Here is a 115,343-nt window from a genome sequence, read left to right as displayed (position 1 = left end):
TAGGTCATCGGGAAGGCAAGAATCGCCATGATAATCAGCGGAATCAGCCCGCCTGCACCGGCGTTAATCGGCAGGAAAAGCACGCCCGCACCAATCGCCGTACCGTACAGACCCAGCATCCACACGGTATCACTCTTACGCCAGCCCTTAGCCGCCGTTTCTACGGTGCCAAGCGTACCGGTTTGTGAGTTGTCCATCTGTCTCTCCAGAATTTCAAGCTTTATCAACATGCAGCCACAAAGATGGCTACCAATCATGGCGTGGGCTGCTCCGCCCGGCCGGAACGCAAAGGATGACGCTTCATGAAATGAAATTCACGCATCCTGATGTTTTGCGCCGCAGTAAATGCACGAAACATGCGCGCAATCGATTGCATGGGGCGCTATTTGACATGAGACGCGGAATGAGTGCAAGAAGGAGTAACGGGGAGTCAGCAGAAAGGCGTGAGGAAAGTGGAAAGGTGTGGCAACGCTGGGCTGTTACCACGGGTAGTGCAGATGACACAAGAGCAACTCCCCCGGCCACTAGCCTCTGATACAGCAAATGCGTCCAGAGGCTAACGCCGGGAGAATTTAATTAGAATGCGCGCATTCTGTAGAGTGCATAAAGAAAATAGTACGCTGTGAGTGTATTCAAATTCATAATCATGTACTTCAATTTTTCATTTTTATTCAGCAGGATGAAAATACCTTTTGAGTATTTACCCCGCTTTATTTGATCAATTTCCTGGGCAATATCCGCAGGTGAAAACGATGAGTGATACATTGCGGTCACGATTTGCATATCCAGCGCCAGCACACGTTTGGAGATGCCTTTAAGGAAATAGTCGAGATCGCTGGCCTGATATTTACTGATGATCGAATCATACAGTGCGGTGAGAAACTGTTTACGTACTTTCAGTTCACTGTATTGCACTTTACGCTTCGATAATGAACCCGCCACGTCTTCATAATGATAAGCCGCACCCGGCGTGACCAGAAAATTGCTAATGCAGCTGAAGAATTTAAGGTTAAATAGCAAATCTTCGCTCATGGAGATACCTTCCAAAAAGCGCAGGTTCAACTCCTCAATAATCTGACGGCGATAACATTTGTTATGCAGATAACCGATGTTATCACTCATCTCCAACTCACCGAGCACATAAGGAATGTCCTCCTGACTGAAGAAGCCCGCCTGCGACACTTTGCCCACGCGGTTGTCGTTGAGGTTGCCCACCATCAAATCGACAGATTCCGCTGGCCAGGCATCGAGATTCTGTTTGAAGATCATCAGGAAGTTATCATCCACCCAATCATCCGCATCGAGGAATAACACATATTCACCGCTGGCTTGCTGCATTCCGCTATTTCGAGCGGCGCTGACACCGGCATTAATTTGGTGAATTACCGTGACCTGCGAATAAGCACTAAACTCCTGCAGAATATTCGCGGTTGAATCGCTGCTGCCATCATTAACCACAATCACTTCGTAACTGCTGAACGTCTGTTTAAGCACGCTCAGTAAGGTACGTTTAATGGTTTTTTGTGAGTTATAGACGGGAATGATAAGACTAAACAGGGGTTTTTCATTCATGATAAACTCTCTTTACTGTCTGAGGTTTTGATATTGTTAAATAACAGCCATAGTTTCCTGGGATTGATAAAAATTTGATGAATACGCATTACGGGTTGAGCAGGGAAAAAGTAATTAAGCAGGGAGAAGGATAAAAACTCGGTTAATACCACGCTCATGGCTGCGCCATTTAAACCGAAATAAGGAACCAACAATAAAGAGGAGGCCACGCAAATTAATAACACCACGAAGGTTTTTTTCACTAAATAGCGATATCCGTTGTACTTAATAATGAAGCGATCCATCACGCTGCTTAGCACCGCGCACATCGCTCCCACGCTGAGTAACAGCGTTGGCGCTACCGCATCAAGATACTCCGCACCGTAAAAGTCACGAATAAACCATCCGGACAATAACCAAATCGCCAGAATCACCAGCGACGAGACACCAATCACCAGCAGATGTAATTTCTGTGCTTTGATAATCGATTGCCGATCGTCACGTTCGGCAAAGAACGCCGGGAAAAAGGAAGCCAGCAAGGCATTGGGTAAAAATACCCACGCGGTGGCGAGCGTCAGCGCGACAGAGAAAATCCCCGCCTCTTTTACGCCAAGGAAATACGACACGCTGATTTGATTAACGCGGGTATAAATCGCCACCGCAATCACGGAAAACACCAGAGAAATACCGGACGCCACCATATAGCGTGAATATTTCTTCATCTGGCGCAGTGCCGGAATCGGTACCTGACGATGGTATTTCAGGAATATCGTCAGTTTGATGGCAAAAGGAACAAAGGTCGCCAGTACGATCGGAATCGACAACAGTTGCGGATCCAAACCGTAATACGAAATAAAGAAGCGCACGGTTAAACTGATCGCCAGCCCCGCCAGATTGGCGATGACATTCAGGCGTGCATTAAGCATCGCCTCGTTGTAGATATTGACCAGATCGAGCGAAGAAAACAGACAGGCAATCGCCGCTGCGCAGACAAATACCCGCGCTTCAGCACTCCACTCTTCGCCCATAATCAGCATGCCGCTGGCTGCCAGAATGCCGTAAATCACTAACACCAGCAGAAAGGTCGCCATCATTAAGCGCATGCCGGAGTGATGATTTTGCGATAAGCGTTTCAGCAGAATCACATCGCTGCCCATCAGCGCGATGCTTTGGATGAACTGAAATACCAGCATCGAAATCGAGATAATGCCGAAGGTGGTGGGCCCCACATATTTCGCCACATAAGAGGTGACAAATATCAGGCCGAACACCGCAATCAGCTTTTCAGCGATCATCCACAGAGAATTTTTTAATTTATCTTTCACAACTCAACCTCAGCGTTTATTTCTGTGCCAGGCGGCGCAGACGCGATACCAGTCGTGGACTGACAAAAAACAGCGCAAAGTACAGGCTCCACGGATTGAGCATCAATCCTGATGTGAAATAGGACTTGAAGCTGCGACGGTAGAGCGAAATATATTCATCAATAAAGGCGCGGCTGAATCCGTCGCTGTGCAGCGCTTTATAGATATAAGACGAGGTCACTTTTAAATAGAGATGGTAATAACAGCGGCTATGCTGCGCGGATAAAAACGCCTGCATGCCATTAAACGAACGCGCAAAGGAGAAATGCTTTTCGCGTAACGCCGATCGCGTGGCGGAGTTGGTGGATTCCACATAGTAATAAACCACCTGCTGGGTGAAGATCACCTGACGATCCTGTTGCAGGTGCAGGTAATTGACCACAAACAGCAGATCTTCGAAGTTATAAATCTCCTCGTTGAAGGTGAGCTGATGCTGACGAATCACATCACCACGAAACACCTTGTCGCAGATGCCGTGACGCGGATTGAAATAGAGCAGATCGTTAATCGCCGCCGAAGCGGTCAGCTGGCGCACGTCACTGCTATTGGCCGGGAAATCGAGCGGATCGCCTTGCGGCGTGAAGTGCTGCGATTCCCCACCCACCATGGCGATGTTGTTTTGCATCAGCCGCACATAGGTGGCAAACGCGCTGGCCGGCAGAAAATCATCGGCGTCTAAAAAGCACAGCAGTTTGCCGCGCGAGGCGCGAATGCCCTGATTGCGCGCCGACGAAACGCCGCCGTTGGTTTTGTCGATAATGTGAAAATGTGGGTAGTGGGCGTAATTCTGTAATATCGCGAGCGAGTTATCGCTGGAGCCGTCATTAATAAATATCGCTTCAAAACGGCTTTCTTCCTGCTGTAGCAGGCTGTCAATGCATCGCTCCAGATACGCCGCGGCGTTATACACCGGCACGATGACGCTGATCAAAACGTCGTTAACGGGATTTTGCATATAACCTCTGGACTCTGTCGGAGTAAAAGTTGCGGACGGAAAAAGTATTCGCTGAACATTGCAGTGATTAACAGTGCACGTTGCTTGCGCCCGGCTTAACATTTATTGCCTGTCTATTTCAGAGTTTCCTCAGGTCAAATAAAACTGGCCTTTAATTCTCTGTAAAAAGATCGCTAAATAAGATAATCGCCAAATAAACCGTGCAGATTTATTCTGCTTTCGTCAGGTAAAACAGGCAGGCTACCGCCCCAGGCTTGCAGCTACCTGTTTACTGACTACGCATAAACCCATTTTTCAGGCATAAAAAGGCTGCGCTGCGCTCGTAAGAGTTCAGTTAATTTTCAGCCAGTTACGTTTTATCTTGTGGTGATTTGGCTTAATAGCGTCACCACGTCATTCACGGCGAACTTAAATTAAATTTTTATCTGTCTGGTAATGAGCGTTAAAAAAACGCTGGCGTCTTTATCGCGCTCATCACCAAAAACAAGAAATGCCGACCGGGGCTGAGTAGGTGCATCAACAGACGGGCCTTCTCAACGAACGTCACGACATTAACGATATTTGCTGTGTGCCCTGCACTTTTATTACTTCGGCGCGTCTTTTGCGTTCCGATGAGTGCAAGTGGCGTTAATTCAGTGCGACGCTTGCGGTCGCACTGCAACGGGCTTAATGCCCAAAATTTGCGATCTAATTCAAAACTTTTCCCGGCATTCTCACCACTCAGGGTTATAAGGTCAATGGTTGCCAGGCCAAACCGGAATTTACTCAGAGAAAGGCTGGATTAAATAACGGCGCATAGATTAGCCGTGGTGAATTGATTTTTTGCCGATTGATTAGCGCCACAGCAGGCGAATACCAGGAATAAGATGGGAATATCGCTGACATGGTGCCAACAGTAACCAGCGCCTAAGCCGCGCCGGGATTGAAGCCAGCTCACAACTCTGAAGATAGCGTGTCACGGCACGCATTTTCGCGTGCTAGTCTCCAGCCATGCCTCTCTCCAGTTTCTCTTCACTGCAGGTTGTATGAAACGCAGATTATCTTTCCAGGTAAAACTCTTCCTGTCGCTGGTGCTGTTTTCCTGCCTGCTACTCGCCCTGCTGGGCACCATTCTGTTTCATTTTATCGATCGCCAACTGCATCACGATTTGGGACAGCGCGCGCGGGTGCAGGCCAGTGAAATTGCGCTGATGCCCGGCCTGGCAGAGAAAGTAGCGCGCCGCGATATCACTGGCATCGCCGCGCTGATTCAACCGCTGCGCAACCAAAGCGATGCCAGCTATATCGTGATTGGCGACACACAAGAACACCATCTCTACCACTCGGAATCACCGGAGCGCCTCAATTTACCGATGATTGGCGGTGACAATGCCGAGGTGCTGCAGGGCAAAACCATTATTTCGGTGCGCAAAGGCGGCATCGGCGTGTCACTGCGCAGCAAGGCGCCAATCTTAAATGCCCAGCACCAGGTGATTGGCATTGTCTCGGTGGGTTATCTCACTTCCTATATTGCCAATATCAACGTTAGCCTGCTGTGGCAGGCCAGTTTGTATGGCGTGGCGCTGATGTTGCTGCTGTTTATTTTTTCCTGGATGTTTAGTCGCAACCTGAAAAAACAGATGTTCTGGCTGGAGCCGAAGGATATCGCCCTGCTGGTGCTGCAACAAAAAGCGCTGCTGGAAGCGATGTATGAAGGCGTGTTTGCGGTCAACGCGGAGCGGCAGCTGATTCTCATCAACCGCGCCGCACGCGAGTTGCTGGATATTCAGCAGAGTGAGAGTGAACTGCTGGGAAAACCGCTGGATGCAGTGTTGCAGATTCCTGCGGCGTTTTTGCGCCAGCATGAGGTGAAAACTCACGATCACGTTACCGTGCTCAATCAGCGTCAGGTGATCGTTAACCGGGTGGCGATCGAGCTGGAACCCGGCGAGCCTGGCGGTTGGGTATGCAGCTTCCGCGATAAAAACGACATCAATACGTTGAGCAGCCAGCTAAGCCAGGTGAAACGCTATGCAGATAATTTACGCATCATGCGTCATGAACAGCTGAACTGGACCGCCACGCTGGTCGGCCTGTTACAGATGCAGCGTTACGACGACGCGATGCGCTACATCCACGCGCAATCAGCTGGCGCGCAGCAGGTGCTGGATTTTGTCTCGGCGCGCTTCACCTCGCCCGCGCTCTGTGGGCTGCTGCTGGGGAAATATGTCAGCGCGCGGGAAAAAGGCGTGGAGCTGAAATTTGATCCGGCCTGCCAGCTGAGCCGCATTCCTGCCGCACTGAGTGAAACGGCGTTGATGTCGGTGATTGGTAATCTGCTGGATAACGCCGTCGACGCCACGCTCAATGCCATAACGCCCGCCGCCCCGATAGAATTGTATATTTCTGGCCGTAATCAGGAGCTGTTAATCGAAGTGGCCGATCAGGGTTGCGGCATCGATGACAGCATTAAACCGCATCTGTTTGAGCAAGGCGTCACCAGCAAGCCGTCCAGCAACGACGATATGTTCGGTGCTGAGCACGGCATCGGCCTCTATCTGGCGGCAGGTTATGTACAGCAGGCGGGCGGCAGCATTGAGATCAGCGACAACTCACCGCAGGGCACCATCTTCTCGGTATTTATTCCGTTCCAGCCCGCTGCATTAACAGGACTTTCCCATGAATAATGCCAAGCCGCTTGATGTGGTGATTGTGGAAGATGAGCCGCATCTGGCCGATCTGCATCGTGAATATATTGAGCAGAACTTTCATCTGCGCGTGGTCGGCATTGCCGCCACGCTGGCGCAGGCGCGCGCGCTGATTGCCGCACATCAGCCACGCCTGCTGCTGCTCGACAACTATTTGCCGGATGGTCAGGGCGTAACCTTGATTGACGATCCGCTGCTGAAGCGTTTTGAGTGCTCGGTGATTTTCATCACTGCCGCCAGCGACATGCAAACCTGTAGCCACGCGATGCGCAGCGGCGCCTTTGACTACCTGCTGAAACCGGTGTTTTTCCATCGCCTGCGCGCGTCGCTGGAGCGCTTCATGCTGCTGGTGCAGACCCTGCGCCAGATGAAGAATGTCGATCAACAGGCGCTGGATAAGCTGTTCAACCTGCCAGCCAGTGACGCGCCTGCCGCGCCATCCACCAAAGGCATTGAGTCGATTACGCTGGAACGGGTGAAAGGCTTTTTTAACGCAGCACCGCACAGCAGCTGGTCGATTGAACAGGTGGTAGAAAACATCGGCATCAGCAAAACCACCGGCCGCCGCTACCTCGAATATTGCGTAGAGATCGGATTTATTGGCGTCGAGATGCAGTACGGCAACATCGGCCACCCGCGACGGCTGTACCGCAAAATCCTGTGATCTTGCGCAAATCCCGCGCGCGGCCACTTGCGGTTTTTATGGTGTTAATTGCCTAAACGACGCCAACAATCACACTTCGTGAAGATAACAATCCGTCACCTCTTGTGTGGAAAAGGCGATCGGCTATGTTGACCTTTAGTTCCTCAAATGTAACTAAAAGGTTAATTATAATGTCGAACACTTTTCCTCTGTCTCTGATTGCCGCCACTGTGTTTGTTTCCATGTCAGCCGTAGCGGCTCCGCCGCAAGGTTACCCTTCGGACTACCAAAGCGTGATAGATGCCGCCACCAAAGAGGGCAAAGTGGTGGTCTACTCGACCACCGACATCAAAGCCGCCGGACCGCTGGTAAAAGGCTTTGAGGCCACTTATCCCGGCATCAAAGTTGAATATAACGATATGAACAGCACCGAGCTGTACAACCGTTTTATCAGTGAACAAGCTTCGGGTGGCACCAGCGGCGATGTGGTGTGGAGCTCCTCAATGGATACCGGCCTGAAGCTGGCGACCGACTACGCGCAGGAGTACAAATCTCCTGAACAGGCGCAGCTGCCGACGTGGGCGGTGTGGAATAACAAGGCGTACGGCACCACCTACGAACCGGTGGTCTTTATCTACAACAAGCGCATGATCCCGGCCGGTGACGTGCCCGATTCGCACGCTGCGTTAGCCAAGCTGATCGCCAGCCAGACCGACAAATTCAAGAGCAAAGTCACCACCTACGATATTGAGAAATCAGGCCTCGGCTTCATGCTCTCAGTACAGGATGCCAAAGCCGACCCCAACTATTTCAAAACCCTGGCTGACGTGGCAAAAGGCGGTTTAGCCGTGCAGTCTTCCACCGGCACCATGATGGAAAGGGTTTCATCCGGCGAAAACCTGATTGGTTTTAACATTCTGGGTTCTTACGCCGAAGCGCGCGCCAAAACCGATCCGTCGCTGGGCATCGCTTATCCGAAGGATTACACGCTGGTGCTGTCACGCGTCTCGTTCATCAGCCAGCAAGCGCAACACAGCGATGCGGCTAAGCTGTGGCTCGATTACGTGCTGTCTGAAAAAGGGCAAAGCATTCTGGCCAACCAAGCCGACATCCCTTCCCTGCGCAACGATATTGAAGGCAAAAATGACATTGATGGCCTGACCAAAATGTTAGGTAACGCGCTGAAACCGATCCCGGTTGATGAAAGCCTGCTGGAATATCTGCAACCGAAAAAACGTCTGGATTACATCAAACAGTGGCGCACAGCCGCCGGTAAATAACGGCAGTACCGAAGCGCGGCCGCTGCGTCGCGCTTCTCTTTCTGTTATCTGATTCGCCATTCAGGGTCTCAATATGCGTGCATTGCAGAGAAAGTGGCAAAGCCTGCCGCGCGGCGTTGTGGTGCTGATAACCGCGCTGGTTATCTACGTTCCGCTGTCGTTTATCGTGATACAAAGTTTCTTGTCCGCCCCGTTCTTTTCGCCGTCGAAAGCGTGGAGCCTCGAGTCGTTTGAATTTATTTTCACCGATCCCGACTTCTATAAAGCGCTGCGCAGCGGATTTATTCTCGCCTTCGGGCTGGTGATCATCGCCATTCCGCTGGGCGGTATTCTGGCGTTTCTGATGGTGCGCACCGATCTGCCCGGCCGACGCATCATTGAGCCGCTGATCCTCGTGCCAATTTTTGTCTCGCCGATGGTACTCGGCTTTGGTTACGTGGTGGCGGCGGGCCCGGTGGGATTCTTCTCGCTGTGGGCACAATCGCTGTTCGGTTTTGTGCCGTGGAATATCTACGACATGTCGAGCATCGTAGTGATCGCCGGGCTAACGCACGTCCCGCACGCCTATCTGTATATCTCTTCTGCGCTGCGCAGCGTGGGATCGGATGTGGAAGAAGCGGCGCGTATTGCGGGCGCGACACCGCTGCAGGTGATGACGGCGGTGAGCTTGCCGATGGTGCGTCCTTCGATGCTGTATGCCACCGTGCTGCTGTTCTTCCTCGGGCTGGAGGTGTTCGGCCTGATGCTGGTGCTGGGCGATCCCGAAGGCAACATGGTGTTGGCTACCTATCTCTACCAACTGACTAATAAACTCGGCACGCCTTCTTATCATCTGATGGCCGCCGTGGCGGTGGTGCTGATCTGTATCACCATTCCGCTGGTGATGCTGCAACGCCGCCTGATGCGCACCGCCAATCGCTTTGTCACCGTGAAAGGTAAAGCCTCGCAGGCGCGTGCGCTGCCGCTGGGCAAATGGCGCTGGGTGGCGGGCGCGGTTGTCGCCTTCTGGCTGACGGTGACCATTGGCGTGCCGCTGCTGGGCGTGGTGCTGCGTGCGTTTATCTCAAACTGGGGCGTTGGCGTCTCAATCTGGGATGAGCTGTCGATCAAAACTTTCCAGACCATCTGGGCGCAGCCTAACCTGCTGCGCGCCATCGTCAACTCGATGGCGATTGGGGTAATTGGCGGCGCGCTGGCGGTGGTGTGTTACCTGTTTATCGGCATCGCCATGCACCGCAAACCCGATAACACCACGCGCTTTCTCGACTACAGCGTGCTGGTACCGCGTGCGGTGCCGGGCTTGCTGGCAGGCCTGGCGTTTCTCTGGGTGTTCCTGTTCCTGCCGATGTGGCTGGATAACTCGCTCAAATCGGGCTGGCTGTCTGATTTCGTCTGGTCGCAGTGGCTGCGCGATAACCTGATCGTCTGGCTGCGGTCACTGCGCAGCACCATCTTCAGCGTCTGGCTGGCGTATACCGTGGTGTGGATGGCGTATGGCCTGCGTCTGATCTCGTCCACGCTGCTGCAGGTCGGGCCGGAACTGGAAGAGGCGGCGCGCAGCACTGGCGCCACGCGCGGACAGATCACGCGTCACGTCACCATTCCGTTATCCCGTTACGGCCTGATTGGCTCATGGCTGCTGATGTTCCTGATTTTCGAGCGCGAATATTCCACCGGCGTGTACCTGCTTTCGCCCGGCACGGAAACCATCGGCTCCATGCTGGTTTCCCTGTGGGCGGCGGGCGCGATAGATATCGTCGCCGCACTCTCGTTTATTAACATCCTGCTGGTCGTGGTCGGTTTGGGTATTGCCTTGCGATTTGGAGTCAAATTACATGATTGAATTATCGGTCGAGAACCTGCACTTAACTTACGGCGACAATCCGGTGCTGAAAGGCGTGTCGATGAACTTGCAGCGCGGCGAAGTGGTTTCTCTGCTTGGCCCGTCCGGCAGCGGCAAAACCACGCTGCTGCGCGCGGTCGCCGGGCTGGAGAAGCCAACGCAAGGCACGATTGTGATTGGCAACAACACGGTTTACGCCGGCACGCCGCGCAGTGAGATCCCAGCGGAAGAACGTAATCTGGGGTTGGTGTTCCAGTCCTACGCCTTGTGGCCGCACAAAACCGTGTTCGAGAACGTGGCGTATCCACTGAAGCTGCGCAAAGTGGCGACGGCGGAGATCACCCAACGTGTGCAGGATGTGTTGGTGCAGTTGGGATTAGGCCACCTTGGTAAACGCCATCCGCACCAGCTTTCTGGCGGTCAGCAGCAGCGCGTGGCAATTGGTCGTGCGCTGGTCTACAACCCGCCGGTGATCCTGCTGGATGAGCCGTTGTCGAATCTGGATGCCAAGCTGCGCGAAGAGGCGCGCGTGTTCCTGCGTGAGCTGATCATCAAACTGGGCTTGTCGGCGCTGATGGTGACACACGACCAGAATGAGGCGATGGCGATTTCCGACCGTATTTTGCTGCTCAATAACGGCAAAATCGAACAGCAAGGCACGCCGCAGGAGATGTACGGCTCGCCAAAAACCCTGTTCACCGCCGAGTTTATGGGCAGCAACAACCGGCTGCACGGCAAAATCACCGAGCTGCGCGACGGCAAAGCGCGCATCGAGGGCAAAGGCTGGGCGTTGTGGGGATTGGCGGGCGCAGGCGTGCAAAACGGCCAGGAAGCCACGGCGGTAATCCGCGTCGAGCGGGTGAAACTGGTCGAGGGGCCGGGCGAAAATCAGCTGGAACTGCCGCTGCTCACCAGCATGTATCTTGGCGATCGCTGGGAATATTTGTTCCGCACCCAGGGCGATGATTTTGTCATTCGCGCTTATGGCAGCGAGGTGCGCGATCCGCAGCATTGCCATCTGGCGCTGCCGGAAAACCATGTGTGGATTTTCCCGAAATCCTGATGTTTAAGGGGGCGGCCAGCCGCCTCCTTTCTTCACTGATAATCCTCATTAAAAATAAATTTTTTAAAACAGAATAAACAGCGACACATCACCTCCTGCTATTAAACACGCCGCTCAATAATTAAATTCTTTCTGTACTTATCTTATTCAAGACATGTCTTAGCCGGTTTTTTACCGCACCTTTCATATTCTCTCTGCCATCAAGTTATATCCCCATCCCTTAACCATCCCGCGCGCGAATCATCGTGTTATTGCGGCGTGATGTATTTTTACAGGCAGAGAGTCAAAATGAATAAAAATTATCGGGTTATCTGGAACCACAGCCAGGGTAATTATGTTGTCACCTCCGAGCTGGCACGCGGTAAAGTGAAATCATCCCGCTCCAGCACAGCACGTCGCCTCACCGCAGGCTGCGTGGCGACGGCCTTCATGGCGGTTGCCAGCGTCGGAATTATCCAGCCAGCGCTGGCCGCCCCCGCCTACGGTGAATATGCTTCTGGCGCAGGCAATATTATTGATATTCAGGATAAGGACGTAGCCACCAATGATGACAATGCGCACGCCTTATTTATTGAAAAAGGCGCCACCGCGCACAGTAATAATGTGAACTTCACGACCAGCGGTAAAAAAGCGTATGGAGTTTATGTTAATGGTGCCGGATCAAGTATTGATGTCACGGGTGGTACGATTACCACTACAGGTCCACAGGGATATGGTTTAGCGGCTGGCAATGGCGGCAAGTTAATGGCTAGCGATATTACCCTGAATACTTCCGGCGTGGGCGTTTACGCCGATAGATCCAACATTCTGGCCAAGAACCTGAGCGTACAGGCCAACGCCTATGGCGTTTACGGTTTGGGTGCAGGTACCGAGCTTGTCATTGCCGACAGCAATGTAAACGTGAATGGTAATGGAGCCTACGCGCTGCTGGCTGAAAATGGCGGCAACGTTACCAGCACCAACAGTCATTACACCACGTCAGGTAGCAGCGTTTACGGCGCATGGGCAAACAAGGGATCTGAACTCACCATTATCGGTGGCAGCATTACCAATACCGGAAAAGAAAGCATCGGTATTTTCGCCAAAAGCGGTGGCGTAGTAAATGTTGATGGCGTGACCGTTGTGTCTACCAGTCAGGGCATCAATAGCTACAGCTCAGCCGTGGCAAATGTGGCTAACAGTCATGTCACCGTTACGGATAAAGGGGCGTACGGATTACTGGCTGAAAACGGCGGAAAGACGACCAGCATCGATAGCCACTATATTACGACGGGCGACAGTGCCTATGGTGCGTGGGTCAATACCGGTTCGGAACTGAATATTTTTGGTGGCAGCATCACTACAACAGGAAAAAACAGCACCGGCATGTTTGCGAAAAACGGTGGCGTCCTGAATGCTGAAAATATACAGATTGATGCAAGAGGAAATGGAGCCTGGGCGACAAATGAGGGCTCCCGGATAAATGTCAATAACAGTACAATTTCTTCCGGGGCTTATAATGGCGGCTCAATAACTGCCCGTAATAAAGGATTTGCAACCGTTCGTAACAGTAAATTGATTGCCGTTGATAGAGCTTCTGCTGGTTTTTATGCCGATGATTCAGGGCAAGTTGAAGCAGAAAATGTAGATATTGACATCCTGGGTGGTGGATACGGAATACACTTAGATTATAGTGGAAAAACAAATTTAAAAAAATCAAAAATAAACAGTAACAGCGGTGGCACTGCATTTTATGTTGAAAGTGGCTCCGTATTAACGGCTGACAATGTTTTTGCAGAAATGGATAACACTAATAACCCAGAAAAACTAGTTACTGCTATAAACATCTCTAACTCTTATTTAAGCTCCGCTGACCCTACGGCTAACATTAATAATTCATTTTTACATATCAAAGGAAATAACGCCGCTGGAATTGTGACTGAATATACTAAAGGTGAAGTCAACCTCAATAACACAATCTTGACGGTAGATAATGGGCCTGCAATCGTCGCTTATAACCAAGCCTTAACGACGGTGAATCTTGACAACAGCCTGTTGTCCGGTACAACGCTGCTCGAAAGCGGGTTTGCACCGAATGGCGGTGATGCAGGAGGAGACGTGCGCGGCATTGCGGTTAACGCCAGCAATTATTCTCAGCTTCAGGGCGATGCCAATATTGATCGCAGCAAAACGCAGGCCAGCAGCGTCAGCCTGGATTCCGGTTCACGCTGGCAGGGTGCCGCGCATGATTTGCAGGATCTCAGCTTAGCGGGTAGCAGCCAGTGGAACATGACCGGCACTTCCACCGTGGACAACCTGACGGCCAAAGACAGCACCATCATCTTCGATCACGGTGCAGGCGATTTCCACACCTTAACCGTTAAGGGCGACTACCACGCTGACAACGCCAAGCTGGTGATGAACCTTGCGCTGGCGGGTGACGATGCGGCTAGCGATAAATTGCATATCGCCGGCAACGCCAGCGGCACCACCAAAGTTCAGGTGCACAATGCGGGCGGTAAAGGTGCTGCCACACTGGAGGGCGTTGAGTTGATTCGCGTTGAGGGCACGCAAAACGGTGAGTTCCTGCAGGATGGCCGCATTGTCGCAGGCGCGTGGGATTATGCGTTGGTGCAGGATAAAAACGGTAAGTGGCGCCTGGTTAGCGATCCGATTCCCGTTGATCCAACGCCTGTCGATCCCATCAAAGACGAGGGCGGCGATACGGGTACCGTCATTGCACCGGAGGTGCCGCAACCGAAACGTACCCCGCGTGCTCGTCCGGAAGTCGGCAGCTATATTGCTAACCTTGCGGCTGCCAGCAACCTGTTTACCCTGAGCGCAGCCGATCGTCCGGGCGTGACAGAATACCGTGATGCGCTGACCGGCAAAGTGGAAAAAACCACGCTGTGGCTGCGCAACGAAGGCGCGCACGGGGGCTTCAGTGACAGCACCGCGCAGCTGAAAAGCATCACCAACAGCTACATGACGCAGCTGGGTGGCGACATCGCACAATGGAGTTTGAATGGCAGCGACCGTTTCAGCCTCGGCGTGATGGCGGGTTACGGCAACGCCAAAAGCAATACGCTGTCGAAAACCACCGGCTACAGCGCCAAAGGCCAGGTTAACGGCTACAGCGGCGGTATCTATGCCGGCTGGCAGCAGGACAGCCAGACGCGCAGCGGCGCCTTTGTCGACAGCTGGCTGGCCTACAACACCTTCAATAACAGCGTAAAAGGTGAAGGTCTCGGTCAGGAAAGCTACAAGTCGAAGGGGATGACAGCGTCACTGGAAGGCGGCTACAGCTTCGCCTTCGGCGAGCAGCAGCAGTATCGCCTGCAGCCGAAAGCGCAGGCGGTGTGGATGGGCGTAAAAACCGGCGATTATACCGAGCAGAACGGCACCCGCGTCAGCGCCACCGGCAAAAATAACGTGCAAACCCGCACCGGCGTTCGGGCAACCATGCACACCGCCACCGCGCAGCCTTACGCTGAAGTGAACTGGCTGCATAACACGCAGCGCTTCGGCAGCAAACTGGATGGCGTGAAGATTGAGCAGGCGGGTGCGCGCAACATCGGCGAAGTGAAACTGGGTCTGGAAGTGAATCCGAGCCAGCACGTCGGCATCTGGGGCGGTATCGCGCAACAGGTTGGCGGTAAAGGCTTCAGCGATTCCAGCGCCACGCTGGGCGTCAAAGTCAGTTTTTGATAGCGCAATCGGCCTCTTTTAATCAGAGCATCGCTGGAAACAGCGGTGCTTTTTTTATGGCCAGAGCTCTTTCCCCACAAACAAAAAAAGGCGAGGCCAAAGGCCTCGCCAAACAGGTGCTGGACCTCAATCGTAATAAGGAAGTTTACGATCGACACCGTTAATGTTGACCAGCACAAAGCCCGTAGGCGCGGTTTTGTTGGTCGGCGTACCGGCTGCCGTCGCGACCGTCAGCACGCCTTTCTCGTTCGCGCCAATACCGGCCAAACCGTTATGCAGCCCGAAACGCGCCGCCGGTTTGAAACCGCCCAGTTTGGTGGTATCGGTCACGACCGAGAAGTCCTGCTGGAACAGCGAGCAGGAACCGGTATCGAAACGCGTAGGGCCGGTGCATTTCAGGTTCATCATGGTGTCACCGCTGTTAGCGCGCAGTTTTACCCACACCGCCGCATAGGTAGTGCCGACGCGGCTGTAGCGGATATCCAGCACCGCAGGTTGTCCCATGTGATAGGCATCAGCCCACACCGTTTCCAGACGCTGCAGATTGACCCAGGTTTTCCCGGTCGCCGCCACGTTGACCGGTGAGCCGGCAGTGCCCGTTGGCTGAGTGGCATCCGCTTTACCAATAAACTCCATTACCCACTGCTGGTTAGCGTTCGGGAAGAACAGCTGCCCGACGCGATACCAGTTATCGGTATCGGTGTTATTAGTAATTTTGTAGCCGCTGAAGTAGCCCGCGCGCAGCGATCCGGTCATAAAGGTGCCGTAGTTCTCGTCGCGACGGTAGCCATACTCAAAGGTGGATAACCAACGTCCAGCCACCGCATCCAGGCTGAGTTTTGCGCCGGATTGCAGATTGAGCTGACGGATCACCACGCGCGCATTATTGAGATTCAACGGCGTACCGCAATCCTCAATGTTCAGCGTATCCACCGTCCAGCCGCCGTCAGACAGATCGCCCGGATTACGCGTGTGCTCAATCCACACGTTGCGAATAATCCCCTGCGTCACGCGCGGCATGTAGAGCGTGGCGTCGCCATAACCGGTCTGGAAGTTACAGTTACACAGCTCAATCGCCGTGGAGTGATCCCACGCGCCTTTTGGCGAGTTTGACCAGCCGACATCAAACACGCGTCCGTAGGTATACAGGGTGTAAATCTGGTCGAATTTACTGTCGAGGGTATCCAGCACTTTAATCACCGTACCGCCGTTATTCTGCGCGCGGAAACAGTAGATATTGACGGTGGTGCCTTCGATACAGGTGTTTTCGAAGAACGGCTGCACGTTGCTGCACATGTCGGCAGTGATGGTGCTTTTGTTGGTGGTGATATCGGCGGATGCCTGGCCGTTCCACGCAATACCGCGGATTGAGGTACGACGCGCCTTCACCTTGAACACCGTGTTGGCGCTTTTGTCGGAAATGATGGTGGTGCGCGGCAGCGAACCCAGCTCAACATCATCCCCCTGCAAACCGAAGAAGGCGCGCTCGGTACCGCTGATGTCGATGGGGCTAATCAGGAATCGACCGCCTGGAAAACGCACCGGTAATGCGGTGATGTTGCCTGAGTAGCTTTGCGTCCACGCCAGCATACGGTTAAACGCCTCGGTATCGTTGGCGTAACCGTCGCCTTTGGCACCGAAGTGATAAACGTTGATTTCGGTGGGATCGTTAATCACGCGTTTCCAGTAAAAACCGTTACCGATCACCAGCGTACCGCCATCTTCTACCGCCGTGGTGGTGCCGATAAAACCGGTAAAATCACCGCCACCGTGGAAGGTGGAGTCCGCGTTGTAACGACGTAAGAATGCCAAATCGCCGTTTTTGGTCGGTACAGTGGTGCGCAGTTCTGCATAAGAGTTAACTTCGATCATCATAGCCTCCTCGGCTTTTCGGGTAGGTAATGCAAATGCATGAGAGCAACGTTACTGAGCCGGTTGGCCGCAGTGCTGATCCCAAAGATCGTTGTGGTTGTTGATGGCGCGCACGGTGCGAACGTCCATGCGCTCGGCGTCATTGCCGTGGGTGTAAATCGGGGAAAACAGGGTACAGGCTGAGTCGATGACGACGGGAGATTCAGGGCTGGTGGTACTTCGATTGCTGCAACTTGTCACGAGCAGCAGCGTCATCAAGATTAAGGTTGCTGGCTTCCACACGTTTGGCCTCCTCGCGCAGCAGTTGCTGCTGTTGGTTAACCGCTACCGCTTGCGCCGCGGCTTTATCGGCGCGCTCGACGGCGGCCTGGGATGCTTGCTGCACCTTGCCGATTTTCTTGCCACCGAAGTAGCTGGCAACCAGCGCAGCGATGACGCCCGCCAGCGCGGCAACCCAGTGCCAGCTGGCGCCGAATAATGTCATGAGCAATGTCATACTTTTTCCTCCATCGCATTTTTCTGCTGGTTGAGGCCTTTCTGGCGGATGAATTGGGCAATCACGCCCATCGCCACCATAAAGGCGCCAATCAGCCCCAAATAGTTGTGCGGCAGAATCGCTTTCACGTCGGGCGGCATGCTGTTCCAGGCATCAAGCGCAGCGGTGGGAAATGATTGCACCCACGCGCTGAGCATCGAACCGAGCGACGCCAGCCATACCGACCAGGTTTTGAATAACAGCCGCGCATGTTTCACGAACTCCAGCGTGGTGAAGCGCTGCATCACCAACACCACCACAATCACTGCCAGCACCGCGGTGACAAAAATCAGCAGTTTCAGATTCATAGCAGCCCCCGATAGATGTCGTAGGTGCCGCTGCGCATCACTTCGGCATGGCGCCGTGCGCGACCCGACGTTTGTCTTGCCCACAGGCTGTCGAGCATGGCGTTGGCCGCGCTGTTGAAATCGCCCTGCGTAATGGCGGTGAGCATGCCGCGAAACATCGCCAGCCCATCCACCCCCAGCTGATATCCCATGCTGATCAGTACATCGCTGCGCGCCTCATTGCATTTGGCCAGCGCCTGCTGCACTAGCGCACGCTGATGCATCTGCTGCACCTTGCCCTCGACAATGCACTGCTTCCACACATCGCCGACGGGACGCGGCACCTGGAAGATGTAGTTGCTAAGCGATGCCCCTTTGGGGCCGATGCGAATGCCGCCAGCGACCGTGGGGAAACCCAGCGAGTCGAGGTAAGGCGCTTCGCGATAACCCTCTTCGAAATTCAGGATGGCAATAATCTGGCTCATAGAAATTCCTCTTTGACGGGGCGCAACAGCCTGAAAATGGCTGCGCAAAACGGCAAAAAACATAAATCCTGCTGATCGTTTACGACATTGAGCGCGTTTTCATATAAGCGAAACGCTCAAGAATGGTTAAACAGTGAGCAACAATGGAACGTTCCGTTTAAAACTGGGGAAAGTGATGCAGGGTTAACGCACGGCATACAAATAGACGTGGGGCAGACAGCAGTTATCAAAGCTGGGTTGTGCCTGCTGAACACGAACGGGCGCTAGCACGGCGCTGTCAACGCGCGACAGCGTCTGGCGCTGGCAGATGCGTTCAGCAGTGCGCAAGGTGACGTTTTCGTATTCGATGCCGAGTGCGCTGTCGATGCTGCGCTTAAGGCTGAGGGATTGGCGTCGCCGATGGCGGCGCGTGCGTGCATTGCCTGAAAATACTGACTTTCCGTACTGGATAATCGCCATAACTCCTCCTGTTAATGAGTCTTTGGCGATGGGGTGGCAGGCACGGCAATTCGGCTGAGGCCGACGCGTTCGTTATTCCTCTGGAAAATACCCGACGTCAACTTACCCGGCTGCTTTCGCGGCCAGGGTGAAGTAGAGGAGAGTGAAAATCAGAGGGCAACTGACAACGCTGCAAAGTGCGTATCCACCCCATCCCAAAGTTCACTAACTTTGGATGGTATGTATCGCGCTTGTGCAGCGCCTCAATTGTTTAAGAGCGGGCTCATCCGTGAGCAGGTATGTTGTCCATCCATGCTCAAATTATTAACAGGTTCTAATGCATTGGCAAACACCAATGGTTAATTTTTTATTTACCGTCAGTTAAATTAATGATTTCAGCCAAAATATTTTTTTGCCGCAATCTGACGTTTTGTGATCAGCCCAGGATTTGATAATCCCGCGCCTGGCTCATGATCACCCGCGCCACCACTTGCAGCGTCCTGGCTTCTTCCAGCGTGAGGTACCAGGTTTCATAGCGCTTGTTATCGGAGATTACCGCGACCTTTTTGTGCTGAAGTTGCAGGCGTTTGAGATAGAGCTGATCGTCAAGCGTGAACAGGTAAATGCCATCGCCATCGAAGCGATGCACGCTGATATCGACAAACAGCTGATCGCGCGGCGCAAAGGTGCCGGCCATCGAATCGCTGTTCAGCGCGATGAGGCGAATATTTTCCGCCGGGCGGCCATTAAACAGCACCCGCGCCTCTTCCAGCCCATATTCAATGGCTTGAATGGTTTCCACCAGTTCATCGCGCGAGGAGCCGCTGCGCACACCGTGCTGGCCAATATCCAGACTCTCCACGCGAAACAGATGTTTTGGGTTCACCAGACTGCGCTGCGTCAGCAAGGCGGCCGGTTTTTCCATGCCAAATTGCAGCCACTCCACGCGCACGTCGAGTAACTGGCTGAGCGCCAGTAAATTATTATCATCGGGGATCGATTGCCCGTTAAACCATTTCCACACCCCCGGCGTTGAGATCTTGCATCCCCTCTCTTGCAGAGCCAGTGCAACCTGTTTATTCCGTCCATGTCCGACAATTCCCGCGCTTTCGCATGCGGCAATCAGCCTGGCAGTGAATGCTTGTCTCGTACTTTCTTTTTTAACCATCAGTTAATAATCTGCCTTCAGTAAAAGACTGAATGTTATTTTCATTTTTGCTACCAGTTCATTTTATATTACCGGCAGTTTACTACCCAACCGCTTTTATCAATGAAGCTGGACAATCATTATCCCCTTCGGTTAGGGCGAAACCAGTGTTCAGTGCCATATCGCTTGTTCTGACAGGGGTTTTCAGGATTGTTCTGTAGCAATAAGACCAGCATCTAAAGGAAAAAATGGGTGAAAAGCCGCGAGCCCGCCATAGATGACAGAAATAAATCAAAAAGCTCTTGGAATAACTGGATCGAAAACGAAAAAAATGGGCACCGTTTTCGGTGCCCATTGTCATGCAGGAGCGAACATTAGCGACGTAGCGTATCGTCGCCCCACCCTATCCATTTGTAGGTGGTCAGCGCTTCAAGTCCCATTGGACCACGCGCATGCAGCTTCTGCGTACTGACCGCCACTTCGGCACCGAGGCCAAACTGGCCGCCGTCAGTGAAGCGTGTGCTGGCATTAACGTATACCGCCGATGAGTCAACCTGGTTGACGAAGCGATTGGCATTGCCAATGCTGCGCGTCAGAATGCCATCAGAGTGCTGCGTGCCGTGCTCACGGATATGCGCGATGGCTTCATCAATATCCGACACTAGCTTGACGTTCAGATCGTTGGACAACCATTCGTCATCATAATTTTCCGCTTGCACCGCCACCACCTCGGCAGCACCGTTTTGCAGCAGCGCCAGCACATTTTCGTCGGCGTGCAGCGCAATCTTCTCTTGCGCCATACGTTGCAGGAATGCCGGAATGAATGTGTCCGCCTGATCGCGATGGATCAGCAGCGTTTCCAGCGAGTTGCAGGCGCTTGGCCGCTGCTTCTTGGCATTGACGATCACCTCCAGCGCGGCCTCGGTCTCCATGGTTTCATCGAGATAGAGATGGCACACGCCGATGCCGCCGGTAATCACCGGAATGGTGGAGTTTTCACGGCACAGCTTGTGCAAACCTGCTCCGCCGCGCGGGATCAGCATATCGACGTAGCGATCGAGCTTCAGCAGCTGATTCACCAGTTCACGATCCGGGTTTTCAATCGCCTGCACCGCGCCTGCTGGTAAACCGTGCTGGGTCAGCGCATTTTGGATCACGCGCACGGTGGCGGCGTTGGTGCGATAAGTCTCTTTGCCGCCACGAAGAATCGCCGCGTTGCCGGTTTTCAGGCACAGCGATGCCACATCAACAGTGACATTAGGACGCGCTTCATAAATCACGCCAACCACACCCAGCGGCACGCGACGGCGTTCAATGCGCAGGCCGCTATCAAGCTGGCCGCCATCCATCAATTGCCCCACCGGATCGGCCAGGCGACACACCTGACGCACATCATCGGCAATGCCTTTCAGACGCTGCGGGTTGAGTGTCAGGCGATCGAGCAGCGCTTCGCTCATGCCATTTTGGCGTGCATCCGCCAAATCCTGCTCGTTCGCCGCCAGGATGTCCGCGCTTTCCGCTTCCAGACGATCGGCGATGGTGAGCAGCACCTGATTTTTTTGTTCGGTGGAGAGTTCTGCCAGTTTGTACGACGCAGCGCGCGCCGCTTTACCCATCTCTTCTAACATTATCTGCTCCTTAACTGACGATCATATCGTCGCGGTGCACCGCTACCGGGCCATATTCGTAACCGAGGATCTCGCCGATTTCCTGGCTGTGATGACCGGCAATCATGCGCATGGCATCGCTGTTATAGCGCGTGACGCCGTGGGCGATATCGCGCCCTTGCAGGTTGCGAATGCGGATCACTTCACCGCGCGAGAAGTTGCCCTGCACGTCACGGATGCCTTTTGGCAGCAGCGAACTGCCGCGCTCCAGCATCGCGGCCAGCGCACCATCATCGATGGTGATTTCGCCCGCCGGCGGTGCGCCGAAGATCCAGCGCTTGCGGTTTTCCAGTGGCGACTGCTGCGCGTGGAAACGCGTACCGACCGGTTTGCCATACAGCACATCACTGATCACATCCGGACGACTGCCGGCGGCGATGATCACATCGATCCCTGCGCGACAAGCGACGTCCGCCGCCTGCAGCTTGGTCGCCATGCCGCCGGTTCCCAGGCCCGACACGCTGCCGCCCGCGAGGGTGCGTAATGCATCATCGATCTGGTGCACGTCGCTGATCAGCTCCGCTTCCGGATTGGTACGCGGATCGGCGGTGAACAACCCTTGCTGATCGGTCAGCAGCAGCAGTTTATCCGCGCCGCCCAGCATCGCCGCCAGCGCCGACAGATTGTCGTTGTCGCCCACTTTAATTTCAGCGGTGGCCACCGCATCGTTCTCGTTAATCACCGGCACGATGTGGTTGTCGAGCAGCGCGCGCAGCATGTCACGCGCATAAAGGAAACGTTCACGGTCTTCCATATCAGCGCGCGTCAGCAGCATTTGCCCGATGTGAATGCCATAAATCGAAAACAGTTGTTCCCACAGCTGGATCAAACGGCTCTGCCCCACCGCAGCCAACAGCTGCTTTGAGGCGATGGTAGGCGGCAGTTCGGGGTAACCAAGGTGTTCGCGTCCGGCGGCAATGGCGCCAGAGGTAACGATAACAATGCGATGGCCCGCGGCGTGCAACTGCGCACACTGACGAACCAACTCCACCATGTGCGCCCGATTCAACCGACGTGAACCGCCGGTGAGGACGCTAGTACCCAACTTGACCACAAGGGTCTGACTGCCACTCATGTTTTTCCTGCCATGTAAGAAAAAAATCTGCGAAGGGACGTTTTATCAGGAGTGAGCAAGGAAGCCAACAACAGCAAGGGGAAAAGCACAAAAATCCCCTGACAATGCGGTAGACCAAAAGTTCGCGATTAACAAGAAAGCCGAAAAACTGTCATAAAACGTTCATCACCAACCGGTAAAAAGTCGGTGTTTTACAAAACCTTTCACGGGTACAACAAATTTTACTCATTGGGATTGATAGCAAAATGAAGAAGAGCACACTGGCATTAGTTGTATCAGCGCTGGCACTGGCTTCCACCGCAAACGCCGCAGAAGTGTATAACAAAGACGGTAATAAACTGGACTTCTACGGCCGTGTTAAAGCTGAACACTACTTCAGCGATAACGCGTCAAGCGACGGCGACAAATCTTACGTGCGTATCGGTTTCAAAGGCCAGACGCAGATTAATGACCTGATGACCGGTTACGGTCAGTGGGAATATCAGTACAACGCGAATAATTCTGAAGGTTCTGATGCCAACGCAGGCAACAAAACCCGTCTGGGCTTTGCTGGTCTGAAATTCGGCCAATACGGTTCATTCGACTACGGTCGTAACTACGGCGTGTTGTATGACGTCGAGGCCTGGACTGACGTATTCCCAGAGTTCGGCGGTGACGGTACCGCGCGTACCGATAACTTCATGACTGCGCGTGCAACTGGCGTAGCCACTTACCGTAACAGCAACTTCTTTGGTCTGGTTGATGGCCTGCGCTTCGCGCTGCAATATCAGGGCAAAAACGACGCCACCAGCGCTAACGCCCGTGGCAGCATTACCGATACTTCTCGTCAGAACGGCGACGGTTACGGTGCGTCACTGGGTTACACCATTGCTGACACCGGTATCAGCCTGATGTCGGCCATCACCTCTTCTGACCGTACTAACCAGCAGCAGCTGCAGGCGCTGGGTAGTGGTGATAAAGCGGAATCATGGGGCGCCGGTATCAAGTACGATGCGAACAGCATCTACCTGGCTTCTATCTACACCGAAACCCGCAACATGACGCCAATCGGCACCCGCGGTTTTGCTAACAAAGCGCAGAACTTCGAAGTGGTAGCGCAGTATCAGTTCGACTTCGGCCTGCGTCCGTCCCTCGGCTATATCCAGACCAAAGGCAAAGACATCGAAGGGATCGGTGACGAGGATCTGGTTAAATACATCGACGTGGGCATGACTTACTACTTCAACAAAAACATGTCGACCTTTGTGGATTACAAAATCAACCAGCTGGATGACAACAACAAGCTGAACCTGAACAACGATGACGTTGTGGCCGTTGGCTTAACTTACCAATTCTGATTGAGCTGTACCCTCGTTGTGTCTATAAAAAAAGAGCCGGCTCATCACCGGCTCTTTCCTTTTTAAACCCTTAAAAGTCTATCAGGCGCTCAGTTTCACTGGCTCTTCTTTAAAGCCTTCCGCCGGGCGCAGATCGAGTTTCTGTTCCAGCAGCATCGCTTTCAGACGCTCATGGAAATTACGCAGCGTGCTTTCCACTTTGGCATTGTTCTCTTTGCCTTTGATGGTCGCAGCGCCCCAATCACCCGCTTTATCAAACAGGCCAAAATGATATTCGTATGTGAAGTGATCTTCATAGGCTTCCAGCGTCATCCACCAGCCCCAAAACTCACGCAGCTCAGGTGCAGGCTTGACGTTGACACACGCTGCCAGGCAATCGAAGAAGAAGCGTGTCTCTTCACATTTGCCTTCACGGATATACGGCCCCAATTCGGTGAAGCGCTTAAGCAGGCGACTACGGGGGTGACCACTCGGTAATGTCATCTCTTTTCCCTTAACCCTTTAAATTGCACTTCCAGCTTTCCATTAACATAAAAATGGAAAATCCCGGATATAAGTAGTAGCAGAGTTCAGAGATTTCGCCAGTTAGCCTTTCAACTGTTTTTCCAGCCAGTCACAAATTTGATTGAGCGCTTTGTCAAAACTGGCAAAAACCGGCTTGGCGGGAATCGCCAGCGTCTTGCCCTGCGACGAGGAGTTGGCGATCAACTGCGCGTCTGTTTCCGGACCGAAAATATCATCCGGCCAATAAGCCGCCAGCATCGGCGTTGGCGTGCGGCGGCCGAGTAAGCCTTGCACCTTCAACGAGTAGCGGTTGAGTTCAGTACGCAGATTGCTGTCGGAGGTTGAGGACATACCGAGACGGCTCGCCAGCATATCCATGTACATATCCGGCAGCTGTTGCTGCTGTTGCGCATCCACAAACACGCTGTGCACCATGGCTCCCAGCGTCGCTACCGCGCGTACTCGCGGCACTTCCAGATAGGCCAGACGTGTCGCCACGTTGGCACCGAAGCGGTAGCCCAGCAGCGCCACGCGTGTATGATCGATCCACGGCACATTGCTCAGTTCACGCAGCACCTGCTGATGCACCTGGCTGGTGTCCTGATTCAGCATCCATTTGCTGCTAAATCCTACCGATGGCATATCCAGCGTCAGCATGGCGATGCCACGCGGCGCGAGATAGTCGTGGAACAGGCGATAGTGATCGCTCTGCAGCGAATCAAGGCCGCCGCACAGCAGCACGGTGGGATACGGCGCTTCGGCTTGCGCGGGCATATGCAGGAACCCCGTCACCGGACTGCCGCCGCTCATCGGAAAAGTCAGGGATTTTAGTTCGCCCGGCAGACGCTGCGTGGCCTCTTCGTAGGCGCGATTGGCCAGCACCTGCGCCTGATCGGCCAGCTCGTCGCCTTTGATGTAAGGGTAAGCCGCGAGGCTGAACAGATTGGCGGCGTGCAGCCAATGCTGACCGGCATCGTCATGGTTTTCGCTCTCTAACGCGCGCTGCTGCCAGATCGCCGCCTGCTTCGACCACTCATAATTCCAGTTGCCGCCGCGATAGCCAATCACGGTATCGAGCAAGGCTTCATTGGTGCGTTCGAACTCGCTCACCGCGATACGCGCCAGCACTTCGCTGATCTCCTGCGGCGACAGACCGCGCCACGTCCACAGCAGCTTGTTCAGCATGCGATACCAGCCGCGCTGCGTATCCCCTTCGAGGGCGTTATGCACCTGCACGGCGGCATGATGCTGGCGATGCACTAATGAGGAGGTTTCCGGGTGTTTAAAACGCGGTTTGAACAGTTCTTCGCTCAGGTTTTTATCAGACATCTCAGCTATTCTCCTGCCAACAACGTGGCGATGGCTAAGAGTGTACTGCACCCGCCATACGCGCGCGAGGCGCAGAAAGCACAACGCCCGGCATAACCGGGCGTTGTTTGCGATGCATCAATTAGCTTTTGACGATTGGCGGGATGTAGACCACGCCCATGTCCCAGGGCTGCTCGATCCAGGTGTTCTGCGGGATATCGACAATATAGTCGTCCACCAGCGCACGACCAGCTGGCTTAGCGAAGATGGTGCAGAAACGCGCTTTAGGATACATGTCGCGGATCGCCTGCGCGGTGCCGCCGGTATCCACCAGGTCATCAATCACGATGAAGCCTTCACCGTCGCCTTCGGCACGCTTCAGCACTTTCATTTCGCGCTGATGATCGTGATCGTAGCTGGAGATGCACACGGTATCGACGTAGCGAATACCGAGTTCACGCGCCAGCAGCGATGCCGGAACCAGACCACCACGGCTCACCGCGATGATACCTTTCCACTGTTCCACAGGAAGCAGGCGCTGGGCCAGTTTACGGGCATGGATTTGCAACATGTCCCAGGTTACGACGTATTTTTCGCTCATATAAAGGAATCCCGGCCAAGAAACTTGGCTTAAAAAATATGCAAGGGGGAAAAGGTTGCGCGAGATTATAAGGATCTGACGCCTTAAAAACCAGCATCTGTCTTACTGGTTGCAGGTTTTTAGCGCGGCTGATTACGCACCCGGCGAGAAACAGTGATATTCTCAGGCCCATCACGTCAGATGTTCTGACGACGATTTTTACTGGAAACCCGCGTGCGTGCGGTATGTCCGCCACGCTGACACAGGAGATGCATGGTGTCTGAATTGTCGCAACTTTCACCCCAACCGCTGTGGGATATTTTTGCCAAAATCTGTTCCATTCCGCACCCTTCTTACCACGAAGAAGCACTGGCCGAACACGTTGTCGGCTGGGCAAAAGAGCAAGGTTTGTGGGTTGAGCGCGATCAGGTTGGCAACATCCTGATTCGTAAACCCGCTACCGCCGGTATGGAAAAACGCACGCCGGTGGCGCTGCAGGCGCACCTCGATATGGTGCCGCAGAAGAACAATGACACGGTGCACGACTTCACCAAAGATCCGATTCAGCCGTATGTTGATGGCGAATGGGTGAAAGCGCGCGGCACCACGCTGGGCGCGGATAACGGCATTGGTATGGCGTCTGCGCTGGCGGTGCTGGCTGACAACAGCCTGATCCACGGTCCGCTGGAAGTGCTGCTGACCATGACCGAAGAGTCCGGTATGGACGGCGCCTTTGGTTTACAGCCGAACTGGCTGCAGGCCGACATTCTGATCAACACCGACTCGGAAGAGGAAGGTGAGATCTACATGGGTTGCGCCGGTGGTATCGACTTCATCACCACCCTGCCGCTGACGCGTGAAGCGATTCCTGCGGGCTATGAAACCCTGAAGCTCACGCTGAAAGGCCTGAAAGGCGGTCACTCTGGTGCCGACATTCATCATGGTCTCGGCAACGCCAACAAACTGCTGGCACGCTTTCTGGCGCTGCACGCGCGTGAACTCGATGTTCGTCTGATCGAATTCACCGGCGGTACGCTGCGTAACGCCATCCCGCGTGAAGCTTTTGCTACGCTGGCGATCGACAGTCATAAGGTTGATGCACTGAAATCTGCTGCGGCACATTTCCAGGCGACGCTGTTGAACGAGTTGGGCATTAAAGAGAAGAACATCGCCGTGGTCACCGAAGCGCTGGCGCATCAAGGCCAGGCGCTGAACGCTGACAGCCGCGATCGCTTCCTTAATCTGCTGAACGCTACACCAAACGGCGTGATCCGTAACTCTGACGTGGCGAAAGGCGTGGTGGAAACCTCGCTGAACGTCGGCGTGGTGACCATGGATCAGGACAATGCCGAAATCATCTGCCTGATTCGTTCACTGATCGATACCGGTAAAGATTGGGTAGTTGAAGTGCTGACCTCGCTGGCCGATCTGGCCGGGGCGAAAAGCGCACCTAAAGGCGGCTATCCGGGCTGGCAGCCTGATGCCGATTCACCGGTGATGGCGCTAACGCGCAAAACCTATGAAGCGCTGTTTGGCAAAACGCCGAACATTCAGGTGATTCACGCCGGTCTGGAGTGTGGTTTGTTCAAGAAGCCGTATCCAAACATGGATATGGTGTCGATTGGCCCAACCATAACCGGCCCGCATTCGCCGGATGAGCAGGTTCACATCGAAAGCGTGGGCTTGTACTGGAAACTGCTGACCGCGCTGCTCAGCGTGGTGCCAGAAAAAGCGTAAGATTGCGCTTTCGCGATGAACCCGGCTTCGGTCGGGTTTTTTTATGCCTGCGAAGGATTGCGCAATAAATTGCGCCGCTACAAAAGTGACGTGTGAAAGGTGTGGAAATAAAACGCTGTAAATACCGTAGCGGCGCAATTTATTGCGCAAATCTACAAACAGCACATCCCGCTGAATAAATACGATTACACCTCTCGGTTAACCCAAATCTTTCCATCAAACCAGATTTAGCCGCCATAACGTCCAGATGTCCGGATGGCTAATAAGATTTCGTGCTAGCTTATGCCCTTTCGTTCGTTGCCGAGAGTGATGGTTCAGGAAAAAATGCCCCCAACTCAACTAATTAAAGGCCCGGTTCAATGAGTGCGATCAACCGCCTGGAGATGCGTAATATCTCCATTGCCTTTGGCGGTTTCGCCGCGCTCGCGCAGGTGGATTTTCTGACTGAAGGCGGCTCGGTGCATGCGTTGACGGGCGCTAACGGCGCCGGAAAATCTACGCTGATGGCGGTGCTGGCTGGCGCACACGATCATTACAGCGGTGAGATTCTGCTGGATGATGTGCCGGTCACTATTCGCTCACCGCGCGATGCCAAAAAGCTCGGCATTCATCTGGTGCAGCAGGAAGTGGATGTGGCGCTGGTGCCACAGCTCAGCGTGGCCGAAAACATTCTGCTCGATCGTTTAGCCGAACCGGGTCACGTCTACAGCTGGCGTGAGATTCGCCGCCAGGCGCGTACGTTACTGGCGCAGCTGGAAGTGAACATCGACGTCAACCGTTTGGTGGAGCGCTGCTCGCTGGCAGAGAAGCAGCAAATCCTGCTGGCGCGCGCCCTGTCCCATCACTGCCGCTTTCTGATCCTGGATGAACCCACCGCCCCGCTCGATCAGCATGAGAGCGAGCGCCTGTTTACCGTGGTGCGCCGCTTGCAGTCCAGCGGCATTGGCGTGGTGTTTATCTCGCACCGCATTCACGAACTGAAAGCAATTTGCGACCGCTTAACGGTGCTGCGCGATGGTCGTCTGATTGAAAGCAGCCCGATGGCGGCGCTGAGTGGCGAGCAGATCGTGGAAAAAATGCTGGGACATCGGCTGGATGATGTTTTTCCGCCGCGTCGCGCCCGTGCGACTCTGCCGCTGCTGCTGTCGGTGGAAGGCTTACACGACGATCGGCTACTGCAGGATATTTCGCTGCGTCTGCACAAAGGGGAGATTCTGGGCATTGCTGGTCTGGCGGGTGCCGGTAAAACCGAGCTGTGTAAAGCGCTGTTTGGTGCCAGCAAAAGCCGCGTGACAAAGGGCGAACTGCACGGCAAACCGTGGCGACCGCGTTCACCACATGATTCAGTAGAAAACCGCATGGCGCTGGTGCCGGAAGAGCGCCGCAAAGAGGGCATTTTCATCGATGAACCGGTGAGCATGAATCTGAGCATCAGCGCCGATAACAGCTTCTCGCGCTGGAGCCTGTTTGGTCATCGCCAGGCGTGGCGTTGGGCGGAAGCGGTGATTCAGCGCCTGAATGTGCGCACCACCGGACCGGGGCAAATCCTGCGTCGTTTGTCGGGCGGCAACCAGCAGAAAGTGGCGATTGGCAAGTGGCTACGCAACAACGCCGATGTGCTGATTTTTGATGAGCCGACGAAAGGCGTCGATATCAAAGCCAAAACCGATCTGTTCACGCTGATCGATGGCTTAGCGCGTGAGGGCAAAGGCATCATTTATGCCTCGGGCGAGTTTTCTGAATTGGTCGGTCTGTGCGACCGCATTTGTGTGCTTTGGGATGGGCGCATTGTGGCAGAGATGGAGGGCAACACCGCCACAGAAGAGGCACTTTTGCTTTATTCCACCGGAGGAACACCTGCGTGAGCAGCAAAGAACTATCCCTAAACTCGCAGCCTTCTCTGCGCCATCACCTATTTGATTTCCTTTATAGGTGGGGCATGTTGCTGACCGTGGTGATTTTGATTGCCGCATTTGGTCTCGCTTCGGACAGCTTCCTCGAACCGACCAACATCATTAACATCCTGCGCTCGATTGCCATCGTCACGGTGATTGCGATTGGCGTGTCGATTTCGCTGACCATTGGCGGCTTTGACCTGTCGGTGGGATCCACCGCCTCGCTGGCCAATGCGCTGGTGATTTCGCTGTTCGTCTGGCACGGCTTTGGCACCACCGGAGCCATCATTATTACGCTGCTGCTGTGTACGCTGGTTGGCTTGTTCAACAGCTTCCTGATTGTGGTGCTACGTATTCCCGACATGCTCGCCACCCTCGCCACGCTGTTTGTGATTCAGGGCGTGGCGATGACCTACAGCTTTGGCGGTTCCATTACCGAGAATATGGTGCTGCCGAGCGGCGACATGGCCGAAGGCACCATTCCTGCCGCCTTTGGCCTGCTCGGCCAGGTGCCGACCATCGTGATTATCATGCTGGTGGTCACCATTGTGGCGCAGCTGGCGCTGTCGCTGACCAAGCATGGCCGTCGTATGTACGCGCTGGGCGGCAATCCTGAAGCGGCGCGTCTCTCCGGCATTCGTACCACGCGCTATCGCGTGCTGGCGTATGTGCTGGCCTCACTGCTGGCTGGCTTGGGCGGCATTTTGCTGGCATCACGCATCGGCTCTTCGCAGGTGAATGCCGGCGGCGGTTATCTGATGGATGCCGTTGCCGCGGCGTGGATCGGCTTCTCGCTGGCCGGTTCGGGCAAACCGAATGCGCTGGGTACCTTGGTGGGCGCCATCATTCTTGGTGTGTTGCAGAACGGGCTGGTGATGTTGTCGGTGCCCTATTACGCGATGGACATTATTAAAGGTCTGGTACTGGCGCTGGCGCTGGCGATGACTTACATCCAGCGCCGTTAAGGCGCGTTTAATCAGAAAGAGATCATAATGAAAAAAATTACCCTTTCGCTGCTGGCGGTTAGCCTGCTCAACGCCAGCGCCGCCTTCGCCGATGCCGCAGTGCCTGAGGTTATCGCTAACCATGAAGGCCCGGTACGCATCGCCATCATCCGCAACCTGGGTTCGGACGATAACACCACGCAGTTTGTCGCCGGTGCGATTCAGCAAGGCCGCCAGCTGGGCTTTAAGGTCAGCACTTTCCTCAGCAATGGCGACGATGCGCGCTTCCAGGATTTCGTTAACCAGGCGATTAGCCAGAAATATGACGGCATTATCCTGTCGCACGGTAAAGATCCCTACTCCACGGCGCTGGTGCAGCGTATTGCCGCAGCGGGCATCAAGCTGTCGGTGTTTGATACGCCGGTTAATACGCCGGTAGAGGGCGTCACCGTGACGGCGCAGAATGATGCTTCGCTGGCGCAGGAATCACTCGGCAGCTTAATCAAAGACTTCAACGGTAAAGCGAATATCGTCAAGCTGTGGGTGGCCGGTTTCCCGGCGATGGATCGTCGTCAGGTGGTGTATGAGAAGCTGCTGAAAGAGAATCCGGACATTCATCAGCTGGAGTCGATTGGCGCGGTTTCTTCCGACGTACAGGGCGATACCGCCAACAAGATTGGCGCGATTCTGGCGAAATACCCGAAAGGCAAGATCGATGCGATCTGGGGTTCGTGGGATGCCTTCAGCCAGGGCGCGTATAAAGCCCTGCAGGAGAATGGTCGTAGCGAGATCAAACTGTATAGCATCGACGTATCCAATCAGGATCTGCAGTTGATGCATGAAAAGAACAGTCCTTGGGTACAAACCGTAGCGGTGGATCCAAAAACCATTGGCGCGGTGAATATGCGTTTGGTGGCGAACAAGATTGCAGGCGAAACCACACCGGCGACTTACGAGTTTAAAGCGTCATCGATTTCTCAGCAGCAGTTGAATAGCCAGCAAGGCGCGGTCAACGTGGCGTCGCTGAATAAGATCATTCCAGGCTGGGGCGAAAATAACGATTTCATCGCGCCATGGTTTGCAACGCTGGAAGCGAAGTACGGTAAGAAGTAGTTTTCCCTCACCCTAACCCTCTCCCACATGTGGGAGAAAGAACCGATTAGCGCGGTTTGTTTTACTCCTTCTCCCGCTGGCGGGAGAAGGCCGGGATGAGGGGCAGCGCGCACAATCTCACAACCCCAACACCAACTGCCGCTCCAACTGCGGATCCACCATCGTGACATGCAATCCCACCAGCCGCACGCCGCGCCCTGCTCTGCGTTCATCCCACGCCTGACGCGCCACCGCGATCATGTCGTCTTTATTCAGCACCGTCCAAACGTGCTCCTGCGTGGTTTGCTGGAAATCATTGAACTTCAGTTTCACGCCTTGTCGGGCGATCTGCCTATCCGGCTTGATGGCGGTTAAGCGGCGATCCAACTCCGCATAGAGAAAATCAATAATCTCCAGACACTGCTCCCAGCTGTGAATATCTTCCATCAGGGTACGTTCAACGCCGAGCGATTTGCGTTCGCGCTCAACCACCACATTGCGCTCATCCACGCCGTTGCTGCGTTCCCACAAGATGCGGCCAAACTTGCCAAAGCGTTTAAGCAGCAGCGCCAAATCGGCGCGCTGCACATCCGCGCAGGTGCGCAAGCCCATCTCTTCCAGCTTTTTAGTCGCCACTTTACCCACGCCAGGAATTTTACTGAGCGGCAGCGTCAGTAGAAAATCGGACATCGCGTCCGGCGTAATCACATATTGCCCGTTGGGTTTGTTGAGATCGGAAGCGATCTTGGCGAGAAACTTGATCGGCGCGATGCCGGCGGAAGCGGTCAACCCGGTTTCACGCAGGATATCGGCGCGAATCGCCTGCGCCATTAATGTCGCCGAGCCATGGCAATGCAGGCTGTCGGTCACATCCAGATAGGCTTCATCCAGCGACAGCGGTTCAATCAGCGAGGTGTAACGTGAGAAGATGTCGCGGATCTGGCGGGAGGCTTCTTTATAGGCATCAAAGCGGCCAGGCAGCAGCCGCAGATGCGGGCAGAGTTTCAGCGCCATGCCGGTCGGCATCGCGCTGCGCACGCCATATTTACGTGCCGGATAGTTCGCGGTGCTGATCACGCCACGTTGCACGCGGCTGCCGCCAATGGCGATAGGAATATCACGTAAAGAGGGATCGTCGCGCATCTCAACCGCTGCATAAAAGCAGTCCATATCGACATGAATAATTTTGCGCATACGCCCTCCCATATACTGGATAAGTATACAGCAGCGAAAAATATCGGCAATATTTGTTGAGAGCGAGATTAAAGTTTACAAATTAGTGGTCGTATTCCTTTTAGGAACGCGCCATTTTCTCGGACACTGGCTTGATTAAAAGCCAGACAATGTTAATGTTGCGCTGCGATAGCGGATATTTCCGATAATGCAATACCCGGACGCACAGCGTCATCGTCTCTCTCCACATCAAGGTATCTACAGAATGGGCAGAATCGCATTAACGCTTGCGATGATTCTTATGCCGCTCCTTAGCTGGGCAATGAACCCCGAGCCTACGCAACCGCTGGCTCCGGTGAGCAAAGAGTTAAAGAAACAACTAATTGGAACCCCCGTTTTTATTCAGATTTTCAAGGAAGAGCGTACGCTGGAACTGTACGGCAAAATCGGGAATGAATATCGTCTGCTGGACAGCTATCGCATCTGTAATTTCTCTGGCGGTTTAGGACCTAAACGTCGTCAGGGCGATTTCAAAAGTCCGGAAGGCTTTTATAACGTTAAGCTGAACCAGTTAAAACCGGATAGCCGTTTTTATCGCGCTATTAATACCGGTTTTCCCAATCAGTACGATCGCGCTAAAGGCTATAACGGTAACTATTTAATGATTCACGGAGATTGCGTGTCAGTGGGCTGCTACGCAATGACGGATGCATCGATGGATGAGATCTTCGCCTACACCAACGCCGCGCTACGTAATGGTCAGCAGGAGATTCAGGTCAATATCTATCCGTTCCGCATGACAGACAGCAATATGCAGCGTCATAAATACTCGACGTACATTAACTTCTGGCGTGAACTGCAGCCGGGCTATGCGTACTTCGCTAAGTACCGTGTGCCGCCTACCGTGAACGTGACGGCCACCGGCCAATATGCGGTGAACAGCACGCCGGTGATCGCTACACCGGATGCTGCCTCGAAATCATTCCTGGCGCTCACCCAGGCAAAATAATGCCCACTCGCCTGGCACTATCCGGTGCCAGGTTTCATTGCCCGTCAGCGGTTGCGTAGCAATCACCGTCACCACATCTTGCGGCGTCGTCTGCTGCTGAAAATCAATTTCCACATCCTGATCGAGCAACGTCGCTTTGCCAAACGGCGCCCGGCGCGTAATCCAGTAGAGATTAGTCGAACAGAACGCCATCAGATAGCGCCCATCCGATAACAGCATGTTGAACACGCCCTTCTCACGCATTTCTGCTGCCAGCTCGGCAATGTAGCGGAACACCGCTGGCCAGTTGCCCGGCGTGCGTGGATAACGCTCGGTCAGTTTGTGCAGCATCCAGCAAAATGCTTTCTCGCTGTCGGTTTCACCAATCGGACGAAATGGCCCGGTATCCAGCTGACGATAACCTTTGAGCTGACCATTGTGTGCGTAGGTCCAGTTGCGGCCCCACAGCTCACGCGTGAACGGATGGGTATTTTCCAGCGACACTTCACCGCGATTCGCCTGGCGGATATGCGCCACCACCGAATGCGATTTGATCGGGTATTCCTGCACCAAACGGGCTATCGGCGAGTTAAAGCTCGGCTGCGGATCTTTGAAGGTGCGGCACCCTTTTCCTTCGTAGAACGTGATGCCCCAACCATCTTTGTGCGGCCCGGTTCCACCGCCACGCTGCACCAGACCGGTAAAACTGAAACAGATGTCCGTGGGGACATTGGCGCTCATCCCGAGCAATTCGCACATAGCAACCGCCTTAAGTTAGATCCTCTCGCGCGCGGCGAGAGGAACGCATCATGACTTAACCATCTCTTTTTCAATCAACAGCATCAGAATATGGATCACTTTGATGTGGATCTCCTGAATGCGGTCGGCATAGCCAAAGTGCGGCACACGAATTTCGATATCCGCGGAACCTGCCATCTTGCCGCCATCTTTGCCGGTCAGAGTAATCACTTTCATGCCTTTCGCGCGCGCAGCTTCCACGGCTTTGATGATGTTGGCAGAGTTACCGGACGTAGAAAGACCCAGCAGCACATCGCCTTCACGGCCTACCGCTTCGATATAGCGTGAGAACACATAGTCATAACCAAAATCGTTACTGACGCACGACAGGTGGCTGACATCAGAAATGGCAATCGCCGGGTAGCCAGGACGGTTTTCACGGTAGCGTCCAGTCAGCTCTTCAGCAAAATGCATCGCATCGCAGTGCGAGCCGCCGTTACCGCAGGAGAGCACCTTGCCGCCCGCTTTAAAGCTATCGGCCAGCAGAACTGCGGCGCGCTGAATGGCGTGAATGTTGGCTTCGTCACTCAGGAACGTGTTGAGCGTATCGGCTGCTTCATTGAGTTCTGAGCGAATAATGTCCTGATACATAGAGATGTCCTTTAGAGGAAAGATTGACCCGGCAAGTTTAACGGAATGGGGCTAAGCCGCAAAGCGCCTGCCTTAAGGAAAAGCGCGGCGTCTCGAGGAAGTTTGGCAGTTGTTGCGTATCGTGCAACGAATTTGTGAGATGTGTTGTAATTGCGATGTAAACAGATTGATAAATTTTGCCCCATATTCTAAACCTACACCCATAACAGGTCAGACCTCTTACTACTTATGGAGTGGTTCATTATGTTGGTTGCCTCAATCGTTGCGACGCTAATCCTGCTTAGCGTGTTGTTCTACCACCAAATTTCGCTTCAGCTGAGCAGCGTAATTCTGCTGCTGTGGACCGGCGCACTGGCGGCCGCTGACTTATGGACGCCATGGATGCTGCTGCCGCTGGCGATTATTCTGCTGCCATTTAACCTGCCGGTCATGCGTCGCAGCCTGTTCTCGAAACCGGCGCTGCACAGCTTCCAGAAAGTGATGCCGCCGATGTCGCGCACCGAAAAAGAGGCGATCGACGCCGGCACCACATGGTGGGAAGGCGACCTGTTCCGCGGCAAACCGGACTGGCAGAAGCTGCACAACTATCCGCAGCCGCGCCTGACCGAAGAGGAGCAGGCCTTTATCGATGGTCCGGTCGAAGAAGCGTGCCGCATGGCGAACGACTTCGAAATCACCCATGAAATGGCCGATCTGCCGCCGGAGTTGTGGGCGTATCTGAAACAGCATCGCTTCTTCGCCATGATCATTAAGAAAGAGTATGGCGGCCTGGAATTCTCCGCCTATGCGCAGGCGCGCGTGCTGCAGAAACTGGCGGGCGTCTCCGGCATTCTGGCGATCACCGTTGGCGTACCGAACTCACTCGGCCCCGGCGAACTGCTGCAACATTACGGTACTGATGAGCAGAAAGATCATTACCTGCCGCGTCTGGCGCGCGGTGATGAGATCCCGTGCTTTGCCCTGACCAGCCCGGAAGCGGGTTCGGATGCCGGCGCGATTCCCGATACCGGCGTGGTGTGCATGGGCGAGTGGCAAGGTCAGCAAGTGCTGGGCATGCGTCTTACCTGGAACAAGCGCTATATCACGCTGGCACCGATTGCCACCGTGTTAGGCCTGGCGTTCAAACTCTCCGATCCGGATCATCTGCTGGGCGAGACTACAGAGCTTGGCATCACTTGCGCACTGATTCCAACGCACACGCCTGGCGTAGAGATCGGCCAACGTCACTTCCCGCTCAACGTTCCGTTCCAGAACGGTCCGACGCGCGGTAAAGACATTTTCGTACCCATCGACTACATCATCGGCGGCCCATCCATGGCCGGCCAGGGCTGGCGCATGCTGGTGGAGTGTCTTTCAGTCGGTCGCGGCATCACGCTGCCTTCGAACTCAACCGGCAGCCTGAAAAGCATTGCACTGGCGACCGGTGCCTATGCGCACATCCGCCGTCAGTTCAAAGTCTCTATCGGCAAGATGGAAGGGATCGAAGAGCCGCTGGCACGCATTGCTGGTAACGCCTACGTGATGGATGCTGCCGCAACGCTAATCACTAGCGGCATTATGCTCGGTGAAAAACCTGCGGTGCTATCGGCGATTGTGAAGTATCACTGCACCCATCGCGGTCAGCGCGCGATTATCGACGCGATGGATATCGCTGGCGGTAAAGGCATTATGCTGGGCGAAAACAACTTCCTGGCGCGGGCTTATCAGGGCGCACCGATCGCCATCACCGTGGAAGGTGCTAACATCCTGACGCGCAGCATGATCATCTTCGGCCAGGGCGCGATCCGCTGCCATCCGTGGGTGCTGGAAGAGATGAACGCCGCAGCGAAAAACGATTTGGTGACCTTTGACCGCGCGCTATTCAGCCATATTGGCCACGTAGGCAGTAATAAAGTACGCAGCCTGTGGCTGGGCTTAACCGGCGGCCGCACTAGCGCCACACCAACCCGCGACGCCACGCGCCGCTACTATCAACACCTTAACCGTTTGAGCGCCAACCTCGCGCTGCTGTCAGATGTATCGATGGCGGTGCTGGGCGGCAGCCTGAAACGTCGTGAACGTATCTCGGCGCGTCTCGGCGATGTGCTGAGCCAGATGTATCTGGCCTCCGCCACCCTGAAGCGCTATGACGATGAAGGCCGCAACGAAGCCGATTTGCCGCTGGTACATTGGGGCGTGCAGGATGCGCTGCATCAGGCCGAAGTGGCGATGGATGATTTGCTGCGTAACTTCCCGAACCGCATGGTGGCCGGTGCGCTGCGACTGGTGATTTTCGCCGGTGGTCATCACTGCCCGGCACCGTCAGATAAACTGGACCACAAGCTGGCGAAACTGCTGCAGCTGCCTTCTGCGACCCGTACCCGTTTGGGCCGCGGCCAATATCTGGCACCAAGCGCACATAATCCTGCAGGTCAGCTGGAGCAGGCGCTGCAGGATGTGATGGCCGCCGAAGTGATTCACGATCGTTTATGCAAGCAGCAGAAAAAGCATCTGTCATTTACCCGACTGGATGCGCTGGCACAAGAGGGCCTGAAAGCGGGCTGGATTGATGAGAGCGAAGCGCAGGTCTTGATCCGTGCGGAAGCCAGCCGTCTGAAAGCGATTAACGTCGATGATTTCGCGCCGGAAGCGCTGGCAGTGCCAAAGCCGCAGAAGAAAGCCAACCCGCGGGCCAGTGAAGCCGCTTAAAACACAAAAGCCTCCGCATGGAGGCTTTTTTATTTCATTCACGCCAGCATTAACCCGCCTGACGAATCCGCGCAATCAGCGCATCGACATCAGCAACATGATCGGCAGCCAGAATCAGCGTGCGTCCCAACGTGATACAGCTGCGAATACACTCGGTGCGCATGGTTTGATCTTCAATCTGTTTGAAATCCGCAACGTGGGACATCCCCACCGTGCGACGGATCAACTCGGTACCGCAATAACCCAAGGTATCGCGCCACACTTTGCGCAGGAAAGATTCGGCGTAACCGGGATAGGCCAGCGCCACATCGCGGGTTTTCTCTTTCGCCAATTCCAGGAAGCGGCTGGCAAACTGATTACAAATATCCTGCACGTCACTCAGACGACGTTCACGCCCTTCTGCTGCCTCACGCGGCGCCAGCAAGCCCGGCAGGCAGCAGTAGTTGATCAGCAAGTTGCCTATCGCGCTGCCGACATCAAAACCTATCGGCCCAAAGTAACCAAACTCCGCATCAATCACTTTCAGGCTGCCATCGGCGACAAAGATGGAACCGCTGTGTACATCGCCATGCAGCAAGGCTTCCGCATCGGCGAAGAAACGGTGCTTGAGACCGGCCACGGCGATTTTTAGCGCATCGTCGCTGCGCAGGCTGACCACCAGCGATTCCAGCGCCGCAGGATATTTGTTGCGCTCATGGTCAATAAACGGATCGTTGAAGAATAAGTCTTCGGTGATTTCGCACATTTCCGGATTAATGAAACGCGCCACTTCGGCTTTTTTCTTATGCGGATGCAGGAAGAAATCGGAGGTATGGAACAGCGTCTGCGCCAGATATTCGCCAACCTGACGACCGGCCTGCGGATAATACGCACCCTTCACCAATTCGCTCCGCCAGATACGATGACTGGAGAGATCCTCCATCACCATCACCGCCAATTCGGCATCGTAATGAGTGACGTTGACGGTGTGCTGCGGGCAATGTTTGTAGTGCTCAATCAACGTCTGCGCTTCGAGACGCGCACGATCCAGCGTGAGTGGCCAGGATTCACCGACACAACGCACATAGGGCAGCGCCTGTTTTACCACCACACGGCTGCGGCCTTGATTATCGAAAATTTTAAACACCAGGTTGAGATTGCCATCCCCGATCTCCTCGGCGCTCGCCAGCGCTGACGGATCGTCCACGCCGCCAAATTGTTGAGCATATTCCACAGCATCGGCAGCATTGAACGTACGGTATTGCGACATTGCCTGTTCCTCGATTATCGATAGTAATAAGCCGTTCAGACGTCTATACATCCGTTACGCATGTTGGCACAATAGCCAGCATTAACGCAACAGGGATTTCACACCATGCAAACACTTCGTACCACCAGCCTTGAGGTCCGCGATAATCAACTGTGGATCCTTGACCAGCAGGCGCTGCCACAACAACAGAACTGGCTGCCCGCGCACAGCGTTACAGAGTTGGTCGAGCACATTCATGCCTTGCGCGTGCGCGGTGCGCCGCTGATTGGCCTCTCAGCCAGTTTGCTACTGGCGCTGCTGGGTGAACAAGGCGCCGCGCGCCCGGAATTAGCGACGGCGCTTGAGGTGCTGCGCGCGGCGCGCCCAACGGCGGTGAACCTGATGAATAACCTTGATCGCATGAAAACTGCGTTGGCCGAAAGTGATTTCGTCACGGCGCTGAGCCGCGAAGCACTGCGTCTGGTGGCCGAAGATAAGCAACTGTGTGACAACATCGCCCGCGCCGGCAGCACGCTGGTAAAACCGGGCAGCCAGCTGCTGACGCACTGCAATACCGGTGGGCTGGCGACGGCCGGCGTCGGCACGGCGCTCGGCGTTATCGCTTATGCCCACCAGCAAGGTTTGGTGAAAAATGTCTGGGTGGATGAGACGCGACCGCTGCTGCAAGGTGGCCGTTTAACCGCGTGGGAGCTGGGTGAGCTAAACATTCCTTATCAGCTGATTACCGACTCGATGGCCGCCAGTCTAATGGCGCGCGGCGTGGTCGATGCTATTTGGGTCGGCGCGGATCGTATCGCAGCGAATGGTGATGTCGCGAACAAGATTGGCACCTATAGCCTGGCCGTGCTGGCGCACTATCACGGTATTCCGTTCTACGTCGCCGCACCGCACACCACGCTGGATAGTCAATGTCCAAACGGCGACGCCATCCCTATCGAGCAGCGCGCCGCCAGCGAAGTGACCGGCGTTGCAGGCAGTTTTGGTAGCGTGCAGTGGGCACCGGAAAGTGCGGCAGTCTATAACCCGGCCTTTGATGTGACGCCAGCGGCGTTGATTAGCGGTTGGGTGCTGGATACCGGTGTGGTAACGCCAGCGCAGGTAGAGGAAGGAATATTTTTGCCGTAAATAGGCGCAATTTTCCCCTCACCCTAACCCTCTCCCACAACTGGGAGAGGGAACCGATCGAGCAAATCTGCACGCTTGGTTTTCTCCCTCGCCCGCTTGCGGGAGAGGGCCGGGGTGAGGGCAAAAAATCACGCCAAACGCGGATACGCATCAGCAATCTTATCGCCGGTGAAATTCGCGACCCAGCCTTCCTGATTATCGAAAATGCGGATCGCGGTAAAGTGCGGCTCAGAACCCATATCAAACCAGTGCGCCGTGCCAGCGGGCACCGAGATCAGATCATTCTTCTCACACAAAATCTGATACACCTCGCCCTCCAGATGCAGACAGAACAGCCCTGAACCTTCAACAAAGAAGCGTACTTCATCTTCGCTATGCGTATGTTCGTTAAGGAACTTGGTGCGCAGCACCTCTTTCTGCGGATTATCCGCACGCATGCTCAGCACATCCCAGCTCTGATAGCCCTTCTCGGCCACCAGACGATCAATCGCATGTTGATAGGCGTTAATCACCGTCTCTGCATCAGGATCCGCACCCAAATCGCGATCGGCTTCCCAGCGTTCAAAGCGCACGTTTTTCGCGTTAAGACGCTCGCGAATCGCCTCGGCATCGGTGCTGTGCCACACCGGTTGCTGGGCTTCGGTATCGGTAAAAATGGTCAATGCACTCATGTTAAATCGACTCCGGTTTAATCTGGGAAAAATCGTTGACCTGGTGATGACGACTGGCGTTATCCGCCGCGCCACGAATTAACTGCACGGTATGCCAGCCCGCATCCGCTGCCGCATCCAGCTCCTGATGAATATCCGACAGGAACAGCAATGACGCAGGCGCAAGGCCGATTTTTTCGGCGATATTGCGATACGATTGCGCTTCACGTTTCGCGCCGACGCCGGTATCAAAATAGCCGCTGAACAGCGAGGTTAAATCACCTTCATCGCTGTAGCCAAATAACAGTTTTTGCGCGGCGACCGATCCAGAGGAATAAACATACAGACCAATCCCCTGCTGCTGCCAGCGCGCAAAAGCCGGCAGCACGTCGGGATAAAGGTGGCCGGTGAACTGGCCTTCAACGTAGCCGGCGCGCCAAATCATGCCCTGCAGGGCTTTGAGGCCCGGTGACTTGCGATCCTCATCGATATAATTCGTGAGTGTGGTAATCAGCTCCTCCAGCGTGGCCTGAGGCGCAGCGGACTCTGCACGCACCACGTTGAGTGCGGCGGCGACGTTTTCATCGGTATAATTTTCCCGCACGTACGCCGCTAAATGCTGACGCGCATAAGGGAACAATACCTGATGCACAAACTGGATATCGCTAGTGGTGCCTTCAATATCGGTAACAATGGCGCGGATCATTTGGCCTCCAGCAGGCGACGTTGCAGTTCACATTCAAAAAGGAATTCCAGACCTTCCAGATGGCGACGCGCTTCGTTCACGTCCTTGCCCCAGCAGGTCAAACCGTGGCCGCGCAGCAGAAAACCATATTGCAGCGGCGTAGCGGCGGCAAAAGCTTCAATACGTTGCGCCAGCGCCGTCATGTCCTGATCGTTATCGAACAAGGGAATGGCGATGGTGTTCAGATGCGTCTGCTGTCCGGCCAGCGTTTTCTGCATCTCATAACCACTGAGCAGCAGCGCATCGCCCTTCTCTACCCGCGAAAGCACCGTCGAGTTGACCGTGTGCGTATGCAGCACCGCACCCGCCTGCGGAAACAGGCGATAAATCAAGGTATGCAGGCCGGTTTCCGCCGAAGGCGTGCGGCCCGATGGCACGGCGTTGGTAGCGATCTCAACCTGGATAAAATCATCGCGCGTCAGGCTGCCTTTATCTTTGCCGGACGCACTCAGCAGACAATACTCCGCATCCTGCCGCACCGACATATTACCGCCGGTCGCAGGTGCCCAGCCTTTGCCACCAATCCAGTGGCAGGCGGCCACTAAATGTTCCAGTGGAAGAAAATCCGTCATAGCGATATACCGACTCCGCAGGTTAGTTTAGACGTCTAAGCGTCTCGATTGCCAAATGTTAACATCCTGTTTATAGTGGCAGCAACACAGGGTTTCTCCGCAACGACATTCGCGCTTAAGACCACAAAACAATGACGCAGCACAACCTGATCCCCGAGAGCAAATTACCGGCGCTCGGCACTACCATCTTTACGCAAATGAGTGCGTTAGCTCAGCAGCACAACGCCATCAACCTGTCGCAAGGCTTCCCCGATTTTGACGGTCCGCGCTATTTGCAGGAGCGCCTGGCGCATCACGTGAGTCAGGGCGCCAACCAATATGCACCGATGATCGGCGTACTGCCACTGCGTGAGGCGATTGTTGAGAAAACCGCCGCGCTTTACGGCCACACGCCTGACGTCAACAGCGATATCACCGTGACGACGGGCGCGACAGAAGCGTTGTACGCAGCGATCACCGCGCTGGTGCGTCAAGGTGATGAAGTGATCTGCTTTGACCCAAGCTACGACAGCTACGCGCCTGCGGTGCAACTGGCGGGCGGCGTGTTAAAACGCATCGCCCTGCAGCCGCCGGGTTTTCGCGTTGACTGGCGCGAATTCCGCAGCCTGCTGAGCAGCAAAACCCGCTTAGTAATCCTGAACACGCCGCATAATCCGTCCGCCACCGTGTGGCGCAAAAGCGATTATGCCGAGCTGTGGCAGGCGATTGCTGAGCAGGAAATCTATGTGCTGAGCGACGAAGTGTATGAGCACATCTGTTTCACCGAAGAGGGCCACGCCAGCGTGTTAGCGCATGCTGAACTGCGTCAGCGATCCATCGCGGTGTCATCCTTTGGTAAAACCTTCCACATGACCGGCTGGAAAGTGGGTTACTGCATTGCCCCGGCGGCGATCAGCGCTGAAATCCGCAAGGTGCATCAATATCTGACCTTCTCGGTGAATACGCCGGCACAACTGGCGATTGCCGACATGCTGCGTCAGGCGCCTGAGCACTATCGCGAACTGCCGGAGTTCTACCGCGCGCGCCGCGATCGCTTTATCCAGGCGCTCTCCGCCAGCCGTTTCAAGCTGCTGCCGTGTGAAGGCACTTACTTCCTGCTGGTCGATTACAGCGCCATTTCCGATCTGGATGACGTGAGCTTCTGCCAGCTGCTGACCAAGGAAGTCGGCGTGGCGGCGATTCCGCTGTCGGTGTTCTGCGCCGAACCTTTCCCGCACAAGCTGATTCGCCTGTGCTTTGCCAAACAGGAAGCGACGCTCGACGCCGCTGCGGAGCGCTTATGTCAGCTTTGAAAATTACCGTTCTGCAGGAAACCCTGAGCTGGATGGATGGCGCGGCTAACCTGCGTCATTTCGACGGTGTGCTGAAAGGCATTGCAGGCCGCGACATCATTCTGCTGCCGGAAATGTTCACTACCGGTTTTGCTATGGAAGCTGCCGAAAGTTCGCTGCCGCAGGATGACGTCGTGGCGTGGCTGCACGCGCACGCGCAAACCAGCAATGCGTTAGTCGGCGGCAGCGCGGCAATCCAGACGGAAAAAGGCGCGGTGAACCGCTTCTTGCTGGTCGAGCCAGACGGCACGCTGCATCAGTACGACAAACGTCACTTGTTCCGCATGGCCAATGAACATCAGCACTATGTGGCGGGTGAAACACGTGAAGTATTTGAGTGGCGCGGCTGGCGGATTCTGCCGCAAATTTGCTACGACCTGCGCTTCCCGGTTTTTTCGCGTAACCACAACGATTACGATTTGGCGCTGTATGTCGCCAACTGGCCGGCACCGCGTGCGCTGCACTGGCAATCGCTGCTGTTAGCCCGTGCAATTGAAAACCAGGCTTATATCGCCGGTTGTAACCGCGTCGGCAGCGATGGCAATCAGCATCAATACAGTGGCGACAGTCGAATCATTTCACCGCTGGGTGAGATTCTGGCGAGTGGAGAGCCCTTTGCGCGTGCGCGTCTTGATGCGGAGCTTTCGCTGGAGGAGCTGCAAGCCTACCGCGAACGCTTCCCGGCTTGGCGCGATGCGGATGGGTATACGCTGAAGTAACCTCTTTGCCGCGTGGACGCTGCGCGGCACATTTTCCCCTCTCTTAAAAACCCGCTAAAATTTTGTTTCCTGCTTGGAAACATGGCATTATTGCGCTACGATGTTTCCATGTTGGAACATGTCGAGGGAATGATGCACGTTATCTCAAGGAAAGTGTTTACAGAAGCGACACGGAGTTTTCCAAATGATGCAGCAGCATTGGATGCAACTTATCGAACTTTAAATGGCAACGATTTTGCCGATCCAGATGCGCTCAGAGCCTTTTTTCCAAGTCTTGACCGAATGAAATACCGGGCGAAATGGTGGGTGATTAACGTGGGTGGAAATAATCTCAGAGTGATGTTTTTTGCTGATTTTATAGCCCAACGAATCTTCATTAAACACGTTGTAACGCATGCCGAGTATGACAAATGGGTAAAGCATTATCGGGAGAACAAAGAATGATCGCCGAAGCCATCCAGGCCAGCAACAATCTGATTAAAGCCGTCCCGCTGCTGGGCGGAAGTAACGCGAAAGCTGATTATGAGCAGGCGTTAGAACTGGTGGAGTATCTGATTGAACATCAACCTGATCATCCGCTGGTTGAAATGCTCACCGATAAAGTGGCGAAATATGAAGATAGTGCGCCGGAATTTGCCGCGTTCAACGCGCGTGTCACTGCATTACCTGGCGGTGTCGCGTTACTGCGGGTGTTGATGGATCAACATAATCTCAACCAGTCATCCTTAGTGAATGAAATTGGTCAGCGTTCTTATGTAAACCGAATTTTGAAAGGAGAACGTTCGTTGACAGACAAACACAAAGCCGCGCTGGCTAAACGTTTTAACCTGCCTTTCGAAGCGTTTCGCGAAGATTAAAAGAGGAAGCCGCAGCGGAGAAATCCGCTGCGGCTTTTTAAGCTTACAGCTCGAAGCGATCCAGATTCATCACTTTGGTCCAGGCGGCAACGAAGTCGGTCACGAACTTCTGCTTCGCATCGCTGCTGGCGTAAACCTCGGCCAGCGCGCGCAAGATAGCGTTCGATCCAAACACTAAGTCGGCACGTGTCGCAGTGAACTTCACTTCGCCGCTCAGACGATCGCGACCTTCAAACAGCTCTTCGCTCTCATCGGTGGCTTTCCACGCGGTGCGCATGTCGAGCAGATTAACAAAGAAATCATTGCTCAGTACGCCAACGCGATCGGTAAATACACCGTGCTGGCCGCCGTCGAAGTTGGTGCCCAATACGCGCAGGCCACCGAGCAATACCGTCAATTCTGGCGCGCTCAGCGTCAGCTGTTGGGCTTTATCCAGCAGCAGCGTTTCGGTTGAAGAACCTTTGGCGCTGCGGCGATAGTTACGGAAACCATCGGCCAGCGGCTGCAGGAAGTTGAACGACTCAACGTCGGTTTGATCCTGACGCGCATCCACACGGCCCGGCGTAAACGGCACTTGCGTTGCTACGCCAGCGGCTGAAGCGGCCAGTTCGATACCTACGCTACCTGCCAGCACAATGACATCGGCCAACGATGCTTTGCCTGATTCCTGCTGAATCTTCTGCAGAGTTGGCAGCACATCATTGATTACGCTGGCATTCACCGCCCAATCTTTCTGCGGCGCTAACGCCAGACGCGCACCGTTGGCACCGCCACGTTTGTCCCCGCCACGGAAGGTGGAGGCTGAAGCCCAGGCCACTGAAACCAGCTGGCTGACGCTCAGACCTGAAGCCGCAATGCGCGCTTTAATCTCGCTGATATCAGCCGGCGTTGGCTGATGAATCGCCTGCGGTAACGGATCCTGCCACAGCAGATCTTCCTTCGGCACTTCCGGACCGATGTAACGCGCTTTTGGTCCCATATCGCGATGCGTCAGTTTGAACCAGGCGCGGGCAAAGGCTTCGTTGAACGCCTGTGGATCGTTGAGGAAGCGGCGCGAAATCTTGCCGAACTCTTCATCGAAACGCAGCGTCAGATCGGTTACCAGCATGGTCGGTTTACGTTTTTTCTCCGGATCAAACGGATCCGGGATAATCGCTTCGGCATCAACCGCTTCGAACTGGATGGCGCCCGCTGGGCTGCGTGTCTGCACCCATTCGTATTTGAACAGGTTCTCGAAGAAGTAGTTGCTCCACTGCGTAGGAGTTTGCGTCCACACCACTTCCAGACCTGAAGTGATGGCATCTTTACCCACGCCGCTGCCATAGCTGCTGGTCCAGCCAAGGCCCTGCGCTTCAATCGGTGACTCTTCAGGATCAACGCCAACATGGCTGGCTTCTGCCGCGCCGTGGGTTTTACCCAAAGTATGACCGCCAGCAATCAGCGCCACGATCTCTTCATCGTTCATGCCCATGTTGCCGAAGGTGGCACGAATCGCCGGCGCCGCTGATTTTGGATCGCCGCTGGCTTCCGGGCCTTCCGGGTTGACGTAGATCAGGCCCATTTCGGTAGCGCCCAGCGGTGCATTGGCCAGCGCTTCTGGATGGCGATGCGCCAGCCATTCGGTTTCGTGGCCCCAATCCACATCCATATCCGGTTCCCACACGTCTTCACGACCGGCACCAAAGCCGAAGGTGCGGAAGCCAGCGTTTTCCAGCGAGACGTTACCCGCCAGGATATAGAGATCGGCCCAGGAAATTTTTTGACCATATTTCTGTTTTACCGGCCACAACAGGCGACGCGCTTTATCGAGGCTGACGTTATCCGGCCATGAGTTCAGCGGCGCAAAACGCTGCTGACCGCGACCTGAACCGCCACGACCATCAATGGTGCGATAAGTACCCGCGCTGTGCCACGCCATGCGAATGAACAGCCCAATATAGCTGCCCCAGTCGGCTGGCCACCAGGATTGCGAATCGGTGAGAAGTGCGCGGATATCGGCTTTTAACGCGGAGTAATCCAGTTTGCTGAATTCGTCGCGGTAGTTGAAGGTGTCACTAAGCGGGTTGGAACGGTTGGAGTGCTGGTTTAACAGATCGACGCGTAACATATTGGGCCACCAGTCGCGGTTGGATGTACCGCCACCGGCGCCGCGCGCCAGAACACTCTTCTCTTCAGACGCCCCGTGATGAAAGGGGCACTTGCCTGCGGCTGCTGCATTATCGTTATTGTCGTGCGTGCTCATGTTTATCGGCTCCATTGGCTTCATATTGCTTTCTACTATGCGACTAAGATTAGCCGCACTTTCGCCAGGAATATATTTGGATGAACCGAAGGTTTTGATAGTTACTGGCTTTCAAGCGCAGCGCGTGAAGTGGCGCACATTATCAGCTGCCGCGATAGGTCGACCACGACCACGGCGAGATGAGAAACGGCAGATGATAATGGCTGCCTGTGGCGCCAATCACGAAATCAATCTGCGCACTCACGTAGAGCGCATCGCGCCCTTCGGCAGCAAAGTAGTCGCCAATTTCCGCCGTCAAACGGTAATGACCTGGCGCCAGCGGTTCGGGCGTCAGATCTTTAATGCGTCCGTCGCTGTCGGTGTTGCCTTCCACCAGCGGCAGCCAGCCTTCCGGGCTATTTTGCTCGAGCGAAACCGCCACGCCAATCGCCGGTTTGCCCAGCGCGGTATCGAGAATATGCGTCGTAATGGTGCTCATGTGATGCTCTCCTTTAGCCGCAACAGGGTAATTTCACGCAGCTGCGCCAGCGCTTCACGCTGTTCACTCGCTGCATCATTGTTAAGCCGACGCTGCAATTCTGCCAGCATCTCTTCGCCGCTGCGCCCTTTGGCACGAATCAGAAACACCCGGCCAAAGCGCTGCTCATAGGTTTGATTGCCCGCCAGCATCGCCAATTGCAGCGCGCCGTCCGCCTGCTGCATCGCCGACTGCTCACTGCGCGACAGCGTGGCCTCTTTGTCCGCGCCCGCCACGTTGTCGCCAATGCGTGGATGGGCACTCAGCGCCAGCTCAAGATCAGCGGCTTGCCACCGCTGCGCCAAACGATCGGCTTCGGCCTGCAAAGCCGCAACGTCGGCAAAAGGTCGCGCCGCCACCAGCGCCTGCTGCCAGGCGGGAATCGCCACGCAGTGCGCAATCGCCGTCTGCGCAGCTTGAGGTGAAAGCTGATTAAAGTTGACCAAATCCATCTTTATTCCTTAGCGCGCGCAATATCGCAAACCGCTTGCAGATAAGCCTGCACGCCCAGCGCCACATCAGCGGTTTGTACCGATTCCGCCGGATGATGGCTGATGCCGCGATGGTTGCGCACAAACAGCATGCCCACCGGCCAGCGCTCGGCGATAGCAATTGCATCATGCCCCGCGCCGCTCGGCAGCGACAGGCTGCGCCCTTGCACGGTTTCTACCGCATGGCTCAGCGCCTGCTGCAACCGCGCATCACAGGCGGTAGCGGCAATGTGGTAATACTCGTTGGCGCTGAAGGTTAAGCCGCGACGCAGCGCAATCGCCTGCGCCTGGGTGAGCAGCGTAGAGAGTAAACGCTCCAGCGGCTCATCCTGCGGACCGCGCACGTCAAGCGACAGCTGCACTTCACCCGGAATCACGTTGACCGCGCCCGGCAAGCAGCTCAGCGTGCCGACGGTCGCCACCAGCTGCGGATCGTGCTCTTGCGTGGTGTGCTCAATAAACACCATCCATTCAGCGGCAGCGGCCAGCGCATCTTTGCGATGCGTCATCGGCACAGTGCCCGCGTGACCCGCTTCACCGATAAAGCTGCAGTTCAGACGACGCGCGCCGTTGATCGCCGTGACCACGCCAAGCGCCAAATCTTCCTGCTCAAGACACGGACCTTGCTCGATATGCAGTTCCAGATAGGCGGCGATGTCATTGACCTGACGCGCCGCGTCGTGAATCTTCGCCGCATCGAAACCGACATCCTGCATCGCTTCCGCCACGGTGATGCCGTTGCCATCCGGGTGCGTCACCCAGCTTTCCGGCCAGTTGCCGGTTATGCCACGGCTGCCGAGCAGCGTAATGCCGAAGCGCGTGCCCTCTTCGTCGCCGAAGCCGACAATCTCAATCGCCAGCGGCAAACGCTGCTGCCGATCGTGCAGCCACTGCACGGTTTCAATGGCGCTTAACACGCCGAGCATGCCGTCGTAGCGACCGGCATTGCGCACCGTATCCAGGTGCGAACCGAGCAGCAGCGCCTGCGCGCCCGCCTGCGCCGCTTCGTAGCGACCGCAAATGTTGCCCACCGCGTCCTGCCACGTCGTCATGCCCGCAGCCTGCATCCATTCGCCAACGCGCGCGTTGGCACGCAGCTGCTCCGGCGACAGATAAACGCGCGTCAGGCCATCTTCGCTTTCGCTGATCTCAGCCAGCGCATCACAGCGCGCCATGACGCGAGCGGCGGCGATCTGCGCCTCGCTGGCGGTCATCAGGCTTTTATTCATGCGCGGCTCCCGTAAAGATCCCACGCCGCCTGCATCCCCGCGCCTTGCGTGGTGCGGAAGCCAACATGATTCAGCACCGCTTCCAGCGCGCTCAGGGTTTGCATCACGCAATCTTTACGCGCGTTGTAGCCCATGGTGCCGATGCGCCACACTTTGCCATGTAGTGGACCAAACGAAGTGCCGATTTCGATACCGAAATCTTCCAGCACCAGCTTGCGCACCTGATCGCCATTCACGCCCTGCGGGATCACCACGCCGAGCACGTTATTCATTTTGTTTTTTAAATCGCCAAAGGTTTCGAGGCCCATGCCCTGAATGCCTTTCAGCAGCGCATCGCCGTGCAGCTTGTGGCGCGCGATGCCGTTATCTAATCCCTCTTCCATTATCAGACGCGCACATTCACGCGCGCCAAACAGCGCGGTGGTGGCTTCGGTGTGGTGATTGAGGCGCTCCGGGCCCCAGTAATCCATGATCATGCCGAGATCGAAATAGTTGGAGTAGATCATCTCGTCGTCGCCATCCTGATGATCGGCGGTGCGGATGCCCTCTTCCACGCACTTGCGCTTGCGGATCACCGCTTCCATCTGCGGGCTCAGCGTGATTGGCGACGTACCGGATGGACCGCCGAGGCACTTCTGCATCCCGGCTGAGACCGCATCCAGGCCCCACGCATCGGTTTCCAGCGCGTTACCGCCGAGCGACGCGGTGGCATCGGTGTAGAACAGCACGCCATACTTCTGGCAAATCGCGCCCAACGCTTCCAGCGGCTGCAGCATGGTGGTGGACGTATCGCCCTGCACCGTCAGCAGCAGGCGCGGCTGCACTTTTTTGATCGCGTCTTCAATCTGGTCCGGCGTAAACACTTCACCCCACGGCACTTCAATAGTGTGCACTTCCGCGCGGCAGCGGCGGGCAATTTCACACAGCAGATGACCGAAACGGCCAAACACCGGCACCAGCACTTTGTCGCCCGGTCGGATCGCCGACAGCAGGATCGCTTCGATACCGGCGCGTGACGTGCCGTCGATCAGCATCGTCCAGCGGTTTTCAGTGCGGAATACGCCACGGTACAGCGCCATCACTTCGTTCATGTAGTGCGTCATCGCCGGATCGTACTGGCCGATCAGCTGGCTCGACATGGCGCGCAGCACGCGCGGATCGGCATTGATCGGGCCCGGTCCCATCAACAGACGCTGTGGCGGATTGATTTGCGAAAATTGGCTGATATCCATGTTGTATTCCTTAAAGAAAGCTTAGAGGCGCACGGTAGAGATAAACTGCTTCAGCTCCGCGGTTTGCGGATTGGCGAACAGCGTTTTGCTGTCGCCCTGCTCCCAGACGCGCCCCTGATGCATAAAGACCACGCGATCGCCCACGTCGCGGGCGAAGTTCATTTCATGGGTGACAAGAATCAACGTCATGCCTTCGGCGGCCAGCTGCTCCAGCACTTTCAGCACTTCGCCCACCAGCTCGGGATCGAGCGCGGAGGTGATCTCATCACAGAGTAAAACTTTGGGCTGCATCGCCAGCGCACGGGCAATCGCCACGCGCTGCTGCTGACCGCCCGACAAATTGGCCGGATAGTAATTGATGCGCTCACCGAGGCCGACTTTCTCCAGCATCTGCGTTGCCAGCGCACGGCATTCGGCTTCACTTTTCTTCAGCACGCGGCGCGGCGCCAGCATCACGTTTTCCAGCGCCGTCATGTGCGGGAACAGGTTGAAGTTCTGGAACACCATGCCGACCGAACGGCTGATTTCACGCGCCTGCGATTCGCGGTCGGTAATTGTCATACCGCCGAGTTTGATGCTGCCTTCCTGATAACCTTCCAGCCCGTTCATGCAGCGCAGCAGGGTACTTTTACCCGATCCGCTGCGGCCGATAATCGAGATCACTTCGCCGTGATCGACATCGAGATCGACACCTTTCAAGACGTGGTTATCGCCGTAGTACTTCTGTACCTGATTAATGGTGATGAGCGGCATTGAATTTTTTCTCCAGGTACTGGCTGTAACGCGACAGCGGATAACACATCAGGAAGTAACCGAGCGCCACCAGGCCAAACACCTTGAACGGCTCATACGTCACGTTATTCAAAATGGTGCCGGCTTTGGTCAGCTCGACGAAACCGATAATCGAGGCCAGCGCGGTGCCTTTAATCACCTGCACGGCAAACCCAACCGTAGGCGCGATGGCGATACGAATCGCCTGCGGCGCGACCACGCGAAACAGCGTTTGACCAAAGGTCAGGCCGAGACAGCGCGACGCTTCCCACTGCCCTTTTGGCAGGGCGCGAATGCTGCCGTACCAGATATCCACCAGAAACGCGCTGGTGTAGAGCGTTAAGGCCAGCGAGGCGGCGGTCCAGGGCGCCACGTCGATGCCGAACAAGCCGACGCCGAAGAAGGCGAGGAACAGCTGCATCAGCAGCGGCGTGCCCTGAAACAGCTCGGTGTAGGCGCGCACCAGGCGCATCGGCCATTTACGTTTCAGCAGGCGCATAAACAGCAGCGGCAAGGTCACCAGCGTGCCGCCAAAAAACGCCACCAGCGAAAGTAAAATTGTCCAGCGCGCTGCCAGCAGCAGGTTGCGCAGGATGTCCCAGTCGGTAAATTGCGTCATCATGCCGGCTGCGCTCCCAACCATTTACGTCCCAGCGCCAGCAGCAGTTGGCGCATGGCAATCGACAACGCCAGATAGATCAGCGTGGTCACGAAATAGACTTCAAAACTCAAAAAGGTGCGCGACTGAATCAGGTTGGCGGCGAAGGTCAACTCTTCGTACGACACCTGCGACACCACCGACGAGCCGAGCATCACAATGATGCATTGGCTGACCAGCGCCGGATAAATACGCTGCAGCGACGGCGGCAACACCACGCGGATAAAGGTTTGCGTGCGGGTCAATCCCAGCACGCGCCCCGCTTCCCACTGACCGCGCGGCGTCACCTGAATGCCGGCGCGAATAATTTCGGTGCTGTACGCGCCAAGGTTAATCAACATCGCCAGCAGCGCGGCTTCGCCCGCCGTCAGTTTCAGACCCAGATTGGGCAACCCAAAGACGATGAAAAACAGCTGGACCACAAACGGCGTATTACGAATCAGCTCGACGTACAGGCCCCAGATGCGGCTCGCCCAGCTCGGTTTGCCGCTGCGCAGCGCCGCGCCGAGAATACCGAGGCTGACACCGCCCACGGTGGCGAGCACGGTGATCTGAATTGTGACCCACAGTCCGGCCAGTAACTCTGGCCAGTGCGGCCAGAGATCGGCGAAGTTAAGTTGCGCCATACTTTATGCGCCGAGGTTCGCTGGCAGCGGCGCTTTCAGCCACTCTTCCGACAACTTGTTCAGCGTGCCGTCTTTGATGCCCTGCTCAATCAGCGCATTCACTTTCTCTTTCAGCGCCGGCTCATCTTTTTTCAGGCCGATGTAGCACGGTGAATCTTTCAGCATGAACTGGGCAACCGGCGCTTTTTCGGCGTTCTGGCGCGCAATCGCCGCCACTACCAGGTTGCCCGTCGCCACGTACTGCACTTGTCCGGAAAGGTAGGCCGACAGCGTGGTGTTGTTATCTTCATAACGCTTCACCTGCGCTTCTTTCGGGGCGATATCGCTTAACACCATATCTTCCACTGCACCGCGCGTGACGCCGATCGATTTGCCGCTCAGCGCTGCCGCATCTTTCAGCGTTTCGCCTTTCGGACCAAATACGCCGAGGAAGAATGGCGCGTAAGCGCGGGTGAAATCGATCACTTTTTCACGCTCGGCGTTTTTACCCATGCTGGAGATCACCAGATCGACTTTATCGGTCTGCAGATACGGCACGCGGTTGGCACTGGAAACGGGCACCAGCTGCAACTTCAGTTTCATCTGTTTAGCGAGATACTTCGCCATGTCGATATCGTAGCCCTGGGGTTGCAGATCTGTACCTACAGAACCGAACGGCGGGAAGTCTTGCGGAACCGCCACGCGGATCACGCCGCGCTTTTGGATATCCTGCAGCTGATCGGCCATCGCACTCCCGACCTGCGCCATCAGCAATGCCGCGCCCGCTACCGCTAATAATACTTTTTTCATTATGCACCCCGGTGAGTTTACGTGAAACAAAAGATTCTTGATGAATCATTCTGCAACTAATGTGCCAACCGCAGTGCCGGGAGAAGAAAGGAGAAAAAACGGGGTTTTACCGCGTTGAAGGCAACAAAAACGGGCATCGCGCCCGTTGGAATTAACGATCAAAAACAGTGCAATGCACCACAATGGCGCCCGTTAACGGTGTTCCAGCTCGTCAAGATGCTGATAAAGATCGGCAATTTGATGGATACGCTGACGGCCCTGCGACAACATTTCGTGCAGTAACGCATTTGCCAACAGGTTAATCAGGCTCATGGCGGAGGCGTAGCTATCAAAAGCGGAAACGCTGTCGAGCGGCGCACAAAGCTGCCAGCGCGCCAGCGTAATAATCCCCTGCGCCTGCGGCTCACACAGCGCCAGCACCGGAATGTTGCTCTGCTGCAGCTGCTGCATCAGCGGGCGAATGATGCGTGGACGGCGGCGAAACGCCATCACCACCACGATATCGTCGGGCGTGATATCCACCAGCTCTTCGCCCAACGTCTGGCCCGGCTGCGGCAGCACATGCACCTGCGGACGCGCCTGCATCAGCTGCTGACGCAGGTGCAGCGCCACCGGATAGGCGTTACGCATGCCGATGATAAATACCCGTTTTGCCGCGCCCAGCGCGCTAATCACCTCGCCAAACTGCTGCGGATCGATGCTGTTGACCCACTGCGTCAGGTTGGCCATCTCCTGCTTATAGTGACGTGACAACAAGGTGTTGCCCTGCACCGCATCGCGGTTGTCGGTGAGCGGCATGCCGCTCTGGCGCAGGATGCGCAGCTCGTCGCGCATGTCCTTATATTTCTCGTAACCGAGACGCTTGAATAAACGGCTGACCGTGGCCTTCGACACACCGCTCAGCCGCGCCAGCTCGGCGCTGTTGTAGCTGATCAGGTCATCAAAATGGTCAAACACGAAGTCGGCAATGCGCTGCTCCTGCGGTGACAGTTGCGGATAGTGACTACGAAGGCGTTCATCAAGTTGTTTCATCATCGGTCCTGTAACTTTCGTTTCATCACAAGCTAGCATAAATCGATCCAGATTGATGTCCGTTCAAAACTGGAACAGCTCTTGCTTAGATTTATGCAATATTTGCAGATGTTCACGAATTCGCACATTCCGTAGCGGCGCAATTTATTGCGCGATAAATCGCGCCACTACGGAATGTGCGGTGATTAAACAGAGTACTGAAAGAGAACAAGAGAAAATCACTATGATACAGAGCAACATGGCGCCGTTAGGCATGGCCGTTACGCCGCACCATCTCGCCAGCGAAAGCGCGTTAGCGGTGCTGCGCGAAGGCGGCAATGCGCTGGAAGCGATGGTGGCGGCCGCAGCCACCATCGCCGTGGTTTACCCGCACATGAACGGTTTGGGCGGCGACGGCTTCTGGCTGGTGGTGCCGCCAAACGGCGATCCCATCGCCATTGACGCCAGCGGCGCAGCCGGTTCGCTGGCACATCTTGATTTCTACCATGGCGAAACGCAGATTCCGCATCGCGGCCCCAAAGCCGCCTTAACCGTGGCGGGTACCGTCAGCGGCTGGCAGGAAGCGTTGACGCTGGCGCAGGAACTTGGCGCGACGCCGCTGCCGTTAACCCGCCTGCTGCGCGATGCGATTCGCTATGCCGCCGACGGCATTCCGGTCACCGCCTCGCAAGCCGCCGCCACCGCCGCCAAACAGCACGAGTTGCAGCATCAACCTGGTTTTGCCGCCACCTTTTTACCGGACGGCAGTGTGCCAGTTGCCGGCAGTCGCTTCACCCAGCCGGCGCTGGCGAATACGCTGAGCATGCTGTGCGATCACGGGCTGGAAAGTTTCTATCGCGGTGAACTGGCGCACCATCTGGCGCGCGAAATGACTGCGCTGGGAATGCCAATCACGCTCGAAGATTTGCAAACGCACCAAGCCCGCCGCTGCACGCCGCTGCATCTGGCGCACAGTGAAGGCGATATCTGGAACATGACGCCGCCGACGCAGGGTTTGGTGTCGCTGGCGATCCTCGGCATTACCGATCGGCTGAATATGGCTGACGCCAATGAAGCGCAAACCGTGCACCGCATCGTTGAAGCCACTAAAAAAGCCTTTGCGCTGCGCGACAAGCACATCACCGATCCGCGCCACATCGACATTGATGTGCAGCGTCTGCTGGATGAGGAACACCTCAGCACGCTGGCGGCGCAGGTGGACGATCAACAAGCCGCTGCGTGGGGCACCGGGCGCGGGCCGGGCGATACCGTGTGGATGGGCGTGATGGACAGCAGCGGATTAGCGGTTTCGTTTATCCAGAGCGTCTATCACGAATTCGGCAGCGGCGTGGTGCTGCCCGGCACCGGCATCACCTGGCAAAACCGGGGTGCCGCCTTCAGCCTGCAACCCGATCATCTGCTGGCGCTGCAGCCGGGCAAACAGCCGTTCCACACCCTCAATCCCGCTGCCGCGCGTCTCAAAGATGGCCGCACCATGGTGTACGGTTCGATGGGCGGCGACGGCCAACCGCAAACCCAGGCGGCGATTTTCACCCGTCACGTGATTCAGGGACATCCGTTGCAACAGGCGGTGAGCGCGCCGCGCTGGCTGCTGGGTCGTACGTGGGGACAATCATCCGATTCGCTCAAGCTCGAAGCGCGCATCGCGCCGGAAACAGTGCAGCAGTTGCGTGCGCTCGGCCATGAGGTTGAACTGCTACCCGATTTCAGTGAAGTGGTCGGCCATGCGGGCGCGATCGTCAGACACAACAACGGCATGCTGGAAGGCGCGTTCGATCCGCGCAGCAACGGCAGCGCCGCCGGTTTCTAACGGAGATTATTGATGAGTTCACAACCGGACTGGGCCACCTATATCGCCCAAATGGAGCAGATTCTGGCGCTGGAGCTGGATGATGCGCGCCGCGCCGAGCTGCTGACGCAGTTCAACCGCATCGCCGCCATGGCCGAGCCGCTGATGGCGCTGCCGCTCGACGATCGCCTGGAAGTGGCGGGAGTGTTTCATCCATGAAACTGTCGTCATTATCGATTAATGCCCTGCAGCAGGCGCTGAGTCAGGGCGAGATCAGCGCCCGCGATATCGCGCAAAACACGCTGGCGGCGATTGAACAGCATAAGGCGATCAACGCCTGGACCGAAGTCACCGGTCAGCGCATGCTGCGCGAAGCCGATCAGATCGATCAGCTGCGCCAGCGCGGTGAAACCTTGCCGCCGCTAGCCGGTATTCCTTACGCGGTGAAAAACCTGTTTGATGTCGCCGGACACAGCACCTTAGCCGGTGCCAGCCTGTTCAGCGCACGCGCGGCGGCGCGCGAGGATGCGTGGGCGGTGAGCAAACTGCGCCAGTCTGGCGCGCTGCTCTCCGGCATGCTGAATATGGATGCCTATGCTTATGGTTTTACCACGGAAAACACCCATTACGGCGCAACGCGCAACCCGCGCGATTTAACCCGCGTGGCGGGCGGATCGTCCGGCGGTTCAGCGGCGGCGGTGGCAGCGGGTTTGGTGCACTTCTCGCTCGGTACCGACACTAATGGCTCGATCCGCGTGCCCGCTTCACTGTGCGGCATCTTTGGCCTGAAGCCGACCTTTGGCCGCCTGTCGCGCAGCGGCAGCCATCCGTTTGTCGCCAGCCTCGATCACATCGGCCCGTTTGCCCGTTCGGTTGAAGATTTGAGCCTGGTGTACGACACCTTGCAAGGTGCCGATGCCAGCGATGCCTTCCAGGCCGCGCAGCCCGCCTCGCCAGCTAGCGCAGGGCTCAGCAAGGGCGCAGAAGGCGTGCGCAGCGCGGTACTCGGCGGGTTCTTCTCAACCTGGTGCAGCAATGAAGCGCGTGCCGCCGTGGCGGTGGCAGCTAAAGCGCTGCAGGCAATCGACGAAGTGACCTTGCCGAATGCGGAGATCGCACGCTCGGCGGCCTTTATCATGACCGCCGCAGAAGGCGGCAATCATTACCTGCCGATGCTGCGCACGCAGCCGGAGCAGTTCGAGCCCAACTCGCGTGAGCGCCTGCTGGCCGGTGCGATGCTGCCTTCGGCATGGTACGTGCAGGCCCAGCGTTTCCGCCGCCACTTCCAGCAGCAGGTGCTGCCGCTGTTTGAGCAGTTTGACGTGCTGATTGCGCCCGCCACGCCCTGCACCGCCACCACCATCGGCCAGGAAACCATTCATATCAACGGCCAGCATTTGCCGACGCGCGCCAGCATGGGCATGCTAACCCAGCCGATTTCGTTCCTCGGCTTACCGGTCTGTACCGTGCCGCTGCAAACCGCCAGCGGCTTGCCGATAGGCTTGCAGCTGATCGCTGCGCCGTTTAAAGAACATCTGGCACTGCGCGCCGCCTGGGCGCTGCAACAGCAAGGGCTGACGCTGCCACAAACCACCTTAATGGACGCCTGAAAATGACACCTGAACATATCGATCGCCCGGCAATTCTCGCCGAAGTCACCGCCGCCTTTTACCGCTATGAGCAAGCGCTGATCAGCAATGATGTGAAGGTGTTGGATGAGCTGTTCTGGCACGACAAACGCACCGTGCGTTTGGGCGCGGGTGAGAATTTGTATGGCATTGATGAGATCCGCGCTTTTCGCGCGGCGCGGCCGTCAAAAGGGTTGGAACGCGAGTTACGTAATACGGTGATCACCACTTTTGGCGATGACTATGCGGTGTGCAGTACGGAGTTTACGCGTGAAGGTGTAGAGAAGATCGGACGCCAGCAGCAGACGTGGGTGCGATTACCGTGCGGTTGGCGGATTGTCGCGGCGCAGGTGAGTTTGATGAGTTGAGTTGGGTGCTTTTTCCCTCACCCTAACCCTCTCCCGCACGCGGGAGAGGGAATGATTGGGCTACCGCACGCGAGAGAGGGAATGATTGGGTGGAGTGATTTGTTAAACCGGGGCCGGATCGGCTCCTTCTCCCGCTGGCGGCAGAAGGTTGGGATGAGGGGCTAAGCGCTCGGTGCCGGATGCGTCGCGATCCAGTGATCGGCGATTTGCTGCCGCGTACACACCCACACATCCTCATGCTGCTGAATGTGATCAAGGAAGCGCTGCAAGCCACGGAATTTCCCCGGACGTCCCAATAAACGACAGTGCATGCCAATCGACATCATCTTCGGTGCCGTTTCGCCCTCTTCGTACAGCACATCAAAGGTGTCGCGCAAATAGGTAAAGAACTGCTCCGCCGTGTTGAAGCCCTGCGGCGAGGCGAAGCGCATATCGTTGCACTCCAGCGTGTAAGGGATGACCAGATGCGGTTTAACCGTGCCGTCCTGACAGGTGACCTGCGTCCAGAACGGTAAATCGTCGCCGTAATAGTCGCTGTCATAGCTAAAGCCGCCCTGCTCGACCACCAAACGTCGGGTATTTGGGCTGTCGCGGCCGGTGTACCAGCCGGTTGGCGCTTTGCCGAACAGGTCGGTTAACACGTCCACCGCCTGCTGCATATGCTGGCGCTCGGTTTTGGCATCCATTGCCTGATAGTGAATCCAGCGCCAGCCGTGGCTCACCACGTCGTAATCCGCCGCTTTAATCGCCTCGACGATGTCCGGATGACGCGCCAGCGCCATCGCCACGCCAAACACCGTTAGCGGCAAACCGCGCTTTTGAAACTCATTGTGGATGCGCCAGAAACCGGCGCGCGAGCCGTATTCATACAGCGAATCCATCGACATATGGCGATCGGCGTAGCTGGCCGCGCCGATGATATCGGAAAGAAACTGCTCGGAACCGGCGTCGCCATGCAACACGTTGTTCTCGGCGCCCTCTTCGTAATTAAGGACAAACTGCACCGCGACGCGCGCTTTGCCCGGCCACTGCGCATGCGGCGGGTTGCCAGCGTAGCCAATCAGATCGCGCGGATAGTTTTTGTTGAAGCTGTACTCTTTCTTGCCAGATACATCATTCATTCTGTAAGTTCCTGTCGCTCAACCAGTGGTTAGTTTAGGTGCTGAAAGGCTCCGCTGAGCGGTTTTTCGAGTGGATAATCGAGATCGCCATGCTTGCTGGTACCAAAGCCTAGCGCCACCAGCGACTCCACCATTTTTACCGCAGCGCTGACCCCGTCGATTACCGGCATGCCCAGTTCTTTGGTGAGATCCTGCGCCAGCGTAGCCATACCGCCACAGCCCAGCACAATCGCGCCGCTGCCATCTTCACGTTTGGCCTGCATGCAGCGCTGACGCACTTTCTCCTGCGCCACGCCGCTGCCGTCTTCCAGCGCCAGCACCGGCAGATCGATGGCGTGCAGCGCGGCACAATGGTGTGTGAAGCCATATTGCTGCAGCAGATGGCGCGCAATCACCAGCGTGCGCGGCAAAGTGGTGACAATCGAAAAGCGCGTCGCCACCAGCGTGGCGGTGTGCATGGCCGCTTCCGCAATGCCAATTACCGGGCCGCTCGCCAGTTCACGCGCCGCCAGCAATCCCGGATCGCCGAAGCAGGCAATGATATGGCCGCTCACGCCCTGCTCTTTGCCGCGTTTCACCTGCTCCAGCACACCAATCGCCGCGATGGCCTCATCAAAATGACCTTCAATCGACTCGACGCCGTGAGTCGGGCACACCGCCAGAATCTCGGTGCCCGGCGCGGCGACGGCGCGCGCGGCAGTACCCATGGTTTCCGTCATCGCTAAGCTGGTGTTGGGATTGATGACCTGAATCAGGCTCATGATGCCGCTCCTTTGTTACCGGCAAATAACCGGGTGAAATCAGGCAAGGTTTCGCCGCTGCGCTCAAAGTGCAGGCTGGCAACAATATGTTCGAAGTGATGCTGCAGCGCCGCCGTCAACCCCGGCAGATCTTTTTGCCGCAGCAGATCCACCAGCCGATCGTGATGATCGCATCGGCAGCCGCGCTGCCACGGTGCACCGTAAGCGGCAATCACCAGCGACGAACGCTGCGTCAGGCGCGTCACCATATCGGTGAGCACTGCGTTACCGGAGATCGCCTGCAGCTGAATATGGAACGCGGCGGAGAGACGAATCGCCGCGGCACCATCATGCTGATCATGTGCCTGCTGCTCTTCTTTAATCAGCACGCCGAGTGCCGCTAAGTGCGGTGCCTGCACGTGGCTCAGCACCGCCGGCAGATTGGCGCACTCTAATAAACTGCGGGTGGCGAAGATGTCGCGGGCTTCATCCACGCCCGGCGTCGCCACCTGTGCACCACGCCTGGGCGACAAAGTGATCATTTGCACCGCGGCGAGGCGTTGCAGCACCTTACGAATGCCGGTGCGACTCACGCCGAAGACATCCGATAAGGCTTCTTCCGGCAATTTACTGCCCGGCGGCAGTTGATGCTCAACGATGGCGGTAAGCAGCGCCTGATAGATAGGTTCATCGCGATCGTTCAGATCGGCAGCCGTTTTCTGGCCTGTTTCACTCTTCATTACCTGCTCCGGTAAGTGACTGTGTGCTGCACATCGTATACGTGAAATTAATTTTTTGTATACAAGAAATCATTTCTGGCCTGGATCCTGCAATACCGTTTCACGCTGTGATTATTTTTCCATGATGTTGAGAGGAGCAGGTTTCATGCCAAATCATTCTGAAGTGACCTCGCGGGTGGCCTCTGAAGCCAACGCACAATACAGTCCACGTCTGTGTAATGACGATCTGGCGCCGACGCGCGACCAGAACTGGTCGTGGTACAACATCTTTTCGTTCTGGATGTCGGACGTGCACAGCATGGGCGGCTACGTGGTGGCCGCCAGCTTCTTTACCCTCGGGCTGGCGAGCTGGCAGGTGTTGCTGTGCTTGTTAGTGGGCATCTGCATTGTGCAGCTGTGCGCCAATCTGGTGGCCAAACCGAGCCAGATGGCAGGCGTACCGTACGCAGTGATTTCGCGTCAGGCGTTTGGCGTGTTCGGCGCTAACATCCCGGCGATTATTCGCGGGCTGATCGCTTTTGCATGGTACGGCATCCAGACTTATCTGGCGGCTAACGCGCTAATGCTGGTGCTGCTGAAGTTCTTCCCCACCCTGAGCAGCATGACGCAAAGCAGCTGGCTCGGCTTATCTCAGCTGGGCTGGTGTTGTTTCGGTGTGATGTGGTTACTGCAGGCGATGGTGTTCTGGCACGGCATGAACGCGATTAAACGCTTTATTGATGTCGCCGGTCCGGCGGTGTACGTGGTGATGGTGGCGCTGGCGGGCTGGATTGTATACAAAACCGGTTTCGATGGTATCTCCTTTACGCTGGCCAGCAAGCAGTTGAGCACCGGCGAGCAAACCTGGCAGATGATTACCGCCACCGCGCTGGTGGTCTCCTACTTCTCCGGTCCGCTGCTGAATTTTGGTGACTTCTCGCGTTACGGCAAAAGCATGGGCGAAATTCGTCGCGGCAACCGCTGGGGCTTACCGTTCAACTTCCTGCTGTTCTCGATTGTCACCGTGGTGATTGTCTCCGGTACGCAATCGCTGTTCGGCAGAATGATCACCGATCCAATTGAAACTGTCAGCATGGTGGGTAACGACGTGGCGGTGGCGATTGGCCTGCTGACCATGATTATCGCTACCATCGGCATTAATATCGTGGCGAACTTTGTTTCGCCGGCATTCGACTTCTCGAACTGCTCACCGCAGAAAATCAGCTTCCGCACCGGTGGCATGATTGCCGCAGTTGGTTCGGTGTTACTGACGCCGTGGAACCTGTTCCAGTCGCCAGAATTGATTCACTACACGCTGGATGTGCTGGGCTCGTTTATCGGGCCGCTGTTTGGCATCCTGGTGGCCGATTTCTATCTGATCAAACGCAGCAACGTCTACGTGGATGACCTGTTTGATGACACGCCGAAAGGACGTTACTGGTATCGCGGCGGCTTCAACCCGAAAGCAATTGCCGCGCTGCTGCCGTCGGTGGGCATTTGTCTGGTGATCAGCTTTATTCCTTCACTGCATGCGGTGGCGAACTTTAGCTGGTTTATCGGCGTGGCGTTGGGTGCGGGCTGCTATCGCTGGCTGGCGCGCGCTGACCGCGAAGAGTCGGTGGCGGCGTATCACGCGACGGTGGCGGTACAGAAGGATTAAGTTGCGTGCGCGCTGGCCCTCATCCCATCCTTCGCCCGCTTGCGAGAGAAGGCGGGGGATGAGGGAAAGCGATACCATTTGGAAAAAGCAAAAAGCCGATGCATTTCTGCATCGGCTTCTTTAAATAGATTGGCGGAACGGACGGGGCTCGAACCCGCGACCCCCTGCGTGACAGGCAGGTATTCTAACCAACTGAACTACCGCTCCGCGCTTTGTTCCCCGTCGAGAACGAGGCGCATATTAATAGCAGCTTTCACACCCGTCAACGCTTTTTCTGTGGGAATGTTTCGTTTGACGTTTTTTTCAGCTTAACGTCGATTTTGCACGCAAAATCAGCCGTTTTACACGCGCCACAAGCAGCTACCACCCTTCTTCTGCACCAAATCCAGACGACCTTCGTGCGCAGCAATCTCTTCATCGCTGGCGGTGACCACGCGCAGACCTGAACTCGGACGCACAATGCGCTGAATGTTCTCCGCGCCGCCCTGATTGTTCTGCTCGCCGTCCAGAGAAAATGCCAGCGAGGTTTGACCGCCGGTCATCATCAGGAATACTTCGGCCAGAATCTCGGCATCGAGCAGTGCGCCGTGCAGCGTACGCTTGCTGTTGTCTATCTCATAACGGTTGCACAATGCATCGAGGCTGTTGCGCTTGCCGGGATACATCTTACGCGCCATCGCCAGGCTATCAGTGATCTGGCAGAAGGTTTCGGTTTTGCCGATATCCCGCTTCAGCATGCCGAATTCATAATCCATAAAGCCGATATCGAACGATGCGTTATGGATCACCAGCTCTGCGCCACGGATGTAATCAAGGAATTCGTCGGCGATATCCGCAAATATCGGCTTATCAGCGAGGAATTCATCGGCGATACCGTGAACGCCGAACGCTTCCGGATCCACCAGCCGATCGGGCTTCAGATACATATGGAAGTTGTTGCCGGTCAGGCGACGGTTGATCACCTCAACCGCACCAATTTCAATGATGCGATGTCCTTCATAATGCACACCGATCATGTTCATGCCGGTGGTTTCAGTATCGAGGACGATCTGGCGGTTATTTGCAGTGCTCATAGGACTCGTTTTATGTCAGACTTGGCGTTTTGTCAGAAGGAAGTCTACCAGAGATGCGTAAACAGGTAGAAATATTCACCGATGGATCTTGCCTGGGCAATCCCGGTCCCGGCGGTTATGGCGCCATTTTACGTTATGGCGCGCATGAAAAAGAGTTCAGTACAGGTTATCGCCTCACCACTAACAATCGCATGGAAATGATGGCGGCTATCGTGGCGCTCGAAGCGTTAAAACAGCCGTGTGAGGTGGTGATCAGCACCGACAGCCAATATGTTCGTCAGGGTATCACCAGTTGGATCCACAACTGGAAGAAGCGCGGCTGGAAAACCGCCGATAAAAAACCGGTGAAAAATGTCGATCTGTGGAAACGCCTCGATGTGGCGCTCAGCAACCATGAAATTAAGTGGGAATGGGTAAAAGGCCACGCCGGGCATCCGGAGAACGAACGCTGCGATGAACTGGCACGCAGCGCGGCGGGAAAGCCCACTCAGGATGATATCGGTTATCAGGTTGAATCCTGATCCTTCACTTCACGAAACTGGCGCGTGACGTTAACCGTTTGCCGTAGCTGGCTTTGACTCAGATTCTTCTTCATTTTGGTGGGCGTTAGCGGGAACGTACGTTTACGTGCCACCACAATGTTCAAACAACCGAGCGCCGGTAAATGCGCGCTGATCACCCTGCCGCCCTGCCGATGCCACGGCACCACCTGGAAACGGGTGCGGTAAACCACCTCATAATTCAGCAGGCCCAGCCAGTCGAGCAATCGTACCTGGCTGAACATCCGTCCACTCCACGGCGCGCGCGAATGCAGACCCGGAATGCCTTTGCTAATCCCTAATAAACTGAAAGGGTTGAAGCCACTGATGATCATCCAGCCATCATCGATTAATACCCGATCCACTTCACGCAGTACGCGGTGCGGATCCTGACTCCACGCCAGCGTGTGCGCCAGTAAACAGGCATCAACGGATTTAGATTCAAAGGGTAATTGCGTGTTATTAGCGATTACCTGTAATTCATCGCCCTCAATGCCCACATTCACCTGATGCGATATGGCACACTGGCTGGTGTTGATTTCTGCGCTGAGGCTGCCAATTTTAAGCATATGAAAGCCATACAGCTTGCCGAGATAAGGCTGCAGTTGCTGAGTGAGCGCGTCGCGAAAATAGTCTCCCATTGGCATATCGCGCCAGGAGCGCGGTGCAGTCAGGATTTGGCGTGTTTTAGCCGGCTTCATGCTCTACCATTTTCCTTTTTCTACGACCTGAGAGGTGTTTATGAATCTTACCAGCATTCCCGCATTGCAGGATAACTACATCTGGACACTGACGGACGATGACAACAGGTGTTTGATAGTCGATCCCGGCGAAGCACAGCCGGTGCTGGATAAAATCAGGGCCAATCATTGGCAACCCGTGGCGATTTTACTGACGCACCATCATCACGATCACGTCGGCGGTGTGGATGAGCTGCTGCAGCACTATCCCGAATTGGCGGTTTTCGGTCCACAGGAAACGGCAGATAAAGGGGCGAAGCGTATTGTGGCCGAAGGTGATGAATTTACCCTGCTTGGGCTGAATTTCCGTGTCATCGCAACACCCGGTCACACTTTAGGACATATCTCATATTTCAGCTCCCCTTATCTTTTCTGTGGTGACACGATGTTTTCTGGCGGCTGCGGGCGTTTATTTGAAGGCACTGCAGAGCAAATGTTTGAATCATTTCAAAAACTTAATCAGCTCCCTGAAGATACTCTCGTTTGCTGCGCGCATGAGTACACTTTATCCAATATGAAGTTTGCTGCGGCTATTCTGCCCCATGACCCTAAAATTTTGGCAAGGTATCAGCAAATTAAGGACTTACGCGCAGAAAACCGCATCACTTTACCGACAAAACTGGCCTTAGAGCGCGAAATAAATTTATTTTTACGCACGCAAGAGGCTGATTTACAACAGGCTTTAGGCACTAATGTCTCATCATCAGCGTTATGGCAAACTTTCGCCGATCTACGCGAGAAGAAAGACCGCTTTTGATATTTGAGGTTGTGTTGTGGTGGACCGTCACGTATAGTTGCTCGTCTTTTAAGCGAACTATTGACACACACATGAAGGCTAAAGCGATCTTACTCGCCTCGGTCTTGCTGGTAGGATGTCAGGCATCAAGGAATGACGCCAATATCCCCGTACAGCATGCCCAGAGTCTGTCTTCAGCTGGTCAAGGTGAAAATGGAAAGTACGGAGATCGATTGTTGTCGCCGCGATGGCAGGATGATGGAACAAGCCTCGCAGAAGATACTGATCTCTGGAATCACATTAGTGACGAGTTGAAGATGGGGATTCCGGAAAACAGCCGGATCCGCGAACAAAAAACAAAATTTTTAAAAAATAAGAGCTATCTCCACGATGTAACATTACGGGCAGAGCCGTACATGTACTGGATTGTCGAGCAGATACAGAAACGTAAAATGCCGATGGAACTGGTACTGCTACCCATAGTGGAGAGCGCTTTTGACCCACACGCAACATCTTCTGCGAATGCCGCCGGCATCTGGCAGATTGTTGCACAAACGGGCAAAAACTATGGTTTGAAACAGAACCAATGGTACGACGGACGCCGCGATGTGGTGGCCTCGACCAAAGTAGCGCTGGATATGATGCAGCGTCTGAACGGTATGTTTGACGGCGACTGGTTACTGACCATCGCCGCCTATAACAGCGGTGAAGGACGTGTGCTGAAGGCGATGAAACAGAATAAGGCGCGCGGTAAGCCGACTGACTTCTGGAGTTTATCGCTGCCCCGCGAGACCACGGTTTACGTACCTAAAATGTTGGCCTTGAGTGAGATTCTCAAGAACAACAAGCGTTACGGTATCAAACTGCCGACCCCGAACGAGAGCCGTGCTTTAGCTCGCGTAGAGGTGGGACAGCAGATTGAACTGACGCAGGCCGCCGATATGGCCGGAATGTCTCTCAGCAAGTTGAAGACATTTAATGCCGGTTATAAAAACGGTGCCACTGCGCCAAATGGACCGCACTACATTATGGTGCCGAAGTCCAACGTTGCTAAATTGCGCGATTCACTGGCTTCCGGTGATATCGCTTCCGTGCAGCCTACCGAGATGGCGAAAGTCAGTGCGGCAGGAAACAGCTATACGGTACGCAAAGGCGACACCTTGTCTGGCATTGCCAACAAGCTTGGCGTAACCGTCAGTGCACTGAAACAGCAGAACAATCTGCGCAGCGCTTCAGTTCGTACCGGTCAGACTCTGACCGTGAACGGCAAAGCGAGCACGCAATTGGCTGATAACGGCAACAGCATCACCTACCGTGTACGTAAGGGTGATTCTTTTGCCAGTATTGCTAAACGCCACGGTGTGAACACCAAAGACGTTATGCGCTGGAACAGTGACGCTAAAGACATTCAGCCGGGCGACAAGCTCACGCTGTTTGTGAATAATAGCGCAACACCTGATACCTAATGCCCCGAAAAGGCTGACTTTTGTCAGCCTTTTTCATTTTCTGCTTCTGCTAAATTCTGCATATCGCCTGTTCAGGCTCTGACTCGCCCTTCCCTGTATTGTTTCAGCTGAACATTAACTGTTGCGGGGCGGGAGTTCGAGCGTATTAGCTTAACGCTCAATACCGTAGAGAGAGTTGAACTCAACCAGCAGCGGATTGTGATCTGATGCGCGCGTCACCAGCACAGAAGCTTCACTGACCTTCATATCGCGGTAGAAGACGAAATCCAGTGGGCGCCCAAAGGCTTTTCGGCGATGGTCATCGGTGAAGTTCACCTCACGCAAAGACATCTCCCGCGCAAAGCGATACAGCGCATTCATGCGCTGGCGGCTCCAGGCGTTGAAATCCCCCGCCATGATCACCGGCCCACGATGATGTTGAATCTGTTCGCCAATCGGCCCCAACTGTTTGCTGTAGACATCGACACCGAGACTGAAATTGACCGCGTGGATATTCACCACCATCAGCATTTCGCCCGTGGGTAATGGATACGCCGTGACCAGCGCAGATTTGGCCAAACGCAGCAGCGGCTCACGTTCCCGTAGTGGGCAACAGTACACAGGGTGCGCAGACGCCAACGTCATGACGCCGGAAGGATGTTGCGGTAAGACAAAGGCCGGCACCTGATCGGCCGCAAGATAGTTACTGGTGGCGAATTTGACCAGTTCAGGCGTGGCCTGCGCCTCCTGCAGCAGAACAAGGTGGGCATCTTTGCCAAAACCCTGGAGCACAGACATCCAGTCTGCACGCTGTTGCTTGAAGATATTCCAGACTAAAACTCGTAGTGTGGGATCAGCTGGCAAAGGTGCGCCAGGCGGTAATGCCTGCCCAAGATGCAGCATTGCCCCCGGCGGAAAAATCCGTTCTGCTGGCTGACCTGCTACATAACGCATTGAATAAGTTTTTTTCCGCACTTTCCCGCCCAACTGGTTTACGACTCGTACTTCACCTGACTGTTATAGGGATTTTAGCGCGGGGTTTCAATTGGTGTTCTTGATTGTCGGAATTCGCCTCACAGCTTACCAATGTAAAAGCCTGCCAGCTGGCAGGCTTTCGTGCGGGTTATTCCATCGCTATCGCAGTCTGAGTTTTATCGAGTTGGCCACTCAATCGCACTAGCAGCAGCGTGCCAGGTACATACACCGTACCGATCCACGGGGTTTGCGCCAATCCATAATGTTCAACAATGCAGAATCACGCTCACTGCGTCAGGCAGCGTAATACGGAGTTGTTCAGCGATGGTTGGGCTCAGAACGACGATAACAAATTCTGTCGTTCCGATCGCACAGGCACTGATCGTCAGCGCCCAAAGTGCAATTGGCATGATTAACTCATTAAGGTTTTGATGGGCATTAGTGTTGCCGCATGCTTTAATGACAAAAAGATGCAAAGTGCGATCAGACTTTTGCTTTTGGAGGGATAATGAAAGCATCGTCAGATGAGCTTAAAGTGTTTATCGCTGTAGTGGAGAGCGGCAGCTTTAGTCGCGCTGCAGAACAGTTGCAGATGGCCAATTCAGCGGTGAGTCGCACGGTTAAAAAACTCGAGAATAAGCTGGGTGTCGCGCTCTTAACGCGTACTACGCGTCAGCTAGCGCTCACTCATGAGGGCGAGCATTATTTTCGCCGCGTGCAAAAGTTGATGCAGGAGATGTCAACCGCCGAGAGCGAGTTGATTGAGCGTCAGATGGTGCCTCAGGGCGTACTGCGTGTTGATGCTGCCACACCCGTAATTCTGCATCTGTTGCTACCGATGATTAAACCCTTTCGTGAGCGCTATCCCAATGTCACACTATCGCTCATCTCTTCAGAGAGCTTTATTAACCTCATCGAACGTAAAGTCGATGTGGCGATTCGCGCTGGCAATTTGACGGATTCTACACTGCGCGCTCGTTTGCTCTTTATAAGCTATCGCAAATTAGTGGCGACGCCGGCTTATCTGGCGAAATATGGTGTCCCTGCATCAACAGCTGATTTGGCTCAGCATGAATGCCTTGGCTTCGTTGAAACGCCACGCTTAAATCGCTGGCCTGTCGCAGATGAAGGTGGCGATCTTTATGACATCACGCCAGGAATGTCATCTAACAGCGGCGAAACGCTTAAACATCTAGTGCTAGGCGACCAAGGTATCGCGTGTTTATCAGATTTTATGGTGGATAAAGAGATAGCTGATGGTACTTTTATTGAACTGCTTGCTGAACAGCGTATTCCAGTTGAGATGCCTTTTAATGCAGTCTATTACAGTGACTTAGGAGTTAGCCAACGCGTCAGGGCGTTTATCGATTTTCTGAGTGAATGGGTTAAAGCTCAGCCCTGGCGAGTGCAGGGCTGAAAAGGGATGCAGTGATTAATCCCAGTCTGGCGCCAGACCTTCTGGACTCACTAAGCGCTGATGACGATCCAGCGCGGCAATATTTGCCATATCTTGATCGTCTAGCTGCAGATCAACCGCTGTCATGTTGCTCGCCAGGTTTTCACGTTTAGTTGATGACGGGATCACCGCGTAACCTAACTTCATCGCCCATGCCAAAACAACCTGTGCCGGAGAAGCTTTGTGCTTCTGTGCAATGGTATTAATTACCTCATCCTTCAGCGCTTCTCCATAAGCTAACGTCATGTAAGAAGTGATGTGAAGACCATTCTTTTTAGCAAAATCAACCACCTGCCGATTCTGCAAAAAGGGATGCAGCTCAATCTGGTTAGTCGCTATATTTTCCACGCCAACCGCGTCAATCGCCTCTTTCATCAAAGCAATTGGGAAGTTTGAGATACCAATTTGACGCGTCAGCCCTGCTTCTTTTGCTGCCATCAATGCCAACATGCTCTCTTTCACCGATACCGCCGATCCGGGAGAAGGCCAGTGGATTAAGGTGAGATCGACATAACCGGTGCGCAGCTTTGCCAGGCTCTCTTTCAAGCTGGGAATCAACTTTTCAGCCGAAAGATTGTCGATCCAAATTTTAGTGGTAATAAACAAGTCGCCACGTGCTGCGCCATTCTCAGCGATCCCCTGGCCCACAGCCGCTTCATTTTCATAGATTTGCGCAGTATCAATTGTGCGATAGCCAAGTTCCAACGCAGTTTTAACTGAATGGATTACAACGTCATCTTGCAGGCGGAAAGTACCTAAACCAAAGGCGGGGATTGTCATAATTTCCTCATCGTATAGCGTTATGTTTCGATGGGAATTATTTTGGCAGGTTTATTGTTGCTGAAAAATCCGTATATAAGCAGAAGAATTTTGATTTTTTATCAACAATAATGACAAAATTGCAGACATGAAAAAGCCCTGACTTTTCAGTCAGGGCTTATCAATTAAGTGGCGGAACGGACGGGGCTCGAACCCGCGACCCCCTGCGTGACAGGCAGGTATTCTAACCAACTGAACTACCGCTCCACCGATCCTGTACTGATATCAGACAATCGTTCTGATTTCAGGTGTTTCGCCCTTCCCGCGTCACAGGGAAGGTCACGACCCGGTAACGGGTCTTAAATTGATGCCTGGCAGTTCCCTACTCTCGCATGGGGAGGCCCCACACTACCATCGGCGCTACGGCGTTTCACTTCTGAGTTCGGCATGGGGTCAGGTGGGACCACCGCGCTAAAGCCGCCAGGCAAATTCTGTTTTGTCCGCAGCCCCCTCTCAGGCGCCGCAGACCAGTCCGTAAACAAGCTGAAAATATCCGGTCTCTCAGACCAAAACGCCTCTGGCGTTGTAAGGTTAAGCCTCACGGGTCATTAGTACCGGTTAGCTCAACGCATCGCTGCGCTTACACACCCGGCCTATCAACGTCGTAGTCTTCAACGTCCCTTCAGGACTCTCAAGGAGTCAGGGAGAACTCATCTCGGGGCAAGTTTCGTGCTTAGATGCTTTCAGCACTTATCTTTTCCGCACTTAGCTACCGGGCAGTGCCATTGGCATGACAACCCGAACACCAGTGGTGCGTTCACTCCGGTCCTCTCGTACTAGGAGCAACCCCCCTCAATTCTCCAGCGCCCACGGCAGATAGGGACCGAACTGTCTCACGACGTTCTAAACCCAGCTCGCGTACCACTTTAAACGGCGAACAGCCGTACCCTTGGGACCTACTTCAGCCCCAGGATGTGATGAGCCGACATCGAGGTGCCAAACACCGCCGTCGATATGAACTCTTGGGCGGTATCAGCCTGTTATCCCCGGAGTACCTTTTATCCGTTGAGCGATGGCCCTTCCATTCAGAACCACCGGATCACTATGACCTGCTTTCGCACCTGCTCGAGCCGTCACTCTCGCAGTCAAGCTGGCTTATGCCATTGCACTAACCTCCTGATGTCCGACCAGGATTAGCCAACCTTCGTGCTCCTCCGTTACTCTTTGGGAGGAGACCGCCCCAGTCAAACTACCCACCAGACACTGTCCGCAGCCCGGATTACGGGCCTACGTTAGAACATCAAACATTAAAGGGTGGTATTTCAAGGTTGGCTCCACGCAGACTGGCGTCCACGCTTCAAAGCCTCCCACCTATCCTACACATCAAGGCTCAATGTTCAGTGTCAAGCTATAGTAAAGGTTCACGGGGTCTTTCCGTCTTGCCGCGGGTACACTGCATCTTCACAGCGATTTCAATTTCACTGAGTCTCGGGTGGAGACAGCCTGGCCATCATTACGCCATTCGTGCAGGTCGGAACTTACCCGACAAGGAATTTCGCTACCTTAGGACCGTTATAGTTACGGCCGCCGTTTACCGGGGCTTCGATCAAGAGCTTCTCCTTGCGGATAACCCCATCAATTAACCTTCCGGCACCGGGCAGGCGTCACACCGTATACGTCCACTTTCGTGTTTGCACAGTGCTGTGTTTTTAATAAACAGTTGCAGCCAGCTGGTATCTTCGACTGCCTTCAGCTCCATCCGCGAGGGACTTCACCTACCGACAGCGTGCCTTCTCCCGAAGTTACGGCACCATTTTGCCTAGTTCCTTCACCCGAGTTCTCTCAAGCGCCTTGGTATTCTCTACCTGACCACCTGTGTCGGTTTGGGGTACGATTTCGTGTTACCTGGAGCTTAGAGGCTTTTCCTGGAAGCAGGGCATCAGTTACTTCACCACCGTGGTGGCTCGTCGTCACGCCTCAGCCTTAAGATACCCCGGATTTACCAAAGGTATCAGCCTACACGCTTAAACCGGGACAACCGTCGCCCGGATAACCTAGCCTTCTCCGTCCCCCCTTCGCAGTAACACCAAGTGCAGGAATATTAACCTGCTTCCCATCGACTACGCTTTTCAGCCTCGCCTTAGGGGTCGACTCACCCTGCTCCGATTAACGTTGAACAGGAACCCTTGGTCTTCCGGCGAGCGGGCTTTTCACCCGCTTTATCGTTACTTATGTCAGCATTCGCACTTCTGATACCTCCAGCATGCCTCACAGCACACCTTCAACGGCTTACAGAACGCTCCCCTACCCAACAACACATAGTGTCGCTGCCGCAGCTTCGGTGCATGGTTTAGCCCCGTTACATCTTCCGCGCAGGCCGACTCGACCAGTGAGCTATTACGCTTTCTTTAAATGATGGCTGCTTCTAAGCCAACATCCTGGCTGTCTGTGCCTTCCCACATCGTTTCCCACTTAACCATGACTTTGGGACCTTAGCTGGCGGTCTGGGTTGTTTCCCTCTTCACGACGGACGTTAGCACCCGCCGTGTGTCTCCCGTGATAACATTCTCCGGTATTCGCAGTTTGCATCGGGTTGGTAAGCCGGGATGGCCCCCTAGCCGAAACAGTGCTCTACCCCCGGAGATGAGTTCACGAGGCGCTACCTAAATAGCTTTCGGGGAGAACCAGCTATCTCCCGGTTTGATTGGCCTTTCACCCCCAGCCACAAGTCATCCGCTAATTTTTCAACATTAGTCGGTTCGGTCCTCCAGTTAGTGTTACCCAACCTTCAACCTGCCCATGGCTAGATCACCGGGTTTCGGGTCTATACCCTGCAACTTAACGCCCAGTTAAGACTCGGTTTCCCTGCGGCTCCCCTATACGGTTAACCTTGCTACAGAATATAAGTCGCTGACCCATTATACAAAAGGTACGCAGTCACCCCATTAAAGAGGCTCCCACTGCTTGTACGTACACGGTTTCAGGTTCTGTTTCACTCCCCTCGCCGGGGTTCTTTTCGCCTTTCCCTCACGGTACTGGTTCACTATCGGTCAGTCAGGAGTATTTAGCCTTGGAGGATGGTCCCCCCATATTCAGACAGGATACCACGTGTCCCGCCCTACTCTTCGAACTCACAATCTGTGCACTTTCGTGTACGGGACTATCACCCGGTATCGTGCGACTTTCCAGACGCTTCCACTAACGCACAAACTGATTCAGGTTCTGGGCTGTTCCCCGTTCGCTCGCCGCTACTGGGGGAATCTCGGTTGATTTCTTTTCCTCCGGGTACTTAGATGTTTCAGTTCCCCGGGTTCGCCTCGCAACACTATGTATTCATGTTGCGATGATGCACTGGGTGCACCGGGTTTCCCCATTCGGACATCGTCGGCTGTAGCGGTTCATATCACCTTACCGACGCTTTACGCAGATTAGCACGTCCTTCATCGCCTCTGACTGCCAGGGCATCCACCGTGTACGCTTAGTCGCTTAACCTCACAACCCACAGGCGTTTTGCAACGCGCGCAGACTGCAAGCATTTGAGAGACTCGAACGCGCTGTTATTCATTTCTTATTACGGAGAAATGAACCAACGCGTCGTTTCAATTTTCAGCTTGTTCCGGATTGTTAAAGAGCAGTATCTCAGACGCAGCTCGTAAGCTTCGTTTGAGATACGTCGTGGAGACACCTTTCACCTGTCACCAAGCAAGTGGCGTCCCCTAGGGGATTCGAACCCCTGTTGCCGCCGTGAAAGGGCGGAGTCCTAACCGCTAGACGAAGGGGACACGATAGTGTCACGACTTCGCAGCCGTCTTGCTCATTACTTTCTATCAGACAATCTGTGTGAGCACTTCGCGGGAAGGTATCTTCAGGTAAGGAGGTGATCCAACCGCAGGTTCCCCTACGGTTACCTTGTTACGACTTCACCCCAGTCATGAATCACAAAGTGGTAAGCGCCCTCCCGAAGGTTAAGCTACCTACTTCTTTTGCAACCCACTCCCATGGTGTGACGGGCGGTGTGTACAAGGCCCGGGAACGTATTCACCGTAGCATTCTGATCTACGATTACTAGCGATTCCGACTTCACGGAGTCGAGTTGCAGACTCCGATCCGGACTACGACGCACTTTATGAGGTCCGCTTGCTCTCGCGAGGTCGCTTCTCTTTGTATGCGCCATTGTAGCACGTGTGTAGCCCTACTCGTAAGGGCCATGATGACTTGACGTCATCCCCACCTTCCTCCAGTTTATCACTGGCAGTCTCCTTTGAGTTCCCGGCCGAACCGCTGGCAACAAAGGATAAGGGTTGCGCTCGTTGCGGGACTTAACCCAACATTTCACAACACGAGCTGACGACAGCCATGCAGCACCTGTCTCAGAGTTCCCGAAGGCACCAAAGCATCTCTGCTAAGTTCTCTGGATGTCAAGAGTAGGTAAGGTTCTTCGCGTTGCATCGAATTAAACCACATGCTCCACCGCTTGTGCGGGCCCCCGTCAATTCATTTGAGTTTTAACCTTGCGGCCGTACTCCCCAGGCGGTCGACTTAACGCGTTAGCTCCGGAAGCCACTCCTCAAGGGAACAACCTCCAAGTCGACATCGTTTACGGCGTGGACTACCAGGGTATCTAATCCTGTTTGCTCCCCACGCTTTCGCACCTGAGCGTCAGTCTTTGTCCAGGGGGCCGCCTTCGCCACCGGTATTCCTCCAGATCTCTACGCATTTCACCGCTACACCTGGAATTCTACCCCCCTCTACAAGACTCCAGCCTGCCAGTTTCGAATGCAGTTCCCAGGTTAAGCCCGGGGATTTCACATCCGACTTGACAGACCGCCTGCGTGCGCTTTACGCCCAGTAATTCCGATTAACGCTTGCACCCTCCGTATTACCGCGGCTGCTGGCACGGAGTTAGCCGGTGCTTCTTCTGCGGGTAACGTCAATCGGTGAAGCTATTAACTTCACCGCCTTCCTCCCCGCTGAAAGTACTTTACAACCCGAAGGCCTTCTTCATACACGCGGCATGGCTGCATCAGGCTTGCGCCCATTGTGCAATATTCCCCACTGCTGCCTCCCGTAGGAGTCTGGACCGTGTCTCAGTTCCAGTGTGGCTGGTCATCCTCTCAGACCAGCTAGGGATCGTCGCCTAGGTGAGCCATTACCCCACCTACTAGCTAATCCCATCTGGGCACATCCGATGGTGTGAGGCCCGAAGGTCCCCCACTTTGGTCTTGCGACGTTATGCGGTATTAGCTACCGTTTCCAGTAGTTATCCCCCTCCATCGGGCAGTTTCCCAGACGTTACTCACCCGTCCGCCACTCGTCACCCGAGAGCAAGCTCTCTGTGCTACCGTTCGACTTGCATGTGTTAGGCCTGCCGCCAGCGTTCAATCTGAGCCATGATCAAACTCTTCAATTTAAGTTTGATTTGCTGAAACGAGTTCAGCGGTGCTCATCTGTAAAACGTCATAATGAATTTCATTATGTGTTCACTCGTGAGGCTTTGATATTTTTTTGCGTCCGGAGACGCGGATATCAATCCTGCGAGTGCCCACACAGATTGTCTGATAAATTGTTAAAGAGCGTTGCGAACAGCGGCTGAACCGTCTGTCGCGAGGTGGCGTATATTACGCTACTCTCCTTCGGAGTCAAACACTTTTTTCAGCGCTTTCATCCGGCGGGATGAATTTCTTCACTCCCTGCCGAGCCGTCTGCGTTGCCGCTTTGCCGTCTCAGTGGTGGCGCATTATAGGGAGTTATTCGGAGCTGACAAGTGCAAATTTCAAGTTTTTTGCTGTTCGCTTGAAATTTGCGCAAAAGACCCGTTTTCAGGCCTTTTTGATGCGTGCTGGCAGCTCTGCCAGACTATTAATCACCCAATCCGCCACTGCTTCCCCTTCTGCCGTTACCGGCTTGCCACTACGCACCAGCACTTTGGTACCCACCCCCGCTGCTAACGCCGCCTGCATATCTTCTAATTTGTCGCCTACCATATAAGAAGAAGCCATATCGATATCCAGATGCTGCTGCGCGGAGAGCAACATGCCCGGCTGCGGCTTACGGCAATCACACTGCTGGCGATACGCTTCTACCGTGGCATCTGGCAAATGCGGACAGAAATAGATGCCATCCAAATCAACATCACGATCGGCCAGCGACCAATCCATCCATTCTGTGAGTTGCATAAACTGGTCTTCGGTAAACATGCCACGCGCAATGCCCGACTGGTTAGTCACCAGTACCAGCGCATAGCCCATCTTCTTTAACGCCTGTAGCGCTTCGATGGTGCCATCAATGAATTCGAAATTATCGATTTCATGAACATAGCCGTGATCAACATTCAATGTGCCATCACGATCAAGAAAAATAGCCGGGACTTTGTTCGCCACGTAGAAACTCCTGCTGAAAATGTGTCGCTAAGTATCGCATGATTGCGTATAGCGAGAGAATGGCAGTTTGAATGACTTCCATTGATTTAGCCGTCTGGATGCCTTAACATCCATCCAAATTTCGCACAGCCCTGCTGAGTGAAGCCCGATACACCACGGATTATGCAACACGATAATAAATAAACTAATGATTAAACTCGAAAATATCACCAAAGTGTTCCAGCAAGGCTCACGCACCATTCAGGCGCTGTCCAACGTCAGCCTGCACGTGCCTGCTGGACAGATCTATGGCGTCATCGGTTCCTCTGGAGCCGGTAAAAGTACCCTGATTCGCTGCGTCAATCTGCTGGAGCGCCCAACCTCCGGACGCGTGCTGGTTGATGGCCAGGAATTAACCACCCTTTCTCCTGGCCAATTGACGCTGGCACGCCGCCAGATTGGCATGATTTTCCAGCACTTTAATCTGATGAACTCCCGCACCGTCTCCGGTAACGTGGCGCTGCCATTAGAGTTAGGCAATCTTTCGCGCGAACAGATAAAGAAGCGCGTTAGCGAATTGCTGGATCTGGTGGGATTATCAGACAAGCATGATAGCTGGCCAGCGAATCTCTCTGGCGGACAAAAGCAGCGTGTTGCGATTGCCCGCGCACTGGCGAGCAATCCTAAGGTGCTGCTGTGTGATGAAGCCACCAGCGCACTGGATCCTGCAACCACGCGTTCGATTCTGGAGCTGCTTAAGGATATTAACCGTCGTCTGGGCATTACCATTCTATTGATCACCCATGAAATGGATGTGGTGAAACGCATCTGCGATCAGGTTGCGGTGATCAGCAATGGTGAGTTAATTGAAAGAGACAGCGTGAGCGAAGTGTTTTCGCATCCGAAAACGCCGCTGGCGCAACAATTCATTCAATCGACGCTGCATCTGGATATCCCCGACGACTACCAGCAACGCATGGCGCCACAGCCAACAGCTGATAGTGTGCCGCTGCTGCGTCTCGAGTTCACCGGCAAATCGGTGGATGCTCCGCTACTGTCAGAATCGGCTCGCCGCTTTAACGTTAATAACAACATCATCAGTGCGCAGATGGATTACGCCGGCGGCGTGAAGTTCGGCATCATGCTGGCTGAGATGGATGGCAGTGAAACAGATACACAAGCCGCGATTGCCTGGCTGAAAGAAAATCATGTGAAAGTAGAGGTGTTGGGTTATGTCTGAAGCGATGATGTGGTTACTGACGCGTGGCGTCTGGGAAACGCTGATGATGACCTTCGTCTCTGGTTTCTTTGGTTTTGTCCTCGGTCTTCCGATTGGCGTGCTGCTGTATGTGACGCGTCCCGGCCAGATTCTGGCCAACAACGCGCTTTATCGCGTGCTGTCCGCGCTGGTGAATATCTTCCGTTCAATTCCGTTCATTATCCTGCTGGTATGGATGATTCCATTCACTCGCGCCATTGTCGGCACCTCGATTGGCCTGCAAGCCGCGATTGTGCCGCTAACCGTCGGCGCCGCGCCGTTTATTGCACGTATGGTGGAAAACGCCCTGCTGGAACTGCCAACCGGATTGATCGAAGCATCTCGCGCCATGGGCGCCACGCCGCTGCAGATCGTGCGTAAAGTCCTGCTGCCGGAAGCGCTGCCAGGTCTGGTGAATGCCGCTACAATTACCCTGATTACGCTGGTTGGCTACTCCGCAATGGGCGGAGCGGTTGGCGCAGGCGGTTTGGGCCAGATTGGCTATCAATACGGTTACATTGGCTATAACGCCACCGTAATGAACACCGTGCTGGTTTTGCTGGTTGTGCTGGTCTATTTAATCCAATTCTGTGGCGACCGCATTGTACGTGCTGTGTCCCATAAGTAAGCAAGCAACATCAATAGTCCTCTATTAAGGAAAGGATATGTCTTTTACATTTAAAAAGATTGCCGCTGTGGGTGCTCTGATTGGCGCAATTGCGCTGGCAGGATGCGATCAGAAAGCAAAAGATCCAAACCACATTAAAGTGGGTGTGATTGTCGGCGCTGAACAGCAGGTTGCTGAAACTGCAGTTAAAGTGGCGAAAGAGAAATATGGCCTCGATGTTGAGCTGGTGACCTTTAACGATTACGTGCTGCCAAACGAAGCGCTGAGCAAAGGTGATATTGACGTTAACGCCTTCCAGCATAAGCCGTATCTGGATCAGCAGATCAAAGATCGCGGTTACAAGCTGGCCATCGTAGCGAACACCTTCGTTTACCCAATCGCCGGCTACTCGAAGAAAATCAAATCACTGGATGAACTGCAGGACGGTTCACAGGTTGCTATCCCGAACGACCCAACCAACCTGGGACGTTCACTGTTGCTGCTGCAGAAGGTCGGCCTGATCAAACTGAAAGATGGCGTTGGCCTGCTGCCAACCTCACTGGATATCATTGAGAACCCGAAAAAGCTGAAGATTGTTGAGCTGGAAGCGCCGCAGCTGCCACGTTCACTTGACGACCAGCAGATCGCACTGGCGGTGATCAACACCACGTACGCCAGCCAGATTGGTCTGACGCCAGCGAAAGATGGCATCTTCGTGGAAGACAAAGATTCACCTTACGTGAACCTGATTGTTAGCCGTGAAGACAATAAAGACGCTGAGAACGTGAAGAAGTTTGTGCAGGCTTACCAATCAGACGAAGTGTCTGAAGCGGCCAACAAGATCTTCAACGGCGGCGCAGTGAAAGGCTGGTAATGTTCACCTTTCATGCCTTGCAGGGCGGCTTCGGCCGCCCTTTCTTTTGCCATAAATTGCACCTGACTTGTTATTTATTGTCGTCCTTGTTTCAATAACGCCACTTTTTTATTACTTGAGGATGTTGCCATGCGTTTTTTACCGCTCTGCTTGTTAGCATTGATGCTAACCGGGTGTGTGCGTGAATATCACCCGATAAGCAGTGCTCCTTCTCGTCCGCAACAGGCATCCAGCGAACCACAACGTAAACCGACTCCACGTCCCGCGCCGGTGAAGATCTACACCGATGCGACCGATCTGGTCAGCAACCCGTTCCGCGATTTGGGCGAAGTCTCTGCTGAAGATTGCCAGAGCAGCAGCCAGGATTCGCCTCCTAACATCAACACCGCGCGCAAGCGCCTGCAGATTCGCGCAGCCGGCATGAAAGCCAACGCCGTCCTGCTGCATAAGTGCGAAATTGTCACCAGCACGCCGGGATGCTATCGCCAGGCCATTTGCCAGGGCTCCGCACTGAAAGTATCAAATCAATGAGTGAGTTTGCCTTTGCGCAAATCGGCGTAATTCGTTCGCCGTGGAAAGAGAAGTTTGCCGTTCCGCGCCAGCCCGGTCTGGTGCAGGATGGCGGCGGCGAGCTGCATCTGCTACCACCTTACAATCAGCCGGAAGCGGTGCGCGGGCTGGAAGCGTTTAGTCATTTGTGGGTGCTGTTTGTGTTCCACCAAACGATGGAAGGTGGCTGGCGTCCGACCGTGCGTCCCCCGCGCCTCGGTGGCAATGCGCGTATGGGCGTGTTTGCCACCCGTTCAACCTTCCGCCCCAATCCTATCGGCATGTCGCTGGTTGAGTTAAAAGGCATTCGCTGCGAGAAGCAGCAGGTGATCTTGCAGCTCGGCAGCCTCGATTTAGTCGATGGCACGCCGGTGGTGGATATCAAACCTTATCTGCCGTTCGCCGAAGCGCTGCCTGATGCGCGCGCCGGGTTTGCGCAGGCGGCGCCTGATGCCACCATGCCGGTGCGCTTTTCGCCGCTGGCGCAGAGCCAGCTTCAGCTGCAGCAGAAAACCCATCCGCAGCTAGCGCGTTTCATTAGCGAAGTGCTGGCACAGGATCCGCGCCCGGCTTACCGTAAAGGTGAGACGGAAGATCGTGAATATGCCGCCTGGCTACTCGACTTTAACGTGCGCTGGCGCATTGATGAGGCAGGAACCGAGGTGATCGCCCTCGATCCCCGTTAAAACCCGCTTTTGAGTGATTGATCTCGCTGGTACACTAGCCGCCAGAAAAATTTGTCAGTTTCCTTCCGTATAACTGGAATCGTAATCAATGCGTACTACTCAATATCTGCTCTCCACTCTGAAGGAGACACCTTCCGATGCAGAAGTGATCAGCCACCAGCTGATGCTGCGCGCCGGCATGATCCGCAAACTGGCTTCCGGTCTCTACACCTGGTTGCCGACCGGGATTCGCGTGCTGCGAAAAGTTGAAAACATCGTGCGTGAAGAGATGAACAACGCCGGTGCGATTGAGATCTCCATGCCGGTGGTTCAGCCTGCCGATCTGTGGGAAGAGAGCGGCCGTTGGGAGCAATACGGCCCGGAACTGCTGCGCATTAAAGATCGTCACGAACGTCCCTTCGTGCTGGGTCCAACCCACGAAGAAGTGGTCACCGATTTGATCCGCAACGAGCTGAGCTCTTATAAACAGCTGCCGCTCAATCTGTATCAGATCCAGACCAAATTCCGCGATGAAGTGCGCCCGCGTTTTGGTGTGATGCGTTCACGCGAGTTCATCATGAAAGATGCTTACTCGTTCCACACCACGCAGGAATCGCTGCAGGAAACCTACGACGCGATGTACCGCGCCTACAGCCAGAGCTTCAGCCGTATGGGCCTGGATTTCCGCGCCGTACAAGCTGACACCGGTTCTATCGGCGGCAGCGCATCACATGAATTCCAGGTGCTGGCGCTGAGCGGTGAAGATGACGTGATCTTCTCCAGCGAATCCGATTACGCGGCCAACATTGAAAAAGCCGAGGCCTTAGCGCCGGCTGGCGAGCGTCCGCAGGCCACAGAAGCCATGACGCAGTTCGATACGCCAAACGCCAAAACTATCGCCGAGCTGGTTGAGCAACATCAGTTGCCGATTGAGAAAACCGTTAAGACGCTGTTCGTCAAAGCCACCGAAGAGAGCGGCCACACGCTGGTTGCCCTGCTGCTGCGCGGCGATCATCAGCTGAACGAAATTAAAGCGGAGAAGCTGGATATCGTCGCTGAACCGCTGGAGATGGCGAGCGAAGAACAGATTCGCGCGCTGCTGGGTGCCGGTCCAGGCTCGCTCGGCCCGGTCGGTTTGACCATGCCAGTGATCGCCGATCGTACTGTGGCAAAAACAGCTGACTTCTGCGCGGGTGCCAACATTGATGGCAAACACCTGAGCGGCATCAACTGGGGCCGCGATCTGCCAGAACCGCGCGTGGAAGATATCCGTAACGTGGTGGAAGGCGATCCAAGCCCAGACGGCAAAGGTACGCTGCTGATTAAACGCGGTATCGAAGTGGGCCACATCTTCCAGCTGGGTACCAAGTACTCCGAAGCGATGAAAGCAGCGGTTCAGGGCGAAGATGGTCGTAACCAGGTGATGACCATGGGCTGTTACGGCATCGGTATTACGCGCGTTGTGGCGGCGGCAATTGAGCAGAACAACGACGAACGTGGCATCATCTGGCCTGCGGCATTGGCACCGTTTGAAGTGGCCATTCTGCCAATGAATATGCACAAATCTTTCCGTGTGCAGCAGTTGGCTGAAGAGCTGTACAACACGCTGCGTGCCAAAGGCATTGACGTGATTCTGGATGACCGTAAAGAGCGTCCAGGCGTGATGTTCGCGGATATGGAGCTGATTGGCGTGCCGCACACCATCGTAATTGGCGATCGTAATCTCGATAACGAAGAGATTGAGTACAAGGCGCGTACCGCCAGCGAGAAGCAGATGATTAAGCAACATGACATCGTCGACTTCCTGGTGAAAGCACTCAACAAGTAACGCTAAAACGCCTCCAGCCGGAGGCGTTTTTTATTGCACCTTTCCGCGCATCGCCTTCACGTTACTGCGCCGCGTTTTACCTTCCAGCCGCCTCACTTTAGAACCGTGCGTCGGTTTGGTCGCACGCCGCACTTTTTCCACCGTGGTTAACTCCCGAATCAGATTTATCAGCCGCTGCACGGCCGCTTCCCGATTCATTTCCTGGCTGCGATGTTCCTGTGCTTTGATGATCACCACGCCTTCCGCGGTAATCAAATGATGGCTCGCCGCCAGCAGCCGCTCTTTATAAAACGGCGGCAGCGATGAGGCATGAATATCAAATCGCAGGTGAATCGCCGTCGACGTTTTATTCACATGCTGGCCACCGGCACCTTGCGCACGGATGGCACTGAGTTCCACTTCATTATCTGCAAGTGAAAGCGATCGAGACAGCACAATCATCTGTCACCTACCGTTTGGCTCGACGTTGCGTCGCGTAATAACCTGTTCATCAACTTAACCTTTTGTGCGCACGCTGAATGCATAAGACCAGCGCGAAATGTCACTTTTGCCCATTTGCTTGCATCATTCCCGTGACGACCGGGCTGATTTCGATGAAATTCCTGTGATATAGTCGCCTATCATCCAGAGTATCAACTCTGCTGAGGAGGTGTATGTGCAAAAGTATTGTGAGTTAGTTCGCCAGAAGTATGCCGAAATTGGTAGCGGCGACCTTGGGTATGTGCCAGACGCCATAGGTTGTGCGTTGAAGGCTCTCAACGATATTGCCGCTGATTCTGCGCTAAACTCTTCTCTCAGGGAACAAGCAGCGTATGCCGCTGCAAACTTATTGGTGAGCGACTATGTTGACGAATGAAGCCTACAAACCCATCAACTGCGATGATTACGACAACCTTGAACTCGCCTGCCAAAAACACTGGACGCTGTCGTTAGAGTTAAAAAACGGCGATCAGCTCAAGGCCAAAGCCGTGGACATGGTCTCACGTAAAAACGTCGAGTACCTTGCCGTCGATCTCTCAGGCGAGACCCGCGAAGTGCGGCTCGACCACATCGCCAGCTTCACACATCCTGAGCTGGGCACCGTCGTCGTCAGCGAAGACGAGTAAAACCTCTCTCGGGCGGGAATCACATCCCGCCCACCTCGCTCAAGGTTTTAACGAACTGTAATACGCCGATAAATCTGCCATATCCTGATCGCTCAATCCCGCTACAAACGCTTTCATCACTTCCGCCTGGCCGCCGCTCCGCTCGCCTTTTTTATAGGCTTGCAGTGAATGCAGCAGATAAGGCGCATGTTGCCCGGCCAGATTGGGATAGAGCGGCACCGCGCTTTTGCCCTCCGCACCGTGACACGCCATACAGCTTGCCGCTTTTTGCGCACCCGCATTCACATCGCCATCGGCCAACGCCGGCAGCGCCGCAGCGAATAACGCCGCGGCCGTCAAAAGTTTCATCATTGCTCTCCATTTTATTGTTGTGGTGACCAGACCGCCTGCCAGCCTTGCTCGTTGCTGGCTGCGCCTTCGCGGGTAATAAACAGCCCCGGCGCGCTAATTAACGTCTGGTTAAAATAAATCAACGGAATACGTTCGCGCTGCCAGGGCGCAACGCCCAGCTCTTGCCACAGCTTCTTCATCTCGCGGCCACCTGCGCGCCCCTGTATATGATAATAACCCTGCGCCTGAAAGCGGATCGTGATCGCTTCATCCGCTGCAGGCTGGCGTAGCTCGGCAATCCACGCATTCGCGTGCAGCGAACCTAAACCAGCGGGTAAATTAAGCGGCTGCGTGCTGTCTTGCCAGGTTAGCAAGTGCTGACTAAGTGAAGGCTGCGGCGGTAACCAATAGAGTTGCTGGCGATAGCGGCGCAGCTCAAAAGCGCCGAAACGCAAGCAAGGTTTGGCGTCTTCACGGCTGTTGATGACTTCATCGGTGATGCGTTTCAATGCCTCGCGCGAAGGCATCGCGCCGCCCTGTTGAGCAATCCAGCGGCGTAAAAGCGCATGACGCCGCGCTTCGCTCATGTTCATTAACGGCGGGAAGTGCAGCGCGCCCTGCGCATCGCTAAGCTGCGCCAGCTGTTCCGCCAGCAACTCGTCAAGCAGTTGCTCCTGCTCGCCACAGAGCGCGGCGCTGCGTGCACTGGCGGCACTGAAATGCGGCCAGCGCGCCTGCAGCTGCGGCAGAATCTGCTGACGCAGGAAGTTGCGGTCATAGCGGCTATCGGCGTTGCTTTCATCTTCAATCCAGTGCAACTGGTGCTCGGCAGCATAGTTTTCCAGCTGCTGACGGCTAACGTCGAGCAACGGACGCAGATGCCAATGTTCACCCACCCTGCGCTGCAGCGGCATCGCGGCCAAACCCGCCGGTCCGCTGCCGCGTTTTAACGCCAGCAGCAGCGTTTCCGCCTGATCGTCACGGTGCTGAGCGGTAAGTAAGTGTTCACCGGGTTGCAGATGCTGAAACAGCGCCTGATAGCGTGCTTCGCGGGCAGCCGCTTCAATGCCGTTGGCGCGGCCATCAACCTGCACATGCAGCACTTCACAGGGAATCTGCCACTGCTGGCAAACTTGCTGGCAATGCAGCGCCCAGCTATCGGCATTCGGGCTAAGACCATGATGGACGTGTAACGCGCGCACGCGTAGCGCTGGCTGCTGACGTTGCCAGCAGACCAATTGATGCAGTAGCACGGTGGAATCAAGTCCGCCGCTGAACGCCAGCACATAGCCAGCGTCGGGTGTCAGCAGCGAAGCAAGATGAGATAAAGACATGAGCGCGTTCCGTCCGGGCGAGCCACCGAATTGCGGCTCGCGGCGGACGCTAGTTTACGCCTGATACAGCTCCAGCGGCAAACCATCCGGATCGGGGAAGAAGGTGCAGGCTTTACCGGTTAACGCATCGATACGAATCGGCTCACACGTCACGCCCTTCTCCGCCAGCGCCGCTATAGACTGCTCAACATCCTCAACGCAAAACGCCAGATGACGCAGGCCGCAGGCTTCCGGTCCACTAACGCGTGGCGGCGGCGAGGGGAAAGAGAACAGTTCGATGGTATAAACCCCGTTCAGGCCAAGATCGCCTTTCCACGAGTCACGCTCGGCGCGGTAATATTCACCCAACAATTCAAAGCCCAGCACATCACAATAAAACGCCTTACTGCGCTGATAATCGGTGGCAATAATGGCGATGTGATGGATCTGTTTAATCTGCAGCATAGCGACTCCGGTTTTCACACAAGCCGCTTACACTACGTGGCAAATGCGGCCATGAAAAGAGGTGATTGTCCTAAGTTAGCCTTCGTCATCTTCACGCAATACGCGCACCAGATAACGCCCATCGTCCGTCAACGTCGCACCGTGAATGCCGGTCTCGAAGCCGGGATAGTGCCGGCCGATGGTGCATAGCATCAGCAGAAAATCGAGTACGGAACGGCTCTCTTCGGTGATCATCTCGCCCGGCATCACCACCGGCACGCCAGGCGGATACGGCAGAATCATGTTGGCGGAAATGCGCCCCACCAGCTCGCGAATATCCACCGTTTCCACCTGACCTTTTACCTGGCGCTGAAATGCCTGATGCGGCGTCATCTTCATCTCCGGCAGTACGTCGAACGCTTTCAACATCAGTCGCGGCAGATCATGTTGCAGGATCAATTGATGAATACCCTGCGCCAGCGTTTGAATGCGCATGTTGCGGTAGAAGTCGGGATCTTCAGCGTAGAGATCCGGCAGCATATTTTTCACCCGCAGGTTGAGATCGTATGCGCGCTTAAACTCCGTCAGCCCACGCAGCACGCTCATCGCTTTGGTTTTATCGATGCCGATGCTGAACAGGAACAGCAGATTGTACGGCCCGGTTTTCTCCACCACGATGCCGCGCTGATCGAGGAACTTCGCCACCAGCGCGGCTGGAATGCCCTCTTCCGCCATGTTACCCAGCTCGCTCATGCCCGGCGTCAGAATGGTGACTTTGATCGGATCGAGATACATATGATCGCGATCGGCATGGGTGAAACCGTGCCAATCCTCCTCGCCCGGCTGGATCGGCCAGCATTCGGCCTGATCGACCTGCTCTGGCTGCCAGATATCAAAGAACCAGCCGTCAGACTCTTCCCGCAAGCGTTGAATCTCACGACGGAAATGCAGCGCACGTTCAACCGAGCGGTTGATCAGTCGCTTACCCGGATTGCCGCGCAGCATCGCCGCCGCGGTTTCAATCGACGAGACAATCGCGTAGCTTGGCGAGGTGGTGGTGTGCATCATGTAGGCTTCGTTGAAGGTGTGCTCGTCGTAATCGCCTTTGATGTGAATCAGCGAAGCCTGCGAGAACGCCGCTAACAGTTTGTGCGTCGATTGCGTTTCATAAATCACTTTGCCGGGAGTACGATCGCCGCTCATGCCGCTTTTACCGGCATAGATCGGATGGAAATTGGTGTACGGCACCCACGCAGAATCAAAGTGGATCGATGGCACATCCAGCGTCTGTTTGATGAACTGCGTGTTGTACAGCAGGCCATCGTAGGTTGAGTTGGTGATCACCGCATGCACTGGCCAGCTAGCGCGCGGCGTGGCGTTGACCTTTTGCTGGATGCTGTCACGCGTAAACTCGCGCTGCGGAATGCCGCCCAGAATGCCCAGCGCGTTGCGCGTCGGTTTGAGCCAGATTGGGATGATGTCGCTCATCATCAGCAAATGGGTCAGCGATTTATGGCAGTTGCGGTCAATCAGCACCGTGCTGCCCGATGGAGCCGCATACATGCCGACGATTTTGTTCGAGGTCGAGGTGCCGTTAGTCACCATGTAGCTTTGCTCAGCGCCAAAGGTGCGCGCAACGTACTCCTCCGCTTCCAGATGCGGGCCGGTGTGATCGAGCAATGAACCCAATTCCGTGACCGAGATCGAGACATCCGCTTTTAAGGTGTTCGAGCCAAAGAAGTCATAAAACAGGCTGCCCACCGGGCTTTTCTGGAAGGCGCTGCCGCCCATGTGACCCGGCGTGCAGAAGGTGTATTTGCCCTCTTTGACGTAGGTGAACAACGCTTTAGTTAGCGGCGGCGTGATGTTATCGATGTACTCATCGGTGTACTGACGAATATGCAGCGCGATGTCATCGGCAGCGCTCAGGGCATACTCGAAGAAGTGCAGCGCCATGCGCATCTCGTTGATGCTGACATCCATCTGCGAATGGGTGTTGATGAAGGCATAGAGCGGCAGATATTCATTAAGCTGATTGATGTCGCTACACAGCGCCAGACTGTAATCGTCCCAGTCAAAAATCACACCGCAGATACGCGGATTGTGTTCAATCAACTTCAGCAGGTCGCTGGCATTATTGGGGTAAACGGTTTGGAAGCCTTGCAGCTTGAGGGCAGCATCCAGTTCGCGAATAGGCTCATCTTTGTAGAAAGCGCCGTGCGGTCCCATGATCGCAATAATATTCAATGCTCACCTCCTGTGGTGTTGTGGCACTGAATAAGGATAGCGAAAAGCGCGCGGGGATAAACCTGGAATGCTCTGCTGTTGAGTGATTGCAACCGAATGCTAATGCACCAGAAAAGCCACGATCAAGCCAAAGGGGACAGGAAAGAGCAGCCCGAAGAGCAAAGCGTCCGAGCCATGGATGGCGAGGCCGATCTGCATGGATGCAGTTATTCTTTGCGATCGGGCTGGTCTTTTCTGGACCTTGCACCGGAGTCACAGCGAAATCGTCGAACCAGGTAGCCATGGATGGTTACCCTACGGATGGCTGATCAGAATGGTGTTCGTTCGACATAAAAAAAGCGGACCGGGGTCCGCTTCTTGCTTAGCTCTGATGTATCAAGCGTAGCCGTAGTTCATCAGGCGCTGATAGCGACGGTTGAGCAACTCTTCGGTGCTCAGCACATCGAGATCGGCCAGATCGGCCAGCAGTTGCTGCTTAAGCGAAGCCGCCATATCTACCGGTTGACGATGCGCACCGCCCAGCGGCTCAGGAATGATGGAATCGATCAGCTTCAGCTCTTTCAGACGCTCAGCTGTGATACCCATCGCTTCCGCAGCCAGCGGAGCTTTATCGGCGCTTTTCCACAGGATCGACGCACAACCTTCCGGTGAAATCACCGAATAGGTGCTGTACTGCAGCATGTTGACTTTATCACCCACGCCGATTGCCAGCGCACCACCGGAACCGCCTTCGCCGATTACGGTACAAATTACCGGAATTTTCAGACCAGACATTTCACGCAGGTTGCGTGCGATCGCTTCTGACTGACCGCGCTCTTCTGCACCCACGCCCGGATAAGCTCCCGGCGTATCGATGAAGGTGATCAGCGGCATCTTAAAGCGTTCAGCCATTTCCATCAGACGCAGCGCTTTGCGATAGCCTTCTGGTGCCGGCATACCGAAGTTACGACGAATTTTCTCTTTGGTTTCGCGACCTTTCTGATGACCAATGATCATCACAGGACGACCGTCAAGACGGGCAATACCGCCGACAATCGCTTTATCATCGGCATAAGCACGATCGCCAGCCAGTTCGTCGAAATCATCAAACGCGTTGCGGATATAGTCCAGTGTATAAGGACGCAGCGGATGACGCGCGAGTTGCGCCACTTGCCATGCGCCTAAATCGGAGAAGATTTTACGGGTCAGCTCAACGCTTTTTTCGCGTAAACGCTGCACTTCCTCATCCAAATTAATATCGTGTTTCTCATCCGAACGGCCAATCGATTTTAACGAGTCGATTTTCGCTTCAAGCTCTGCGATTGGCTGTTCAAAATCCAGGTAATTAAGACTCATAATGTTCCTGTTTTAGTCAAACTCCAGTTCCACCTGCTCCGATCCTACTAACGACCGCAAATCGTTGAGTAAACGATCGCTGGGCGAAATACGCCACGCTGCACCAAAGCGTAGCTTCGCTCGCGCATCGGCTCTCTGATAGTAGAGATGCACCGGAATGGTCCCGGAACGATGAGGCTCCAGAGACTGGCGGAGACGGTTTAAAAGCTGGTCATCAATTTGCCTGTCCGTCAGCGAGATAGCAAGTCCGCGCGCGTATTTTTCCCGCGCTTCGTCGATGTCCATCACTTCTCGAGCGGTCATTTTAAGGCCACCGCTAAAGTCATCAAAGCTGACCTGTCCACTGACGATCAGGATACGGTCCTTCTCCAGCAACTGCTGGTATTTATCTAACGCATCGGTAAATAACATCACTTCAAGACGACCAGAACGATCGTCAATGGTACAAATACCAATTCGGTTGCCGCGTTTAGTGACCATCACACGGGCGGCAATCACCAGCCCCGCCGCGACGGTTACTTTACCACGATCTGTCGGATGCATGTCTTTCAGCCGCATGCCGCCGACGTAACGCTCAATTTCTTTCAAATACTGGTTAATCGGATGTCCGGTAAGATAGAGACCCAAAGTCTCTCGTTCGCCATCCAGTTGAATTTGTTCCGGCCACGGCGTGATGCTGGCGTAGGATTTCTCTACCTGCTCTGGCTCTTCGGCCAGCACGCCAAACATATCGGCCTGGCCGATGGCTTCGGCTTTAGCATGCTGATCGGCCGCTTTTAATGCATCGCCGAGTGCACTCATCAAAGCCGCGCGATGCGGGCCGAGACGATCGAATGCGCCCGACATGATCAGTTTTTCCATTACGCGACGGTTGATCTTTTTGGTGTCGGTGCGCGCACAGAGATCAAACAACTCTTTGAAGTAGCCGCCTTCATTACGCGCATCAATGATCGCTTCGATCGGGCCCTCACCCACGCCTTTGATCGCGCCGATGCCGTAAACGATCTCGCCTTCGTCATTGACGTGGAACGGATACAAACCGGAGTTGATGTCTGGCGGCAACACTTTGAGGCCCATGCGCCAGCATTCGTCGACCAGGCCAACCACTTTCTCGGTGTTATCCATATCAGCGGTCATTACGGCCGCCATAAACTCTGCCGGATAGTGCGCTTTCAGCCACAGGGTTTGATAGGAAACCAGCGCGTAAGCGGCGGAGTGCGACTTGTTAAAGCCATAACCGGCAAATTTTTCTACCAGATCGAAGATTTTCATCGACAGCTCACCGTCGACGCCCATCTTCTCCGCGCCGTCCCGGAACACCGAACGCTGCTTCGCCATCTCTTCGGGTTTCTTTTTACCCATCGCACGACGCAGCATGTCCGCGCCGCCCAGCGTGTAGCCAGACAGCACCTGCGCAATCTGCATCACCTGTTCCTGATACAGAATGATGCCGTAGGTCGGCTCCAGCACCGGCTTCAGGGTTTCGTGCTGCCACTGAATATCCGGATAAGAGATCTCTTCGCGACCGTGCTTACGGTCAATGAAGTTATCTACCATGCCCGATTGCAGCGGTCCCGGACGGAATAGCGCAACCAGTGCGATCATATCTTCGAAGCAGTCAGGCTTCAGACGTTTGATCAGATCTTTCATGCCGCGCGATTCAAGCTGGAACACCGCCGTGGTTTCCGAGCGCTGCAGCATATCAAAGCTTTTCTTGTCATCCAGCGGAATGGCGGCGATATCAATCGGTGGCAAACCCTGCTTTTCACGGCGCGGGTTAATCATCTTCAGCGCCCAGTCGATGATGGTAAGCGTACGCAGGCCAAGGAAGTCAAACTTCACCAGCCCGGCATATTCCACGTCATTCTTATCAAACTGGGTAACCGGGAATTGCCCGTTTTCATCGCAGTACAGCGGCGCAAAATCGGTGATTTTGGTCGGCGAGATCACCACACCACCGGCATGTTTACCGGCGTTACGCGTGACACCTTCCAGTTTGCGCGCCATGTCGATCAGCGCTTTCACCTCTTCATCAGCCTCGTAGATCTCCGGCAGCTGCGGTTCAGCCAGGAAGGCTTTCTCCAGCGTCATGCCCGGATCCGGCGGGATCAGTTTCGAGATACGATCAACAAAACCGTACGGATGACCGAGTACGCGTCCCACATCGCGGATGACCGCTTTCGCCGCCATGGTACCGAAGGTGATGATCTGCGATACCGCATCGCGTCCATACATATCGGCCACGTGATCGATCACCTGATCGCGCTTCTCCATGCAGAAGTCAACGTCAAAGTCAGGCATCGACACACGTTCCGGGTTCAGGAAACGTTCGAACAGCAGGTCAAACTCCAGCGGATCGATATCGGTGATTTTCAGCGCATACGCCACCAATGAACCGGCACCCGAACCGCGGCCTGGGCCGACGGGAATGCCGTTGTCCTTCGACCACTGAATAAACTCCATCACGATCAGGAAGTAGCCCGGGAAGCCCATCTGGTTGATAACAGTGAGTTCAATCTCCAGACGTTCATCATATTCCACGCGTTTTTCTGCGCGCACCGCCGGATCCGGGAAGAGGAATTCCATACGCTCTTCCAGGCCTTCACGTGACTTCGCCACGAGGAAGTCTTCAGTGCTCATGTCACCGGTGGGGAACTGCGGCAGGAAATATTCGCCGAGGCGCACCGTCACGTTACAGCGCTTAGCAATCTCTACGCTATTTTCCAGCGCTTCCGGAATGTCCGAGAACAGCTCGCACATCTCCTCTTCACTGCGCATATATTGCTGAGGACTGTAGTTGCGTGGACGCTTGGGATCGTCCAGCGTATAGCCGTCATGAATTGCGACGCGGATTTCATGCGCATCAAAATCTTCTTCATTCAGGAAGCACACTTCGTTGGTGGCAACGACGGGAATGCCTTCGGCCACCGCCAGCTCGACGGCGGCATGCAGATACGCTTCTTCATCGGCGCGACCGGTGCGCATCAATTCCAGGTAATAACGATTCGGGAAGTGTTCCTGATAAAAGCTCAAACACTGCGCTACCATCGCGCTATTACCGCGCAGCAGACTGCGGCCCACGTCGCCGCGACGTCCGCCAGACAGCAGAATCAGGCCTTCGCCCAGCTCCAGCAGCCAGTCGCGATCAATGATTGGGCCCGCAATGCCGTAACCGCGCTGATATGCACGTGAAATCAGCAAGGTCAGGTTTTGATAACCGGTGTTATTGGCCGCCAGCAGCGTTAACTGTGTCAGCTCATCGCCCATCAATTCGCTGGCAACCTGGAAGTCAGCACCAATAATCGGCTTGATCCCCGCGCCGTGCGCGCTGCCGTAAAAACGCACCAGCCCGCACAGGTTGATGTAATCGGTAATAGCAATCGCCGGCATGCCCAGCGCAGCCGCCTTCTTGACTAAGGGTCCGGTTTTCGCCAGACCATCAACCATGGAGTAATCACTGTGGACGCGCAGATGTATAAAACGAGGTTCAGCCATATCAGTTTCCGGTTAAAACAGCGTCAGGCTATTAAAGCGTAGTTGGCTGGCGGGCTGCCAGCACATCGGCATCAATCAAGGCGTTACGCACCGGCGCAAAGCTGCGACGATGATGAGGTGTGGCGCCGTGCTGCGTCAGCTTTTCCATGTGCAGCGCGGTTGGGTAGCCTTTGTGTTGCGCAAAGCCATATTGCGGGAACAGCAGATCCAGTTCGGCCATTTCACGATCGCGCGTGACTTTGGCGATGATCGAGGCAGCACTGATCGCTTGCACCAGGCTATCACCCTTCACCACCGCCTGCGAGGGCATCGGCAGCGCCGGGCAACGGTTACCATCAATCAGTACGAAGTCCGGTACAATTTGCAAACCCGCGACCGCGCGCTGCATCGCCAGCATGGTAGCGTGCAGAATATTGAGCTGATCGATCTCCTCTGGCTCGGCACGACCAAGGCTCCAGGCCAGCGCCTTCTCTTTGATCTCGTCATACAGCGCCAGACGACGCTTCTCGGAGAGCTTTTTCGAGTCGGCCAGTCCTGCTATCGGGTTGGCGGGATCGAGGATCACCGCCGCCGTGACCACGGCGCCAACCAGCGGGCCGCGCCCTACTTCATCAACGCCAGCAATCCGCTGCGCGTTGGGATAGATAAATTCAGCCATTGATAATCTCCAGTACCGCATCCGCCGCCTGCTCATCGGCATTCCAGCGAATCTGTTGATGCAGTTCGGTGAAGGTTTTCAGTAGCGCTTCGCGCTCCGGGCCCGCGTGCAGTAACGGCTCCAGCGCCGCGGCGAGCGCGTCAGGCTGGCATTCGTCCTGCAGCAACTCTTTCACCAGCTCGCGACCGGCCAGCAGATTTGGCAAGGAAACGTACGGCGTTTTTACCAGACGTTTTGCCAGCCAGAAGGTCGACGGCTTCATGCGATAACCGACCACCATCGGGCATTTCGCCAGCATGCACTCCAGCGCGGCGGTGCCAGACGCAAGAATAGCGGCATCGCTGGCCAGCATCGCCTGACGGCCTTTGCCATCCAGCAAATGCATCGGCAGTTCTGGCGCAACTTGCGCTTTGATCTGCTCAAACTGCTCGCGGCGTTTGGCGTTCACCAGCGGCACCACGATTTCCAGCGTGGGATAGCGCTGACGCAGCAGCTGCGCGGCGCGCAGGAAATCGGCGCTGAGCATTTCCACTTCGGCACCGCGACTGCCCGGCAACAAGCCAAGGCAAATCGCCTCGTCAGCAATGCCTAACTCGCGGCGCGCCGCCAGCTTATCGGGCTGCAGCGGCATCGCATCAGCCATGGTGTGGCCGATAAAGCGGCACGGCACGTTAAAGCGATCGTAAAACGCTTTTTCAAACGGCAGGAATGCCAGCACCAGATTGGTGTTGCGGCCGATTTTGAAAACGCGCTTTTGACGCCATGCCCAAACCGAAGGGCTGACGTAATGAATGGTGCGAATGCCCGCGCGCTTGAGGCGACCTTCCAGCGTAACGTTGAAATCCGGCGCATCAATCCCCACGAACACATCCGGCTTGAGTTCGGTGAAGCGCTGCGTCAGGTCACGACGAATTTTCAGCAGACGCCGCAGGCGTCCCAGCACTTCGACGATGCCCATCACCGCCAGCTCTTCCATCTCATACCAGGCTTCGCAGCCTTCGGCCTGCATCAGCGGACCGGCCACGCCAACAAAGCGCGTATCAGGATGGCGCGCTTTTAACGCACGGATGAGACCTGCACCAAGAATATCGCCGGAGGTTTCTCCGGCGACCAGGGCAATCGTTAGGGGACGCGCTGACATGGATTAACGAATCAATCCACGCGTTGAACGGGCAAAGAAGTCATAGAAAGGCTGCACTTCGCTGTGTTGTTTCGCCAGCTCTTCAATCTCTGGTTTCACTTCATCCAGCGTTTTGCCGCTGCGGTACAGCAGTTTGTACGCGTTGCGAATGGCATGCAGCGCTTCTTTGCTAAAGCCGCGACGCTTCAGACCTTCGATGTTGATACCGTATGGCGTTGCGTGGTTGCCCTGCGCAATGACATAAGGCGGCACATCCTGCGCGACGCCTGAACAACCGCCAACCATCACGTGAGCACCAATGGTGCACCACTGATGTACCGCCGTCATGCCGCCGATAATCGCAAAATCATCAACGGTGACGTGACCGCCCAGCGTGGCATTGTTAGCAAAGATGCAGCGATTACCGATCACGCAGTCATGCGCGATGTGAGCATTCACCATCAGCAGGTTATCGCTGCCGACCTTGGTCACATTGCCGCCCTGTGTGGTGCCACGATGAATGGTGACGCTCTCGCGGATGCGGTTACGATCGCCAATTTCAACGCGCGTCGGTTCGCCCGCATATTTCAGGTCCTGATTCACTTCACCGATGGAAGCGAACTGGTAGATCTGATTGTCTTTGCCTATACGCGTGTGGCCGTTCACCACCACGTGCGATTTGAGTACGGTTCCTTCACCAATTTCCACATTAGCGCCGATAAAGCAGAACGGGCCGATATGAACATTGGCGCCGATGACGGCACCCTCTTCAATGACAGAACTGGGATGGATATTAGCGGTTGAATCAATCACTTATTATGCCTCCCGGCTACGGGCACACATCATGGTCGCTTCACAGACAATTTTGCCGTCCACGGTCGCCACGCCTTTAAAGCGCGTCAGACCACGACGGGTTTTCTCGAAGGTCACTTCCATGATCATCTGATCGCCCGGCACAACCGGACGTTTGAAACGGGCTTCATCGATACCAGCGAAGTAATAGAGTTCGCCTGGTTCCAGTTTCCCAACGCTTTTGAACGCCAGAATACCGGTCGCTTGCGCCATCGCTTCCAGGATCAGAACGCCTGGGAAAATCGGCTTACCAGGGAAATGTCCCTGGAAAAACGGTTCGTTAACAGAAACGTTCTTCACCGCGCGCAGATATTTATGCTCTTCAAAATCCAGCACGCGATCAACCAGCAAGAAAGGATAGCGGTGTGGCAGCAGTTCTAAAATCTCTTCAATTTTCAGAGTATGCGTTTCAGTAGTCAAAATACTCTTCCTGTCCTAAAAATCTGATGGCATCAATAACACGGCCTGCACCGATCAAAATGATCTTCCGCAGGCCGCAAATTAGTTCGGGGCGTTTCGCTTTCTTACGATACCTGCTGCCATTCTCGGGTTACCGAAGGTGGAAGAAAGTACACTTCTTGTTATGAAAGCAAGTAGCGTGGGATGCGTTTAGTCGTCTTTACCGACCTTACGTTCGATGGCTTTTAAGCGTTTGCTTATTTCATCGATGTTCATCACCAGCGCTGCTGTTTTACGCCAGGTTTTGTTCGGTTGCAGTGGAATACCCGACGAATATACGCCTGGCTCTGTGATCGGGCGCATTACCATGCCCATGCCCGTTACGGTCACTTTGTCACAGATTTCCATATGGCCGTTAATGACGCTGGCGCCGCCAATCATACAGTAACGTCCAATCTTCAGACTACCCGCCATGATCACACCACCCGCAACAGCGGTGTTATCACCAATCACGACGTTGTGCGCAATCTGACACTGGTTATCTATGATAACACCATTGCCGATCAGAGTGTTATCCAGCGCGCCGCGATCGATGGTAGTACAGGCACCAATTTCAACCCGATCACCAATCACGACGGTACCCAGCTGCGGGATTTTCACCCAATTGCCGCGATCGTTAGCATACCCGAAACCATCAGCACCAATGACGGTGCCGGACTGAATCAGACAATCCTGACCAATCTGAATTTCGTGATAAATCGTGACGTTAGCCCACAAACGTGAGCCGCGACCGATACGCGTCTGCTTACCAACAAAACATCCTGCGCCAATAACGACGTCGTCACCCAGCTCTACGCCAGACTCGATCACCGCATTTGCGCCTACCGAAACGTTGTTACCCAGCTTAGCCGTTGCAGCGATCACCGCGCTGGGCGCGATATTCTGCGCGGGCTGCGGCGTTGTGTCCAGCAGTTGTGCCATGCGGGCATAAGTCAGGTAAGGATTTTTCACCACCAGGGCGGCCGTTTTACACCACTCCAGATCCGCTTCCGTCAGCACCACGGCTGAAGCCTGGATAGTAGCGAGCTGCTCGCGGTAGCGGCTGTTTGCAAGAAAAGTGATTTGGCCAGTTGTGGCGGATTGCATAGAAGCAATGCCGGAGATGACGATATCGCCATCTCCGTGCAATTCTGCATCCAACTGCTGGGCTAAATCAGCCAGTCGAATTGATGACATCAATTATTTAACCTGTTTTACAACGTCAGCAGTGATGTCTTTAGCATCAGAAGAAGAGTACAGCACGGCCTGAGAGTCCAGAACCAGATCGTAACCTTCGCTTTTCGCTACAGACTGAACAGCGGTCTGGATTTTAGCCAGCAGCTTGTTACGCTCCTGCATCTGACGAGTTTGGTTGTCTTTGTCAAAAGCCTGTGCTTTTTGTTCAAAGGCAGCACGCTCAGAAGAAATTTGCTTCTCTTTCTTGGTGCGGTCGCTCGCTTTCATGGTCGATGCATTACGCTGCAGATCCTGAATTTCTTGCTGGATCTTCTGCTGCTGAGACTGGAGGTCAGAGGCGCGGCTCTGGAATTCACCTTCAAGCTGTTTAGCAACAGCGGCACGCTGCGGAGACTGCTGGAAAACCTGGCTCAGGTTAACGACGGCAACTTTATCAGCCGCTTGGGCACCCGCAGAAGCAGCTAATGCAACACCCAGAGCAGCAGCACAGAACAACTTTTTCACTATAAACTCCTTACCTCAACGTGTGTGTTTGCAGCGTGCCGCATTATCAGGCAGCACGCGTGCAAGACGGTATTTTCACTTCCCTGCTCAGAGCCTTACCAGGTTTTACCAATGTTAAACTGGAATTGCTCTGACTTGTCTCCCTCGACTTTCTTCATCGGCTGGGCGTATGAGAAGACCAGCGGCCCTAACGGTGACATCCACTGCAGTGCCACACCGGCAGAGACGCGAATGTTATTAGGATCGCTGTAATCTGGCACACCCGCCGCGCGTGTTTCCGCAGTGTTCTGCCATTTGGTATCCCAAACGGTACCGGCATCCATAAACACCGAGGTACGCACGGAATTCGCATACTTCTCGCTCAGGAACGGCGTTGGCGTAATCAGCTCCAGGCTGGCAATCGCCATGGCGTTACCACCGACCGCATCGTCCGACTTACAGACGCCGTTTGGATCAGAGATATTACAGTTTGACGAGCCATCGTTCAGGTACGCAGCTTTAGGACCAATGGTGTTGGACTGGAAGCCACGAACCGTGCTCGAACCACCGCCGTAGAAGTTCTCATAGAACGGCATCTCTTTTCCATTAAGTCCGTCACCATATCCTACACGGCCACGGCCTAACACCACCCACGTACCATCGCGGTTCAGCGGTACATATTGCTGGCTATCCAATGTCGCTTTATAGAACGCATTATCAGAGCCTGGAATCGTCACTTTACCGTTCAGGTTGGTACGGTTACCGCGCGTAGGGAAGAAGCCGCGGTCTAAAGTGTTATAGGTCCAACCGTAGTTGAAGGTGAAATCATCTGCAGAGAAATCACCGTCATCGTTCAAGCCCTGATGGCGACCGACCGAATCCAGATAACGCCACATCGCAACCTGAGGACGCATGTTGGACAGGTCGTTATGCACATAACCTAAACCAACACGCAGCGTGTTATTTTCATTGACCGGGAAGCCCAGCGTACCGTCGAGACCATAACTTTTGTTGGTATAGTCAGACAGATCCGCATTATCGGCTTTAAAGTCGTTGTAGAACAAACGACCGCCAAGGCTCACGCCGTCGACCGTGAAGTACGGATCGGTCAGTGAGAACTCAGCATAGGTCTGGTAATCGTTTTTGGTACCGCTGATGCCTACAGTGTTACCGGTGCCGAGCCAGTTTTCCTGGGTCACGCCCACCTGGAAGCTGACGCCACTTTCAGTACCGTAACCGACACCAAAGTTGAAAGTACCGGTGTTACGCTCTTTCACCTTGTAGACGACATCAACCTGATCCGGCGCACCCGGAACACGTTGCGTATCCACATCCACGGTTTCGAAGTAACCGGTACGATTCAGACGCTCTTTACCCTGATCGACGAGATCGCTGCCCAACCAGGCACCTTCCATCTGACGCATTTCACGGCGCAGTACGGAATCTTTTGAGGTGTCGTTACCTTCAAAGCGCACTTTACGCACGTAGTAACGGTTGCCCGCATCCACGTTGATATGCAGCTTGACGGTTTTATCAGCATCGTTGATTTCTGGCTGCGTCATTACGCGCGGATAGGCGTAACCGTAGCGTCCCAGCAATTTCTTAATGTCATCTTCCATCTGGGTGACTTTGGTGCCGTTATACAGCTCACCCGATGGAATCCTGGTCATCTTTTCGATTTCAGCAGAATGGCCCGCCATGCTGCCGTTCACGATCACGCCAGCAATCTTGTACTGATCGCCTTCGTTAATGTTCACGGTGATGTAGATGCCTTTCTTATCTGGCGTCAGGCTCACCTGCGTGGAATCGATGTTGAAACGCGCATAACCGCGATCCAGATAGAAGCTGCGCAGGGTTTCGAGATCGCCCGCTAACTTCTGTTTCTGGTATTTACGATCGCCCACCACGTTCCACCATGGCACTTCGTCACGCAGTGAGAAGCGCGAGATCAGTTCGTCAGAGGTAAATGCTTTATTACCGACGATGTTGATCTGCTGGATCTGCGCTGAAACGCCTTCCTGGAAGACGAATTTCAGATCCACACGGTTGCGCGGCAGCGGCGTAGCAATCGCTTTGACGCTGGCGGTGTATTTACCGACGCTGTAGTAGAAGTCTTCCAGACCCTTCTCGATTGAAGAGAGCGTGGTGCGGTCCAGCGCTTCGCCAACGCGCACGCCAGAGGCTTCGAGGTTCTGTTTCAGCTGATCTTCTTTCACCGCTTTGTTGCCGGAGAAAGTGATGTTGGCAATGGTTGGACGCTCTTTCACCTGAACAATCAGGGTTGTACCGTCACGCAGAACCTGCACATCTTCAAAGTTACCGGTGGCGAACAGTGAGCGAATGGTGTTTCTGACATCATCGTCATTCACCGTATCACCGACACGTACCGGCATGCTGAGCAGAGCCGCGCCGACGGCGACTCGCTGGAGACCTTCGAAATGAATGTCCTTCACTACGAAATCGTCTGCACCGTAAACGGTGGCGCTGCTAAACAGCAGCGACGCTATGAGCAACTTTTTCATCGCCATCGTTGTTATGCGTTTTCCTAACACATCCCGCGCCTGTATGCGTTCCAGCTATTACAGACGTGAGAAATCATTGAAAAGTGCAAGCCCCATTAACAGCACTAGCAATATTGAGCCAATGCGATAACTAAAGTCCTGAACTCGCTCGGACACCGGTCCACCTTTGATCTTTTCGATCGCCAGAAAGAGCAGGTGACCACCATCTAAAACCGGCAGAGGGAACAGGTTAATGATGCCCAGGTTGACGCTGATCAGCGCCAGGAACATCAGGTAATAAATCACCCCGTACTCTGCTGATAACCCGGCACCCTGCGCGATCGAAATCGGCCCGCTCAGGTTATTCAGCTTCACATCCCCGATTATCAACTTGCCCAGCATGGAGACTGTTAGCTTCATCAACTGCCAGGTTTTTACACTGGCTTCGCCGATCGCCGCAAAAGGTCCATACTGCCTTACCGTTTTGTACTCATCAGGCAGCGGAATCACACGCGGGATGACACCCGCGAAGCCTTCCGCTTCATTGCCCGGTTTCGCTTCCGGCGTTAACGTCAACGCCACAGGTTCGCCGTTGCGCTCGATATCTAGCGCCATGTTTTTACCCGGATTATCCCGCACCTGTGCCGCAAAAGCCTGCCACTGTGACAATGGCTGACCATCGACTTTAACGATCCTATCGCCCGCTTGCAAACCAGCATTGCTTGCCGGTGAGTTTGCCTGAACTTCGGCTAAGGTCGTTTCAATCTGCGGCCCACGTGGACGAATACCTAAAGCGACCACCGGATCCTGTTTATCAGGCTCAAATTGCCAATCGCGCAAATTTAATTGCTTTTGCTGCGTGGCTTCTTCGCCAAATTGCGAGACGGTAAGCGTGGCATCGCTGTCGCCGATTTTACCGATCAGCGCCATACGCACAGCATCCCAATCAGGCGTTTCGATACCATCTACCGCTTTAAGTTCCATGCCGGAGGTAATTTGCGCTTCGGCAGCGACGGAACCGTTCAGAATTTCACCAACCACAGGACGCACACCTGGCACGCCGTGAATAAACACTACCCAGTAAGCAAAGATGGCGAAGATGAAGTTGGCGATAGGACCGGCTGCGATAATCGAAGCACGCTGCAGCACGGTTTTATTGTTGAAGGCTTGATGACGCAGCTCGGCGGGAACGCTTTCAACGCGTTCGTCGAGCATTTTGACGTAGCCGCCAAGAGGGATCAGCGCGATGACATATTCGGTGCCCTGACGATCGCTGCGACGCCACAGCGCTTTACCAAAGCCAATCGAGAAACGTTCAACTTTAACACCGCAGCGGCGCGCCACCCAGAAATGGCCAAACTCGTGCACGGTAATTAGCACGCCAAGCGCCACGATAAAGGCGGCAAAACTCCAGAGTATACTCAACATCGCCAGCTATCCTCAGAGGGTGCGAAACACCAACAGCAGCAGGCAGGCAAACACCGGCACCGCAGCAGTCAGGCTATCAATACGATCGAGAATACCACCGTGCCCCGGAATCAAGTTACCGCTGTCTTTAATGCCCGCTTCACGCTTGAACATACTTTCTGTCAGGTCGCCCAATACCGATGCCAGCGTCGCAATCACCGCACAGATAATTAGCGTGCCCGGCGCCACCGAAAGCGGTGCCAGCAGAGCAAACAGCCAGGCGATGATGGCAGATGACAATAGGCCACCGAAGAAACCTTCCCAGGTTTTACCCGGAGAGACTTTTGGTGCCAGCTTGTGTTTGCCAAACAGGCGACCAAACATGTAAGCACCAGAATCTGCGCCCCAGACAAGGAACATTACGAACAGCAGCCACCATGCGCCGGCGAAATGGTCGGTATCATAATGATACTGACGCAGCGCCATCATGCCCCAGAAGAACGGAATCAAGGTGAGCACGCCAAACAGCAGGCGCAGCGTACGTGAGTGACGCCACAACGCGGCAGAAGCGGGATAGAACAGTACTAAGATGAGCGCGACAATCCACCACAACAGCGATGCCCAGAGCGAGCCTTCCATCTGGAATTGGTGCAGATTGCGTTGATAGGGTTCAAGGGTAAAGAGCATCGCGGACAGCAACAGGCCGCAAAGCACGGCCAGCCAGATACGTTGCTGACGCGTTTTCATGCCAGCAAACTGCCCCCATTCCCAGGCGGCAAGCATGCAGATGATGATAGTGATAATCGCAAAACCGGACAGGGGTAACCAGAACAGTGCAGCGATCACCAGCGGAATCAAAATTAACGCGGTAATCAGACGAGACTTCAGCAAAGGTTACCCCCAAATTGCTTAGGCGCCGCCTGGTGCAGTACCGCCATAGCGTCGCTCCCGCGTAGAGAATGCATTCAGTGCACCTTCAAAAACGTTTTCATCAAAATCAGGCCAAAGAACATCGGTAAACCAAAACTCAGCATAGGCGATTTGCCACAGCAGGAAGTTGCTAATCCGATGCTCTCCCCCGGTCCTTATCACTAAATCCACTGGCGCCAGCTCCTGCATACACAGATGCGGAGCCAGGCTTTCTTCGGTAATCTGGTCAGGACGCAGTAAACCTTCCTGAACCTGTTCGGCCAATTTTCTGGCACCCTGGATAATATCCCAACGGCCGCCATAGTTGGCAGCAATGTTTAGGGTCAGTCCATTATTTTGCTGAGTCAGTTCCTCGGCGCGGCGAATGCGTTCCTGAATTCGGTTATTGAAACGACTGATATCGCCAATAATGCGCAGACGCACATTGTGTTTGTGCAGGCTTTTGACTTCGCTGTCGAGCGCCCAGACAAACAACTCCATTAACGCTGTCACTTCCTGAATCGGACGGCTCCAGTTTTCACTGCTGAACGCATAAAGCGTGAGCGCTTCCAGTTTATGGCTAACCGCAAAGCTGACAGCCCGGCGTACTGATTTTACCCCGGCTTTGTGGCCTGAAATACGCAGTTTGCCCTGATTTTTTGCCCAGCGACCATTACCATCCATAATGATGGCCACGTGACGTGGCGTGCAGTACGACTCGTCATCGATTGTGTTGTGATTGTTGGACGACATAACGCGTAATAATTCCTTTCATCAGAAATGCTGTGGTTTCTGAATACATTGCGCCTGCAGCAAACTCCGGCAAACACGCCAGATGACATCGAAACAATGTCGGCTGTGAAACGCGAGCGAGCGACTATACCATTTTCACCCAGAGCGAACAAATAGCGGGAACTATCAACCTGCTAAACGAAAGCGCGGTAACAATTCATTGGCACGCACGCGCGCTAACCGATCGATCTCCATCACCTCGTCAATGCTGCCCGGCTCCTGACAACTCAGGGACGCCAGCACTTCGCTGTTGATGGCGGCAATATCGGTAAAGCGAATCTGGTGCTGCAGAAAAGCTGCCACCGCCACTTCATTCGCTGCATTCAGCGATGTCGTAGCGGCCTGACCTGTGGCACAGGCATCAATCGCAAGCTTCAGGCAGGGATAGCGCTCGTAGTCCGGCTCGGAAAACGTCAACGACTTCATGCGCGTGAAGTCGAGCGGCGTTACGCCCGCAGAAATACGTGCTGGCCATGCCATGCTGTGCGCAATAGGCGTCCGCATATCCGGAGAGCCCAGTTGCGCCAGCACGCTGCCGTCGCAATAACGCACCATCGAATGGATAACCGACTGCGGATGCAGGATCACCTCCATCTGCGCGTCAGTCGCATTAAACAGCCAGCGGGCTTCAATGTATTCAAGACCTTTATTCATCATGGTGGCCGAATCAACGGAGATTTTACGCCCCATTGACCAGTTCGGATGCGCACAAGCCTGATCCGGCGACATACCGGCTAAATCCGCTAATGGCGTGTCACGAAAAGGACCACCCGATCCCGTAAGGAGAATCGACTCGATGCCGTTTCCCCGCAGATCAGCGTACCCCAACTGATGCTGTATGGAAGCGGGTAAACTCTGAAAAATGGCGTTGTGCTCGCTATCGACCGGCAGCAATTGCACCTGATGTTGGCGTACCGCCTCCATAAACAGACGGCCGCATGTGACAAGCGACTCTTTGTTGGCCAGCAGCACGGTTTTACCGGCGCGAATCGCCGCCATGGTGGGCTGTAAACCTGAGGCGCCAACAATCGCCGCCATCACCTGATCCACGTCATCCAGCGCGGCCAATTCGCAGGCTGCCTGAACGCCGGAGAGCACTTCGGTATTAACGTTGAGTGCTTTCAGTCGCTCACGCAACGCTTGTGCGGAAGTCTCGTCGGACATCGCGGCATAGCGCGGTTGGAATTGCAGGCATTGTTCAGCCATCAACGCCACATTCTGGCCAGCCACCAGCGCGGTCACCTGATAAAGTTCAGGATTTGCGGCAATCACCGCCAGCGTGCTGGTACCAATGGAGCCGGTCGATCCCAGCAGAGTTAATCGCTTCATCATGCTATCCCTGTGAAGTCGTGGAGAGTGTCCGCAACAGCGCCGAACACAATGTAAAACGCCGCCAGAGTCGAACACGTCTCGTCTCTGAACGGCGTTTTGAAAAGCAGTTGATGGAATTAGAAATCCATCAGTTCCTTTTCTTTATCGGCCAATGCGGCATCAACACTCTTGATGTGCGCATCGGTCATTTTCTGGATCTCGTCCTGCGTACGACGTTCGTCGTCTTCGCTGATCTCTTTGTCTTTCAGCAGCGCTTTGATCTTATCGTTGGCGTCACGGCGGACGTTACGCACGGAAACACGGCCCTGCTCTGCTTCGCCACGTACGATCTTGATCAGGTCTTTACGACGCTCTTCGGTCAGCGCTGGCAGCGGCACACGAATATCGCTACCGGCTGAGCTTGGGTTCAGACCCAAATCAGACGTCATAATCGCTTTCTCAACCGCAGTGCTCAGCGAGCGATCAAATACGTTGATTTTCAACGTACGTGAATCCTCAACCGTCACGCTAGCCAGCTGGCGCAGCGGCGTTGGTGTACCGTAATAAGGAACCACAATGCCGTCGAGCAGTGAAGGCGAAGCACGACCGGTGCGGATTTTGCTGATGTTGTTTTTAAATGCATCCACACATTTTTCCATGCGCGTGTCTGCATCTTTTTTAATGTCGTTAATCACGTTGAAACCCTTGAATTCGGTTGACCTGGCCATTTCCGGGCTAACCGGAAGCGGTATCGATAAACATCGATCATCCTAATTGCTGCGCGATGTCAGAGCATCGCGGCAAAAGAATATACCTTATTTTAACGCGCGTCGGGTATTAATGCGTAATCAGGGTGCCTTCTTTTTCACCCATCACGACGCGACGCAATGCGCCAGGCTTGTTCATGTTGAAGACGCGGATAGGCAGCTTGTGGTCACGCGCCAGCGTAAAGGCGGCGAGATCCATTACTTTAAGCTCTTTATCCAACACTTCTGCATAGCTCAGTTGGTCATACAGCGTGGCATCCGGGTTTTTCACCGGATCTTCAGAGTAGACGCCGTCTACTTTGGTGGCTTTCAGTACCACGTCGGCTTCGATTTCGATGCCGCGCAGGCAGGCTGCAGAGTCAGTGGTAAAGAACGGGTTGCCGGTACCGGCCGCGAAGATCACGACGCGGTTATTACGCAGCAGGCTGATCGCTTCTGCCCAGCTGTAGTTATCACACACGCCGTTCAGCGGAATCGCTGACATCAAGCGCGCATTGACATACGCACGGTGCAGCGCGTCACGCATTGCCAGGCCATTCATCACTGTTGCCAGCATGCCCATATGGTCGCCGACCACACGGTTCATGCCCGCCTGGGCCAGACCTGCGCCGCGGAACAGGTTACCGCCACCAATAACCACACCCACCTGAATGCCCAGCTCAACCAGCTCTTTCACCTCTTGCGCCATGCGGTCAAGCACGCTCGCGTCGATGCCAAAACCTTCGGCACCTTGCAGTGCTTCGCCACTCAGTTTTAGCAGGATACGTTGATATACAGGTTTTGCGTTGGTCGCCATGGTCAGTTCTTCCTGGAAGATATGATGAAAAGGAGAAGTAAAATCTGGTCGATCATCCGCAAAGCCCGCGAGAAAAGCTATTGGGATGAGACTGAAAGTGCTGCACTAAATCGCAGACAAAAAAGAACCGCCTTGTGGCGGTTCTTTCGGACCATTAAGACTGTTTGGACATTGCAGCAACTTCTGCTGCGAAGTCAGCTTCAACTTTCTCAATGCCTTCGCCCACTTCGAAGCGGATGAAGTTGATGACGTCAGCGTTTTTCTCTTTCAACGCCTGGCCAACGGTTTTGCTTGGGTCGATAACGAAAGCCTGACCGGTCAGAGAAACTTCGCCGGTGAATTTCTTCATGCGGCCTTCAACCATTTTCTCTGCGATTTCTTTTGGCTTGCCAGACTGCATGGCGATATCCAGCTGAACCTGGTACTCTTTCTCAACCACGTCTGCAGACACGTCTTCTGGCTTAACGAATTCTGGCTTGCTCGCAGCGATGTGCATAGCAACTTGCTTGCTCAGTTCTTCGTCAGCACCGGTGGTAGAAACAACCACACCGATACGTGCGCCATGCTGATAGCTGTTCAGCTCAGCGCCTTCCAGGATAGCAATACGACGGATGTTGATGTTCTCACCGATTTTCGTAACCAGCGCTACGCGTTCTTCTTCGAACTGCGCTTTCAGAACTTCCACATCGGTAACTTTGCCAGCGACAGCTGCATCCAGAACCTTGTCAGCAAACGCCTGGAAACCGCCATCTTTTGCAACGAAGTCGGTCTGGCAGTTTACTTCCAGGATCGCCGCGAAGCCGTCAGCGATTTTGGTTTTGATCACGCCATCAGCAGCAACGTTGCCTGCTTTCTTAGCCGCTTTGATTGCGCCAGATTTGCGCATGTTCTCAATCGCCAGCTCGATGTCGCCGTTCGCTTCGGTCAGCGCTTTTTTGCAGTCCATCATGCCTGCGCCAGTACGCTCACGCAGTTCTTTTACCAATGCAGCGGTAATATCAGCCATTCCAGAATCCTCGATTCGTCTCTGTGTGCTCACACACTGTCAGAAACTTGTTGCGGAAAATTTACTCTGCCCCGCTCGCTCTGTAGTGAGCGTGACAGACTTAGATAAAATAAAGGGGCCTGAACGGCCCCCTTAACAGATAACATCTGATGTCTAAGGGCTCTTAGAAAGAGCGAACCTTATTAAGCTTCAGCAGCTTCTTCAGCCTGCTCAGCCAGATCCTGTGAACGGCCTTCGCGCACGGTAGTGGCAACGGCAGTCAGGTACAGGCTTACAGCACGGATCGCATCGTCGTTACCTGGGATAACGAAGTCAACGCCGTCTGGATCAGAGTTGGTATCAACGATAGCAAAAACTGGGATACCCAGGTTGTTTGCTTCTTTGATAGCGATGTGCTCGTGATCAGCGTCAACAACGAACAGTGCATCCGGCAGACCGCCCATATCTTTGATACCGCCCAGGCTGTTTTCCAGCTTGGCCAGTTCGCGAGTGCGCATCAGCGCTTCTTTCTTGGTCAGTTTGTCGAAAGTACCGTCCTGAGACTGAGACTCAAGATCTTTCAGGCGTTTGATTGACTGACGAACGGTTTTCCAGTTAGTCAGCATGCCACCCAACCAGCGGTGGTTTACGAAGAACTGGTCGCAGCTCAGAGCTGACTCTTTTACCGCTTCGGCAGCAGCGCGCTTAGTACCAACGATCAGGATCTTACCTTTACGGGAAGAGATCTTTTTCAACTCAGCCAGAGCGTCGTTGAACATTGGCACAGTCTGCTCGAGGTTGATGATGTGAACCTTGTTACGTGCGCCGAAGATGAATGGCTTCATTTTCGGGTTCCAGTAACGGGTCTGGTGACCAAAGTGAACACCAGCCTTGAGCATGTCGCGCATTGAAACAGTTGCCATGATTACCTCTAAAGTTTGATTTGGGGTTGGGCCTCCATGTATCCCATACGACCGACCTCTTTCAAGGCACCCCGGCGTATGTGTCGATACATGTGTGTTTTAGTACACATAATGAGTTTTATGCGTTTCCTGCCAGCCAAACGTCGGTGACAGAGAATCGTCGGCGCGCTTTATACCACAATGCGCAGGAATACGCCAATAGTAGTTGAGCGCCGCAGGCGCAGACAATCGCCATTTGGCAGCCCTTTTGCTGGCTGCTAACATGACTGCCACAGAACTCATTATTGTCGAAAATTTCGACGATTGCGGATTAATTTAATGGCTATTTCAATTAAAACCCCTGAAGAAATCGAAAAAATGCGCGTGGCGGGCCGCCTTGCCGCTGAAGTGCTGGAGATGATTGCCCCGCACGTGGTGCCTGGCGTCACCACCGGTGAACTGGATCGTCTCTGCCACGAACACATCACGCAGAAGCAGCAGGCGATTTCCGCCTGCCTCGGCTATCACGGCTTCCCGAAATCGGTGTGTATTTCGGTGAATGAAGTGGTATGTCACGGTATTCCGAGCGACGATCGCGTGCTGAAGGATGGCGACGTAGTTAACGTCGATGTCACGGTGATCAAAGATGAGTATCACGGCGATACCTCAAAAATGTTCATCGTCGGTAAAGCCACCATTCAGGGCGAGCGCCTGTGTCGCGTTACTCAGGAAAGTCTCTATATCGCGCTGCGTCTGGTGAAACCGGGTATTCGTCTGCGTGAACTGGGCCGCGCGATTCAGCAGTATGTTGAAGCACAGGATTTTTCGGTGGTGCGCGAGTATTGCGGTCACGGCATCGGCAAAGGCTTCCATGAAGAGCCGCAGGTACTGCATTACGACGCGGATGATAGCGGCGTGGTGTTGCAAGCAGGCATGACCTTCACCATCGAACCGATGGTTAATGCCGGTGATTACCGCATCCGCACCATGAAGGATGGCTGGACCGTGAAAACCAAAGATCGCAGCTTGTCCGCGCAGTATGAGCATACTATTGTGGTGACAGAAAACGGCTGTGAGATTCTGACGCTGCGTGAAGACGACACCCTTCCAGCGGTGCTTGAAAACGTCGCGTAATTATCTCGCTAACAGTACCAGGCCGGCTTATCGCTGGCCTTTTTTATGTGCGTAATGAAGAGGCATGTTGATGAGTGGTAGCGTGACCGAAGCAGTACACAAAGGCCTGACCGATTCCCCCGCCAGCTGGCCCGATGACGCCCTGACGCGCGACAAGCTCAAACACTATCTTGAGCAATTCCAGCAGCACCTGGGCATTGCATTTGATGCGGGCACCGATATTGAATCTCTGATTGATGCCCGCACGCTGTTTATCGACCGCTTACTGCGTCGTCTGTGGCGCTTCTTTGGTTTCGACCAGATGAAGGAGATCGCACTGGTTGCCGTTGGCGGTTATGGTCGCGGCGAACTGCATCCGCTCTCCGATATTGATGTGCTGATCCTCAGCCGCCAGCCGCTGGACGACACAGCCGCGCAGCGCACCAGCGAGCTGCTAACGCTGATGTGGGATTTGAAGCTGGAAGTTGGTCACAGCGTACGTACGCTGGAAGAGTGCCTGCTGGAAGGCTTATCCGATCTTACGGTCGCCACCAACCTGATCGAATCGCGCATGCTCACTGGCGATGTGGCGCTGTTTCTCGAACTGCAAAAGAACATCTTCAGCGATGGTTTCTGGCCGTCTTCACGCTTCTTCGCCGCCAAAATTGAAGAGCAGCAGGAGCGCCACCAGCGCTATCACGGCACCAGCTACAACCTCGAACCGGATATCAAAAGTAGCCCCGGTGGCCTGCGCGACATACACACGCTGCAATGGGTGGCGCGTCGTCACTTTGGCGCCACCACCATGGATGAGATGGTTGGTTTCGGCTTTATCACCGAAGCGGAACGCAATGAAATCAACGAGTGTCAGGAATTTTTGTGGCGCATTCGCTTTGCGCTGCACTTAACGCTGCCACGCTATGACAATCGTCTGCTGTTTGATCGACAACTCACCGTCGCTCAACGCCTCAACTATCTGGGCGAAGTCAATGAGCCGGTTGAGCGCATGATGAAGGACTTCTACCGCGTCACGCGCCGTATCGGCGAACTCAATCAAATGCTGCTGCAGCTGTTCGATGAAGCGATTCTGGCGCTGTCGACCACTGAAAAACCGCGCAACATTGATGACGATTTCCAGATTCGCGGTGACCTCATCGACCTGCGCGATCTCACGCTGTTTGAGCGTGAGCCGCAAGCTATCCTGCGCATGTTCTACGTGATGGTGCGTAACGAAAACATCAAAGGTATTTACTCCACCACGCTGCGGCAGCTGCGCTATGCGCGCCGCCATTTGAAGCAGCCGCTGTGTCAGATTCCTGAAGCGCGTGAAACCTTTATGGCGATTCTACGTCATCCTGGCGCGGTTAAACGCGCGCTGGTGCCGATGCATCGTCACAGCGTGTTATGGGCCTATACGCCGCTGTGGGGCAACATCGTTGGCCAGATGCAGTTCGATCTGTTCCACGCTTACACGGTGGATGAGCACACCATCCGCGTGCTGCAGAAGCTGGAGAGTTTTGCCGACGAAGCCACACGCCCGATGCATCCGCTGTGCGTTGAACTCTGGCCACGCCTGCCACAGCCGGAACTGTTGCTGATGGCTGCGCTGCTGCATGATATCGCCAAAGGCCGCAACGGCGATCACTCCATTCTCGGCGCGCAGGATGCGCTCGACTTTGCCGAACTACACGGACTGAACTCCCGCGAAACGCAGCTGGTTGCCTGGCTGGTACGCCATCATTTATTGATGTCAGTCACCGCGCAGCGCCGCGATATTCAGGATCCCACCGTGATTCAGCAATTCGCCGAAGTGATGCAGAACGAAAACCGCTTGCGCTATCTGGCGTGCCTGACGGTTTCCGATATCTGCGCCACCAATGAAAGCTTGTGGAACAGCTGGAAGCAGAGCCTGTTGCGCGAGCTGTTCTTCGCGACCGAAAAACAGCTGCGCCGCGGCATGGAAAACAGCCCGGATCTGCGCGAGCGCGTGCGCCATCATCGCCTGCAAGCGCTGGCGCTGCTGCGGATGGAAAACCTCGACGAAGAGCGTTTGCATCATATCTGGAGCCGCTGCCGCGCCGACTATTTTCTGCGCCACACACCGAATCAGCTCGCCTGGCATGCGCGTCATTTAATTCATCACGATCTCAACAAACCGCTGGTGCTGGTCAGCCCGCAGGCCACGCGCGGCGGTACCGAGATCTTTATCTGGAGCCCGGATCGTCCGCACCTGTTTGCGGCGGTGGCCGGCGAGTTGGATCGCCGCAATCTCAGCGTGCATGATGCGCAGATCTTTACCAGTCGCGATGGCATGGCAATGGACACTTTTATTGTGCTGGAGCCGGATGGCAGCCCGCTGGCCGCCGATCGTCATCCGCTGATCATTCAGGCGCTGGAACAAGCCATCACGCAAAACGAATGGGTTCCGCCGCGTACGCGTCGCCAGTCTGCGCGCCTCAAGCATTTCAGTGTCGATACCGAAGTCAATTTCCTGCCAACGCACACCGACCGCCGCAGTTATCTGGAATTGGTCGCGCTCGATCAGCCCGGCTTGCTGGCGCGCGTGGGTGAAGTGTTCGCCGATTTGGGCGTGTCGCTGCACGGCGCACGCATCAGTACGATTGGTGAACGGGTTGAGGATCTTTTCATCCTCGCCGATAGCGAGCGGCGTGCGCTTGGGGTGGAAATGCGCAATGTGTTGCAACAGAGGTTGACAGAGGCCCTTAATCCAAACGATAAAGTGTGACCGCAATCGATTAATCAAATTTATTTACCGTGCCAGTGCGATGCTGGCACCCGTATTACAGACTTAGGAAATCATTATGCAACAGTTACAGAGCGTTATCGAATCTGCCTTTGAGCGCCGCGCCGACATCACGCCATCTAGCGTAGACAGCGCGACCCGCGATGCTATCACCCAGGTTATTGGCCTGCTGGATAGCGGTGAACTGCGCGTGTCTGAAAAGATCAACGGTGAGTGGGTAACGCATCAGTGGCTGAAGAAAGCAGTGCTGTTGTCGTTCCGCATCAACGACAATCAGGTCATGGAAGGGTCGGAAACCCGCTTCTACGACAAAGTGCCAATGAAGTTTGCTGGCTGGGATGAAGCGCGTTTTAAAAACGCCGGTTTCCGCGTTGTGCCACCTGCTGCCGTGCGTCAGGGCGCATTCATCGCACGTAATACCGTGCTGATGCCTTCCTACGTCAACATCGGCGCTTACGTTGATGAAGGCACCATGGTAGATACCTGGGCGACCGTGGGTTCTTGCGCGCAGATTGGTAAAAACGTCCACCTGTCAGGCGGCGTGGGCATCGGTGGCGTGCTGGAGCCGCTGCAGGCTAACCCAACCATCATCGAAGATAACTGCTTCATTGGCGCACGTTCAGAAATCGTCGAAGGCGTGATCGTCGAAGAAGGTTCCGTGATCTCCATGGGCGTTTACATCGGCCAGAGCACCAAAATCTTTGACCGCGAAACCGGCGAAGTGCATTACGGTCGCGTTCCAGCGGGTTCCGTGGTGGTTTCCGGTAACCTGCCGTCTAAAGATGGTAGCTACAGCCTGTACTGCGCGGTAATTGTGAAGAAAGTTGACGCTAAAACGCTCAGCAAAACAGGCATTAACGAACTGCTGCGCAGCATCGACTGAGCTTCTCCTGCCTGAAGATCTTCCCGACGGGCCTGCGTACAGGCCCGTAATTATTTGTTTACACTCCCGCCAGAATTACCTGTTTCGCGCCGCGAATTAACACGTGCGTTTATTTTTCAAACAGTTCATAATCCGCGCCAAGTTAACTCCGGTCGCGCACTGTTCATCCCGGTTTTTGTGTCTACAGTTGATTAAGTATGCCGTAAGCGTTCCGGTTGCCGCGTTTCTGCTGCATCCCGAATGATGATGATAGTCCTGCGCGCTCACCCACTCTTAGATGGAATATAAACGCTATGTACGACAACCTGAAAAGCTTAGGTATCAGCAACCCTGACGACATCGACCGTTACAGCCTGCGTCAGGAAGCTAACAACGACATTCTTAAAATCTACTTCCGCAAAGACAAAGGTGAATTCTTTGCTAAAAGCGTGAAATTCAAATATCCACGTCAGCGCAAAACCGTTGTCGCCGATCACACCAGCCAGGGTTACAAAGAAGTGCAGGAAATCAGCCCGAACCTGCGTTATGTGATCGATGAGCTGGACCAGATTTGCCAGCGCGACCAGGTTGAAGTGGATCTGAAGCGCAAAATTCTGGCGGATCTGCGCCATCTGGAAAGCGTGGTCTCGAACAAGATCGCTGAAATCGAATCAGACCTTGATCAGCTGACCCGCAACAACCGTTAATTTCGCGCTTTAGATAACAGGCCAGCCGATGCTGGCCTTTTTTTATGGCTGCTGATAAGGCAGCGAAAGCAGCCAGGTATCACGCTGTGCCTGCCTCACCGCCCCACTCTTTTGATCTTTCCATTGCGTCTGCATGATCCACTGTTGATAACGCGGCTGCTGCAGGCTGTTATCGGCCATTGAAAGCAGCGGAATGATGCGCTGGCTCACGCGATCGCGGTTTTTCCACGGCCAGAGTTTAGTGGCATCGCTGTACGGCGCCATCATGTCGAGCGCAGCCAGCAACGATCCGCCCGGCTGCTGGCTATGCCATAAATCGCCTAACCCTGCTTTACCGGCTAGCTGCGCCAATGCGCTAAGCGCCTGCAGATTGAAGTAGCTGTAATGGAAGGATCGCGTGCGCGCTAACTCTGCGGGCTGGCTGCCATCGGCACGAATTTGCAGCGCAATTTTATTGCGCGCCAACTCTACCATCGCTGTGACTGTCTCACGATCGCCCAGATACCACGCGATTCCCGCCACCTGCGTGCAATACCAACTGCCATGATTATTCACCGCCGCCGCTTCTTGCAGTGCTAGCGGATTGTGCCGCAGCCAGTGCAGATACTCGCTAAACCACTGCTGCATCGCTTGCTGATCGGCAGGCTGCCAACCGGGCGCATTGCGTAGCAAAGTCAGCGCATCCACCACGCGCGTGGCAAAGTAGCGCCCATCGAGCACGCCATCATGGCGGCCCGCGGATCGGCCCGGAATGCCTTGAGCAAAGTTAAGATTAGGGTGCATACGGCTGGTGGGATTGATAAACCAGTGACGCATCATCGCCAGCGCTTTGTCGGCATAACGTTGATTGCCAGATAAATACCAGGCCAGCGTCAGTGCCTGAAAATCGGCGGTAAAGCGCGCCAGCCGCACGCCATCACTTTGATCATTCTTACTGGCAGGATTCACTTCGCCATCACGACGCTGCCACGGCAGGCCGTCGGCGCTGCTGGCGTCCGGCCACCAATAGGCGCTCAGGCTTAAATAATCCTGCTTCGAGCCGCTCAGCGGCATCATACCTTTATCGGTGACGCTGGGATTGGGGTGTTGCAGCGCGTTATCCGCTTGCTGTTTAAGCTGATGCCAGGCGTCGAGCGTTGGCGGCGCGGCCTGATGATGTGCCAGCTGCTGCTTAACTTTCTGCAGATCGTTTAATGAGAGAAAGGCCGGATCGTTAGCCAAACTTAGCGCGCTATACAGCCACAGCAACGCAATCCACAGGTTTCTCATTAACTTTGCTCATCCAGTTGAAGCGCCACGTACAGCAGCAAGCGATCGTCAAAATTGCCCAGATCGAGCCCGGTGAGCTCGGAAATACGGTTGAGGCGATACTCTAGCGTGTTGCGATGAATGAACAGCGCGCGTGCCGTGGCGCTGGGTTGCACGTTGTGGCTGAACCACGCCACCAGCGTGCGTCGCAGCAAGCCATTGTTATCCATGCTTTTCAGCTTTGCCAGCGGGCGTGCCAGTTCGTTGGCCTGCCAGCCGCCGCGTAAACTGTCGAGCAGCACCGGCAGCACCAGATCCTGATAA

The 115,343-nt window shown here is 54.8% G+C and carries 103 protein-coding genes, 3 tRNA genes, 3 rRNA genes and 2 pseudogenes (2 of these 111 only partly in view); 40 read left to right on the top strand and 71 right to left on the bottom strand.

Annotated features, from left to right (window positions below):
• The 4 genes from AAF463_RS04345 to AAF463_RS04330 form a co-directional block, all read right to left on the bottom strand.
• Positions 1 to 197 carry the 5' end (the start) of an HAAAP family serine/threonine permease gene (locus AAF463_RS04345; protein WP_110867788.1) on the bottom strand. Its footprint begins 1,093 nt before the window's first position, so only the first 197 of its 1,290 coding nucleotides appear in the window; the start codon lies at positions 195 to 197; its stop codon lies off the left edge, out of view.
• 379 nt (positions 198 to 576) lie between these two features.
• Positions 577 to 1,572: a glycosyltransferase family A protein gene (locus AAF463_RS04340; RefSeq protein WP_101762499.1), complete on the bottom strand. Its 996-nt coding sequence runs from the start codon at positions 1,570 to 1,572 to the stop codon at positions 577 to 579.
• The gene (locus AAF463_RS04335) at positions 1,569 to 2,876 is read right to left on the bottom strand and encodes an oligosaccharide flippase family protein (protein WP_222233057.1); all 1,308 of its coding nucleotides are present in this window, start codon (positions 2,874 to 2,876) and stop codon (positions 1,569 to 1,571) included. The genes AAF463_RS04340 and AAF463_RS04335 overlap by 4 nt, the downstream gene beginning before the upstream one ends.
• A gap of 16 nt (positions 2,877 to 2,892) precedes the next feature.
• The gene (locus tag AAF463_RS04330) at positions 2,893 to 3,870 is read right to left on the bottom strand and encodes a glycosyltransferase (protein WP_222233056.1); all 978 of its coding nucleotides are present in this window, start codon (positions 3,868 to 3,870) and stop codon (positions 2,893 to 2,895) included.
• 1,025 nt (positions 3,871 to 4,895) lie between these two features.
• Between AAF463_RS04330 and AAF463_RS04325 the strand changes: the two genes are divergently transcribed.
• From AAF463_RS04325 to AAF463_RS04300, 6 genes are all read left to right on the top strand, one after another.
• Positions 4,896 to 6,536 carry a sensor histidine kinase gene (locus AAF463_RS04325; RefSeq protein ID WP_350261584.1) on the top strand — a complete coding sequence of 547 codons (1,641 nt, stop codon included), beginning with the start codon at positions 4,896 to 4,898 and terminating at the stop codon, positions 6,534 to 6,536.
• Complete coding sequence (locus AAF463_RS04320; protein ID WP_350261583.1) at positions 6,529 to 7,221, top strand: response regulator; 693 nt, start codon at positions 6,529 to 6,531, stop codon at positions 7,219 to 7,221. Before AAF463_RS04325 ends, AAF463_RS04320 begins: the two co-directional genes overlap by 8 nt.
• 170 nt (positions 7,222 to 7,391) lie before the next feature.
• Positions 7,392 to 8,480 (top strand): ABC transporter substrate-binding protein, encoded by a 1,089-nt coding sequence (locus AAF463_RS04315; protein WP_350261582.1) that lies wholly within the window; start codon positions 7,392 to 7,394, stop codon positions 8,478 to 8,480.
• A 73-nt stretch (positions 8,481 to 8,553) separates the two neighbouring features.
• Positions 8,554 to 10,323 carry an iron ABC transporter permease gene (locus AAF463_RS04310; RefSeq protein ID WP_101762505.1) on the top strand — a complete coding sequence of 590 codons (1,770 nt, stop codon included), beginning with the start codon at positions 8,554 to 8,556 and terminating at the stop codon, positions 10,321 to 10,323.
• Positions 10,316 to 11,386 (top strand): ABC transporter ATP-binding protein, encoded by a 1,071-nt coding sequence (locus tag AAF463_RS04305; RefSeq protein WP_101762506.1) that lies wholly within the window; start codon positions 10,316 to 10,318, stop codon positions 11,384 to 11,386. The genes AAF463_RS04310 and AAF463_RS04305 overlap by 8 nt, the downstream gene beginning before the upstream one ends.
• Before the next feature lie 288 nt (positions 11,387 to 11,674).
• Positions 11,675 to 15,073: an autotransporter outer membrane beta-barrel domain-containing protein gene (locus AAF463_RS04300; RefSeq protein ID WP_350261581.1), complete on the top strand. Its 3,399-nt coding sequence runs from the start codon at positions 11,675 to 11,677 to the stop codon at positions 15,071 to 15,073.
• Between the two features lie 126 nt (positions 15,074 to 15,199).
• On the opposite strand, the gene AAF463_RS04295 is transcribed toward AAF463_RS04300, so the two are convergent.
• Complete coding sequence (locus AAF463_RS04295; protein ID WP_110867796.1) at positions 15,200 to 16,945, bottom strand: glycosyl hydrolase family 28-related protein; 1,746 nt, start codon at positions 16,943 to 16,945, stop codon at positions 15,200 to 15,202.
• Between the two features lie 39 nt (positions 16,946 to 16,984).
• On the opposite strand from AAF463_RS04295, the gene AAF463_RS04290 reads away from it, so the two are divergent.
• Complete coding sequence (locus AAF463_RS04290) at positions 16,985 to 17,128, top strand: hypothetical protein (protein ID WP_350261580.1); 144 nt, start codon at positions 16,985 to 16,987, stop codon at positions 17,126 to 17,128.
• A gap of 19 nt (positions 17,129 to 17,147) precedes the next feature.
• Here the strand turns inward: AAF463_RS04290 and AAF463_RS04285 are convergent, their stop codons facing one another.
• The 7 genes from AAF463_RS04285 to proB form a co-directional block, all read right to left on the bottom strand.
• Positions 17,148 to 17,441 carry a hypothetical protein gene (locus tag AAF463_RS04285; RefSeq protein WP_101762509.1) on the bottom strand — a complete coding sequence of 98 codons (294 nt, stop codon included), beginning with the start codon at positions 17,439 to 17,441 and terminating at the stop codon, positions 17,148 to 17,150.
• Positions 17,438 to 17,782 (bottom strand): hypothetical protein, encoded by a 345-nt coding sequence (locus AAF463_RS04280; protein WP_192236784.1) that lies wholly within the window; start codon positions 17,780 to 17,782, stop codon positions 17,438 to 17,440. Before AAF463_RS04280 ends, AAF463_RS04285 begins: the two co-directional genes overlap by 4 nt.
• A 2-nt stretch (positions 17,783 to 17,784) precedes the next feature.
• The gene (locus AAF463_RS04275) at positions 17,785 to 18,252 is read right to left on the bottom strand and encodes a glycoside hydrolase family protein (RefSeq protein ID WP_101762511.1); all 468 of its coding nucleotides are present in this window, start codon (positions 18,250 to 18,252) and stop codon (positions 17,785 to 17,787) included.
• A 183-nt stretch (positions 18,253 to 18,435) separates the two neighbouring features.
• Positions 18,436 to 18,711, bottom strand: coding sequence for a hypothetical protein (locus tag AAF463_RS04270; RefSeq protein WP_110867800.1), 276 nt, complete (start codon positions 18,709 to 18,711; stop codon positions 18,436 to 18,438).
• 415 nt (positions 18,712 to 19,126) lie between these two features.
• Entirely contained in the window at positions 19,127 to 19,858 is a 732-nt protein-coding gene (locus AAF463_RS04265) for a S24 family peptidase (protein ID WP_101762513.1), read from the bottom strand.
• Between the two features lie 353 nt (positions 19,859 to 20,211).
• Positions 20,212 to 21,465: a glutamate-5-semialdehyde dehydrogenase gene (gene proA, locus AAF463_RS04260; protein WP_101762514.1), complete on the bottom strand. Its 1,254-nt coding sequence runs from the start codon at positions 21,463 to 21,465 to the stop codon at positions 20,212 to 20,214.
• 10 nt (positions 21,466 to 21,475) lie between these two features.
• A complete protein-coding gene (gene proB, locus AAF463_RS04255) occupies positions 21,476 to 22,579 on the bottom strand; it encodes a glutamate 5-kinase (RefSeq protein ID WP_101762515.1) in 1,104 nt (367 codons plus the stop codon).
• Positions 22,580 to 22,824: 245 nt separating this feature from the next.
• Here proB and ompC point away from each other — a divergent pair, with 245 nt between their 5' ends.
• Positions 22,825 to 23,916 carry a porin OmpC gene (gene ompC / locus AAF463_RS04250; protein WP_101762516.1) on the top strand — a complete coding sequence of 364 codons (1,092 nt, stop codon included), beginning with the start codon at positions 22,825 to 22,827 and terminating at the stop codon, positions 23,914 to 23,916.
• An 81-nt stretch (positions 23,917 to 23,997) separates the two neighbouring features.
• Here the strand turns inward: ompC and crl are convergent, their stop codons facing one another.
• The 3 genes from crl to gpt all read right to left on the bottom strand — a co-directional run bounded on the left by crl (position 23,998) and on the right by gpt (position 26,329).
• Positions 23,998 to 24,399 (bottom strand): sigma factor-binding protein Crl, encoded by a 402-nt coding sequence (gene crl / locus AAF463_RS04245; RefSeq protein ID WP_008108946.1) that lies wholly within the window; start codon positions 24,397 to 24,399, stop codon positions 23,998 to 24,000.
• A 102-nt stretch (positions 24,400 to 24,501) separates the two neighbouring features.
• Positions 24,502 to 25,749: an esterase FrsA gene (gene frsA, locus AAF463_RS04240; protein WP_110867802.1), complete on the bottom strand. Its 1,248-nt coding sequence runs from the start codon at positions 25,747 to 25,749 to the stop codon at positions 24,502 to 24,504.
• A gap of 121 nt (positions 25,750 to 25,870) precedes the next feature.
• Positions 25,871 to 26,329, bottom strand: coding sequence for a xanthine phosphoribosyltransferase (gene gpt / locus AAF463_RS04235; RefSeq protein ID WP_007887137.1), 459 nt, complete (start codon positions 26,327 to 26,329; stop codon positions 25,871 to 25,873).
• A 255-nt stretch (positions 26,330 to 26,584) separates the two neighbouring features.
• Between gpt and pepD the strand changes: the two genes are divergently transcribed.
• The 4 genes from pepD (at position 26,585) to AAF463_RS04215 (ending at position 31,997) form a co-directional block, all read left to right on the top strand.
• The gene (gene pepD / locus AAF463_RS04230; protein WP_192415435.1) at positions 26,585 to 28,045 is read left to right on the top strand and encodes a beta-Ala-His dipeptidase; all 1,461 of its coding nucleotides are present in this window, start codon (positions 26,585 to 26,587) and stop codon (positions 28,043 to 28,045) included.
• Between the two features lie 359 nt (positions 28,046 to 28,404).
• Positions 28,405 to 29,910: a sugar ABC transporter ATP-binding protein gene (locus AAF463_RS04225; RefSeq protein ID WP_336767227.1), complete on the top strand. Its 1,506-nt coding sequence runs from the start codon at positions 28,405 to 28,407 to the stop codon at positions 29,908 to 29,910.
• Positions 29,907 to 30,905: an ABC transporter permease gene (locus tag AAF463_RS04220; protein WP_350261579.1), complete on the top strand. Its 999-nt coding sequence runs from the start codon at positions 29,907 to 29,909 to the stop codon at positions 30,903 to 30,905. The genes AAF463_RS04225 and AAF463_RS04220 overlap by 4 nt, the downstream gene beginning before the upstream one ends.
• A 27-nt stretch (positions 30,906 to 30,932) precedes the next feature.
• Positions 30,933 to 31,997 (top strand): sugar ABC transporter substrate-binding protein, encoded by a 1,065-nt coding sequence (locus AAF463_RS04215; protein WP_350261578.1) that lies wholly within the window; start codon positions 30,933 to 30,935, stop codon positions 31,995 to 31,997.
• Between the two features lie 117 nt (positions 31,998 to 32,114).
• On the opposite strand, the gene dinB is transcribed toward AAF463_RS04215, so the two are convergent.
• Positions 32,115 to 33,170: a DNA polymerase IV gene (gene dinB, locus AAF463_RS04210; protein WP_217547464.1), complete on the bottom strand. Its 1,056-nt coding sequence runs from the start codon at positions 33,168 to 33,170 to the stop codon at positions 32,115 to 32,117.
• Between the two features lie 244 nt (positions 33,171 to 33,414).
• On the opposite strand from dinB, the gene dpaA reads away from it, so the two are divergent.
• Positions 33,415 to 34,158, top strand: a complete 744-nt coding sequence (gene dpaA / locus AAF463_RS04205) for a peptidoglycan meso-diaminopimelic acid protein amidase (RefSeq protein ID WP_101762523.1) — start codon at positions 33,415 to 33,417, stop codon at positions 34,156 to 34,158.
• Here the strand turns inward: dpaA and AAF463_RS04200 are convergent.
• Entirely contained in the window at positions 34,129 to 34,896 is a 768-nt protein-coding gene (locus AAF463_RS04200; RefSeq protein WP_008108933.1) for a class II glutamine amidotransferase, read from the bottom strand. The two genes, dpaA and AAF463_RS04200, sit on opposite strands and share 30 nt — an antisense overlap.
• 48 nt (positions 34,897 to 34,944) lie before the next feature.
• Positions 34,945 to 35,526: a D-sedoheptulose 7-phosphate isomerase gene (gene lpcA / locus AAF463_RS04195; RefSeq protein ID WP_064740353.1), complete on the bottom strand. Its 582-nt coding sequence runs from the start codon at positions 35,524 to 35,526 to the stop codon at positions 34,945 to 34,947.
• A 243-nt stretch (positions 35,527 to 35,769) separates the two neighbouring features.
• Here lpcA and fadE point away from each other — a divergent pair, with 243 nt between their 5' ends.
• Positions 35,770 to 38,214: an acyl-CoA dehydrogenase FadE gene (gene fadE, locus AAF463_RS04190; RefSeq protein WP_350261577.1), complete on the top strand. Its 2,445-nt coding sequence runs from the start codon at positions 35,770 to 35,772 to the stop codon at positions 38,212 to 38,214.
• A 49-nt stretch (positions 38,215 to 38,263) separates the two neighbouring features.
• Here the strand turns inward: fadE and mtnK are convergent, their stop codons facing one another.
• The gene (gene mtnK, locus AAF463_RS04185) at positions 38,264 to 39,463 is read right to left on the bottom strand and encodes an S-methyl-5-thioribose kinase (RefSeq protein ID WP_350261576.1); all 1,200 of its coding nucleotides are present in this window, start codon (positions 39,461 to 39,463) and stop codon (positions 38,264 to 38,266) included.
• Between the two features lie 105 nt (positions 39,464 to 39,568).
• Here mtnK and mtnA point away from each other — a divergent pair, with 105 nt between their 5' ends.
• The gene (gene mtnA, locus AAF463_RS04180; protein ID WP_350261575.1) at positions 39,569 to 40,588 is read left to right on the top strand and encodes an S-methyl-5-thioribose-1-phosphate isomerase; all 1,020 of its coding nucleotides are present in this window, start codon (positions 39,569 to 39,571) and stop codon (positions 40,586 to 40,588) included.
• A gap of 128 nt (positions 40,589 to 40,716) precedes the next feature.
• Here mtnA and AAF463_RS04175 read toward each other — a convergent pair whose 3' ends face one another.
• From AAF463_RS04175 to AAF463_RS04165, 3 genes are read right to left on the bottom strand one after another with little or no spacing between them, the layout of a single operon-like run.
• A complete protein-coding gene (locus tag AAF463_RS04175; protein ID WP_101762530.1) occupies positions 40,717 to 41,259 on the bottom strand; it encodes an acireductone dioxygenase in 543 nt (180 codons plus the stop codon).
• Between the two features lies 1 nt (position 41,260).
• The gene (gene mtnC, locus AAF463_RS04170; protein ID WP_350261574.1) at positions 41,261 to 41,944 is read right to left on the bottom strand and encodes an acireductone synthase; all 684 of its coding nucleotides are present in this window, start codon (positions 41,942 to 41,944) and stop codon (positions 41,261 to 41,263) included.
• Entirely contained in the window at positions 41,941 to 42,555 is a 615-nt protein-coding gene (locus AAF463_RS04165; protein WP_101762532.1) for a methylthioribulose 1-phosphate dehydratase, read from the bottom strand. The genes mtnC and AAF463_RS04165 overlap by 4 nt, the downstream gene beginning before the upstream one ends.
• Before the next feature lie 131 nt (positions 42,556 to 42,686).
• Between AAF463_RS04165 and AAF463_RS04160 the strand changes: the two genes are divergently transcribed.
• The 4 genes from AAF463_RS04160 (at position 42,687) to AAF463_RS04145 (ending at position 45,462) form a co-directional block, all read left to right on the top strand.
• Complete coding sequence (locus AAF463_RS04160) at positions 42,687 to 43,847, top strand: pyridoxal phosphate-dependent aminotransferase (RefSeq protein ID WP_350261573.1); 1,161 nt, start codon at positions 42,687 to 42,689, stop codon at positions 43,845 to 43,847.
• Positions 43,835 to 44,605: an amidohydrolase gene (locus AAF463_RS04155; RefSeq protein WP_101762534.1), complete on the top strand. Its 771-nt coding sequence runs from the start codon at positions 43,835 to 43,837 to the stop codon at positions 44,603 to 44,605. Before AAF463_RS04160 ends, AAF463_RS04155 begins: the two co-directional genes overlap by 13 nt.
• 132 nt (positions 44,606 to 44,737) lie before the next feature.
• Positions 44,738 to 45,049: a type II toxin-antitoxin system HigB family toxin gene (locus AAF463_RS04150; protein ID WP_101762563.1), complete on the top strand. Its 312-nt coding sequence runs from the start codon at positions 44,738 to 44,740 to the stop codon at positions 45,047 to 45,049.
• A complete protein-coding gene (locus AAF463_RS04145) occupies positions 45,046 to 45,462 on the top strand; it encodes a transcriptional regulator (protein ID WP_350261970.1) in 417 nt (138 codons plus the stop codon). Before AAF463_RS04150 ends, AAF463_RS04145 begins: the two co-directional genes overlap by 4 nt.
• A gap of 43 nt (positions 45,463 to 45,505) precedes the next feature.
• Here the strand turns inward: AAF463_RS04145 and katG are convergent, their stop codons facing one another.
• From katG to hpxU, 10 genes are all read right to left on the bottom strand, one after another.
• Positions 45,506 to 47,704 (bottom strand): catalase/peroxidase HPI, encoded by a 2,199-nt coding sequence (katG, locus tag AAF463_RS04140; protein ID WP_192236761.1) that lies wholly within the window; start codon positions 47,702 to 47,704, stop codon positions 45,506 to 45,508.
• A gap of 142 nt (positions 47,705 to 47,846) precedes the next feature.
• Entirely contained in the window at positions 47,847 to 48,182 is a 336-nt protein-coding gene (gene uraH, locus AAF463_RS04135) for a hydroxyisourate hydrolase (RefSeq protein ID WP_101762537.1), read from the bottom strand.
• Positions 48,179 to 48,673: a 2-oxo-4-hydroxy-4-carboxy-5-ureidoimidazoline decarboxylase gene (uraD, locus tag AAF463_RS04130; RefSeq protein WP_350261572.1), complete on the bottom strand. Its 495-nt coding sequence runs from the start codon at positions 48,671 to 48,673 to the stop codon at positions 48,179 to 48,181. Before uraD ends, uraH begins: the two co-directional genes overlap by 4 nt.
• Before the next feature lie 2 nt (positions 48,674 to 48,675).
• Complete coding sequence (gene hpxK / locus AAF463_RS04125) at positions 48,676 to 49,941, bottom strand: allantoate amidohydrolase (RefSeq protein WP_350261571.1); 1,266 nt, start codon at positions 49,939 to 49,941, stop codon at positions 48,676 to 48,678.
• Positions 49,938 to 51,173, bottom strand: a complete 1,236-nt coding sequence (locus AAF463_RS04120; RefSeq protein ID WP_192236764.1) for an alanine--glyoxylate aminotransferase family protein — start codon at positions 51,171 to 51,173, stop codon at positions 49,938 to 49,940. Before AAF463_RS04120 ends, hpxK begins: the two co-directional genes overlap by 4 nt.
• Positions 51,174 to 51,194: 21 nt before the next feature.
• Complete coding sequence (locus AAF463_RS04115) at positions 51,195 to 51,926, bottom strand: amino acid ABC transporter ATP-binding protein (RefSeq protein WP_101762541.1); 732 nt, start codon at positions 51,924 to 51,926, stop codon at positions 51,195 to 51,197.
• The gene (locus AAF463_RS04110) at positions 51,907 to 52,563 is read right to left on the bottom strand and encodes an amino acid ABC transporter permease (RefSeq protein ID WP_097097590.1); all 657 of its coding nucleotides are present in this window, start codon (positions 52,561 to 52,563) and stop codon (positions 51,907 to 51,909) included. The genes AAF463_RS04115 and AAF463_RS04110 overlap by 20 nt, the downstream gene beginning before the upstream one ends.
• Entirely contained in the window at positions 52,563 to 53,228 is a 666-nt protein-coding gene (locus tag AAF463_RS04105; RefSeq protein ID WP_061717544.1) for an amino acid ABC transporter permease, read from the bottom strand. The genes AAF463_RS04110 and AAF463_RS04105 overlap by 1 nt, the downstream gene beginning before the upstream one ends.
• A 3-nt stretch (positions 53,229 to 53,231) precedes the next feature.
• Positions 53,232 to 54,017, bottom strand: coding sequence for a transporter substrate-binding domain-containing protein (locus AAF463_RS04100; protein ID WP_097094836.1), 786 nt, complete (start codon positions 54,015 to 54,017; stop codon positions 53,232 to 53,234).
• A 192-nt stretch (positions 54,018 to 54,209) separates the two neighbouring features.
• A complete protein-coding gene (gene hpxU / locus AAF463_RS04095) occupies positions 54,210 to 55,049 on the bottom strand; it encodes a MurR/RpiR family transcriptional regulator HpxU (protein WP_101762543.1) in 840 nt (279 codons plus the stop codon).
• Positions 55,050 to 55,272: 223 nt separating this feature from the next.
• Here hpxU and AAF463_RS04090 point away from each other — a divergent pair, with 223 nt between their 5' ends.
• From AAF463_RS04090 to hpxZ, 4 genes are read left to right on the top strand one after another with little or no spacing between them, the layout of a single operon-like run.
• On the top strand, positions 55,273 to 56,859 hold the full coding sequence (locus AAF463_RS04090; protein WP_350261570.1) for a gamma-glutamyltransferase family protein: 1,587 nt from the start codon (positions 55,273 to 55,275) through the stop codon (positions 56,857 to 56,859).
• A 12-nt stretch (positions 56,860 to 56,871) separates the two neighbouring features.
• Positions 56,872 to 57,057 (top strand): oxalurate catabolism protein HpxX, encoded by a 186-nt coding sequence (gene hpxX, locus AAF463_RS04085; protein ID WP_061723592.1) that lies wholly within the window; start codon positions 56,872 to 56,874, stop codon positions 57,055 to 57,057.
• Positions 57,054 to 58,448, top strand: coding sequence for an AtzE family amidohydrolase (locus AAF463_RS04080; protein WP_350261569.1), 1,395 nt, complete (start codon positions 57,054 to 57,056; stop codon positions 58,446 to 58,448). Before hpxX ends, AAF463_RS04080 begins: the two co-directional genes overlap by 4 nt.
• 2 nt (positions 58,449 to 58,450) lie before the next feature.
• A complete protein-coding gene (gene hpxZ / locus AAF463_RS04075; protein ID WP_350261568.1) occupies positions 58,451 to 58,834 on the top strand; it encodes an oxalurate catabolism protein HpxZ in 384 nt (127 codons plus the stop codon).
• 161 nt (positions 58,835 to 58,995) lie between these two features.
• Here the strand turns inward: hpxZ and puuE are convergent, their stop codons facing one another.
• The 3 genes from puuE to AAF463_RS04060 are packed head-to-tail and all read right to left on the bottom strand — an operon-like array spanning position 58,996 to position 61,435.
• On the bottom strand, positions 58,996 to 59,955 hold the full coding sequence (gene puuE, locus AAF463_RS04070) for an allantoinase PuuE (protein WP_110867822.1): 960 nt from the start codon (positions 59,953 to 59,955) through the stop codon (positions 58,996 to 58,998).
• Positions 59,956 to 59,984: 29 nt separating this feature from the next.
• Positions 59,985 to 60,716 carry an allantoin racemase gene (gene hpxA / locus AAF463_RS04065; protein ID WP_110867823.1) on the bottom strand — a complete coding sequence of 244 codons (732 nt, stop codon included), beginning with the start codon at positions 60,714 to 60,716 and terminating at the stop codon, positions 59,985 to 59,987.
• Complete coding sequence (locus AAF463_RS04060) at positions 60,713 to 61,435, bottom strand: GntR family transcriptional regulator (RefSeq protein ID WP_350261567.1); 723 nt, start codon at positions 61,433 to 61,435, stop codon at positions 60,713 to 60,715. Before AAF463_RS04060 ends, hpxA begins: the two co-directional genes overlap by 4 nt.
• A gap of 145 nt (positions 61,436 to 61,580) precedes the next feature.
• On the opposite strand from AAF463_RS04060, the gene AAF463_RS04055 reads away from it, so the two are divergent.
• Positions 61,581 to 63,074, top strand: coding sequence for an NCS1 family nucleobase:cation symporter-1 (locus AAF463_RS04055; protein WP_350261566.1), 1,494 nt, complete (start codon positions 61,581 to 61,583; stop codon positions 63,072 to 63,074).
• A 130-nt stretch (positions 63,075 to 63,204) separates the two neighbouring features.
• Here AAF463_RS04055 and AAF463_RS04050 read toward each other — a convergent pair.
• Positions 63,205 to 63,281, bottom strand: a tRNA-Asp gene (locus tag AAF463_RS04050).
• Between the two features lie 134 nt (positions 63,282 to 63,415).
• Entirely contained in the window at positions 63,416 to 64,147 is a 732-nt protein-coding gene (gene dnaQ, locus AAF463_RS04045; protein ID WP_350261565.1) for a DNA polymerase III subunit epsilon, read from the bottom strand.
• Between dnaQ and rnhA the strand changes: the two are divergent.
• Positions 64,101 to 64,668, top strand: a pseudogene (rnhA, locus tag AAF463_RS04040) (ribonuclease HI). The gene dnaQ and the pseudogene rnhA sit on opposite strands and share 47 nt — an antisense overlap.
• Here rnhA and AAF463_RS04035 read toward each other — a convergent pair.
• On the bottom strand, positions 64,653 to 65,387 hold the full coding sequence (locus AAF463_RS04035) for a class I SAM-dependent methyltransferase (protein WP_061723590.1): 735 nt from the start codon (positions 65,385 to 65,387) through the stop codon (positions 64,653 to 64,655). The pseudogene rnhA and the gene AAF463_RS04035 overlap by 16 nt on opposite strands.
• Positions 65,388 to 65,427: 40 nt before the next feature.
• Here AAF463_RS04035 and gloB point away from each other — a divergent pair, with 40 nt between their 5' ends.
• Both gloB and mltD read left to right on the top strand, forming a co-directional pair.
• Entirely contained in the window at positions 65,428 to 66,183 is a 756-nt protein-coding gene (gene gloB / locus AAF463_RS04030) for a hydroxyacylglutathione hydrolase (RefSeq protein WP_210082099.1), read from the top strand.
• A 71-nt stretch (positions 66,184 to 66,254) separates the two neighbouring features.
• Positions 66,255 to 67,628 carry a murein transglycosylase D gene (gene mltD, locus AAF463_RS04025; RefSeq protein WP_192236772.1) on the top strand — a complete coding sequence of 458 codons (1,374 nt, stop codon included), beginning with the start codon at positions 66,255 to 66,257 and terminating at the stop codon, positions 67,626 to 67,628.
• Between the two features lie 150 nt (positions 67,629 to 67,778).
• Here mltD and AAF463_RS04020 read toward each other — a convergent pair whose 3' ends face one another.
• Positions 67,779 to 68,582 (bottom strand): endonuclease/exonuclease/phosphatase family protein, encoded by an 804-nt coding sequence (locus tag AAF463_RS04020; protein ID WP_008105211.1) that lies wholly within the window; start codon positions 68,580 to 68,582, stop codon positions 67,779 to 67,781.
• Between the two features lie 290 nt (positions 68,583 to 68,872).
• Positions 68,873 to 68,992, bottom strand: a pseudogene (locus AAF463_RS04015) (MFS sugar transporter); the annotation flags it as partial.
• 98 nt (positions 68,993 to 69,090) lie between these two features.
• Here AAF463_RS04015 and yafC point away from each other — a divergent pair.
• Entirely contained in the window at positions 69,091 to 69,999 is a 909-nt protein-coding gene (gene yafC / locus AAF463_RS04010; protein ID WP_350261564.1) for a DNA-binding transcriptional regulator YafC, read from the top strand.
• A 15-nt stretch (positions 70,000 to 70,014) separates the two neighbouring features.
• On the opposite strand, the gene dkgB is transcribed toward yafC, so the two are convergent.
• The 7 genes from dkgB to gmhB all read right to left on the bottom strand — a co-directional run bounded on the left by dkgB (position 70,015) and on the right by gmhB (position 77,177).
• Entirely contained in the window at positions 70,015 to 70,818 is an 804-nt protein-coding gene (gene dkgB / locus AAF463_RS04005) for a 2,5-didehydrogluconate reductase DkgB (RefSeq protein ID WP_350261563.1), read from the bottom strand.
• Positions 70,819 to 70,987: 169 nt separating this feature from the next.
• A tRNA-Asp gene (locus AAF463_RS04000) sits at positions 70,988 to 71,064 on the bottom strand.
• 102 nt (positions 71,065 to 71,166) lie between these two features.
• Positions 71,167 to 71,282: ribosomal RNA gene (rrf, locus tag AAF463_RS03995) — 5S ribosomal RNA — on the bottom strand.
• 102 nt (positions 71,283 to 71,384) lie between these two features.
• Positions 71,385 to 74,289: ribosomal RNA gene (locus tag AAF463_RS03990) — 23S ribosomal RNA — on the bottom strand.
• 215 nt (positions 74,290 to 74,504) lie between these two features.
• Positions 74,505 to 74,579: transfer RNA gene (locus AAF463_RS03985), tRNA-Glu, on the bottom strand.
• Positions 74,580 to 74,667: 88 nt separating this feature from the next.
• Positions 74,668 to 76,207: ribosomal RNA gene (locus AAF463_RS03980) — 16S ribosomal RNA — on the bottom strand.
• The 16S, 23S and 5S rRNA genes sit together here with 2 tRNA genes alongside, the layout of an rRNA operon.
• 409 nt (positions 76,208 to 76,616) lie before the next feature.
• A complete protein-coding gene (gmhB, locus tag AAF463_RS03975; RefSeq protein WP_110867583.1) occupies positions 76,617 to 77,177 on the bottom strand; it encodes a D-glycero-beta-D-manno-heptose 1,7-bisphosphate 7-phosphatase in 561 nt (186 codons plus the stop codon).
• Between the two features lie 187 nt (positions 77,178 to 77,364).
• On the opposite strand from gmhB, the gene metN reads away from it, so the two are divergent.
• The 6 genes from metN (at position 77,365) to proS (ending at position 82,937) form a co-directional block, all read left to right on the top strand.
• Positions 77,365 to 78,396 carry a methionine ABC transporter ATP-binding protein MetN gene (metN, locus tag AAF463_RS03970; protein WP_350261562.1) on the top strand — a complete coding sequence of 344 codons (1,032 nt, stop codon included), beginning with the start codon at positions 77,365 to 77,367 and terminating at the stop codon, positions 78,394 to 78,396.
• Positions 78,389 to 79,042 (top strand): methionine ABC transporter permease MetI, encoded by a 654-nt coding sequence (locus AAF463_RS03965; protein ID WP_101762028.1) that lies wholly within the window; start codon positions 78,389 to 78,391, stop codon positions 79,040 to 79,042. Before metN ends, AAF463_RS03965 begins: the two co-directional genes overlap by 8 nt.
• Positions 79,043 to 79,079: 37 nt before the next feature.
• The gene (locus AAF463_RS03960) at positions 79,080 to 79,895 is read left to right on the top strand and encodes a MetQ/NlpA family lipoprotein (protein ID WP_101762029.1); all 816 of its coding nucleotides are present in this window, start codon (positions 79,080 to 79,082) and stop codon (positions 79,893 to 79,895) included.
• 129 nt (positions 79,896 to 80,024) lie between these two features.
• Complete coding sequence (rcsF, locus tag AAF463_RS03955; RefSeq protein ID WP_101762030.1) at positions 80,025 to 80,426, top strand: Rcs stress response system protein RcsF; 402 nt, start codon at positions 80,025 to 80,027, stop codon at positions 80,424 to 80,426.
• Positions 80,423 to 81,130 carry a tRNA (N6-threonylcarbamoyladenosine(37)-N6)-methyltransferase TrmO gene (tsaA, locus tag AAF463_RS03950; RefSeq protein ID WP_192235639.1) on the top strand — a complete coding sequence of 236 codons (708 nt, stop codon included), beginning with the start codon at positions 80,423 to 80,425 and terminating at the stop codon, positions 81,128 to 81,130. Before rcsF ends, tsaA begins: the two co-directional genes overlap by 4 nt.
• Positions 81,131 to 81,218: 88 nt before the next feature.
• Positions 81,219 to 82,937 carry a proline--tRNA ligase gene (gene proS / locus AAF463_RS03945; RefSeq protein ID WP_110867580.1) on the top strand — a complete coding sequence of 573 codons (1,719 nt, stop codon included), beginning with the start codon at positions 81,219 to 81,221 and terminating at the stop codon, positions 82,935 to 82,937.
• 30 nt (positions 82,938 to 82,967) lie between these two features.
• On the opposite strand, the gene arfB is transcribed toward proS, so the two are convergent.
• Positions 82,968 to 83,378, bottom strand: a complete 411-nt coding sequence (gene arfB / locus AAF463_RS03940; RefSeq protein WP_101762033.1) for an alternative ribosome rescue aminoacyl-tRNA hydrolase ArfB — start codon at positions 83,376 to 83,378, stop codon at positions 82,968 to 82,970.
• A gap of 214 nt (positions 83,379 to 83,592) precedes the next feature.
• On the opposite strand from arfB, the gene AAF463_RS03935 reads away from it, so the two are divergent.
• Together AAF463_RS03935 and rof are read left to right on the top strand one after the other, a co-directional pair.
• A complete protein-coding gene (locus AAF463_RS03935; RefSeq protein WP_036622231.1) occupies positions 83,593 to 83,793 on the top strand; it encodes a YaeP family protein in 201 nt (66 codons plus the stop codon).
• The gene (gene rof, locus AAF463_RS03930; protein ID WP_101762034.1) at positions 83,780 to 84,043 is read left to right on the top strand and encodes a Rho-binding antiterminator; all 264 of its coding nucleotides are present in this window, start codon (positions 83,780 to 83,782) and stop codon (positions 84,041 to 84,043) included. The genes AAF463_RS03935 and rof overlap by 14 nt, the downstream gene beginning before the upstream one ends.
• Positions 84,044 to 84,082: 39 nt before the next feature.
• On the opposite strand, the gene AAF463_RS03925 is transcribed toward rof, so the two are convergent.
• The 21 genes from AAF463_RS03925 to rpsB form a co-directional block, all read right to left on the bottom strand.
• Positions 84,083 to 84,391 carry a cytochrome c gene (locus AAF463_RS03925; protein WP_217549331.1) on the bottom strand — a complete coding sequence of 103 codons (309 nt, stop codon included), beginning with the start codon at positions 84,389 to 84,391 and terminating at the stop codon, positions 84,083 to 84,085.
• A gap of 14 nt (positions 84,392 to 84,405) precedes the next feature.
• Positions 84,406 to 85,707, bottom strand: coding sequence for a tRNA lysidine(34) synthetase TilS (gene tilS, locus AAF463_RS03920; protein ID WP_350261560.1), 1,302 nt, complete (start codon positions 85,705 to 85,707; stop codon positions 84,406 to 84,408).
• 54 nt (positions 85,708 to 85,761) lie between these two features.
• Entirely contained in the window at positions 85,762 to 86,151 is a 390-nt protein-coding gene (locus AAF463_RS03915) for a VOC family protein (protein WP_008108470.1), read from the bottom strand.
• Between the two features lie 75 nt (positions 86,152 to 86,226).
• Positions 86,227 to 88,377, bottom strand: coding sequence for a lysine decarboxylase LdcC (locus tag AAF463_RS03910; protein WP_350261559.1), 2,151 nt, complete (start codon positions 88,375 to 88,377; stop codon positions 86,227 to 86,229).
• Between the two features lie 375 nt (positions 88,378 to 88,752).
• Positions 88,753 to 89,712, bottom strand: a complete 960-nt coding sequence (gene accA / locus AAF463_RS03905; RefSeq protein ID WP_101762038.1) for an acetyl-CoA carboxylase carboxyl transferase subunit alpha — start codon at positions 89,710 to 89,712, stop codon at positions 88,753 to 88,755.
• 12 nt (positions 89,713 to 89,724) lie between these two features.
• Positions 89,725 to 93,207 (bottom strand): DNA polymerase III subunit alpha, encoded by a 3,483-nt coding sequence (dnaE, locus tag AAF463_RS03900; RefSeq protein ID WP_101762039.1) that lies wholly within the window; start codon positions 93,205 to 93,207, stop codon positions 89,725 to 89,727.
• Between the two features lie 31 nt (positions 93,208 to 93,238).
• Positions 93,239 to 93,865, bottom strand: coding sequence for a ribonuclease HII (gene rnhB / locus AAF463_RS03895; protein WP_110867575.1), 627 nt, complete (start codon positions 93,863 to 93,865; stop codon positions 93,239 to 93,241).
• Positions 93,858 to 95,006, bottom strand: coding sequence for a lipid-A-disaccharide synthase (lpxB, locus tag AAF463_RS03890; RefSeq protein WP_350261558.1), 1,149 nt, complete (start codon positions 95,004 to 95,006; stop codon positions 93,858 to 93,860). Before lpxB ends, rnhB begins: the two co-directional genes overlap by 8 nt.
• Positions 95,007 to 95,009: 3 nt before the next feature.
• Entirely contained in the window at positions 95,010 to 95,798 is a 789-nt protein-coding gene (gene lpxA, locus AAF463_RS03885) for an acyl-ACP--UDP-N-acetylglucosamine O-acyltransferase (RefSeq protein WP_101762042.1), read from the bottom strand.
• A 3-nt stretch (positions 95,799 to 95,801) separates the two neighbouring features.
• Positions 95,802 to 96,257, bottom strand: coding sequence for a 3-hydroxyacyl-ACP dehydratase FabZ (fabZ, locus tag AAF463_RS03880; protein ID WP_007893924.1), 456 nt, complete (start codon positions 96,255 to 96,257; stop codon positions 95,802 to 95,804).
• Positions 96,258 to 96,446: 189 nt separating this feature from the next.
• The gene (gene lpxD / locus AAF463_RS03875) at positions 96,447 to 97,472 is read right to left on the bottom strand and encodes a UDP-3-O-(3-hydroxymyristoyl)glucosamine N-acyltransferase (protein ID WP_101762043.1); all 1,026 of its coding nucleotides are present in this window, start codon (positions 97,470 to 97,472) and stop codon (positions 96,447 to 96,449) included.
• 3 nt (positions 97,473 to 97,475) lie between these two features.
• Complete coding sequence (locus tag AAF463_RS03870) at positions 97,476 to 97,976, bottom strand: OmpH family outer membrane protein (protein WP_007893920.1); 501 nt, start codon at positions 97,974 to 97,976, stop codon at positions 97,476 to 97,478.
• A gap of 95 nt (positions 97,977 to 98,071) precedes the next feature.
• On the bottom strand, positions 98,072 to 100,483 hold the full coding sequence (bamA, locus tag AAF463_RS03865; RefSeq protein WP_101762044.1) for an outer membrane protein assembly factor BamA: 2,412 nt from the start codon (positions 100,481 to 100,483) through the stop codon (positions 98,072 to 98,074).
• Between the two features lie 51 nt (positions 100,484 to 100,534).
• The gene (gene rseP, locus AAF463_RS03860) at positions 100,535 to 101,884 is read right to left on the bottom strand and encodes a sigma E protease regulator RseP (protein ID WP_101762045.1); all 1,350 of its coding nucleotides are present in this window, start codon (positions 101,882 to 101,884) and stop codon (positions 100,535 to 100,537) included.
• A 12-nt stretch (positions 101,885 to 101,896) separates the two neighbouring features.
• A complete protein-coding gene (gene cdsA / locus AAF463_RS03855; protein ID WP_101762046.1) occupies positions 101,897 to 102,754 on the bottom strand; it encodes a phosphatidate cytidylyltransferase in 858 nt (285 codons plus the stop codon).
• A gap of 18 nt (positions 102,755 to 102,772) precedes the next feature.
• Positions 102,773 to 103,525 carry a (2E,6E)-farnesyl-diphosphate-specific ditrans,polycis-undecaprenyl-diphosphate synthase gene (gene ispU / locus AAF463_RS03850; protein WP_336768528.1) on the bottom strand — a complete coding sequence of 251 codons (753 nt, stop codon included), beginning with the start codon at positions 103,523 to 103,525 and terminating at the stop codon, positions 102,773 to 102,775.
• Positions 103,526 to 103,690: 165 nt separating this feature from the next.
• Positions 103,691 to 104,893 (bottom strand): 1-deoxy-D-xylulose-5-phosphate reductoisomerase, encoded by a 1,203-nt coding sequence (ispC, locus tag AAF463_RS03845; RefSeq protein WP_192412747.1) that lies wholly within the window; start codon positions 104,891 to 104,893, stop codon positions 103,691 to 103,693.
• Between the two features lie 119 nt (positions 104,894 to 105,012).
• Positions 105,013 to 105,570 carry a ribosome recycling factor gene (frr, locus tag AAF463_RS03840; protein ID WP_271460756.1) on the bottom strand — a complete coding sequence of 186 codons (558 nt, stop codon included), beginning with the start codon at positions 105,568 to 105,570 and terminating at the stop codon, positions 105,013 to 105,015.
• Between the two features lie 142 nt (positions 105,571 to 105,712).
• On the bottom strand, positions 105,713 to 106,438 hold the full coding sequence (pyrH, locus tag AAF463_RS03835) for a UMP kinase (RefSeq protein WP_007893903.1): 726 nt from the start codon (positions 106,436 to 106,438) through the stop codon (positions 105,713 to 105,715).
• Between the two features lie 154 nt (positions 106,439 to 106,592).
• Positions 106,593 to 107,444, bottom strand: coding sequence for a translation elongation factor Ts (gene tsf / locus AAF463_RS03830; protein WP_101762048.1), 852 nt, complete (start codon positions 107,442 to 107,444; stop codon positions 106,593 to 106,595).
• Positions 107,445 to 107,626: 182 nt separating this feature from the next.
• On the bottom strand, positions 107,627 to 108,346 hold the full coding sequence (gene rpsB, locus AAF463_RS03825) for a 30S ribosomal protein S2 (RefSeq protein WP_007893898.1): 720 nt from the start codon (positions 108,344 to 108,346) through the stop codon (positions 107,627 to 107,629).
• 318 nt (positions 108,347 to 108,664) lie between these two features.
• Here rpsB and map point away from each other — a divergent pair, with 318 nt between their 5' ends.
• From map to AAF463_RS03805, 4 genes are all read left to right on the top strand, one after another.
• Positions 108,665 to 109,459, top strand: coding sequence for a type I methionyl aminopeptidase (gene map / locus AAF463_RS03820; protein ID WP_101762049.1), 795 nt, complete (start codon positions 108,665 to 108,667; stop codon positions 109,457 to 109,459).
• 70 nt (positions 109,460 to 109,529) lie between these two features.
• The gene (gene glnD, locus AAF463_RS03815) at positions 109,530 to 112,184 is read left to right on the top strand and encodes a bifunctional uridylyltransferase/uridylyl-removing protein GlnD (protein ID WP_101762367.1); all 2,655 of its coding nucleotides are present in this window, start codon (positions 109,530 to 109,532) and stop codon (positions 112,182 to 112,184) included.
• Positions 112,185 to 112,260: 76 nt separating this feature from the next.
• Positions 112,261 to 113,085, top strand: coding sequence for a 2,3,4,5-tetrahydropyridine-2,6-dicarboxylate N-succinyltransferase (gene dapD, locus AAF463_RS03810; RefSeq protein ID WP_008108489.1), 825 nt, complete (start codon positions 112,261 to 112,263; stop codon positions 113,083 to 113,085).
• Between the two features lie 293 nt (positions 113,086 to 113,378).
• The gene (locus tag AAF463_RS03805; protein ID WP_007893894.1) at positions 113,379 to 113,771 is read left to right on the top strand and encodes a DUF3461 family protein; all 393 of its coding nucleotides are present in this window, start codon (positions 113,379 to 113,381) and stop codon (positions 113,769 to 113,771) included.
• Between the two features lie 42 nt (positions 113,772 to 113,813).
• Here the strand turns inward: AAF463_RS03805 and AAF463_RS03800 are convergent, their stop codons facing one another.
• Together AAF463_RS03800 and AAF463_RS03795 are read right to left on the bottom strand one after the other, a co-directional pair.
• Complete coding sequence (locus tag AAF463_RS03800) at positions 113,814 to 115,040, bottom strand: alginate lyase family protein (protein ID WP_350261557.1); 1,227 nt, start codon at positions 115,038 to 115,040, stop codon at positions 113,814 to 113,816.
• On the bottom strand, positions 115,040 to 115,343 hold the final stretch of the coding sequence (locus tag AAF463_RS03795) for a CdaR family transcriptional regulator (protein WP_110867567.1). 854 nt of this gene lie beyond the right edge of the window; only the last 304 of its 1,158 coding nucleotides appear in the window; its start codon lies off the right edge, out of view — the gene reads right to left on this strand; it ends in the stop codon at positions 115,040 to 115,042. The genes AAF463_RS03800 and AAF463_RS03795 overlap by 1 nt, the downstream gene beginning before the upstream one ends.

The organism is Pantoea sp. BJ2 (assembly GCF_040255075.1).
Classification (GTDB): Bacteria; Pseudomonadota; Gammaproteobacteria; order Enterobacterales; family Enterobacteriaceae; genus Pantoea; species Pantoea leporis.
This window is presented reverse-complemented; position numbering and strand designations above follow the sequence as displayed.

Coding starts and splice junctions, on each gene's coding strand:
- AAF463_RS04340 (WP_101762499.1), bottom strand. CDS start 1,572: ATGAATGAAAAACCCCTGTTTAGTCTTATCATTCCCGTCTATAACTCA.
- AAF463_RS04330 (WP_222233056.1), bottom strand. CDS start 3,870: ATGCAAAATCCCGTTAACGACGTTTTGATCAGCGTCATCGTGCCGGTG.
- AAF463_RS04325 (WP_350261584.1), top strand. CDS start 4,896: ATGAAACGCAGATTATCTTTCCAGGTAAAACTCTTCCTGTCGCTGGTG.
- AAF463_RS04320 (WP_350261583.1), top strand. CDS start 6,529: ATGAATAATGCCAAGCCGCTTGATGTGGTGATTGTGGAAGATGAGCCG.
- AAF463_RS04315 (WP_350261582.1), top strand. CDS start 7,392: ATGTCGAACACTTTTCCTCTGTCTCTGATTGCCGCCACTGTGTTTGTT.
- AAF463_RS04310 (WP_101762505.1), top strand. CDS start 8,554: ATGCGTGCATTGCAGAGAAAGTGGCAAAGCCTGCCGCGCGGCGTTGTG.
- AAF463_RS04305 (WP_101762506.1), top strand. CDS start 10,316: ATGATTGAATTATCGGTCGAGAACCTGCACTTAACTTACGGCGACAAT.
- AAF463_RS04300 (WP_350261581.1), top strand. CDS start 11,675: ATGAATAAAAATTATCGGGTTATCTGGAACCACAGCCAGGGTAATTAT.
- AAF463_RS04295 (WP_110867796.1), bottom strand. CDS start 16,945: ATGATCGAAGTTAACTCTTATGCAGAACTGCGCACCACTGTACCGACC.
- AAF463_RS04290 (WP_350261580.1), top strand. CDS start 16,985: ATGAGAGCAACGTTACTGAGCCGGTTGGCCGCAGTGCTGATCCCAAAG.
- AAF463_RS04285 (WP_101762509.1), bottom strand. CDS start 17,441: ATGACATTGCTCATGACATTATTCGGCGCCAGCTGGCACTGGGTTGCC.
- AAF463_RS04275 (WP_101762511.1), bottom strand. CDS start 18,252: ATGAGCCAGATTATTGCCATCCTGAATTTCGAAGAGGGTTATCGCGAA.
- AAF463_RS04270 (WP_110867800.1), bottom strand. CDS start 18,711: ATGGCGATTATCCAGTACGGAAAGTCAGTATTTTCAGGCAATGCACGC.
- AAF463_RS04265 (WP_101762513.1), bottom strand. CDS start 19,858: ATGGTTAAAAAAGAAAGTACGAGACAAGCATTCACTGCCAGGCTGATT.
- proA (WP_101762514.1), bottom strand. CDS start 21,465: ATGTTAGAAGAGATGGGTAAAGCGGCGCGCGCTGCGTCGTACAAACTG.
- proB (WP_101762515.1), bottom strand. CDS start 22,579: ATGAGTGGCAGTCAGACCCTTGTGGTCAAGTTGGGTACTAGCGTCCTC.
- ompC (WP_101762516.1), top strand. CDS start 22,825: ATGAAGAAGAGCACACTGGCATTAGTTGTATCAGCGCTGGCACTGGCT.
- crl (WP_008108946.1), bottom strand. CDS start 24,399: ATGACATTACCGAGTGGTCACCCCCGTAGTCGCCTGCTTAAGCGCTTC.
- frsA (WP_110867802.1), bottom strand. CDS start 25,749: ATGTCTGATAAAAACCTGAGCGAAGAACTGTTCAAACCGCGTTTTAAA.
- gpt (WP_007887137.1), bottom strand. CDS start 26,329: ATGAGCGAAAAATACGTCGTAACCTGGGACATGTTGCAAATCCATGCC.
- AAF463_RS04225 (WP_336767227.1), top strand. CDS start 28,405: ATGAGTGCGATCAACCGCCTGGAGATGCGTAATATCTCCATTGCCTTT.
- AAF463_RS04215 (WP_350261578.1), top strand. CDS start 30,933: ATGAAAAAAATTACCCTTTCGCTGCTGGCGGTTAGCCTGCTCAACGCC.
- dinB (WP_217547464.1), bottom strand. CDS start 33,170: ATGCGCAAAATTATTCATGTCGATATGGACTGCTTTTATGCAGCGGTT.
- dpaA (WP_101762523.1), top strand. CDS start 33,415: ATGGGCAGAATCGCATTAACGCTTGCGATGATTCTTATGCCGCTCCTT.
- AAF463_RS04200 (WP_008108933.1), bottom strand. CDS start 34,896: ATGTGCGAATTGCTCGGGATGAGCGCCAATGTCCCCACGGACATCTGT.
- lpcA (WP_064740353.1), bottom strand. CDS start 35,526: ATGTATCAGGACATTATTCGCTCAGAACTCAATGAAGCAGCCGATACG.
- fadE (WP_350261577.1), top strand. CDS start 35,770: ATGTTGGTTGCCTCAATCGTTGCGACGCTAATCCTGCTTAGCGTGTTG.
- mtnK (WP_350261576.1), bottom strand. CDS start 39,463: ATGTCGCAATACCGTACGTTCAATGCTGCCGATGCTGTGGAATATGCT.
- mtnA (WP_350261575.1), top strand. CDS start 39,569: ATGCAAACACTTCGTACCACCAGCCTTGAGGTCCGCGATAATCAACTG.
- AAF463_RS04175 (WP_101762530.1), bottom strand. CDS start 41,259: ATGAGTGCATTGACCATTTTTACCGATACCGAAGCCCAGCAACCGGTG.
- mtnC (WP_350261574.1), bottom strand. CDS start 41,944: ATGATCCGCGCCATTGTTACCGATATTGAAGGCACCACTAGCGATATC.
- AAF463_RS04165 (WP_101762532.1), bottom strand. CDS start 42,555: ATGACGGATTTTCTTCCACTGGAACATTTAGTGGCCGCCTGCCACTGG.
- AAF463_RS04160 (WP_350261573.1), top strand. CDS start 42,687: ATGACGCAGCACAACCTGATCCCCGAGAGCAAATTACCGGCGCTCGGC.
- AAF463_RS04155 (WP_101762534.1), top strand. CDS start 43,835: ATGTCAGCTTTGAAAATTACCGTTCTGCAGGAAACCCTGAGCTGGATG.
- AAF463_RS04150 (WP_101762563.1), top strand. CDS start 44,738: ATGCACGTTATCTCAAGGAAAGTGTTTACAGAAGCGACACGGAGTTTT.
- AAF463_RS04145 (WP_350261970.1), top strand. CDS start 45,046: ATGATCGCCGAAGCCATCCAGGCCAGCAACAATCTGATTAAAGCCGTC.
- katG (WP_192236761.1), bottom strand. CDS start 47,704: ATGAGCACGCACGACAATAACGATAATGCAGCAGCCGCAGGCAAGTGC.
- uraH (WP_101762537.1), bottom strand. CDS start 48,182: ATGAGCACCATTACGACGCATATTCTCGATACCGCGCTGGGCAAACCG.
- uraD (WP_350261572.1), bottom strand. CDS start 48,673: ATGGATTTGGTCAACTTTAATCAGCTTTCACCTCAAGCTGCGCAGACG.
- hpxK (WP_350261571.1), bottom strand. CDS start 49,941: ATGAATAAAAGCCTGATGACCGCCAGCGAGGCGCAGATCGCCGCCGCT.
- AAF463_RS04120 (WP_192236764.1), bottom strand. CDS start 51,173: ATGGATATCAGCCAATTTTCGCAAATCAATCCGCCACAGCGTCTGTTG.
- AAF463_RS04115 (WP_101762541.1), bottom strand. CDS start 51,926: ATGCCGCTCATCACCATTAATCAGGTACAGAAGTACTACGGCGATAAC.
- AAF463_RS04110 (WP_097097590.1), bottom strand. CDS start 52,563: ATGACGCAATTTACCGACTGGGACATCCTGCGCAACCTGCTGCTGGCA.
- AAF463_RS04105 (WP_061717544.1), bottom strand. CDS start 53,228: ATGGCGCAACTTAACTTCGCCGATCTCTGGCCGCACTGGCCAGAGTTA.
- AAF463_RS04100 (WP_097094836.1), bottom strand. CDS start 54,017: ATGAAAAAAGTATTATTAGCGGTAGCGGGCGCGGCATTGCTGATGGCG.
- hpxU (WP_101762543.1), bottom strand. CDS start 55,049: ATGAAACAACTTGATGAACGCCTTCGTAGTCACTATCCGCAACTGTCA.
- AAF463_RS04090 (WP_350261570.1), top strand. CDS start 55,273: ATGATACAGAGCAACATGGCGCCGTTAGGCATGGCCGTTACGCCGCAC.
- hpxX (WP_061723592.1), top strand. CDS start 56,872: ATGAGTTCACAACCGGACTGGGCCACCTATATCGCCCAAATGGAGCAG.
- AAF463_RS04080 (WP_350261569.1), top strand. CDS start 57,054: ATGAAACTGTCGTCATTATCGATTAATGCCCTGCAGCAGGCGCTGAGT.
- hpxZ (WP_350261568.1), top strand. CDS start 58,451: ATGACACCTGAACATATCGATCGCCCGGCAATTCTCGCCGAAGTCACC.
- puuE (WP_110867822.1), bottom strand. CDS start 59,955: ATGAATGATGTATCTGGCAAGAAAGAGTACAGCTTCAACAAAAACTAT.
- hpxA (WP_110867823.1), bottom strand. CDS start 60,716: ATGAGCCTGATTCAGGTCATCAATCCCAACACCAGCTTAGCGATGACG.
- AAF463_RS04060 (WP_350261567.1), bottom strand. CDS start 61,435: ATGAAGAGTGAAACAGGCCAGAAAACGGCTGCCGATCTGAACGATCGC.
- AAF463_RS04055 (WP_350261566.1), top strand. CDS start 61,581: ATGCCAAATCATTCTGAAGTGACCTCGCGGGTGGCCTCTGAAGCCAAC.
- dnaQ (WP_350261565.1), bottom strand. CDS start 64,147: ATGAGCACTGCAAATAACCGCCAGATCGTCCTCGATACTGAAACCACC.
- AAF463_RS04035 (WP_061723590.1), bottom strand. CDS start 65,387: ATGAAGCCGGCTAAAACACGCCAAATCCTGACTGCACCGCGCTCCTGG.
- gloB (WP_210082099.1), top strand. CDS start 65,428: ATGAATCTTACCAGCATTCCCGCATTGCAGGATAACTACATCTGGACA.
- mltD (WP_192236772.1), top strand. CDS start 66,255: ATGAAGGCTAAAGCGATCTTACTCGCCTCGGTCTTGCTGGTAGGATGT.
- yafC (WP_350261564.1), top strand. CDS start 69,091: ATGAAAGCATCGTCAGATGAGCTTAAAGTGTTTATCGCTGTAGTGGAG.
- dkgB (WP_350261563.1), bottom strand. CDS start 70,818: ATGACAATCCCCGCCTTTGGTTTAGGTACTTTCCGCCTGCAAGATGAC.
- metN (WP_350261562.1), top strand. CDS start 77,365: ATGATTAAACTCGAAAATATCACCAAAGTGTTCCAGCAAGGCTCACGC.
- AAF463_RS03965 (WP_101762028.1), top strand. CDS start 78,389: ATGTCTGAAGCGATGATGTGGTTACTGACGCGTGGCGTCTGGGAAACG.
- AAF463_RS03960 (WP_101762029.1), top strand. CDS start 79,080: ATGTCTTTTACATTTAAAAAGATTGCCGCTGTGGGTGCTCTGATTGGC.
- rcsF (WP_101762030.1), top strand. CDS start 80,025: ATGCGTTTTTTACCGCTCTGCTTGTTAGCATTGATGCTAACCGGGTGT.
- tsaA (WP_192235639.1), top strand. CDS start 80,423: ATGAGTGAGTTTGCCTTTGCGCAAATCGGCGTAATTCGTTCGCCGTGG.
- proS (WP_110867580.1), top strand. CDS start 81,219: ATGCGTACTACTCAATATCTGCTCTCCACTCTGAAGGAGACACCTTCC.
- arfB (WP_101762033.1), bottom strand. CDS start 83,378: ATGATTGTGCTGTCTCGATCGCTTTCACTTGCAGATAATGAAGTGGAA.
- rof (WP_101762034.1), top strand. CDS start 83,780: ATGTTGACGAATGAAGCCTACAAACCCATCAACTGCGATGATTACGAC.
- AAF463_RS03925 (WP_217549331.1), bottom strand. CDS start 84,391: ATGAAACTTTTGACGGCCGCGGCGTTATTCGCTGCGGCGCTGCCGGCG.
- tilS (WP_350261560.1), bottom strand. CDS start 85,707: ATGTCTTTATCTCATCTTGCTTCGCTGCTGACACCCGACGCTGGCTAT.
- AAF463_RS03915 (WP_008108470.1), bottom strand. CDS start 86,151: ATGCTGCAGATTAAACAGATCCATCACATCGCCATTATTGCCACCGAT.
- accA (WP_101762038.1), bottom strand. CDS start 89,712: ATGAGTCTTAATTACCTGGATTTTGAACAGCCAATCGCAGAGCTTGAA.
- dnaE (WP_101762039.1), bottom strand. CDS start 93,207: ATGGCTGAACCTCGTTTTATACATCTGCGCGTCCACAGTGATTACTCC.
- rnhB (WP_110867575.1), bottom strand. CDS start 93,865: ATGGCTGAATTTATCTATCCCAACGCGCAGCGGATTGCTGGCGTTGAT.
- lpxB (WP_350261558.1), bottom strand. CDS start 95,006: ATGTCAGCGCGTCCCCTAACGATTGCCCTGGTCGCCGGAGAAACCTCC.
- lpxD (WP_101762043.1), bottom strand. CDS start 97,472: ATGTCATCAATTCGACTGGCTGATTTAGCCCAGCAGTTGGATGCAGAA.
- bamA (WP_101762044.1), bottom strand. CDS start 100,483: ATGGCGATGAAAAAGTTGCTCATAGCGTCGCTGCTGTTTAGCAGCGCC.
- rseP (WP_101762045.1), bottom strand. CDS start 101,884: ATGTTGAGTATACTCTGGAGTTTTGCCGCCTTTATCGTGGCGCTTGGC.
- ispU (WP_336768528.1), bottom strand. CDS start 103,525: ATGTCGTCCAACAATCACAACACAATCGATGACGAGTCGTACTGCACG.
- ispC (WP_192412747.1), bottom strand. CDS start 104,893: ATGAAGCGATTAACTCTGCTGGGATCGACCGGCTCCATTGGTACCAGC.
- pyrH (WP_007893903.1), bottom strand. CDS start 106,438: ATGGCGACCAACGCAAAACCTGTATATCAACGTATCCTGCTAAAACTG.
- tsf (WP_101762048.1), bottom strand. CDS start 107,444: ATGGCTGATATTACCGCTGCATTGGTAAAAGAACTGCGTGAGCGTACT.
- rpsB (WP_007893898.1), bottom strand. CDS start 108,346: ATGGCAACTGTTTCAATGCGCGACATGCTCAAGGCTGGTGTTCACTTT.
- map (WP_101762049.1), top strand. CDS start 108,665: ATGGCTATTTCAATTAAAACCCCTGAAGAAATCGAAAAAATGCGCGTG.
- glnD (WP_101762367.1), top strand. CDS start 109,530: ATGAGTGGTAGCGTGACCGAAGCAGTACACAAAGGCCTGACCGATTCC.
- dapD (WP_008108489.1), top strand. CDS start 112,261: ATGCAACAGTTACAGAGCGTTATCGAATCTGCCTTTGAGCGCCGCGCC.
- AAF463_RS03805 (WP_007893894.1), top strand. CDS start 113,379: ATGTACGACAACCTGAAAAGCTTAGGTATCAGCAACCCTGACGACATC.
- AAF463_RS03800 (WP_350261557.1), bottom strand. CDS start 115,040: ATGAGAAACCTGTGGATTGCGTTGCTGTGGCTGTATAGCGCGCTAAGT.